The sequence below is a fragment of the Oceanobacillus saliphilus genome, assembly GCF_023522835.1.
In the GTDB taxonomy this organism is placed as follows: domain Bacteria; phylum Bacillota; class Bacilli; order Bacillales; family Amphibacillaceae; genus Oceanobacillus; species Oceanobacillus saliphilus.
In genome coordinates, this window is record NZ_JALCZU010000005.1 from 1 (window position 1) to 115,343 (window position 115,343).

Below are 115,343 nucleotides of genomic sequence, written 5' to 3' on the forward strand. Positions count from 1 at the left end.
GATTGAGTAAACTTGGTTAAGTATTTCAATCGTAGCATAGTCAATGGGACTTTTTGTGTCCTAAATACATTATTTCATACACCAGGAAATTATAGATTTTTTCGGTTGTGGATAATTTTATTATCGGAACGGCTACGTATAGCGCAAGCGGACCAGGTACTATCAGACTTCCCGTACCTCCGTACGATAAGTCAACATCGGTTCGTCCCTCACCGTGTTTCCTTTATCTCCTGCGGTTCGGTCCAGTCTGTACGTCCCTAAACGGGCGCTTGCGCTTTTGTTCCTAACCTATTATCTGTAATTGTTTAGGATATGCTGTAAGGATTTCAGCACCTTTTTCCGTCATGAAAATCATATCCTCAATTCGAACCCCGCCGATGTTGGGCATGTAAATACCTGGTTCGATTGTAAAGCACATACCTGATTTCAGTGGGAGCTCATTATTGCTGTGCATCGACGGATATTCATGTGTTTCGATTCCCAGTCCATGTCCGATACGATGGGTAAAATAGTCCCCGTACCCAGCTTTTTCAATCGTTTCCCGTGCAGCATAATCTACTTTACCGACAGCAGTATTTGGTTTGGAAGCGTCAATCGCATGGAGCTCTGCAGCAAGGACGGTCTTATAAATTTGTTTTTGCTCATCCGTGATGGATTTGTATGCAACGGTTCTCGTAATATCAGAACAGTATCCTTCAAATATAACACCTAGGTCAAAGAGAACGAGATCACCTGGAGTGATTTTTACATTCGAAGGGGTACCATGCGGTGAAGCTGTTTTCGCTCCGGCGAGTGCCATGGTAGTGAAGGACATTTCCCGCACACCTTGCTTTTTTAGTTCATATTCTATTTTAGCGATTAGCTCAAGTTCGGTTACTCCTTCTGAAATCGCATTTACACCGGTTTCGATACCGAAATCTGCGAGTGCTGCTGCCTGCTTTAATAAAGTATATTCCTTTTTGTTTTTTACCACTCGTAAATTAGCCATTATTTCTTTGACATCAAATATAGTTGTTTTCGGTAAGATTCGCTCAATGGCCTCCAAGCGTTCCAATGTAATATGATCGTGTTCCAGACCGATAGATTGAGGCACCTTGTTATGCTTGGTTAAATAGTCCAGAAATAATTTCCACGGATCTTCATGATCAAAATAGCTGATGAGTTCTCCTGACCAGCCTGCAGCACGTGCATCTTCAGCTTCCATTTTGGGAACAATCATTACAGGGTCTAAACGGTTACTCACAAAAACACCAATCAAGCGCTCATGTGGCTCTGTATAATAATTGGTCAAATAATAAAAATTTGCTTTCGATGTTATTAATGCACTGTCCATATTGTTATTTTGCAATTTCCTCAGTAAATTATTAAGTCGTTCATTCATAGGATCACCTCTAAAGATATAGTAGTTCTAGTATAGCAGAACAAATTTTTTTTAATATGAAACCTTTTAAGAGTTCCCCCGTAATACATAGTGTAGGTAAATAGCAGAACATGGGCATACGGGAATTTGTATAGCGGCGAGATGCCGCACTAAATATATATTAAAGGAGGAATTTTCATGTTTAAATTTTTTAATCGAATGAAGACAGTAGTTAGTTCAGAACTTAATTCCATGCTGGATAAAGCGGAAGACCCTGTGAAAATGCTTGATCAGTTCATGAGGGAAATGGCAGAGGACATCAAAGAAGTGGAAGCAGCTGTTGCGAAACAAATTGCAAGTGAAAAAATGCTTAAACGTAAAGCAAATGATGCAGAAGCGATGATTGAAAAACGTTTGAATCAGGCTGAACAGGCAATCGAAGCGGGAAATGATGATTTGGCACGTCGCGCACTGGAAGATAAAAAAGGACATGAAGCCACATTTAATACACTGCATGCGTCATGGGAACGTACAAAAAGTGATGTAGAAGTTCTGAAAGCTAAATTGGATGAAATGAAAAAAGAATACCAGGAAATGAGTCTGAAAAAAGATTCCCTGAAAGCACGTGCAGAATCAGCCAAAACAAGAACAAAAATGAACCGCACCATGTCTTCGATTGGAAATGATGAATCTCGTCGTGGTTTTGAACGCATGGAAGAGCGCGTCATGCAGTACGAAGCAGAAGCGGATACTACGGAGGATTTATCGCAGGCCTCCCGTACATTAGATGATGAATTTAAAAATTTGGACAATGATGGCGTCGATGATGAACTTGCAGCATTGAAGCAAAAGTTAGGTAAATAAAGAGGAGGAGCAGAGAATTCTGCTTCTCTTTTTTAAAAAAGATGATTAACTGTTAGACTTTCATCGGATTTGATATAAAATGCGACGTAACATCTATTTAGATCTACAGCGCTGATAATGGAAAATAGTCTTTTAAGCTACATAAAGGAAAGAAAATGAATAGAAAAATGTGTGGAAGGGTAGAAGGACTATAGAAACTTTTATCGAATAGATAAAGTGAATACGTATAAAGGGAGAGATGAAAGTGAAGATATCTTATCATGGACATTCCGTCGTGAAGGTTGTTACAGAAAGTCATACGATTTTAATCGATCCGTTTATTTCCGGAAATGAGGCATGTGATTTGAATGCTGATACAGTAGTAGCAGATGTGATCCTACTTACACATGCACATAATGATCATGTCGGTGATACATTTGAGATTGCGAAAAGAAACGATGCATTGGTCATTGCGCCGAATGAATTGGCTGTCTACTTAGGGACTAAGGGATTGGTGACACATCCGATGCATATTGGTGGTTCCCATGAATTTGATTTTGGCACAGTGAAGTTTACACAGGCTTTTCATGGTTCTTCCTATACAGAGGATGATGGAACAATAATCTACGGTGGAATGCCTGGTGGAATCCTGCTGACGGTTGAAGGGAAAACAATTTATCATGTTGGAGATACGGCATTATTTACCGACCTGAAAATGTACGGAGAAATGAATGATATCGAAGTGGCTTTTATTCCAATCGGCGATAATTTTACGATGGGACCTGATGATGCATTAGTTGCCGCAGACTGGATCAACGCAAGAATATCTGTTCCCATCCACTATAATACATTCCCAGTTATTGATCAGGATCCAAAAGCTTGGGCCGGGAAGGTACAAACTGGTGAAGGCAGGGCAATGGAAATCGGGGAAGAATTGGAGCTGTAAAATAGGACCCGTGAGCAATGCTCACGGGTTTTTGGCGGTAAATAAGGTCTTCGAGAAAAGACTTAGTTAGTTTCCAAGTTTTCTAAACTTCTTCTTCGGAACAACTGAAAATATCGCCATAGTCTTCTTCACTTTTATTAGGAGGATAAATGATACCATCTTCTGCTTCCATACATATCTCGCCTTTATTGTGGCTATTGCCACCGTTTACTGAGATATTGGTATTATCAGTTACGTATAACGTACCTTTAATCACTAACTTCGTTTTAACCTGCAATGTAATATTACCATCCATTTTCGCATCACCATTTACCGTATAAATAGTAAAGTCACCGTCTTTTTCACAGTCCGTGTTGTGTTTAAAGTGTAAATCAGTTAAAAGTGTATGATGGTCATATACACATCTTTCTTCTGAAACTGGTAACCAATCTATTTCCTCTGGATCTGTATTTTCATCTTCGTTATCTTCATTATGTTCTAATGTAATTTCAAGTGGAACATGACTGCTTTTACGGAGGAAGGACGTTTCTAATTCAAATTTTCTGTTTGATGAATTTTGTGTAATTAATTTTATGTTTAATGTATCGTCAATTCCAAATTCCTCAACAGTGCATCCATTTTCTATCGCAGTGCTGTTTCCGTTAATAAATAGCTCTTGAACTGTTGCGGATTCCGTTTGAAAACAAATATTAAAGGTTTCATTGTTATTTGTGTCCTTTAATTTTTTCTCGTAATCATTTCTCATTTCACTGATTAATACGTTCGTTTCCTGTTTTAAAGAAATATCATCACTTGCTTTATTTTCGCCATTTATCATCTGCATGATCACAGTCGAAGAAAGAGCGATAACCACCGCAAACAAACTAAGAGCAGCCAGCAGCTCTACCAATGTCATTCCTAATGTATTTGTAAATTGTCGAAATTTCATTTTTTCACATCCCATTAAATGGTATAATAGTAGAAAAGTCACGTTTAAGGAGTGAACTTCTATGGATACTAAATTTAAAATGCGTAACAGCAAGGGGTTCACCCTTATTGAAATTATAGCATCAATTGCTCTTTTAGTGATGGTAATCGGGACATTTTTACCATTTTTTCCGCAAATAATGAGTTGGACACAAACAACGGATGATGAATTGGTGGCTAGTAATCTATTACCTCAAGTAAGCAGTGAAGTTAAAAATATAAATGTACATACGCTCTTTGATAATATCCAACAGTGTGATACGTATCAACAAGAAGATATCTTTTATAAAGCATATACGTTAAACGGAATCAGTTATAAATCAATGTTAAACACTTGCGAAGAGCAAGAACTGGATTTATACCGTACAAAGATAACCATATTTACCGAATCAGGGAAATTAGTTAGTGAATCGTATACATATATGTCAGGTGATTTAGAATGAATACATTAAGAAACGAAAAAGGTGCAGCACTCGTGCTCACGATAATGATCATTACTTTATTTCTTGTATTTATATTGGGTTTATTTACTGTAGTGACAAATACAACCAAACAAGTAACTACGATGGAAAAACAAATCGATGCACAGCTTATTGCCGAGATGGGTGTCACATATTTTCAACGAGTAGTAGAAAAGAGTAAGCCAGAACTACAAGAGAAAATACAAAACAATCCAGAAGAAGTTGATCGGATTATAGAAACGCATACGACTACATTAATAGATTCACTAGATAATCCAGTGACAATTGATGGGGATAGACGAACATTTGAAATTACGTTTGAAGACTATAATGAAGAAGAACGACGAATCAGTTTCCATAGTATAGGCACTGCAAATAATGTAAAAGCAACAGCAAACGGAACCATCGTCATAACGATTTCTGAATAACATGAAAGCGGGGAACCCGAATGATGAAACGAAAACGCCTTGGAGATTTACTCCAGGAAGCAGGTCTTGTCACTGAGGAACAAGTCGTTGAAGCTCTGGAAAATAAAAAAGATGACCAGAAATTGGGTGATGCGCTTCTTGACCATGGCTTTATAACAGAGCAGCAGCTAATTGAAGTTCTCGAGTTTCAATTGGGAATTCCACATGTATCTCTTTATCGCTACCCGATTGAAGAGAATGTGCTTGGATTTGTAACGAAGGAAACGGCTCAAGAGAATATCTTGATGCCTTTAAAATTGCAGGACAACACGTTAACAATTGCAATGCGTGACCCGATGGATTACTTTGTTATTGATGATTTGGAAATCGGGACAGGCTTCAGTATCTCCCCGGTAATTGCTGCCAAGGATGATATTTTGTATGCCATCAATAAACACTACTTCAAAAATGACTCGGAACTGCTCCTCGATTCCAATGATGGAGCTGAAGCCCCTGTTATTCGCATGCTGGACCAGCTGCTGAATACCGGTGTCCAATTAAAGGCCAGTGATATACATATTGATCCACATGAAGCAAATGTACAAGTTCGTTACCGCATTGATGGACGACTGCAGACAGAAAAAATGATTCCAAAACAGATGCAGAATTCATTGACCGCAAGAATAAAAATTTTGGCAGATATGAATATTACACAAACGCGTTTACCGCAGGATGGCCGGATTAAGACATTGGTTGGCTCAACACCAGTCGATTTAAGAATATCCTGTCTACCTACTGTATACGGAGAAAAGGTTGTTATCCGTATCCTTGATTTGAACAATGCACTGATGGATTTATCTGAGTTACATTTTTCAGTTCCCAATCTTAAAAAATATCAAAACCTGATTACGCAGCCATCCGGACTTGTTCTATTAACCGGGCCAACAGGTTCTGGAAAGACATCAACATTGTATGCCTCTGTCAACCGGTTGAATTCAGAAGACGTCAACATCATTACCGTTGAAGATCCAGTCGAGTACCAAATGGAAGGGATCAATCAGGTACAGGTGAACAGTAAAATCGGCTTAACCTTTGCAGAGGGATTACGCTCCATTTTACGGCAGGATCCGAATATTATCATGGTCGGTGAAATACGTGACCAGGAAACAGCGGAAATCGCTATTCGTGCCTCGTTAACAGGACATTTGGTATTTAGTACATTACATACAAATAGTGCTGTCGAGTCCATTCCCCGTTTAATTGATATGGGGATTGAGCCTTATCTTGTCGTTTCTTCTTTATCAGGTGTTGTTGCCCAACGTCTCGTACGGAAAATTTGTCGGGACTGCAGGACAGATAGAGAGCTAACAGAAATGGAAAAGGAGATTTTCCATAAGAACGGTTTGGAAGTGGAGCGTGTCTATCACGGACAAGGCTGCAGTGTCTGTCACCAGACAGGGTATAGGGGGAGGCTTGCAGTACATGAAGTTCTGGCTCTCGATGAAACGATGAAAAGCATGCTCCTGAATAACCAATCAACAGCTGCAATCCGCGAATATGCAAAAGGGATGGGAATGGATTTTCTTATTCAGGATGGATTGAAAAAAGTAAAAACAGGGTTAACGACAATTGATGAAATTATGCAAATATCTATAAGTTTATGAGGGTGAACGAAAATGAAGAAAAACTTTGAGAAATGGTTAACGAATGCTTTTGAAAAAAATGCCTCCGATGTCCATTTGACAGTTGGCAAGGCACCAATTTTTCGTATGAACGGAAATTTAGAAGAACAGGATTTGCCAAAACTTGTGCCTGCAGATACGAGACAAATTGTTCGACTCATTTTATCTGAAGAACAATTGGAAACGCTCCGTATCAAACGGGAACTCGATTTTTCTTATGGTATCCATGGAATATCTAGATTTCGGGTAAATGTGTTTTACCAGCGTGGGGAATTATCCTTTGCGATCCGAATTATACCTGATCGTATTCCAACCATTGAACAGCTGCATCTGCCGTCGATCACGAGGGAAATCGTGCATTATCCACAGGGTCTTATTCTTGTGACAGGACCGACGGGAAGCGGTAAAAGTACGACGCTTGCCTCGATGATCGACTATATTAACCAAACGATGCCACGTCACATTATTACACTTGAAGATCCGATTGAATACATGCACTCCCATCACAAATCGATTATCGATCAGCGGGAGGTCGGATTTGATACGAACAATTTTGTGAACGGTCTGCGGGCAAGTTTGCGTCAGGACCCTGATGTAATTCTAGTTGGGGAAATGCGTGACTTTGAAACGATCTCAACAGCAATTACCGCTGCCGAAACCGGCCACTTGGTTTTTGGTACATTACATACGACAGATGCAGTATCAACGATTGAGCGAATTATTGATGTATTTCCGGCAGAACAGCAGGATCAGATCAGAGTTCAGCTTTCAACCATATTACAGGCGGTAATTTCGCAGCGGTTGCTCCTTACAAAAGACAGAATGGGCAGACGTGTTGCAACAGAAGTACTGATTAACAGTTCAGCTGTTAAAAATCTGATTCGGAATGAAAAACTCCATCAAATCCAAAACGTACTTCAGACTTCACGTGAGCAGGGGATGCATACGCTGGAAATGGATCTGAAACGGTTAGTCAGTGAGGATGAAATCGATTATGAAACAGCAGCTCCTTATTTGCAGGAAAGGAATTTCTAACCGATGAACTATCAATATAGCGGGCGGAGATTATCCGGACAAAAGATTAAAGGGAAGATTGAGGCCGATACGAAGAAGATAGCCCTCTCACAGTTGGAAAAAGATGGGTTGATTATTTTTGAGATTAAAGAGACAAAGCCATGGAACAAAGATATCATTTTAAATAAAACAGTAAAGAACAAAGATTTCATTGTTTTTTTGAGACAATACGCAACATTGATTCATGCGGGGATTACGATTTCGGAAGCGACAAAGACGATGATGCTTCAGACTAATAACTATGCACTTCGAATGGCATTGACAGATATGGATAAGCAGCTTGAACAGGGACAAGCACTCTCAAAGGCTGCAGCGCGGCATCCGAAAATTTTCCCGACGTTGCTTGTCCATATGATTCATGCCGGTGAGGTAAGCGGTAAGCTCGATGAAATACTGAATGAAATGGCTGATTACTATGAAAAGCAATACAGTAATAAGCAGAAAGTTATCTCTGCATTGCTGTACCCGAGTGTCGTTGCTGTCATTACAGTTTTCTTGAGTATCTTCCTGCTCGTCTTCATCGTTCCTCAATTTGTCAGCATGTTTAACTCATTTGGGGAGGAGATCCCTGCCTATACGCAATTTGTTCTAAATTTGAGTGACTTTACGGGAAGATATTGGTGGATATTGCTGTTTGTTGTTGTCGTTGGTATTATTCTTTATAAATACTTCATTCAATATGAGGCTTTTGCATACAGGGTGGATTTTCTTAAAATGAAATTTCCATTTCTTGGTGTCATGGTTCATAAAGGTGCATTAGTTCGGATGACACAAACATTGAGTACACTCGTAAACAGCTCTGTTCCGATACTACAATCAGTAGAAATAACAGAAAAAATAGTCGGAAATAGAGTGATAGAAAATGTGCTGATTGATGCAAGGAAATCATTGGCTGTCGGTGATTCGCTTGCAAAGCCAATGAAAGAGCACTGGGCTTTTCCTGCTTTAATTGTCCAAATGATTCAGATTGGAGAAAAAACAGGTACATTGGATCATATGCTATCAAAAGCTGCCGAATTTTATGCCGAAGAGGTCGATCAGCTATCAAATCGAATCAAAACATTAATCGAACCATTGATGATTATTGTCCTGACAGTTCTAGTTGGTGGCATCATTGCAGCTGTTGTCATCCCGATGTTCGGTATGTTTGAAAATTTGTAGTACTTTGTTCACTATCTTGTAATTTTAATAGTAGAATTATGGTAAAAAGTGTAATATAATGAAAATGAAATAGGAAATTAGTAGGATGCAATGATCGATTACCTGTATGTGGGCACTTGGGTAATCAGGAGTGAGTAGTGCAACCGGCCGACTGGAATTAATAGAATACGATATTAAGGAAGGCGGAGATTTTATGTTACAAAAGTTGAAGAAGATGATGAAGAAAGAGAAAGGTTTTACGTTGGTAGAGTTGCTTGCGGTTATTGTTATTTTGGGAGTAATTTTGGCTATTGCTGTGCCGGCGATTGGGAATGTAATAAGTGATTCTGAAACAAAAGCTGACGAAGCAAATATTGATCTATTTATTTCAGCTGCCAGATTAGCACATGTAAGTGGGCTTGTTCAACAAGAATATACTGTTGAAGATCTAGTAGATGCAGGTTATTTAGATGTAAAAGAAGGTGAAATAAGCGGTACCGTTAAAGTAACTGCTGCTACTGGAACTACTGGACTAAAATTTGACCACGTGCCATAAACTTATATTTATTAATTAGCAATTTTTCAATCACGCCTCTGCACTTGTAAACTGCGGGGCGTTTTTGTTCAATTAGCTGATTCACTAATAAAAGGAGCTACTTGTTGATGAATATTATCATTTTAATAACCCTATTCTTCCTCCTCGGCCTCATTTTCGGCTCATTTTACAATGTTGTCGGATTGCGCCTCCCCAAAAACATACCCTTCGCAAATGACCGTTCTGTTTGTCCCCAGTGCAACAATCAACTGACATGGTATGAGAATATTCCGTTAGTTTCATTCCTGATCCAGCGGGGGAAATGCAGGCATTGCGGAGAAAGCATTTCATACATATATCCAGTGATCGAATTTTTAACAGGTGCTTTATTTGCGTTCAGCTTTTACAGCATCGGGTTTCAAGCCGAGCTGATTACGGCATTGTTATTTGTTTCGATGTTGATGATTATAGTAGTGTCGGATATAACGTATATGCTCATTCCAAATAAAGTGCTGCTGTTTTTTCTGCCGTTGTTCATTGGTATGAGAATTATTGAGCCATCAGATCCGTGGTGGTCGGCAATCGGTGGTGCGATGATTGGTTTCGGTCTAATTTTTATGATTATCCTCATCAGTCGTGGCGGCATGGGTGCAGGGGATATGAAGTTGTTTGGTGTTCTCGGTATTGTGCTTGGTATGGAGAAGGTATTACTTGCTTTCTTTCTATCATGTCTTATCGGGGCGGTCATCGGCATGGTGCTCATCCTATTTAAGATAATCGAAAGAAAGCAGCCAGTGCCATTTGGACCGTATATCGTTGTTGCAGCATTAATAACGTATTTTTACGGCAATACTTTAATCAATTGGTATTTCAATTTACTAGTATAGGCGGGTGACAACATGGGATTGATGAATAATGGAAGAGTCAATATAGTGATTACCAATCACGTTCTGCGATACAGCTATCACAAAAACAACAGTGTTGTTGGAAGGCTTGTGCATGGAGAGGTGGAATTTCCTGAAGGGACGATCAAGGACGGAGCGATCGAAAAGACTGGTGTTTTTGTAGAAGTGGTAAATGAACTTGTCCATAAGCATAAATGGAAACGGAAGAAGCTGTTTTTCGCTGTGCCGGATGATACGGTCGTCATTCGACAATTGCAGGTTCCTGTTGCCTTAACAAAAGAGGAAGCGGCTGGTTATGTGAAAACACAGATTGGAAGCAGTTTCTATTTGCCTTTTTCCAATCCTGCCATAGCAATCGAATTTCTGGATGCAGATGAGAAAAATAGAGACATTCTCCTGTTTGCATATCCTAAAGATAAAATCTCAGCGTATGAGGAAGCATTTGGAAAAGCAGGATTAAAGCCAATGGCAGCTGATTTGACAGCTTTGTCTATATACCGCTATTACTATGTGACAAAGCAGGCTGAAAAAAATCATGTTCTGTTGATGCATTGGAATAAAGATTCTTTACTTTTAACAGCATTTAAAAATCATAAAGCGGTTTTTTCCCGATACATGAAAATTTCAATCGATGCAAATCGTGATGAACAATCTGTCAGACAGCTAATCAATGAGTACATCATCGAGATTAATCGAATTATCGATTTTTACCAGTATTCCATTACAAAAGGTGAGGCCCAAATCAATCAGCTGCTTCTTTCCGGAGATTTCCCATTTCTGAAGATGGTTAAAACGATTCTCCCTGAAACGGTTTCACTGCCTGTTCACTATTTTGAGAACGAGGAATTGACAGCAAAGTATATCGATGTTTTAGGACTGGCTCTGAAGAAAGATTCCTGAGGGGGGAGCAATTTGAATACAGAAATTAATTTTCTTGAGAAAGAACCGAATAAAAATAGTGCATACATCGTCATTGGCATTATTTTCGTTGTGTTGCTGGCATCGGTTGTGACTGTTCTATTTCTCCAAAAAAACAATGGGGACAAACAGCTTACAGCGCTTGAAAACGAACGTATTCAGCTGGAAGTAGCACTCATGGAACAGCAAGCAGAACAGGGGACAGTTAGACAGCTTGAAAGGGTACAGGAAGAAATGGAGACGCTCGAGGCAGTAATGATTCCAACGACAGCACTGTATCATGACCTCGTTGGGTTACTTGCAACGGAGGAACAATTGCTTTCGTATGAGTTTGGAACTAACAATGAGATAGCTGTGGAAGCCTCTTTTCAATCTTTGTATGCCATGGCCGATTATATCGCACTGCTTACGAAAGAGACCTATGTTCAGGATATATTGCTTACAAGCTCGGTTAAACTGGAAGATGCTTATGAAGCGACAATAACGATTACGGTTGATTCCGAAATGGTGATAGAGGAGTTTGCGGCAAATGATTAAACAATGGGATAAACATCATACGTATATTGCAATCGGTATTGTTGCTGCAATTCTATTAATCTATGGAATAGCTTATCTGTATGTCATTAAACCATTGCAGGCAGATGTGGAAGCGAAACAGACAGAGATATCCATGTATGAAAACCAACTCGATCAACTTTCAAATGGGCCGGCAGAGGAAGTGCACGTTGAGCTTGCGGAAGTAGCTAGCAAAATACCAAACAGTAAAGCAGCAGATTTGTTGCTGATTGAATTACACGAAATAGCTGAGGAATATCGTGTCAGTATTGACTATATAGCAGCGAATGGCATGATCGCAGTAGAGAATGCAGAAACAGAAGAGGGCTCGCTTATGAACGAAACTACCTATACGATGGATGTGACAGGACAGAGTCTCTATTCTATGAATGGATTTTTGGACGGACTGACAGAGGGAGAACGACTGATTCGAATCGATACGATCAACCTTCAGCAAACGGAGACAGATAGTTACCTTACAGTTACATTTACAGTATTTCATGCGGGATAGCTTTTAGACAAGCTATCCTTTTCCTTTGTCCATAATAGTTCTTATACTGCTATTCGCTACATAATTTATAATAAAAGGAGGAGATTATGATGCGTCATTATGCCATCCTACGCTTATTATTAGCTGGCTTTTTCCTGTACATTGCCTGGCCTGTGTTTCCTTATGCAACATCAACCATCGAATTACTATTCTGGGGAGTGTGGCTGTTGTTCCTGTTGCTTGTCATTGGTGCAAATTTTGCAACCTTATTAGAAATGACAAGACCACCAGTAATGGAACAGGAAGAATATAACAGAAGACAACGTGATATGCATTGAGTTTCTGGTGTTTCAACTGTATAATAACTATTAGTAGGTGATATAGTACAGTTGAAAGCTGGTGGAATAAAATGGCAACAAAACACGAACAGATTATACAACATATTATTGCATTGTCCGTTGGAAGTAAAATTTCGGTACGCCAAATTGCCAAGGATCTGAATGTAAGTGATGGGACAGCGTATCGTGCGATAAAAGAAGCTGAGAATCAAGGTCTTGTAAGCACTATTGAACGTGTCGGTACGATACGTATTGAACGGAAGAAAAAAGAGAACTTTGAAAGGCTCACCTTTGCAGAAGTCGTCAATATCATTGATGGACAAGTATTAGGTGGCCGAGATGGTCTTTATAAAACATTAAGCAAATTTGTAATCGGTGCAATGCAACTCGATGCCATGATGCGCTATACCGAGGCAGATTCCCTACTTATTGTCGGGAATCGATTTAAAGCACATGAACTTGCATTGAAAGCCGGAGCGGCTGTCCTTATTACAGGAGGATTTGACACAGAACCCCATGTGAAAAAACTCGCAGATGAAAAAGAGCTGCCGATTATCTCGACGAGCTATGATACCTTTACCGTTGCTGCAATGATTAACAGAGCGATTTATGATCAGCTGATCAAGAAGGAAATTGTTTTTGTCGGTGATATTGCAACTCCTTTTGCTGAGTCCTATTATTTGCAAACAAAAGATACCATTCAACAATGGTATGAACTCAATGAAACATCATCCCATTCCCGTTTTCCCGTTGTGGATGATAAGCTACGGGTCGTTGGTATGGTCTCTTCGAAAGATATCGTTGGAAAAGAAAAAAGCGTGGTCATCGACCGCGTTATGAGCAGAAAACCCCAGGTCGTGCAATCCAAAACATCACTGGCATCTGTGGCACATACCATGGTTTGGGAAGGTATTGAGCTTGTTCCGGTTGTGGATCAGGCATATCACCTAGAGGGCGTTGTCTCCAGACAGGATGTATTAAAAGCGATGCAGCAAATTCAACGTCAGCCACAGGTTGGAGAAACGATTGATGATATTGTGTCTAGCAATCTGGAAGCAAGTGAAGATGATGAGTCCATTTTTGAAACGAAAGTAATCCCGCAAATGACGAATCAATTGGGAACATTATCAAATGGCGTATTCACTTCTTTAATTACGGAAGCGAGCAGCAGACTGCTGATGAAAGTAAAAAAAGCAGATATTACCATTGAAAATCTGACGGTATTTTTTAGTAAGCCGGTTCAGATTGACAGTATCCTAGTTATTAAACCGAAGTTACTCGATGTCGGTAGGCTGTATGCAAAGATTGATGTGGAAGTTTATAATGAACGTAATCTGGTAGGGAAGGGATTGATCATGGCACAACTGATCAATCGATAGAAGTATGATATGTACAAAAGCATAGCGTTTCTATGATCAGCAGCTGGACGTGGCTGAATAAGTGTAAGATTTAATGGCTTCCCAAAATTTATGGTAATCTTATCTATTAAATAAAAAAGAAATCGGGATTGATAGCCGATTTCTTTTAATCTTTCTATTCATTGGGGTTAAGACGTCGCCATTCACTGCGATAATGTTTCGCTTCCATTAATCCCCTGTACAGTTGGAGACCACCGAGTATTCCAAATAGTATACCGATGAAAAGCGAAAGCTGTGTTTGATAAAAGACATATTGATTGATACCAAAAAATAAAAGAAATGTACCAAGACAAGACCTTGCCCTTCCGTTAAAATATTTTTGGGTAAGCTCATCATTGCTTTTAAGAATGGCAACCTTATAATAAATATATAATACTGCCGATAGAACAATAACAATAGGGAATATAACCATTTCATCTCTCCTAATTTTCTTCTGGGTGTACAGGTTGTATCTAGCTCGTTGAAATTCACTATTATTGTAACGTTTTTTAGTCGATATAGCTAGAAAGAAAAAGGAAGTTTATTAATTTGTAGAATAGGGGCAACAGTATGGAAATCAGACAAATTATTGAAGCAATCAAAGCGTATGACACGATCATCATCCATCGCCACGTAAGACCCGATCCGGATGCAATTGGATCTCAGTCCGGTCTAAAAGAACTAATCAGGCACTCTTTTCCTGACAAAAAGGTTTATGCTGTAGGAATGGAAGAGCCTTCTTTGCTATTTCTTGCACGGATGGATGAAATGGAAGATACGGTCTATAACAATGCACTTGTCATTGTATGTGATACTGCTAATGCAGCACGGATTGATGATAATCGCTACAATTTGGGAGCTAAATTGATTAAAATCGATCATCATCCAAATGTCGACGAATATGGAGATATTCGCTGGGTGAATACAGATGCAAGCTCTGTAAGTGAAATGATTTATGAATTATATGAGAATGGAAAAGAGAATGGTTTTCAAATGAATGACCAGGTGGCTCTCTTACTATATGCCGGTATTGTAGGAGATACAGGCAGATTTATGTTTCCGAATACATCAAAGAAAACCTTTCAATATGCTGCGGAGTTAGTTTCTTATAATTTTGACCGACCGGCATTTTATAAGGAATTATATAGTGTGGATGACAAAATCTCTCGAATGAGTGGTTATATCCTGCAGCAGTTCAAATTACTACCAACCGGCCTTTGCACCATAAAACTAACGGAAGAAATCCTGAAAAAGTTTCATGTTACTCCGGATGAGTCCAGCCAGCTTGTCCATGTAATCAGTAATGTAAAAGGTATTAAAGCATGGGTATTTTTCATTGAAGAAGAAGAACAAATTCGGGTGAGGCTACGTTCAAAAGGACCTGTCATCAATGAAATCGCTGCGAAATACAATGGCGGGGGACACCCACTGGCTTCCGGGGCAACTGTCTATACTTGGGAAGAGGCGGACGAAATGATCAAGGAACTTAATGAAGCATGCCTTTCATTTGGTAAGTAAGCTTAGAAAATTTGGCATACGCCTAAGCCTTTAGGCGTGTGAATTCGTTACATATATGCAAGTAAGAAAGTGCCAAAAAGAAGTGATGATTTCAAAATAGAAATCATCACTTCTTTTTAACTGGTTTTACTTGTTGGCATAGGAATGAACCAGCATCCAGACTGTGTTTCGTCAAACTGAACATGGAGACATTCTTTTTCTATTGATCGTTTCATCAAGCGGATCAGTTCATCTGTTTCAGCATAGGCATTATTGCCCTTTTTCAATTGCATGATCTTTTCGTCACGTATTCTTCTTAGATTGATGGGCAACATGAAAAACGACTCCCTTCAATTAAGCTTAAATGTTTATAACTCCTATTTAAATTATATCCTAAGTAGAAGGGGAAATCTATAACTTCCTTTTAAGTGTCATGAAATGTTCATGTTAGTTGGATAGCTTTGGTATTACATTAATTTCTAGTTCACTGGCAATGGTAATCTTTTTAACTTCAAAATAATAGTTGACATCTTCAATGGTAAACCCTTTATTTTCAATTGCCGACTCGAGCAATTGATCACTTTTTGTTATCATCTCTATTTCCTGTCCAATTAAGTGGCTGATCTCCTCCTTTAACATTCCCTCGAGCTGAAGTTCAATCAACCGGTCCATTTTCAATGATTCTCCTTCAACGATTCTGATAGAAATCGAACTGACAGTCAAAGGTTCTCTCTGTTTTTCACTTAAATCTTCCTTATCCTTGAGTAATGCCTCATTCTCTTTTTTTAAATCGCTTAACTCAGAATTGATTTCCATGTTTTCTGTTAAAAGTTGCTCATACATGGTACCATACATGTAAATCAGGATGAGATAGGAGATAATGCCACCGAAAAATGCTCCTGCAAAAAATCGCTGCCAGCCTGGTTTTCTATAGTATGGAGGAATATGCATCAGGAAATCTCCTTTTGAAGGAACCAGTCTATAATAATGATTCCAACTTTTACTCCGCCCATAGCAGAAAGAATAAGTAGAGCCTGTTTAAATAGGTCTATCGGAGATCCATCGAGCAATCCTTTTTCAAAGTTGGCAATGGCATCGAATGTGCCACCTATTGCCGCAACAATTCCCCATATACGTAATCTCTCAGCTATCCGCCCCATGGAGGTAAGTGGAGCATCCCCTGTGGCGAAATCCCCGATGCTTCCAATAAAAGATCCACCGATGATAACTCCGAGGGCGATAAAAAAACAATGTATAAATGCAGCAAAAAAACGCTCTTCCATTACATATGCACTCCTTCTAAGGCATGCTTCTTACATTCTATGAGAAGTGTGGACATGTTATGCTTATAAAAGTACCGAAAACCGTATGCATGTTCTGAATTGGTTGGTATAATAGTTATAGAAAGAAAAAGGCGGGATAGTATGGCATACACACATTTACAAGTGAAAAGCGGATATAGTCTAATGAACAGTACAGCGACCATTCCAAAATTGGTAGAGCGTGCACACGAGCTGAAGTTTGATGCGCTTGCACTGACCGATATAGAAGTGCTGTATGGTGTCATTCCTTTTTATCGTGCATGCAAAAACTATTCTATAAAACCGATTATTGGGATGACTGTGTATGTACGTGATGTGGAGGAGGAAGAAGGCATCCCATGTGTACTCCTGGCAAAAAATAATACTGGTTACCATGGGCTTGTGAAAATCAGTACAGCTATCCAGCTCCACGGGAAAAATGGAATACTTAGAGAAGAATTATCAGAATACAGCGACCAGCTAATTTGTATCTATCCGACAAATGACGGTAAGGTCGAACAGGCTTTACGTGACGGTCAGGATGGGGAGTTAACTACTTATTTTAAAGCATGGCAAAGTCTCTTCTCTGATGGCGATTTCTATCTAGGCATTCAGGATCGAGGGTTGGAAGAAGACAGGAAGCACACACAAGTTTTAAAATCTTTTCATGAGAAAACCGGTCTTCCAGCCGCCGTAATCAATGATGTTATATACTTAAAAGAAAATGATGAAATAGCGTATGATTGTCTGCAGGCTATGAAAAACGGTAACCAGTGGACCATGCAACGAACGAATCCAAAATTAAAAAACAGATACCTTCGCTCGGAAGCAGAAATGATGGAGACTTTTAACCATTGGCCGGAAGCAGTCGATATGACAGAGGCGATTAAAAATAAGTGTGATGTTACATTTGATTTTGAACAGCGCCTCATACCATCTTTTCCTGTGCCGGAGGGAATTCGTGCCGCGGATTACCTGTCAGCCAAATGTTGGGAAAATGTGGAGAAGAAATACAGTGTTGTTACCGAAAAAGTAAAAGAACGATTATCGTATGAACTTCATGTTATTCAAACGATGAACTTCAGCGATTATTTTCTGATTGTCGCAGATTTTATTAATTATGCGAAGTCCAATCAGATTCTGGTCGGTCCTGGTCGTGGCTCATCGGCTGGATCTATTGTTGCTTATGTGCTTGGAATAACAGAGGTTGATCCGTTGGAATATAATCTTCTGTTCGAACGGTTTTTAAATCCCGAGAGACAGACAATGCCTGATATTGACGTCGACTTTTCAGATGCTAGACGTGATGAAGTGATAGAATATGTAAGAAATAAGTATGGTGTAGAGCATGTTGCCCAAATTATTACGTTCGGAACTTTTGCTGCAAGATCATTAATCAGAGAATTAATAAAAGCAATGGACATAGATCAGCAGGATGCGAATTTCATTCTGAAAAACATACCATTACAATCTAAAAATAGTATACCCGAGATAGTTAGGGAATCAGAGGAACTGAACAAGTATGTTAAAAGCTCACCGAAATTAAAGGCGTTGTTTGCAGTAGCTGTTAAACTTGAAGGCTTGCCTAGACATATTTCCACGCATGCTGCAGGAGTCATCATCAGTGAAAAACCATTGATTGAGCATGTGCCGTTGACAGTTGGAGCAACAGATACTTATCTTACCCAATTTCCAATGAATGATTTGGAAGCGATTGGGCTATTAAAAATGGATTTTCTTGGTCTCCGTAATCTTACACTTCTTGAGAAAGTAATCAAGTCCATCACGTATACATCGGATAAACAGCTTACATTGGAGAAGATTCCGGACGATGATGAGAAAACATTTAAAATTTTGCGAAGCGGGCAGACGAATGGCGTATTTCAGCTTGAATCACAAGGAATGAAACAGGTGCTGAACAGGCTAAAGCCGACTGCATTTGAAGATATTGTTGCAGTAAACGCGCTCTTTAGGCCGGGCCCAATGGATTTTATTCCTGTTTATATCGCGCGGAAACATGGAAAGGAACAGGTTACCTACCCACATCGGGATTTACAGCCTATTTTGGAAAAGACGTTCGGTGTATTGGTCTATCAGGAGCAAATTATGCAGATAGCTCATAAAATTGCAGGTTTTACGCTAGGTGAGGCAGACATTCTGCGCCGTGCTGTCAGCAAAAAGAAACAGGACGTTATGGACACGCAAAGGAAAGCGTTCATTGATGGCTGTCTAAATAACGGCTACTCTTTGGAAGTGGCTGAAGAGGTTTTCAGTTGGATTGTCAAATTTTCCAACTACGGTTTCCCGCGGAGCCACGCAGTTGCCTACAGCAAAATCTCCTATCAGCTTGCATACCTAAAAGCCCATTATCCAGCAAACTTTTTTGCGGAGTTATTAAGTGCTACCAGAAATCAACAAGAAAAACTGAATGCGTATATTCAGGAACTGAGAGCGATGGATATTGACATTATGCCACCAACCATTAACCGAAGTTATGGGAAGTATACCGTTGAAGGAACAAGTATACGCATGGGACTTTCATCTATAAAAGGAATTGGCAACCAGTCCATTGCTGAGATCATTCGCGCAAGGAAAGACGGTCCCTTTAAAAATCTGTTTGATTTCTGTCTGAGAGTCTCACCGAAATTGGTTAATCGGGCAACATTGGAGAACTTGATTATTGCCGGGACATTTGATGAAACACACGCAAATCGGGCGAGTTTGCTTGCATCGATTGATCAGGCGATGGAGCAGGGAGAATTGTTCAGTGAATTTTCTGGCCAACCAAGTCTCTTCCAAAACAAAATAGAGTTGGAAGCTGATTATATTGATATGGACGACTTCAGTCAGGTTCGTAAATTGGCAGATGAAAAAGAATTGCTTGGTATCTATATTTCTAGCCATCCACTTAAGGATTACAGGAAACGTTTAAGGGCAAGCGGGCATATCGCACTTAAATATGCTGAAAAATTGGTTGGTAAACGAAATGTCAAATCTACAGTCATTATACAGTCAATCAAGACAATTCGTACAAAACGTGGTGACCGGATGGCGTTTTTGACACTCGGGGATGAAAATTCAGAAATTGATGGAGTTGTTTTCCCAGACTTGTTCAGAGATGTAAGTCGTTTTCTGGAAGAAGAGATGATTATCAGTATCAGTGGGAAAGTCGAATCAAGGAATAACAAACTTCAATGGGTTATTGACACACTAAAGCCATTTAACGAAGCGGAACTCATTGAACAACCGGACCAGCGGCTGTTTATTAAAGTAACGAGCAGCACGAGCGGTAATGCATTAAACAAAATAGGACAGATTTCAGGGAAGTACCCGGGTGGCACGCCTGTTATAATTTATGATGAGGATAAGAAACAGTCTTATCAGCTTACGGACGAATATTTTGTCCATACCGAACAGGACTGTTTAAAGGAACTGAATCTTCATTTTGGTAGGGAGAATGTAGTTTTAAAAAAACGAAACTAAAATACATGAAAATCAGGAATAGAAACAATATCCGTTATTTCTGATTTTCCTACAATTTTACACAATACTTTACAGACGAAAATCTTCTGTTATAATATAGTAGTTATTAGTGGTCTGACCACTTTTGAACCAGATAGACTTACTTTCATATACAGCAAAATAACTTATTACTTCTATGACTGAGCAGCCTTTAGATATGTACAAAGCGATAGGGATACATGTAAAGGATTAATAGACCATTTCTACATAAAGGGAGAGATAAGAGACGATGGCAAGCTTAAGAGATGAAGCATTGCACTTGCATAGAGTAAACCAGGGGAAATTGGAAATTAACACAAAGGTACCAGTCAATAACGCGGAGGATTTAAGCCTTGCATATTCTCCTGGTGTGGCTGAACCTTGTAAGGAAATTTATGATCGCACGGAAACTGTATATGATTATACAATGAAGGGTAACATGGTAGCAGTTGTCAGTGATGGTTCTGCTGTTCTCGGACTTGGTAATATCGGTCCTGAAGCTGCACTTCCTGTTATGGAAGGAAAAGCTGTACTGTTCAAAGGATTTGCAGGTGTAGACGCATTTCCGATTTGCCTTGCTACGCATGATGTCGACCAAATTGTACAAACAGTAAAATTATTGGAGCCTAATTTCGGCGGAGTGAATTTGGAAGATATCGCTGCACCCAACTGTTTCATTATTGAAGATCGCCTAAAAAGCGAAATGAATATTCCAATTTTTCATGACGACCAGCATGGTACAGCAATTGTAACTGTAGCAGGTCTGATTAATGCTTTAAAGCTTGTCGGCAAAAAGTTCTCTGATATTAAAGTAGTAGCGAATGGTGCTGGAGCGGCGGGAATCGCGATTATCCGTCTGTTGCAAAGTTTTGGCGTTCGCAAAATGATCATGTGTGATTCCAAAGGGGCAATTTATGAAGGAAGACCCTATGGAATGAACAGTGTGAAGGATCGAGTGGCCAAGTTTACGAACAATGATAAAATAGAAGGTTCCCTTGCAGATGTTCTTGTTGATGCAGATGTATTTATTGGAGTGTCCGTAGGTGGTGCTTTAACAAAAGAAATGGTATCAAGCATGAATGACGACGCCATCATTTTTGCCATGGCCAATCCCGATCCAGAAATTCTCCCTGAAGCGGCAAAAGAAGCAGGAGCAAGAGTTATTGGTACAGGAAGATCCGATTTTGCCAATCAGGTGAACAATGTGCTTGCTTTTCCAGGGATTTTCCGTGGTGCACTCGATGTGAGAGCTACAAGGATCAATGAGGATATGAAAGTGGCGGCTGCAGAAGCGATTGCTTCCTTGATTGAAGAAAATGAGATTCATGATGATTATGTCATACCAAGCCCTTTTGACACACGTGTTGCACCATTGGTAGCTTCAAGAGTTGCAAAGGCAGCTATGGATTCTGGAGTAGCAAGGTTGAAAGTCGACCCGGAGGAAATTGCGGAGAAGACAAGAAGATTGACGCAACAAAAATAATATTATAAGTGCGCGTTCAAAAAAAGTGCCCTATTCGACGCTTATCATTTGGTGACTTTTTGAACAACCTCTATAAGTTCCAAAGGAGTGTAGTCCTGCAGTGACGATGTCATCCAAACACAAAGTATATCAGGAAGTAATCAAGGAATTACAGCGATATATTGAAATGAAGAATTTAAATGCGGGAGACAAGCTTCCTTCAGAAAGAGAACTTTCAGAAAAATTGAATGCAGGCAGGTCATCAGTAAGGGAAGCATTGCGGGCTTTGGAACTTATTGGACTGATTGAAACAAGACATGGAGAAGGTACGTATTTAAGGACTTATCGTTCTTTTCAGACGGTGGAGCTTTTATCTTCATTTATTTTGAGGCAGGAAAATATTAAGAACGACCTGACTTTAACGAAAAAGATTATCGAAAAAGAAGCAGCAAAACTTGCATTCAGCCGATTGGAAGAAAGTGACTTCAAGCAATTGAATAAAATTATCAAAACACATGTTAATGATCGACAAGCAAGACATCGTACTTATTTTAATTATATTTTTAATAAAACCGAGAACTTATTATTGACTAAAATATGGATTTTGATGGAAGAATTTGCATACACAGTGAACACAGAACTGTATGAAGACGCCTTTTATTCAAAACTGGCTGATCTATATTCTGCACGTGACTATCAGTCCATCGAAGGACTATTTATCTCAAATTAACGGACATGTTGACCCGAAGCAAAGAAGTTCCTGTGGGGATCTAGTTTTACCTCACTGAAGTTTCGCTTTAGCAGATAGCAAAGTATAAAACTTTTCTAATTGCATAAGTGCAACGAAGGCTGTCACCGAAAGGCTTGGTGACAACCAAATTTTCTACTAAATGAAACCTATAGAAGTGGCAGTTGAGAGAAAAAAATTACTCTCGACTGTTTTTGACACTCTTTTTAATAAAATATCGTTATGATGATTAAAATGATTCAAAATGTACAGGCTGACATGTCAAGGTAGGTATTAAAGGGGGAGTAAACTTGCTAAAGGATCTTTTCAGCAAGCGGAAGAAATACGCATCCATACCAAGTGAACAGGCTAAGATGGATGTTCCTGAAGGACTTATGCAAAAATGCAATGGATGTAATAAAATATATTATCGCAAGGAAATGAAGAAGTCATTGAATGTTTGCCCAAATTGTGGTAATCATCACCCTATGACTGCCTGGGAACGGATAGACAGTTTATTTGATGCGAATACTTTTAAGGAATGGGATAGAGGGATTACATCTGGAAATCCGCTCAATTTTCCGGAATATGAAGAGAAAATTGCGAAAGACCGAAAAAAGACAGAACTGAACGAAGGGGTAGTTACCGGTAAGGGTATGATCGATGGTATACCAACTGCTTTTGCTGTTATGGATTCCTCTTTTAGAATGGGGAGTATGGGTTCAGCAATGGGTGAGAAAATTGCTCGTGCCATTGAAAATGCGAAAGAGGAATCAATACCATTCATTATTTTTACTGCTTCTGGTGGTGCCAGGATGCAGGAGGGTGTTTTGAGTCTCATGCAGATGGCCAAAACCTCTATTGCAATCAAACGTTTCAGTGATAAGGGTGGGTTAATGATTTCCATTATGACCCATCCGACTACAGGCGGTGTTTCAGCAAGCTTTGCCTCCATCGGGGACTATAACTTTGCTGAACCAGGAGCTCTGATTGGTTTTGCTGGCAGAAGAATTATCGAACAAACAATTAGAGAAAAGCTTCCTGATGATTTCCAGACTGCTGAATTTCAGTTGAAACATGGTCAATTGGACAAAGTGATCCATAGACATGATATGAAAGAAATCCTTTCGAAGCTTCTTCAAATGCATCAAAAAGGTGGCGACACAACATGAATTCAGTACTGGAGTTCGAAAAACCGATTGTAAATTTAAAAGAAAAGATCGCTGAGTTGAAAAGTTTCACAGAAGATAGCGAAATCGATTTGTCTGTAGAGATTGAAACATTGGAAAAACGTCTCGCCGTTCTTGAAGATGAGATATATGGGAATTTGAAGCCCTGGAATCGGGTTCAGATGGCGAGACATCCAATGCGTCCAACCACCTTGGATTATATAGATAAACTTTTCACGGATTTCATTGAATTCCATGGTGACAGAAACTTTGGGGATGATGAGGCAATTGTGGCAGGGGTGGCTTTTTATGATGGTAAACCTGTTACAGTAATTGGTCACCAACGAGGAAAAGATACAAAAGAAAACATTCGCAGGAACTTTGGAATGCCACATCCGGAGGGCTATCGCAAAGCATTGCGTCATATGAAACAGGCAGAAAAATTTGATCGGCCGATTGTGTGCTTTATCGACACCAAAGGGGCCTACCCGGGTAAAGCTGCCGAAGAACGAGGGCAAAGTGAAGCCATTGCCAGAAACCTGATGGAAATGGCTGGTCTCACCGTACCTATCGTCTGCGTTGTTATTGGTGAAGGTGGAAGTGGTGGTGCGTTGGCACTTGGTGTAGGTGACTACATTCATATGCTGGAGAACTCGACTTATTCGGTAATTTCCCCTGAAGGTGCGGCTGCATTACTTTGGAAAGATTCCGGACAGGCACAGCGGGCTGCTGAAACCATGAAAATTACTTCTTATGATTTAAAAAAATTAAATGTGATTGACCAGATCATACCGGAACCTAAAGGTGGGGCCCACCGTAATTTGGAACAGCAGGCATTAAACATGGACATCGTACTGAAACAATCACTTGAATCTCTAAGTAAATTCACGAAAGAAGAATTACTTGAGAATAGATGGGAAAAATATAAGAAGATTGGTGCGTATGAAATAATCTAATACTGTAATAGTTGAGACTGATAAATAATAATATCAGTCTCTTATTTTATATAAATAAATATAAAATTCTCTTTAAATATAGGATAATGATTGCTATTTCTTCTGTTTTTATTTATCTTAAAAGGGTATGGTACAGTATTAAATGAAATTTAATTTGGCGACGTGAGGTGAAGTTAACATGAAGAAGATTGGTGTGCTGACAAGTGGGGGAGATTCACCAGGGATGAATGCTGCCATTCGTGCCGTAGTCAGAAAAGGTATCTATCATAATCTGGAAGTTTATGGTGTCAAAAATGGTTACCAGGGGCTTATGGAAGGTAACATCGTGAAAATGGATTTGGGTTCTGTGGGAGATATTATTCAACGTGGAGGAACAATTCTTTTTTCTGCCCGCAGTGAAGAATTCAAAACGGACGAAGGTCAAGAAAGAGCAATAGAACAAATGAAGAAGTTGGGAATAGATGGACTAATTGTAATTGGTGGTGACGGAAGTTTCCGTGGTGCGCAAAAATTAACCGAAAAAGGCTATCCATGTATTGGGGTCCCGGGAACAATTGACAATGATATTTCTGGAACTGATTTCACAATAGGTTTTGATACTTCGTTAAATACAATTATCGAAGCAGTTGATAAGATCCGTGATACTGCAACATCACATGAACGTACCTATATCATTGAAGTGATGGGTAGAGATGCCGGAGACCTCGCACTTTGGTCAGGACTTGCTGGTGGTGCAGAAAGTATACTTATACCTGAGAAAAAGGAGGATTTTTCCGAAATCATCGATCGCTTGAAACGTGGACATGAACGTGGCAAGAAGCACAGTATCATTCTTTTGGCGGAAGGAGTTGGAAGCGGCTTCGACTATGGAGATCGAATTGAGGCAGAAACCAAGCTTGAAACACGTGTAACGGTTCTTGGCTACATCCAGCGTGGTGGATCACCTTCCGCAACAGACAGGGTGCTTGCAAGCCGTTTAGGAGCAAGAGCTGTTGAACTTCTTTTAAAGAACCAGGGTGGTCGAATGGTAGGGATACAAAATAATAAATTGGTTGATCATGCTTTTGATGAAGTATTTACAAGGGATCATTCAATCAATGAAGAAATGTACCAGCTTTCCAAAGAACTATCCATTTAATCCGGTTATATAATGAGTATTTATAACGCAATAACGGTCTTTTTGTAATCCGCTCGATTAAGGTTCACATTAGTTGAAACAAGAGAACATGTAAGCTAGTTATGATAATCAAGGAGGAAGAAATATAAATGAGAAACACTAAAATCGTATGTACGATTGGCCCTGCATCTGAAACAGTAGATACATTAGAGAAATTAATTGATGCAGGTATGAATGTTGCCAGACTTAACTTCTCACATGGTGACTTTGAGGAACATGGCGCCCGCATTAAAAACATAAGAGAAGCAGCAAGAAATAAAAATAAAACAGTAGCTATACTATTGGACACAAAAGGTCCAGAAATTAGAACAAATAATTTTAAAGATGGCTATGCAGAACTTGTACAAGGAAATAACGTCATTATCTCGATGGCGGAAGTTGAAGGAACAGCAGAAAAATTTTCTATAACTTATGATGGGTTAATCAAGGATGTTCATGCAGGATCGAAAATTTTACTCGATGATGGGCTAATTGAATTGGAAGTAATGGATATTGATCATGCAAATGGCGAAATCCATACAAAAGCACTCAATTCTGGTGTCATTAAAAATAAAAAAGGTGTGAATGTACCAAATGTATCTGTAAATCTTCCAGGTATTACTGAAAAAGATAGCGAAGACATTAAATTTGGCATCGAACAAGGCGTTGATTTTATTGCAGCATCTTTTGTACGCCGAGCATCTGATATTCTTGAAATTAAAGAACTGCTGGAAAATAACCAGGCAGCACATATTCAAATCATCCCTAAAATCGAAAATCAGGAGGGTGTCGATAATATTGACAGCATTCTGCAAGTAAGTGATGGATTGATGGTGGCACGTGGTGATCTTGGTGTGGAGATTCCTGCTGAGGATGTGCCACTTGTTCAGAAAGCACTTATAAAAAAATGCAATAATGCAGGTAAGCCAGTCATCACTGCTACGCAAATGCTTGATTCCATGCAAAGAAATCCTCGTCCGACAAGAGCGGAAGCGTCCGATGTGGCAAATGCAATTTTTGATGGAACTGACGCAATCATGCTTTCCGGAGAAACCGCAGCAGGTATCTATCCGGTTGAATCCGTTCAGACGATGAGCAATATTGCTTTGAAAACAGAGTCTGCTCTGGAACATAAATCAATTTTAAATGAGCGAACTAAAAATGTGGAAATGACGATTACAGAGGCAATCAGCCAGTCCGTAACACATACAGCGATGAATTTGAATGTGGATGCTATCATTACCCCAACGGAAAGTGGCCATACCGCAAGAATGATATCGAAATACAGACCAAAAGCGACGATCCTGGCAGTTACGTTTTCGGAGCATGTTAACCGTCAGCTATCCCTTGTTTGGGGTGTACATGCTGTAAAGGGCAATAAAGCAAGTTCTACAGATGAAATGCTTGATATCGCGGTTGATAAAGGATTAGGTACTGGACTTTGTACCCGAGGCGGCAGAGTCATCATAACTGCCGGCGTACCAGTTGGAGAAAGCGGCACGACAAACTTGCTTAAAGTCCATGTAATCGGTGATGTGATAGCTAAAGGGCAAGGTATTGGCAGAAGAAGTGCATACGGCCGTGTCGTTTTTGCCAAGACCAACGAAGATGCGTTGTCAAAAATGGAAGATGGTGATATTCTTGTCACATATGGCACTGAAAAAGATATGATGCCAGCAATCGAGAAAGCTTCCGCCATCATTACGGAAGAAGGCGGCTTGACTTCCCATGCAGCTGTTGTCGGCTTGAGTCTTGGAATTCCGGTTATTGTGGGAGTAAATGATGTCTTTGATTTACTTGAAGATGGTCAGGATATTACTGTTGATGGTTCAAAAGGTGATATTTATGAAGGGCATGCGAGTGTATTGTAACTGACATGAAGTTATTAAAAATAGAAATCGGTATTTTACCGGTTTCTATTTTTCAAGTAAGAAAGGATGGTGAATGATGCGCTGGCTATTATTAGCTTTACTCGTAATTCCCGCTTTGGAAATCGGTTTATTTATTTGGCTCGGCGGTATTACAGGGCCGTGGTGGATCGTATTTCTCATAATTCTAACTGGTATAATAGGCGTATCTCTCGCGAAGAGGCAAGGAATGGACACTTGGCAGAAAGCTCAATTACAAATGAGTAAAGGAATTCCCCCTACAGAAGAAATTTTGGACGGTATTTGTATTTTCATTGGTGCTGTATTTTTATTTTCTCCCGGCTTCATTACGGATACAGTAGGCTTTATACTTGTCCTTCCGTTTACACGTACACCGCTGAAAAGGATCATACGTAAATTAATTAATAAAATGATGGGAAATGGAACAATCATTTATCGGAAATGGTAATCACCCCTTTATGAAATTCCATAAAATTTGCAGGATTCCCGACTGATGAAGTGCGTTTCCCAGTACGATCAGTAATGGTGCAATCAATAGTCCTGCAAATCCCCATATCTGGATTCCGATAAACATCCCAATCAACAGGATCAATGGATGTATTCCGATTTTAGATGAAAGTATCTTTGGTTCAAGTATTTGTCTGGATAAAATAACAATCATATAAAGAACGCTTAGTCCAATTGTCAAATGATAGTCGGATACAGCAAAAAGATAAATGATCCAAGGTATAAATATAATCCCTGTCCCTATATACGGTATTAAATCCACTACAGCTGCAAACAAAACAATGGTGAGTGCATGATCTATTTGAAATACCATAAGTCCGGCTAGAATAATGCAACAAGAGATGAACATCAATGTCAGTTGAGCCCGGAAAATCCCACTGACTGCATGTTTTAAATGACGAATAAGCCTCTGGGTCGACTCACTCGCACCTATTGGAATATACTTTCCTGCTACTAGTTTTAAACGTTCATAATCATTTGAAATCATAAAAGTTGCGAGCAATACGAAGATAATGGATGTTATGGAACCGGGTACTGCAGCAAGCATAACGGGGACTTTTGTTAAACTATTTTGAAGTAGGTCACCACCCGTAGATGCAATAAAGTCGGTTAATGAACGTATATATTCATTAATCGTAACTTGGTGATTTTGATCAAGCGAATGAAAGTAGGAAATAACCTTTTCATAGATAGGCAATACATTATGATTGAAAAAGTTTTCCAAAAACAAAACAAAGGATTCTAAGTGCCTTGGCAATTGCTCGGCCAAAAATAGAGAACCTTGATATATCTCTGTAATGACTAGCAATAAGAGTCCGATGCAAAACAGAAGAAATCCAATCAATGTTACAAATACAGAAATAAACCTCGGAAGTTTTGCTCGCTGCTCTAGGAAGCGAACAACAGGATGAATGAGGGCAGAAATGATTGCGGCCAAAAGGATCGGATAACTATATTTGAATGTAGTAATAAGAACCGTGCTGACCATTAAAAATCCGGCTATTACTAGAAAGAATCTCAGAAATTGCAGTAACAATGCTTTTTCCAACTTTATGCACCCCATTTTCACGTGAAAAATACTGGCTTATGAATGCCTGTACTATTTTACATATGATAAATAGGATGGAAATAGACATGTGATACAAAAAATCAATCTTTCGTATTTATACTTAACGACATTACCCTGTGAATATCTTATTATTTTAGTAAATATTAAAAATTTAAACGGTTTCAATTCACTTTCTATTAAATTTCCTTTATAATAAGACTGGGGTAGGCAATAATAGGTTACTTAAAAGGGTGCATTGATTTAAGTAGAAGCGTAACATGACTTCTGCTGTTTAAATATGAATAACAACAGAATATCGTGTTACAGAAATTATTGTCATATAAAATTGTGCATTCTTTATACATAATGTCACAATTAATTTATGAAAAAGGAGAGGGTTCATATGACAACATCGACAAAGGGATTAGAAGGTATTGTTGCAACTCAATCGTCAATCAGTTCAATCATTGATGACCAATTATCCTATGTAGGATATAAAATTGATGATTTGGCTGAAAAGTCGAGTTTTGAAGAAGTAGTTTTCTTACTTTGGAATCTCAAACTTCCAACGGCAGGGGAATTGGAAAATATCAAGAAAGAACTTGCAGAAAATATGGAAATTCCGGATGCAGTCATCGAACATTTACGTTCCTATGATTTAAAGACTGTTCATCCTATGGCAGCATTACGTACTGCAGTGTCATTGCTTGGATTATATGACAGTGATGCAGATGTTATGGAAACAGAAGCAAATAAGCGAAAGGCAATTCGTATTCAGGCAAAAATCGCAACGATTGTAGCGGCTTTCTCAAGAATCCGAAATGGCAAGGATCCAGTGAAGCCTAAGAAAGACCTAGGCTATGCTGAGAACTTCCTATATATGCTTAATGGTAAAGAAGCTCAAGACATTGAGATTGAGGCAATCAATAAAGCATTGGTACTTCATGCAGACCACGAGTTAAACGCATCTACTTTCACCGCAAGAGTGTGTGTTGCAACACTATCAGACATTTATTCTGGTATCACTGCTGCAATCGGTGCTTTGAAAGGTCCTTTACACGGTGGAGCAAACGAAAATGTTATGAAAATGCTGATTGAAATTGGTGAAGAGGAAAATGCTATTCCCTATATAGATGAAAAACTTAAAAACAAAGAAAAAATTATGGGTATGGGGCATCGCGTATATCGTAATGGTGATCCACGAGCGAAACATCTGAAGAAAATGTCCAAAGAGCTGACTAAACTTACAGGTCAGGAAAAATGGTACAACATGTCAGTTAAAATTGAAGAATATGTAAAAGAGAATAAAGGCCTTCCAGCAAATGTGGACTTCTACAGTGCGTCTGTCTATCATAGTCTTGGTATTGATTACGATCTGTTTACACCGATTTTCGCTGTAAGCCGTACATCCGGCTGGCTGGCACATATTCTAGAACAATATGACAATAACCGTCTGATTCGCCCGCGTGCTGAATACAACGGTCCTGAATTGCAGGAATACGTAGAGCTTTCTCAGCGGGGATAAATGAAAATATGGAACCGGAATGGCTGGATATCCAGCTATTTCTTTGAATAAATATAGGAGGTATTATGCAATGGCACAGGGAGAAAAAATAATCGTAGAAAACGGAAATATGAAAGTACCAAACAATCCAATCATACCATTTATCGAAGGGGACGGAACGGGTCCAGATATTTGGGCAGCAGCCAAAGAAGTGATTGAAGCTTCCGTAGAGAAAGCTTACAATGGTGAGAAAAAAATTAATTGGCTGGAGGTTTATGCTGGTCAGAAAGCATTCGATAAAACCGGGGAATGGCTTCCTAAAGATACGTTAGATAAAATTAACGAATATAAAATTGCCATTAAAGGACCTTTAACAACACCAATTGGCGGGGGAATCCGTTCTCTTAACGTTGCATTGCGTCAGGAACTTGATTTGTTCACTTGCCTGCGTCCAGTACGTTATTTTGAAGGTGTACCATCACCGGTTAAACGACCGGAAGATGTTGATATGGTAATTTTCCGAGAAAACACGGAAGATATCTATGCGGGTATTGAATGGCAACAAGGTTCGGATGAAGTAAAAAAAGTAATGGATTTCCTGAAAAATGAAATGGGTGTAAACAAAATCCGTTTCCCAGAAACTTCAGGTCTCGGCATTAAACCAGTATCAGCAGAAGGTACAAAACGCCTTGTTCGTTCTGCAATAGAATATGCATTAACGGAAGGACGTCAAAGTGTTACTTTAGTACATAAAGGTAACATCATGAAATTTACAGAAGGTGCTTTCAAACAATGGGGTTATGAAGTAGCTGAAGAAGAATTCGGCGATAAAGTATTCACATGGGCTGAATATGATCGCCTTGTGGAATCAGATGGTAAAGATGCAGCAAATAAAGCACAGGATGAGGCTTTGGCAGCAGGTAAAATCCTTGTTAAAGATGCAATCGCTGATATCTTCCTACAACAGATTCTTACTCGTCCGAAAGAATTTGATGTCGTAGCAACGATGAATTTAAATGGAGATTACATTTCTGATGCTTTGGCAGCGCAAGTTGGTGGTATCGGTATTGCTCCAGGTGCAAACATTAACTATGATACTGGACATGCCATTTTCGAGGCTACACATGGTACAGCTCCAAAATATGCAGGGCTTGATAAAGTGAATCCATCATCTGTTATTCTTTCAGCAGTATTGATGCTTGAGCATCTTGGATGGAGAGAAGCGGCAGACTTAATCACTGATTCGATGGATAAAACAATTGCGTCCAAAGTCGTAACATATGATTTTGCACGCTTGATGGATGGCGCCACAGAAGTTAAATGTTCCGAATTTGGTCAGGAATTAATCAAGAATATGGCAAAATAATTAAAATAGGTAGCGACGGAATGGTGTGAATCCAGTTCGTCGCAACCTTTTTGTTTTTAGACGTTTTAAAATCTGCAATATTACAAAATGGTAAAAAGGGGATTTTAAAGATGGTATTAAAAAGAAATAAAATTTCAGTTATCGGATCTGGATTTACAGGAGCCACTACAGCATTAATGCTTGCACAAAAGGAACTTGGGGATATTGTACTTGTTGATATTCCACAAATGGAAGACCCGACAAAAGGGAAAGCACTGGATATGGCAGAGGCAGCACCTGTTCAAGGATTTGATGCTAAAATTACCGGTACTTCCAATTATGAGGATACGAAAGACTCTAATTTGGTTATTATCACTGCTGGTATCGCACGCAAACCAGGTATGAGCCGAGAAGATTTGGTAAATACAAATGCAAAAATCATGAAAGCAGTAGCAAAAGATATTGTGAAATATTCACCAGATACTACGATTGTCGTACTTACAAACCCCGTTGATGCCATGACTTACACGGTGTTTAAGGCATCCGGATTACCGAAGGAACGCGTTATCGGACAGTCTGGTGTTTTGGATACAGCACGTTTTTGTACATTTGTTGCTGAGGAATTGAATTTATCGGTTAAAGATATTTCCGGATTTGTGCTTGGTGGACATGGTGATGACATGGTACCATTAATCCGGTATTCCTATGCTGGAGGGATCCCGTTGGAAACATTAATTTCCAAAGAGCGCCTTGAAGAAATCGTTCAACGGACCCGTACAGGTGGTGGAGAAATCGTTAACCTGCTTGGTAATGGCAGTGCATACTATGCACCCGCAGCTTCTTTAACCGTAATGGCAGAAGCAATTCTAAAGGATCAACGTCGTGTGATTCCTTCGATCGCATACTTAGAAGGTGAGTATGGTTATAACGATATTTACCTTGGTGTTCCAACCATCCTTGGAGGAAAGGGCATAGAGGAAATTATTGAATTAGACCTTACTGCTGATGAGAAAACAGCATTGGATAAGTCTGCTGATTCTGTTAAGAATGTGCTTTCCGTACTAAAACGATAACATAGAAATCGAAATATCCGGTTACTTGAACAAGTAGCCGGATATTTTTAAACATCTCTCCACAAAAACAGCAGTTATTTTTCGATAGAACTAAAAAACACAGTCGAAAATAAGCTAATAGTTTTCAACATAATTCGGGGAGCGACAGGCACCACGTCAGTGTAAAATTTTGTTTACATTTCCTTATTTATTATACGTTTTGTGTTAATAATGATAAGATAATGTTATAAGAAGATGTCAAAAAATTATTAAATAGATAAGTGTCAAATTGCTTCGATGGTTCGCTATATTAGCTATTCACGTATTAATAGCATACGTTCATTTGCTTTTGCTAATAGCATCGCCACTTTGACCTTGTCGTTTCTAATTTGGCAGCTTTTTGACCACGCAAGATAAAAGATAAAATAGCAGCTGGAGAAGATGGGGGTACTTGATATTATGAGTCAGAAAATTTTAATTGTTGACGATGAAAAACCAATTGTAACTCTATTGAACTATAATATTGAGAACGCAGGTTTTCAAACGGATGTCGCTTACGATGGACGTGAAGCAATTGAAAAGTGTGAAAAAAATGAATTTGATTTGATTGTACTGGATTTAATGCTTCCTGAAATGGATGGAATTGAAGTTTGTAGACATTTACGCATGAATAAAATTGAAACACCTATATTGATGCTGACTGCAAAGGATGAAGAATTTGATAAAGTTCTTGGTTTGGAAATGGGAGCCGATGACTATTTAACGAAACCATTTAGTCCAAAAGAAGTTGTCGCAAGAATTAAAGCAATCCTGAGAAGAAGCAAAAAATCAGCAGAGCAAAGCTTTAACTTGTTGAAAATTGGTGATCTAGTCATTTATCCGGAACGTTATGAAGCCGAAATGGGTGCCAATACAATAACCTTTACAAGAAAAGAATTTGAGCTATTATTTCATCTGGCAAAAAACAAAGGAAAAGTCATTTCCAGAGATCAGCTCCTTAGCAGTGTGTGGGATTATGATTTCGTTGGCGATACAAGAATTGTTGATGTTCATATCAGCCATCTCAGAGATAAGATTGAACCGAACACAAAAAAACCTATATATATTAAAACGGTGAGAGGGCTTGGATATAAGTTGGAGGAGCCAATTTGATGAAAGATGTTTTTTCCAGGACGCTCTTTCCTTATGCTTTAGCTATCATTTTGAGTTTGATTGTGTCAGGCTTTGTTATTTGGCAAGCTGATGGTAACCTTTTATTGCTGATTTCCATGATATTGATTGAATTTGTCTTTTTAATCGTTTTAATTTCAGTATTATATAATAAATATGTAAAACCACTTTCTAAAGCTACGAGTACGATTGATGAAATAGCAAAGGGAAATTACAGTGCAAGATTTCATAGTTCCGCAAGTGATGAGATTGCGGAACTGAGCCTCAAGATAAACTCACTTGCAAGGAATATGAGCGAGATTTCCATGCAGGAACAAATACAGTCCAAACAATTATCGACTATTATTGATAACATGCAAAGCGGACTCGTTTTGATTGATGAAAAGGGCTATATTCATGTAGTTAACCGGAAATTTATCTCTATGTTCGGTAAAACGGTAAAAGACTACAGGGGATATCTTTATTACGATGTTTTGGATGAAGAAAAATTTCATAAAACAGTCCAGAAAACATTCCTCTATGAACGAAATATAAAGGAGTCATTTACCCACAGGTCAGGTATGAACAAAATATATCTCGAGATAATCGGAGCACCTATTTTTAATGAACGAAAGGTCCTTAAGGGTGCAGTATTGGTGCTATATGATATAACAGAATTGAAGAAACTGGAGAAAACCCGTAAAGATTTTGTTGCCAATGTATCCCATGAACTGCGTACTCCTATTACGTCAATAAAAGGATTTTCGGAAACATTATTGGAAGCGGGTATGAATGATGAAGAAACGACAAAGGAATTTTTAAACATCATTTATAATGAAAGTAACCGACTGCAGTTGTTAGTTGAAGATTTATTATCACTATCACGACTGGAGAGAGAAGATTTCCGCTTGGTATTGAATAAGTTTAAGGCAGGGGAGTTAGTGGAAGAAGTCATACCTGCATTCCGAATAAATGCAGAACAAAAAGGTTTGAAATTCTCCGTTGAAGTCGATAACGAAATGACGATGAAAGTTGACAAGGAACGAATTAAACAAGTAATTGTCAATTTGCTGGATAATGCAATCCAATATACTTCGGAAAACGGCACTGTTGAATTTTACCTCGGTCATGTAGAGAACTATATCCATATAAAAGTAGCCGATACTGGAATTGGAATTGAACAAAAGGCGATATCGAGAATATTTGAACGGTTCTACCGGATTGACAAGGCACGTAGTAGAAATACTGGTGGAACTGGGCTGGGGTTGGCAATTGTTAAACATATCGTCGAAGTTCATGGCGGAAAAATAGAAGTTGAAAGTGAAATTAACAAAGGTACCATCATTCATGTGTATCTCCCAAAATAGACATCCTGTCATATGGAGGATGTCTATTTTTTTCTGTGCATGAAAACGATCGGTGTTATGAACCGTTAGATCTCATTCATTTTCATTTCCCAATAGACAATGGTAAAATAAATAGTAGGAATTACTTGTACAGGAGGATAACGGATGTCAAAAAAGTTGGTTTTAATTGATGGCAACAGTATTATCTATCGAGCATTTTTCGCTTTGCCACTTTTGAATAATGATAAGGGTGTTTATACAAATGCAGTTTATGGATTCACTACAATGCTATTGCGTATTCTTGAGGAGCAGAAGCCTACCCATCTGCTCGTAGCATTTGATGCAGGAAAAACTACATTTCGCCATTCCACCTATAAAGAATATAAGGGGGGCCGCCAGAAAACTCCTTCAGAGCTTTCCGAACAGTTTCCAGTTATGAAAGAGTTGCTTGATGCGTTTGATATTAAGCACTATCAGCTGGAACAATTCGAAGCTGATGATATTATTGGTACGTTGTCCAAGCAAGGCAATCAGGAAGATTGGGAAGTAACGGTAATCTCGGGAGACAAAGATTTACTTCAGCTTGTATCCGATCGCGTGACCGTCCATGTAACGAAAAAAGGAATAAGCGATATTGAGAAATACAGTCCAGATTATATGGTTGAAAAAATGGAAATTACCCCAGAACAAATCATTGATTTGAAAGCATTGATGGGAGACAGTTCCGACAATATTCCTGGAGTGCCGGGAGTCGGTCAGAAAACGGCCACAAAGCTGTTAAAGCAATATGAGACACTTGAAGAAGTATATAATCATCTTGAAGAAGTGAGCGGCAAAAAGTTAAAAGAAAATCTGACAAACTATCGAGAAGATGCATTCATGAGCAAAGAACTTGTAACGATTAACTGTAATTCACCTATTGAAATTTCCGTGGAGGACATCGTCTATTACGGATTCCAGCCCTCAAAAGTCAGCGCTGTATTCAAAGACCTTGGATTTCAGTCCCTGTTGAATCGTGTTTCGGATGAAACGGAAGAAGAGCAGAAACCAAGTTCTGAAATGAATGAAATCTCATTTTCAATTGTATCGGAAATTAACGAAAACATGTTTATAGGTGATGAAGCACTAGTTGTTGAAATGATTGGAGAAAATTACCATCTGGCAGCTATAGAAGGATTTGGAGTTGTCAATAAAAATGGAGCATACTTTATTCCAACAGAAGTGGCACTTCGTTCAGAGACATTTAAGTTATGGGCTGAGGATAGCAGTAAGACGAAAAGTGTATTTGATGCGAAAAAAACAATGGTCGCTCTTTTAAGGAACGATATTCATATTAAGGGAATAACCTTTGATATGCTGATGTCATCCTATTTGCTCAATCCTGCGGAAAATAACCACGATATCCCTGCAATTGGCAACCGTATGGGGAAAAGCGATGTGTTATTTGATGAAGAAGTCTATGGAAAGGGAGCGAAAATCAAAGTTCCCGAAGAGTCACAGCTTGCTGAACATGTCGTACGTAAAACAGCTGCACTATTTGAATTAAAAGATGAAATGGAAGAGCAATTAAAGCAACATGAACTATATGAATTATTGAAGGAACTCGAGATGCCGCTAGCATTAATTTTAGGTGAAATGGAGCATCTCGGCGTAAAGGTTGATATCGGGACCCTCGAAGAAATGGGTAACGATCTCAAAGAACGTTTAAGTAAGCTGGAAAAGGAAGTATATGAGCTCGCTGGAGAATCGTTCAATTTAAATTCTCCAAAGCAGCTTGGACCAATCTTATTTGAAAAACTAAAGCTTCCTGTCATCAAGAAAACGAAAACGGGTTATTCGACAGCAGCAGATGTACTTGAACAGCTCCAAAACGAGCATGAGATCATTCCAAAGCTACTCCTATACAGACAGCTGGGGAAACTACAGTCAACTTATATCGAAGGCCTTCTAAAGGTTGTCAGAAAAGACACGAATAAAATCCATACCCGCTTCAATCAGGCATTGACTCAAACAGGCAGATTAAGCTCCATGGAGCCGAACCTTCAAAACATTCCAATCCGACTTGAAGAAGGAAGAAAAATCAGACAGGCGTTTGTTCCAGCTCAAAAAGATTGGATTATGTTTGCAGCTGATTACTCACAAATCGAATTGCGGGTACTTGCACATATAGCTAATGATGAAAAACTTGTGGCTGCATTCAAGAATGATGTAGATATTCATACACAGACTGCCATGGATGTTTTCCATGTAGAAATGGATGAAGTTAACTCCAATATGAGAAGACAGGCTAAGGCAGTTAACTTTGGAATCGTATATGGCATAAGTGACTATGGCCTATCACAGAACCTTGGTATAACTAGAAAAGAAGCGAAGCGTTTTATTGAACGGTACTTTGATAGCTATCCTGGTGTGAAATTATATATGGATGAAATTGTCCAGGAAGCCAAGCACAAAGGATATGTCACGACGTTAATGAACAGAAGAAGATATTTGCCTGAAATTACAAGCCGAAACTTCAATTTAAGAAGTTTTGCAGAGCGGACTGCGATGAATACACCAATACAAGGCAGTGCTGCTGACATTATTAAAAAGGCAATGATCGATTTGCATCAAAAGCTTGTGGATGAAAAACTTCAGGCAAGAATGCTACTGCAGGTGCATGATGAACTGATACTTGAAGCACCAAAAGAAGAAATTGATATTTTGAAAGAAATTGTACCAGAAATGATGGAGAATACAGTAGAGCTGAATGTGCCGTTAAAAGTGGATTACGAATATGGCAGCAGCTGGTTCGATGCAAAATAAGGAGAAATCATTACATGCCAGAATTACCGGAAGTCGAAACAATAAAAAATACATTAGAACGATTTATACAGAATAAAACAATTCAAAAAGTGGATGTGTTCTGGCCTAATATCATTAAAGAACCAGATGATGTAGAACATTTTAAGGTACTGCTTGAAGGCCAGACCATTCGGGAACTTTCTAGAAAAGGAAAATTTTTGTTAATTTATCTCGATGACTTTGTGCTTATTTCCCACTTGAGAATGGAAGGGAAGTACAGTGTACATAAAGCCGTTGAACCTGTTAAAAAGCATACGCATGTTATCTTTGCATTTACAGATGGGGAAGAGCTTCGATATAACGATGTAAGGAAGTTTGGTACGATGCATGTGTATGCCAAAGGACAGGAATTCTTTCATAAGCCATTAAACCAGTTGGGGCCAGAACCATTCGATGATAGCTTTACTTTTGAATATTTTTATCAAAGACTGAAGAAAACCGACCGCTTCATTAAAACAGCTCTATTAGACCAGACAATTGTCACTGGACTTGGAAATATATATGTGGATGAAACGCTATTTAGAGCTGAAGTTCATCCATTAAAAAGGGCAAGCAAACTAACGAAGAAAGAAGTAAAAGCTATTCAAAAACAGGCAATAGCGACATTGCAGGAAGCTGTAAAGGCTGGAGGAACTACAATCCGATCCTATGTAAACAGTCAGGGAGATATGGGAATGTTCCAGCAAGAATTATTTGTCTATGGTCAGGATAAAAAGGCTTGTAAAAAATGTGGAACTGAAATAACGAAAATGAAAGTCGGTGGACGCGGTACACATATATGCCCATCTTGTCAAAAAAGCTGAAGAGGTGAATTACAATGTCGTTGAGTATAGGATTAACTGGAAGCATAGGAAGTGGAAAGAGCACCGTATCACTGATGTTTGATGACTTTAATATTCCAGTAGTGGATGCTGACAAAATTGCTAGGGAAGTTGTTGAACCCGGGGAGAACGCCTATGAACAAGTCGTTGAAACTTTTGGAAAGTCTATTTTGAGAAAAGATGGAACATTGGACAGGCCGGCCCTTGGAGCTATCATATTTGCAGATGAGTCGAAAAGAAAACTTATAAACAGTATTGTGCATCCGGCAATCCGTAAAAAAATGCTTTATCTGAGAGATAAGCATTTAAAATCAGGAGCTAAATGTGTCGTTTTGGATATTCCATTATTATTTGAGAGTGGACTGACGGACTATGTGGACAGAACGATCGTTGTATATGTAGATGAAGCTGTCCAGCTCAATAGATTGATGTCACGGGATAATTATACAGAGGACGAGGCAACCCAACGTATACAATCACAGATGAGCATGAAGGAAAAGGTGAAACTCGCTGATGCTGTAATAGACAATAACGGTACAAAAGCAGACAGCTATGAACAGGTTGAAAAACTGTTGAAAGATTGGAAGCTATTATAATCGATTAAAATCCAGGATAATCATAATCATCCTGGATTTTTTGGTACGCAGGAAAGTATAAACGTACCAACCTGTACAATGCAACAAAAGCTGTTACCGTAAGGCTTGGTGACAACCAATTAGTCCAATTAGAATAAAAATGATTTTAATTAATAAAAATATATAAATTTGTGATATTTATAAAACACTTTCACTGTGTAATGTGTTATACTAATTGATATAAATTGATTAAAAGTATAGCATATATGGGAGGAATAAGTTTCTTATGAATAAAACTCGTGTGGCGATTACTGGATTTGGGAGAATTGGACGAATGGTGTTTCGTCAGGCAATTAAAGACAATGAACTAGAAGTTGTAGCAATCAATGCCAGCTACCCTCCTGAGACTCTTGCACATCTAATTAAATATGATAGTGTTCATGGGATATTTGACGGAGAAGTGAAAGCGCTTCAGGATGGTATAGAGGTTGATAATAAAAAAGTCAAACTTGTTAATTCACGAGAACCCCAGAAACTTCCCTGGGCAGCATTGGATATTGATATCGTCATTGAAGCGACCGGGAAATTCAAAACGAAGGAAAGTGCCGGATTACATCTGGATGCTGGCGCAAAAAAAGTAGTTATTACAGCACCTGGAAAGCAAGTTGATAAAACAATTGTTATGGGTGTGAACGAAACGGCTTATATTGCAGCGGAGGATGATGTCATTTCGAATGCCTCCTGCACCACGAACTGTCTTGCACCAATAGCAAAAGTTCTAGATGACAAATTTTCCATCATAAATGGTTTAATGACTACGGTTCACGCATTCACCAATGACCAGAAAAACCTGGACAATCCACATAAGGATCTCAGACGCGCACGTGGATGTACACAGTCTATCATTCCTACAACAACAGGGGCAGCGAAAGCTTTAAGTGAGGTATTGCCACATTTAAAAGGAAAACTTCACGGGATGTCATTACGGGTACCTACTCCAAATGTATCGCTTGTGGATCTAGTCGTTGATGTGGAGAGTTCTGTAACGGTTGAAGAAGTCAACCAGGCTTTTAAAGAAGCTGCTGAAAATGAGCTTAAAGGAATTATAGATTACTCGGAAGAACCATTAGTTTCCATTGATTATACAACATCTGACTTTTCAGCTATTGTAGATGGTTTATCTACCATCGTCATGGAAGAAAATAAAATCAAAGTGATTGCCTGGTATGATAATGAATGGGGTTATTCCAAACGTGTACTAGATTTGACTAAGCATGTTGGAAGCTACCTGTTTCAGCAGGAAGTGAAAATTTCATAATGCTAGATTTTATAAGTACACCTGTTTCGATTAATAAATCGAAGCAGGTGTTTTTGATTTCCAATTCGCAGACCGTATTCAAGAAGCTTTGGCTGTGCTTACTCGAATCTAAAAAATAAATAGTTTTTTTCGTGAAAGATGTAGACAGTGACTAACTACGATTTGCGATGGCGGCTGGTGAGCCAACTTGCGCTAGAGCGATCCCGGACTGCGCCAAGAGCACTTATCTCCAAGAATAAACGTAAGTTACGTCGCATTTTATATTAACTCCCCTGATTATAAATTAATTTAAGATGACAGTAAGCGTGTAATTACAGAATCATAGAAGCTGCAATTCATACGAAAACTTATCTGTCACAAAAGATTTGGAGATTCCGTTTGCAAGCTGATGTTACAAGGCCTTACCCTCTATCTTTCTAATTGATTTTAGGAACACCAACTAGAGGATTTCCTCGAAACGTGGTAAAATAGAAACTACTATATTGGTATGGAAAATAATACTTGCTGGGGTGCGAAATATGTCGTTTGGGGATACGTTGAAAAAATATTTCAACAATCATGCAGAAACCGGGGAAAAGCATTGGGACAGCTCTCTGAAAACACATTATTATAAATGCAGTAAAGAGAAAGCATTGGCGATGCTAGAAAATTACTTCTCCAACAGTGCGGAATTTGCTATAAACTCTATGTCAGCTGAACATGGTGAAATTAGCGCGATCAGTAAAAAAGGTAAAAAAACATTTGTAGTTGCGACAGTTATTATGGTCCGACCTTTTCATACAGCCGTAGATTTCTCTGTAACTACTGAATCAATATTGCCTTTTGATTTCGGATATAGTGCGAAGTTGATTAACCGAATATATTCACAGGTAAATAAGGAATTACCACTTATAAAAGATAATCATATGTAAATAAGAAAGCTGGAATGGGGTTGATCAAACATGCGGTGTTCCAATTGTCATAATAAAAATACAAAGGTTACTGATTCCCGTCCAATCGAAGAGGGACAATCCATAAGGAGACGCAGAGAATGTGAAAAGTGCGGATTTCGTTTCACCACTTTCGAACGGGTGGAGGAAGTCCCATTAATCGTAGTAAAAAAAGATGGTGTAAGGCAGGAATTTTCCAGAGACAAGCTGAAAAGGGGTTTAATCAGGGCGTGTGAAAAAAGACCGGTAGCGCTCCAAACAATCGAATCCCTTGCCCTTGATGTGGAAAAGGAATTACGCAATCAAGGTTCATCAGAAGTTTCAAGCAATGATATCGGTGAATTAGTTATGGAAAGATTATCAAAGGTTGATGAAGTGTCATATGTCCGATTTGCTTCTGTATACCGTCAGTTTAAAGACATTACCGTATTCCTTGATGAACTTAAGGACATTATTAATACGGATAAAAACAATAAATAATCTTTAATCGTATAAAAGGGTGTGATAATTATGAAGTATATAGGACAAATTTTGCCGGTGGACGGTTATATAATCATGCAAAAAGAATCTTTGCCGGCAGATTATGCCAAGTCACTTACACATCTCTATCAGCCACTGCTAGGAATACAGGCTGTCTCTCTTTACCAGACCCTTTTGCACGATATGGAACTTCAGCAGGATTTGTCACCCCAGACGCATCATACGTTGATGAACTACTTAAATCTTCCGTTAGATGAAATCTATCAATCGAGACGGAAACTGGAAGGTATCGGGCTGCTGAAAACCTTTAAACAGAGCAGGGAGTCCAGCGATCTGTATACATATGAATTGCAGAGCCCGTTTGCTCCTGATAGGTTCTTTGAAGATGCAATGCTTTCCCAGCTTTTATTGCATCACATTGGTGATCATAAATTTAATTTGCTCAAAAAACATTTTGGAAGAACAGCTGTTACAAGCCAGGCTCAAAATATAACAGCCTCTTTTAATGATGTTTTTCAAACCTTTACACCTTCCGCTGAAGCATTGGGAAGTGTTCCGAAACAAGAATCTTCCACTGAAGAAATTCAAATGGATTTCACATGGATGGAACAAATGTTGCAACAGCGGATGATACCTGTAGGGAGAGTATTGACTACTAGCAATCGAAGGCTGATTCATCAGATGATGGTGCTTTATGAACTGGAAACACATGAAATTGATAAGTCAGTTTTATGGGCATTAACAGATGAAAATCGATTGGATACAGAGGAATTTAAAGTAGCGTGCCATGATCTTTTTAAGGCGAAAAATAATAACAAACGAGTCAGACTTACAGAGACTCAGCCTGTTAAAAAGGAAACAACAGAGGTCCCGGCTACGAAAGAGGATATGCTTATACAGGAATTGGAAACAATATCACCAAAGCAGCTTCTTGAAGATCTATCAAGGGGTAACCATGCATCAGAGCAGGATATGAAAGCAATCCGTGAAGTAATGACAACCCAAGGGTTACCTTCGCCTGTCATGAATGTTCTCATTCACTATGTACTATTGCAGACAAACATGAAGCTGTCGAAGGCATATTTGGAAAAGATTGCAAGTCATTGGTCAAGGGCCAATATCAAAACGGCGAAAGAAGCCATGGTTTTTGCAAAGAAAGAGCAAGAACGTTTCCAAAAAGATATGAAACGAAAGTCTGCTTTCAATCCTAAAAAACAAGCTTCCAAGGAAGTTGTTCCGGATTGGTTCAAAGATAGAAAGCATAAGCAGTCGAAACAACCGGCCGTTGCAACAAACATGAATATATCAAAGGAACAGGAAAAGATTGCTGCTCGACTTAAACAATATTCTAACGGCAACTAAACTAGTCATGTGTAAGGGATGATTAAATTGAAACCTATACAGTCTGCATTGAAATCATGGATGCAAACAAATGAAAATTTTAAAGAAAACTATATTAAAATAAAGCAGGATGTTTTAGATGATCCCGAAATTAAAGAGTTTCTTTCGCTGCATCCCCAACTCAGCCAACAGGAAATAAGTAAAAATCTAATTAAGCTTTATGAATACAAAACGCAATCAAAACAGTGTAACCAGTGTTCATCCCTTAGTTCCTGCAAAAATATGCTCCCTGGATATTCACCGGTTCTTCATGTGGAAAACAACGAAATCAGGCTTTCCTATGAAAAATGTCACAGCAGAATCATGTATGAGAAGGAGCAGGAGCAGCAAAAACTGATTCAGAGTCTGTACATGCCCAAGGAAATACTCCAAGCAAGCATGGCAGATATTACGAATGATGAGACGAGAATCCTGGCGATTGCAGAGATTCTTGACTTTCTTGATCAGGCCAAAACAGCGCTTCCGAGAAAAGGACTTTATTTTTACGGTCAGTTTGGTGTCGGTAAAACATATTTACTTGGGGCATTGGCCAATGAACTGAAAAAATTCAATATATCTTCTACATTGATTTATATGCCGGAATTTGTTCGTGAAATTAAATCATCTTTCAAGGATGATTCCTTCAATGACAAAATTGATTATTTCAAGAAAGCCGATGTACTGATGCTTGATGATATTGGTGCAGAGCTTCAATCTGCATGGTTCCGTGATGAGATTTTAGGTTCCGTATTACAATACAGAATGATGGAACGTCTGCCCGTTTTCTTTACATCCAATTATGATTTGGATCAATTGGAAACGCAGCTTGCCACGACAAAGAGTGGAGTGGAAACAGTAAAAGCTGGAAGGATTATCGAGCGGATCAGACAAGTGAGCAAAGAAGTTAAAATGGAAGGACATAACCGGAGATTATGAAAGTCTAATAAAGCCAATTACAGTCTGAGGATAATCCCTCAGGCTTTTTTTATGGTTCCACTTCATTTGTTAGAATCACCCGTCATATGGAGAGATCACATAGGCGTAGCTCTTTTCAAAAGTACCAACGCAAAACTATTTTGGAAAATAGCTGATAGATTAAGAAGATTAATCATTTTTTCATCAGTTTGTCCATATAATGTAACAGTTTGGTCGTGGATGAGGGTGATAATTATTGGTGGAGGTATTTTTTGAATCTGACAAAGAAGTGATTAGTTTCTGTGAGTTTTTATTTCGCAAGCATAAGCAAGTTGAATTGAATTGGAAGACGGATGAAAGATGGGGCAATCATCTCAAGTTTATAGATCAGCTGCCGAAAAATGAACTTGTGGATATAATTGCCGGCACGATGGCAAATGTATTTATGACACACCGTTTAGGAACGATGATCAAACGTATTATTAAAGACTATTATTATTACACCGAACATGAAGAAATCGAACGAATACATGACTTAACGCATTGGATCATTACCGGTGAAGATGATGAGAGCAAACGGTTACGAGAACACAAAAACGAGGTCATATTTCTGAAATCATTATTTATTGCCAATTTGAAAGAGAGCTTTGAATTTCATTTTGATTCCATCGTTAATTTTCGTTTGAAACCATTTAAGGACCAACTGATCACATATGTTGGTCTGGCGATTGATGAGTTTAAAAGGGAAGAAGATCATCAGGCATTCGTGGATATGCTTCGTGCATATGTCCTGAAGAAGCAGCCAGGTGTACCGGTTATCCATATCTTGCAGGGGAATTCGTTTGCATTTTTTAAACAGGATGGAAAACGCATGTCGAATATTGAACTAAGAGTATTAATGAAGAAGGAACCATTATATATCGTTGGCCTCCATGATAATGAGTTTAATCTTGCACCACTTATAGCGATGGCACCTGAAAAATTGAAAATTTATGGGGATGACCCTTCAGAGCCAAAGACATTAACAGTTATAAATGTTTTTCAGGAAAAAGTCGATTTTGAGCCAATCAGCAATTTTCCTTTTTCTTATTATTTAAAGAATGATTAAAAATGGACTTGATTTTACTTTCATGTAGGTCTATAATACTCATTAAATACTTATTAAAAACGTCAATCGACATTCTTTTAAATTAAAAAGTGATGATAAGGACAAGATTATTTATTTAAAAGCATAAATTAGAGAAGGAAGTCAGTGGCTGAAAGCTTCCTGTATGCATATAAATAATTACCACCTTTGAACTCTGCCGATGAACTAACAGTAGTTGGCAGCGTACCGTCTGCGTTAAAGATTAATGGAGCCGTAAGATGATTTACGGGAATTAGGGTGGAACCACGATGTATAAAACGCCGTCCCTTTGCAGTAAGTGCAGAGGGATGGCGTTTTTTTAATTTGTAAGTGAAACTTAGGTGGATGCTAAGTTTTCTAATGAAAAGGAGAGATTGAAATGGCAGAAGAAATTATAATTGTATTCCCAGACGGAGCCGAGAAAGGATTTCCTGTAGGGACAACAGGAGAAGATATCGCAGCATCTATTTCTCCTGGCTTGAAAAAACAAGCATTGGCAATTAAGCTTGATGGACAGCTTGTTGACCTGAGACGTGAACTGAATCATGGCGGCAAAATTGAAATTATTACGTACAAAAGCGAAGAAGGCGTTGAAGTGGTACGTCATTCAACTGCCCATTTACTTGCACAGGCAATCAAACGTCTGTATAAAGACGTTAAATTTGGCGTCGGTCCTGTCATCGAGGAAGGATTCTATTATGATATTGATATGGAAGCATCATTGACTCCTGAAGACCTTCCAAAGATTGAAAAGGAAATGAAACGAATTGTGGATGAAAACTTGGAAATCAGAAGGGTTGAAGTATTTCGTAATGAAGCAAAAGCGAAATTCCAGGAGATAGGGGATGACCTCAAACTGGAATTGATTGATGCGATTCCAGAGGATGAACAGGTAACAATCTATGAACAGGGAGAATTTTTTGATCTTTGCCGAGGAATTCATGTGCCATCTACAAGTAAAATAAAGGCATTTAAACTTTTAACCATTTCTGGTGCTTACTGGCGTGGGGACAGCAAGAATAAACAATTGCAGCGTATTTACGGCACTGCTTTTGAAAAGCAGGCACAGCTGGACGAACATCTCCGTATCCTCGAGGAGCGTAAAGAGCGTGACCACCGTAAATTGGGTAAAGAACTGGACTTATTTACGGTTTCCCAGAAGGTAGGTCAGGGCCTTCCGTTATGGCTTCCAAAAGGGGCGACAATCCGTCGTAATATTGAACGTTATATCGTTGATCTCGAAGAACGTCTTGGATACAGCCATGTTTATACACCAGTACTTGGAAATGTTGAATTATACAAAACGAGCGGACATTGGGATCATTATAAAGACGATATGTTCCCAACAATGGAAATGGATAATGAAGACTTGGTTCTTCGTCCGATGAACTGTCCACATCACATGATGGTGTTTAAAAACCAGCTATGGAGCTACCGGAACCTTCCAGTACGTATCGCTGAGCTCGGAACAATGCATCGCCATGAAATGAGTGGTGCACTAGCCGGATTACAGCGCGTACGTGCCATGACATTAAATGATGCTCATATCTTTGCCCGCCCAGATCAAATGAAGGAAGAATTTATTCGGGTAGTGGAACTTGTGCAAAAAGTGTATAAAGACTTTGGCATTGACGATTATTATTTCCGTCTATCCTATCGTGATCCAGAAGATAAAGAGAAGTATGTGGATAATGACGCCATGTGGGAAAAAGCACAGACGATGCTGAAGGAAACAATGGATGATATGAATCTAGAATATGTGGAAGCAATCGGTGAAGCAGCATTTTATGGTCCAAAACTGGATGTACAGGTGAAAACAGCATTAGGCAAAGATGAAACGTTATCAACGGTTCAACTTGACTTCCATTTGCCAGAACGATTTGATTTGACATATATCGGTGAGGATGGAAAAGAACATCGTCCGGTTGTTATCCACCGTGGGGTCGTTTCAACGATGGAACGCTTTGTCGCATTCCTAATTGAGGAGTATAAAGGGGCGTTCCCAACATGGCTTGCACCAGTTCAAGTAAAAGTCATTCCAGTTTCACCTCAGGTTCATCTTGACTATGCCAAGAAAGTGGAAGAAAAACTGCGCTTCGAGGGTGTTCGCGTCGAACTCGATGAACGGGACGAGAAAATCGGTTACAAGATTCGTGAAGCACAGACACAGAAGATTCCATTTGCACTCGTACTTGGTGATAAGGAAATTGAAGAGGGTGCAGTTAATTACCGTCGTTACGGAGAGCAGAAAACAGAGACGCTTTCATTTGACGAATTCTTAGCCTTGATCAAGGAAGAGATTGCAGAGAAAAAGCTAAAAATATAAGTTTATCCTAGAGACTTTCAACTTTTGTTGAAAGTCTTTTTTTTATTTAAAGAAAGGAATAAAACTTTTTCTATCTGCGTAAGTGCAACGAAGGCTGTCACCGGAAGACTCCGTGACAACCAAGTTTTCCTACGATTTAATCCCACTCCACAGAAAATTTGACACTTAATACCTAAACGTCTCCATAAAAACAGAACTTATTACACTATTAAACAAAAACATTCCGAGGTAGAATAATATTAAAATAATATTTCAAATATTGTTTTAATTTTTAACTTTCTTTACCACTTTCTATTTCCCTCGCAACCTCCAATGATTTTTTACAGCTTTCCATGTTAAGCGAGTTAAATAAAATTTTATAAAGAAAGCAGGTGAATAAAACGGTTTCCACTTTAAACGTTCTATTCAGGTATTAAATTTGAAAGGGAGGAATGCAAATTGGGTAAAACCATACGAAAAAAATTATACAAGCTTGCTGCTGTCTTTATTCTTGTCCTTACTTCTTTACAGTTCAATCCTATAAAGGCAATGGCAGAGGAGAATTCGGAAGCTCCATTCATTCGCGCATTTTGGGTACAAGCATTTGAACCAGGAAATAAAACACCGGAACAAATTGATCAGCTCGTTCAAGATGTTAAGGATGCCAATATGAATACGATTGTGGCACAGGTTAGTAGAAGACATGATGCATATTATCACAGTGATGTACTTCCATTTACACAGGACCCTGCTGTACCACAAGGATTTGACCCTTTAGGATATTTGCTTGAGAAGGCAAAAGAAAATGGGATTGAAGTCCATGCCTGGGTAGTTGTGGGACCGATGTGGCACACAGTCTATGGAGGCGCCCCAAATGACCCGGAACATATTTGGAATACCAATGGGCCGGATGCGCCAGAAAATGAAACATGGGTAACGCAAGATTATAATGGGACAGTACCATATTGGCAGCCATACTTGGATTTAGGGCATCCCGATGCACGAAACCATGTGGTTGATATGGTAACAGATATTGTGAAAAATTATGACGTTGATGGTGTCCACTTGGATTATATTCGCTATCCGGAAGATGGCAAAGGTTACAATCCTACTTCTTTAGCCAGATTCCAGGAGGAAACTGGCAGAACAGACAGACCTCTACCGAATGATGCCGAATGGATTTCCTGGAAGGTCGAACAAGTTGACACACTGATTAAACGAATCTATACAGAATTGATGGCAGTTAATGGTGAAGCAGAACTTTCTGCTGCCGTGTTATCGTGGGGATTCGCTAACCCAAACAGTACAGACTGGTGGCAAATGGATCCCGTTCAGCGGGCACATCAAAATTGGAAGAAATGGGTCCAAGAAGGGTATCTGGATTATGCGTATGTCATGAATTATGACAGCGATGCAGATCCAAGAAGAGAAGAACGTTATAATCAATGGATCCAATGGCAAAAAGATCTCGAGAGAAACAGGGGAATTGTTATCGGACCGGCACTTTATTTAAACACCATATCGGACAGCATCAACCAAATTCACCGTGCACTAGCACCTTCACAATTAGGTAATATGGTTGAAGGAGTAAGTCCATATGTTTATAATGTGTGGAGCAATGATGGTCTGCCACAACAGGATTTGATCCGCTCTTTATATGAACCGACAGAACATAATGATGGAAATCCACCTTTTACATCACCTGTACCAACACCTGAAGCGGAATGGAAAAATCAATCTGTTGGTCACTTGTTAGGTAAAGTGGAAGATAGCTCAATAAGTAGGGAAGTAACAATCTATCGGGGAGAAGAAGGGAAACTAGTTGATTCAATTAAAACAGATGCAAATGGATATTTTGTCCTTACAGATCTTCAGCCTGGAAACTATTTTGTGAAGGTCGAAGGATTGGAAGCGAGTAAAAAGATTCAGATTAGTATCCAGCAAGTTACAGAGGTTACCGTAAGCAATTAAGAGCATAAAGTGCAACAAGGGTAATCCGTTCGTATCATGGTGTATTCTCGACATGATAACACGGGTTACCTTTGTCGTTTTAGTAATGAAGCAATTACTGCGAAATATAATTCAAACAATTGGACAGGTTTTATGGTATACTTAGTTTAAGAAGAATAGTAAAACTTTAGTTTGACATCCGTATAAGCTGATGTTATACTTATAAAGTTGAAAATTAAATGATCTGAGACAAGTAGAAGCACCCGCTTCTCACCTGATTGACGCCGAAAGGGCAGTTAACTGGTTCCAAACTCTTTTTTATAAGTTATTGGAGACGTGTGGGTGCATAAATGTACCGACACTTTTTTAATTTACACAAAAAATTGCTTGTCAATGATAGATCAGTAACAAAAATATTTGGAGGTGGCTGGCTATTAGCAAGGATATGAATGTCAATGAGAAAATTCGTGCTAGAGAAGTACGACTTATCGATTCAAATGGTGATCAGCTTGGAGTAAAAACACGTCAGGAAGCATTGGAAATAGCAACAACACGCAACCTTGACCTAGTGATGGTTGCTCCTACTGCAAAACCGCCAGTGTGTCGCATCATGGACTATGGAAAATTCCGATTTGAACAGCAAAAGAAAGAAAAAGAAGCCCGTAAAAAGCAAAAAGTTATTAATGTAAAAGAAGTACGCTTTACACCAGGAATCGGCGATCATGATTTCGAAACAAAACTGAAGAATGCCCGTAAATTCCTTGAAAAAGGTGATAAAGTAAAAGCTGCGGTTCGTTTCCGTGGACGTGCTATTACTCATAAAGAGCTTGGCCGTGAAGTTTTAGATCGCTTTGCTGAAGAAGTAAAAGATATCGCAACGATTGAAACAAAACCGAAAATGGAAGGCCGTAACATGTTTATGATGGTCGCTCCAGTTAACGAAAAGCAATAAATTATCTACTCGATGAATGATCAGTACAAGGAGGAAATTATTATGCCTAAAATGAAAACTCATAGTGGTTCTGCAAAACGCTTTAAAAGAACTGGATCTGGAAAACTAAAAAGATCTCATGCATATACAAGCCACATGTTTGCGAATAAATCTCAAAAACAGAAACGTAAATTGCGTAAAGGTGCAGTCGTATCTTCTGGAGATTACAAACGCATCAAAGCAATGATACCTAAATAAGCAGGAAAAAATCTAACGAATTATTCGGATATACAATCGTATTGAATTGTACTAGGAGGGAATTATTATGCCACGTGTAAAAGGTGGAACAGTAACACGCAGACGTCGTAAACGCGTCCTTAAATTAGCAAAAGGTTATTATGGAGCGAAGAGCTCGTTATTTAAAGTAGCAAAACAACAAGTAATGAAATCAGGTCAGTACGCTTATCGTGACCGCAGACAGAAAAAACGTGATTTCCGTAAATTATGGATCGCACGTATTAATGCTGCTGCACGTTTAAACGATATTTCTTACAGCAAATTAATGCATGGTCTTAAACTTGCAGAGATCGATATCAACCGTAAAATGTTGTCAGATCTTGCAATTAATGACGAAAAAGCATTTGCTCAATTAGTTGGTCAAGCTAAAGAAGCACTTAAATAATTTAAAATGAAGGACCAAATCCGATTATCGCATGGATTTGGTCCTTTTTTAGAAAGCTTGGCATTTGTCCAAATGGCATAGCGCTTGCCAAGTTGTCTAAAGATCGCATTGCTCTAATACGCAATGCAAGACATGTTAAAGTTGATAAAAGGGTGACGTATGCGCATATAGCGTTGAGAGGAGAGTATTCATGGAAGATTTAAGTTCGATTATTTTGTATTTTATCGGAGTAAATATTGTAGGTTTTGTCCTTATGTATATCGATAAGCAAAAAGCGATTAAACAGAAATACCGTATACCTGAGCGTACGTTCTGGGCACTTGCTGTTCTTGGAAGTTCTATTGGTACATATATCGGTATGAATACGTTTCGACATAAAACAAAGCATACTTCTTTCGTTATCGGTATGCCGCTTTTAATCGTTGTCAACATTGTTTCACTGTTTTATATTTTGTTCTTTATGTCATAAAGGCTCGTCTCATGTCATATACATGTACCGAAAGACGTAATCCTGCCACTTGAAAATTTTATAGCATGTAGCGATGAAGGAGGTGGATGATGGAATTTATCGGCAACTACTTAATGACTTTCATTCAGATGGGAGGCGTATTTTCACCACTGCTGTTTATATTTTTTCACCTATTGAGACCATTATTATTCCTCCCCGTAGTTTTTATTTGCATTACTGGAGGCATCCTGTTCGGACCGGTGGCAGGTACTATTTATTCTATTATTGGAATAACGTTATCGAGTATACTATTTTACATGATGATCGGGTGGATGCCAAGATCACTCAATCGGCTCATTCATGTAAAACAAAAACTGATGGGAAAGCATTCAGAATTGACCACTTCACAGGTGACATTACTGAGATTGGTGCCCTTTATTCATTTTCATTTATTATCCCTATGTTTGATTGAAATTTCTTCTGGCTTTAAAGCGTATGCGAAATCATCTTTATTATCCAATATTCCTTTAGCTATCGTTTATACATCCATCGGCGGATGGCTTTCCAACTTATCTTCTTATTATCTCTTCGCTTTTTTAATGGTCCTATTACCGTTTATTTATATTTTAAGAAGGAAAGAAATTATTATTAAATGGCAAGACTTTTTTCCATTGCGTGAAACACAAAAACACTCATCTGTAAAAATATAGATGAGTGTTTTAATTTGGCTTTTTTCGTAAGTTTAGTTGTTTTATAATCATCGGAGTAGAGGTGAAATGTGACGTAACTTCTTTTTAAGTTAACCCATGGGAATGATCATGCGAAATCGTTTCTCAGGCAACCGCAGCCCGTATTGAGCAGAGCTGTCGCCGAAGCTGCTTCTCTTATGTCGCCAGTCTACAGTTCTGGTGTAATAAGAACATAACTTATCAAAGTCAAGCTCAGGGCGCGATTATTTTACGATTCGATTTCTGTCAGAATCAGCTCACTGATGGGGTGTTTCCATGTGATTTTGGCATAGGGATAATGGAGCAAGATTTCTTTTTCTAGAAAATACAGCTCGTCTCTCGTAAATCCTCGAAGTTCAAGTGGATCACGGACAGTCACATGGATATCTACTACTTCAAAGGATTCTTCTGTTGTTCCAAGGTATTTCTCACCTTCGAAAAGGCATCCTTTATATACAAGTTGAAAATTTTTTTTACTGTTATTGGTATCATCCAAAAAAAAGAATTCCTTGGACTTTTTAGCGATTTGTAATCTTCTTTCCGGGTTCCGGAGATATTGAATCCACGTATAGACGAGAAGAGCCAAAGCAATAATTAAAAGTATCCGGAATAAAATTACGACCATGTCATCGTCTCCCATTTTGTCCTATTTCAAATTCATACGTATGAGGCAGTAGATAGGTTTCACTTTTTTAAAATTTTCATGATACAATTGTTTAAAAAGAACATGAGGTGGAACAAGTGAACTGGAATAGATTATTTGAAATGCAAAAACAACTTGATACATATATTGAAAAGAATCATGATTTGAGTAAAACGGATGTCTTTCAGGAGAAATATTTGGCATTGCTTGTAGAGCTTGGAGAACTAGCTAATGAGACAAGATGTTTCAAATTCTGGAGCACTAAACCGAGAAGTGAAAAATCGATTATTCTTGAAGAATATGTCGATGTTATTCATTTTATCCTGTCACTGGGATTGGAAAAAGGGTTCAGCTACGAAACGACACGAGATACTGCTACTGCTGCTGTTACGGAAACAGAACAATTTAATGAGGTTTTTGAAGCTGCAGCCACTTATAAAAATAATACCACATCAAGCAATTACAATACCCTCTTTATGAAAACTCTGCAGTTGGCAGAAATACTCGGATTCACGGAAGAGGATATACAACATGCATATATGAAGAAAAATGAGATAAATTATGAAAGGCAGAATCAGGGTTATTAGGATTTTGTAGTTTTCCGATATAACGATATAATTGATAAGGTATCTAAATTAGGAGGTTTACATATGAAGAATTTAGACGAAACATTGACGATGCTGAAAGATCTGACAGATGCAAAGGGGATTCCCGGAAATGAAAAAGAAGTAAGGGAAGTATTTGAAAAATATATTACTGCCTATGCAGATGAAATTATGATGGATAACCTAGGGAGTTCAATTGCCAAAAAGAGCGGTAAAACAGATGGACCTAAAATTATGATTGCAGGTCATTTAGATGAGATTGGTTTTATGGTTACGCGAATAGATGACAATGGGTTTGTATATTTCCAGACTGTAGGTGGCTGGTGGAACCAGGTTATGCTGGCACAGCGCGTAACCATTATGGGCAGCAAGGGGGATGTCACTGGTGTCATCGGTTCGAAACCGCCACATGTCCTAACTGCTGAAGCACGTAAAAAACCATATGAAATTAAAGATATGTTCATTGATATCGGAGCTTCCAGTAAAGAGGAAGTGAAAGCATTTGGTGTGAACCCTGGTGACTCTGTTGTACCATATTTCGAATTTACACCTTTAAAAAATGAAAAACTATTGCTTGCAAAAGCATGGGATAACCGGATTGGTCTTGCGATCGCAATCGAAGTGATGAAAAAATTAAAAGGGGAGGACCATCCAAATGTCGTTTATGGGGTTGGTACCATCCAGGAGGAAGTTGGCCTCCGTGGTGCTAAAACCTCTGCACAAGTGATACAGCCTGACATCGGCTTTGCTGTAGATGTAGGTATCGCAGGCGATACACCTGGAATCTCTGACAAGGATGCTGACAGCAAGCTTGGTAAGGGTCCACAAATCGTATTATATGATGCTTCTATGGTTTCCCACAAAGGACTACGGGATTTTGTTGTCAAAACCGCTGAGGACAATAATATTCCATATCAGTTTGCATCGCTTGCAGGTGGAGGAACAGATTCAGGTTCCATCCATTTGACAGGTAATGGTGTGCCATCTTTATCCATTACAATTGCTACGCGCTATATTCATTCACATGCAGGCATTCTTCATCGCGACGATTTTGAAAATGCAGTGAAATTAATTGTAGAAGTCATTAAAAAAATGGATGCCGATACAGTTCAAGAACTTATCCTGGCATAATAGAACCCGGATCAGCAAACACTACTGCTGGTCCTTTCTATTGGCGGTTGTTAAAGTATAAATACCTGTTTACTGGATACCTGTAATAGTTGGTTTTACTTTTTTTGATTTAATAATTGCCTTTCTATTTGACAGGTTTAAAAATAGGTGTTATATTTGTTATGAATTAAAGATAACTTAATTAATAATATAAATTAGGAATTTTTGGAGGAATATTAATGAATGAATTAAGAGGTATGCATCATGTAACTGCAATTACAAGCAGTGCTGAAAAAAACTATGAATTTTTTACATTTACGTTAGGTATGCGTTTAGTCAAGAAGACAGTCAATCAGGATGACATTAAAACCTATCATCTATTTTTTGCCGATGATAAGGGTACTGCTGGGACGGATATGACGTTCTTTGATTTTCCTGGCATCCCAAAAGGCGTCCATGGCACAAATGAAATCTCGAAAACATCCCTTCGTGTACCAAGTGATGCCGCATTGGATTATTGGGTGAAACGATTCGATCGTTTAGAAGTAAAACATACAGGAATAAAAGAACAGTTTGGTACGAAGACATTATCATTTGTTGATTTTGATGATCAGCAGTATCAGCTCATTTCAGATGAAAATGATGAAGGGGTTCCTTCTGGCACACCATGGCAAGATGGACCGATTCCATTGGAATATGCTATCACTGGTTTAGGTCCTGTTTTTGTCCGCATTGCCCAGTTTGATTATTTTAAAGAGGTTCTTGAAAAAGTATTGATGTATAAAGAGATAGCAAGCGAAGGATCTTACCATCTGTTTGAAGTAGATCAGGGTGGCAATGGAGCACAGATTGTAGTTGAGCATAATACGGTACTCCCTATGGCTAGACAGGGCTATGGTACAGTTCATCATGCTGCATTAAGTGTAGACGACCGTTCTGATTTGGATGAATGGATGAAACGCATGCATAGTTTTGGATTCCAAACTTCCGGATTTGTTGACCGCTTCTTCTTTGGTTCTTTATATTGCCAGGTTGCACCACAAATTTTATTTGAATTCGCAACAAAAGGTCCTGGTTTTATGGGCGATGAGCCATATGAAACACTTGGTGAGAAATTATCACTACCTCCATTTCTCGAACCGAAACGCGAAGAAATTGAAAAAATGGTTCGTCCAATCGATACGGTTAGAAGTACACGTACTATCGAAAAAGAATATGAGTGATACACAAAAACGCAATTCCAATAGGAATTGCGTTTTTTTAGCCTTTAAGTCATTCGTCCAAATGACTTGGTGCATGGCAAGTTTTCTTACGCATAGTAATTGTTCATGACTTTAGCTACATAATTCCTTGTTTCATTAAAAGGAGGAATACCTTGGTATTTTTCCACATTTCCCGGTCCTGCATTATAAGCGGCCAGTGCCAGTTCTATGTTACCATTGTATCTGTCCAGCATCTGACGTAAATATTTGGTCCCGCCGTTAATATTCTGACGTGCATCATATGGATTGTTTACTCCTAATCCAGCAGCTGTAGCTGGCATTAGTTGCATAAGACCCTGGGCACCCGCACTGCTTTTAGCCATCACGTTGTAATTGGACTCATTTTTAATGACAGCATGAATAAGACTTTCATCTACCCCATATGTTTGGGCTGCTTCAGAAATAAGACTGTTATAATCCGTATCCGGTACCAAGTTGCCGGATATTCCTGCCAATGAATAAGAAGGAAGAGAGTTTCCATATTGATTTATGTATGGTGAACTGCCAAGTGTTGCGTTCAATCCGGATAGTCTTTGCGCTTCATTAATTTTTTCCAGTAATAATTGCTGAAAAGAAGTACCCATCGTTTCCGTTGTACTTCTAGAGCTGCTGGAATTGGAGCTACCTGTCATGATAGACATTGCCTGATATTGAATCATCTGCTGTAAATCCCGTATTTCCATCTGACATCTCTCCTTCCTATATTCCTATTATTATTTTACGACGATAACAGTTGATAGGCAATACTAAAATGTGATAATGTTTTTTTCTGTCTCATTTAAAATGTTTTTATAGAAAGGATCTTCTCCAATACAGAGTATTCGGTCGCAAAGCGTGATGATTTCATCCATGTCATGGGAAGTGTATACAATAATCTTATTATATTCCAAGGCTTGTCTTTTCAAATAATTCCCGATTTCTTTTCTTGATTTTAAATCGATACCGACAGTTGGTTCATCAAGTAGCAAAACCTTTGGGTCATGAATGAGGCTGATTGCCAAGTTCAATTTACGTTTCATTCCGCCAGAGAGTGTGTTTACTGGTTCTTGCCATTTATCCAGTTCCATATCAAGACACAGTTGTTTTAACTGCTGTTTTGTTTTATTTTTCCAGGAAAGTTTTTCAAAAAAGACCATATTTTCTTCGACGGTAAATTCTTCCCAAAGAGCTATGTCCTGGGGCACAAAGCCAATTTGTTTTCGTATGTTCTTTTTATGTTTTTGGTAGGATAAATCGTCTAAGAATATATTTCCTTTAGTTGGATTTGATAACGTGGCAAGTAGTTGAAGCATTGTAGATTTACCTGCACCATTTTCTCCAACGAGCCCGACAATTTCCCCGGCCTGAATAGAGAAGGAGATATCATCCAATATTAATCTGTCTCCATACAATTTTGTAATTGCTTGTACATTAAGCATTTAATTTCCCCCCTTTAGCAAACCAGATGCCCAGAATTAATATGAGAATAATCAACCAGGAGTTCCATATTTCCTGGTGTAGAAACGGGTGCAATGGATTTAAATATTCGAGCCATTCAAATCGGCCTGTAAGACCTTCGATTGGAAGAACTGCACCACTGTTAATCGCTAGAAATAGGGTGATGGCAAAACTAACCCCATAAAATAGATAGACATTTTTAAACAACAATGCCAGCAAAAATGCTGCCATACTGCAAATAAATCGAAAAGATATGATCGCACCTACCAATCTGAAGTTAATCGTTTCTCCAACATGAAGGTGGAATACTAGGGCAGCCGTAGAATCAACGAATAATAATACCGCTGTATAGAAAATCAGGTTTTGCAGCAGATAACTTTTATAAGAGAAACGGATAAAAGAGAAACGTGACACCAGACTGGAATTTCTTTCTTTGATGACCCAATCAAACAACAGTAGCGTGGAAAGGATACTGAATATGGCCCACAAGCCCCAAACATTCCAAATCGTTATATCGGCATCATTTCCGTTACTTGGTCCATGATTAAATGAAAAAGTGGTCCGAAGTAGATCTTCACGGGATTGTATTTCCTCCGACAGTGAAATGATTTCGTCAAAAGTTACAGCTTCACTCGTTTTTAATGTTTCGGCAAGATGCATAACTGTATGTGCGGCTTTAGCCTTGCCAGCATCTTCCTGAACATAGGATACAACCATCTCACTTACTGGCGTATAGGCAAATGATAAGTCGGATTTATAACTGGTAATCAGTTTATTTCGGTTTCCTCTATGGATTTGCTGCTCATACCCATCCTTAATTATAAATGCACTATCCAATTCGTGTCTCTCAATCATGTCTCTTGCCTGGTTTTCTGTCACTTCGAAAACCCTGATCAGTGGAGAGTCTTTTACGGATTCAAGAAGTGCTTCAGCCATCGGAGTATTTTCTTCCAAAACAAATCCTACAGGTATTTTGCTGTCCTCCTGTATCAAACTTGTTACGTTTATGATTAATAAGGATGCTATGATAGGGAAAATTAGCCAAAAGAGTAAGGATAACCATTGTTTTTTCCAATGGATCAGTCGCGTTTGAATAATCGACTTCATTGCTGAACACGCTCCTTTAATAGAGAAACACCGACAAGTATGAACCCACCTGCAGTGTTCATCAGGATTAACGGGATATAGTCGGCATATAGTCTATCATTCAATAAAATTTCCTGTATCCAGCGAAGTGCTTCATAGGAATAAATAAACGGGAGAATCTCCTGAATCGATAAAGGATAATAGATTACTGGAATGATAGCGCCACTTAGAATCAAAGAAACGGCTGTAACGATTGAATGTGACAGCATTCTGAGTTTATACGAAGAAATCAATACTTCAACAATTGCCAGACAAATCGCAAAAAGACTGCTGTATAGAGTTGTAATGATAATAATCCTCGTATAATCCTGCACGATAATATTGGATTCGAAAATATCTTTCATTAAATAAAGTAACATACAAGAAAATACCAACGAGACCCCAAGTGTTACAATAATCTTCGCCATTGACTGCTGCAGTTCAGTGACACCATACAGACGCATCCGGTTTTTTAATCGAGAGGAGTTTTCTGAAGTAAGCAAGTGAAAGATTGAAAAAATCCATACCGTAATAACAATAAACCAGCCACCTATTGCAAAATATTCAATAGGGGATGAAGTTGCCTGGTTGGAGATTTCTCTTTCAGTCAAAACTCGGTCACGACCAATCGTATAGAATAAAAACTCCTGAAACTGCCGGAAAACAAAATCATTACGTGCATCATTTTCCATGCCAAAGTTTTTGGCATAATAATTAATAGCGAGAATATTTGCCTGTGAAGCCCGTATATGCCGGGTTACGCTTTCCATCAACTCGTTAATCAGATAACTTTCAGTTGGCTGGCTTGGATTACCAATAATTTGCAGCTCAACAGATTCTCCTTGATACAAATTGTTTGCAAAGTTGTCAGGGAAAATAAGGTAGGAACTGATCTCGCCGTCGAGAATAGCAGATTTCGCATCTGATTCAGACATACTATGTATTCTTAAAAATGACCCCAACTCGGAAGATTCTTCAATCAGCTGTACAACCGATTGTGTTTCATTTGATTTATCCAGATCAACCAATCCAATTGTAATTGGTTCATCATCAGCAGAAGTAAAGAAGGTTATCATCATTGTTGCAGCAAGACCAACCAGAATGATTGGAAAAATTAAAAGAAGAGGAAGTGATAACCACTTCCTCCTAAGCTGCATTAAATGATTCTTTATAAATAACATAAGATGTTTCATAAAATGCATAGAGACACACTCATTTCTACTTTCTTTATCGAGTTAGAATCCCATTGCTCCACCGGCCATGATGCCGAAAAGCCATTGCTGGAAGCTAGGAGTCACTTCGTATTCCACGTATTCCTGTATTTCAGCAGCAGACATGCTGCCAATATCTTTCACGTTTTCCGGTTCAAGTGTTTCGATTGAATCTATGATTCTGCCATCCGTAAGAATGTTCAATGAAAACATATCCTGGCTGAAATCTGGTGTTTCCAATGATAGACTATGTTCAGAATTCATCTGGTCATTATCATATGTCGCATTACCTGACCATATAAGACTTCCACCACCACTCATCGGTTCACGAAGAGAAAACGTGCGATTAAAGTCGCGTGTGCCATCTTCAAGTGTTTCCTGGCCATCGTAAGTAATAGCGAAATCGTCTACAGTAAGACTAATAAAGTCGGTTGCCTGATTATTATCCCAGTTTAAATCCCCTGAGATATTCATAGAACCTTCCTCATAGGAATCTGAAAATGCCAGGTCATAGTTAAAGAATTGATTGTTGTCAGTGAATAGTTGTGATCCTTTAACAGAGAGCATTACTAGTTCATCAGTAGATGGACCTAGTTCTATTACGAAATCACGCTGTACAACCCTGTTATCATCAATCCATATAATAGAAGTCAAACCATTTGGAATTTGGAAGGTAGCCAATTCCTGTTTAGCTTCTGAAATCGCTGTTTCAAAATCAGCCATCAATAACTCGATTTCATCATCCATATAAACACTGCTGCCAAATTGTTGGGCAGTCATTTGATCCTTAATGATTTCTTTTAATCTTTCATCCTTTTCCATCTTATCCAAAACAGTTGTTAGGATATCTTTTAACTCCTGTTCAGTAAGGTGAAGCGTGATTTTTTCCGAATTAATGGATTCGCCGTTTACATCTACCGTATCATTACTACTTGTAAAAGCTTCCTCGGGTAACGCCTCATAAATGAATTGGAGATATTCTTCCTCCAGGTATTCGATGTCCTCTTCTGGAACTACTCCTTCAGCACTCTCAAAGATTGTTTCCAATCCTAATTTTTCGTCCCCAGTAAACATATATGGATCTACTTCATAAAGAAGTGGTCCCAAGTCTTCATCATTCATCTGAATAACTTCTTCTAGGAATGGTAAACCAAGCAATAACTTTTCTTCTGTTAAGTAAAGCTGTATGTCATTAATTTCCATTCCGCCAATATTCGCTGTAAGACCTGCATATAGTTGGTTGTTTTCCATATCTGTTTGAGCATCAATGGTAATACTGGAATTATTGATGAACATTGCCGGGTCCAATCCATATCCTACATTTGCTTGCGGGTCGTTATATGCAGCAGATAATTCTAAAGTCGAAGCCGATTTTCCTGTTTGTGTTTTTTCATACCAGCTCAATTCAGGCTCGTAGCGGTTTTCAAACTGCTCCATCACATATTCGATCGTGTTTTTCTCAGCAAGAAAATAGGATGCTTTAGGTGATGCATTTAACAACATGAATGCGGCGGCGCTACCTCCAACAAGTACGATTGCACCGACGATAAGTGCAATAATTCCTTTGGATACCCCTTTTTTTTGTTTGCCGTTCGTTGATTCTTCCACGAATTTACCCCTTTCTTTTTCCTGTACTTAACAAGTGTATTATGATTACGCGAAACATATAATCAAAAACTGTTTCAATTTTTTATATCATTTAACAACCATCTAGTCAAATGGTGCTAAAACTATCAGTTGCAAGAATGATATAAAAGGTTTGTTTTATCTCCGAATTAAGATAATTTGCTAGTGTAATAGAATTAATTAATTAGATATATCTGTCTATTTATTTTAGCGCAGGAAGCTTTAAATAACAATCATCCAATTGCATTTGGGTAATTATACCTATTTTAAAATAATGTCTTTCTACTAAAAGTTTGCTGTTTATGCCGGAAAATATGTAAACTCCGAAGTATGCAAAGTCTGATAAGTGTCTTCGGCGGCCGCTCGGGGAAATACACTGCGCTTTTGGGCGGCTGGTGAGCCAACTTGCGCTAAAGCGCTACGTTGTCTCACCGATGCCTTTCTTCCCGTAGGAGTCTCCGTGTATTTCCCCGAGCTGGTTGAGTTTGCTACTAATCACTACTCATGCATTAGCTGAAATAACATCATACAACTTCACCAGTCCGGGTAAGCGGCACGCGGTGACTCCTGCTCAGAAAAGCACGTGTCTGAAGACCAGAAGAGTGGTTTTCTCTTCGGGGCTGAGGCCGTTCCCTAAGGATGCGCATCCGACCAGAGTGATCCCGGACGGTAGCAAAAGCACTTATCTCCAAGAATAACCTTAAGTTACGTCGCATTTTATATCAACTCCGAAGATAATAAAGCAACAAAACACAGGAAAAGAACTAAAATAAAAGTGGATAGATATAGTAGCGTCTATCCACCCGAACATGTTATTGAAGTTGTTTGACACCTTGCTCCAATGCACCAATCATTTCTTGCTTTTCCTGCTCATCTGATTGCTTCCAGATTAATTCGAAAAGCACACCAAGACCTGGCAGCATCTTTTCTTCTCCATTTTGAATGGCATCAACTATTGTTGCTTCCAGCTGCTGTTGGTCATTGGTAGCGATGTTGGAATAAATAGCTTTTCTTAGATTTAAATCCATATAGGACACTCCTTCTGTTCATAAACTAACGATAGTTTGACCAAGGGCGGTAAAAATATGTATGATACAGATAGAAATAATGATGAAGGATGGAATTTATGATTACTTCAGTTAAAAATGAAAAAGTTAAAGCGTGGAAGAAACTGCATAAACGGAAAGAAAGGGCGAATACCGGTTTATTCATGGTAGAGGGCTTCCATTTACTCGAAGAAGCAATAAAAAGTGATTGGGAAATTAACGAAATTATCGTGCTGGAAGGAACAATGCTTCCAGAGTGGGCAGCGGATTTTCCCATTGAATCGGTTAGTGAAAATGTAATGGCTCACATTTCACAGACAACAACCCCTCAGGGTGTCCTGGCCGTTATGGCAATGAAAAAACAGAAGGTGTATAGCGGTAATCACTTTCTTATCATTGATTCGGTACAGGATCCCGGAAATCTTGGTACCATTATACGGACTGCTGATGCAGCTGGGATGGATGCAATTATTTTGGGGGAGGGGACAGTTGATTTATATAACGACAAAGTCATCCGCGCGACACAGGGATCGATATTCCATATTCCAATTTACGAGGCAAACCTGTTTGAAGAACTGGAACATTTAAAGCGAAAAGGTTTTTCAATTTGGGCCACAGCACTATTGAATGCGACCAATTACAATGAAACTGTCCCTGAGGAAAAAGTAGCGATCGTCCTTGGAAATGAAGGTGCGGGCGTACAGGATGAACTACTGGAACGTGCCGACAGAATTGTAACGATCCCCATCTATGGAAAGGCAGAATCTTTAAATGTCAGTATAGCTGCTGGAATTCTGATGTATCACTTAAAGGGATAAAGTTGCAACCGGTAAAAAAATTATCTATAATGTATATATTATATCGAAGCAATGAAGGAGCCTTTCGTATTCAGGAGAGCGATTCAGGGATGAAATGCCCTAGACTGAAAGCATTTCTATCGTATCGGATACGCATGTTTCACTCTGGAGCTGACACTGGGACCGTACAAATAGGAATAATAGAAGCTGGTTATGACATTTCCTTAGAAAGGGAATGGAACGCAGCTAATGATGATCTGTTCCTATATCGTATGTAAAGGTGTTCCGGATTTTAAATCCGTTATCAGATTTGAGTTGGACAGGATACGCATGTCGTTTTACATATTTTTTTGCTGTCAACAAGGGTGGTACCGCGAAAAAAGCCTTCGTCCCTTTTCAGGGATGAAGGCTTTTTTATTTTTGACAGATATGTAAGGACAAAGCTTTCCTATCTGCATAAGTCATCTAAGAAACTCGCCCAAAGGGTTGGCAGATGCCACGTTTTCGAAACATAATTTCAAGGAGGCAATAAGAATGAGAGAACAATTGGAGGCTATTCAGGCCGAAGCATTGGAAAGAATCTCCCAAACAGAGGATATGAAAGAGCTTCAGGATATTAAAGTTACATACCTTGGCAAAAAAGGATCGCTTACAGGCGTACTGCGCGGCATGGGGAAACTTTCCAAGGAAGAGCGACCTGTTGTAGGTGAAATTGCCAATAAAGTCAGAGAATCCATCACAGCAGCATTGGATGAAAAAAATGAAAAACTGGAGCAATTACAACTAGAGGAGCAGCTGGAGGCTGAGACGATTGATGTTACCTTACCAGGTCGTCCGGTTAAAGTTGGTGGAGCCCATCTTCTGTCGAGTATTGTACAGGAATTAGAAGACCTGTTCATTGGAATGGGTTACGAAGTTAGGGAAGGCCCTGAAGTAGAGACTGATTTTTATAATTTTGAAGCTTTGAACCTGCCAAAAAATCACCCGGCACGTGATATGCAGGATACTTTTTATATTACAAATGAATTATTGCTACGGACGCATACTTCTCCGGTACAGGCCCGTACGATGCAGGAATACAAAGGGGAGAAGCCGGTCAAAATGATTTGCCCGGGAAAAGTATATCGCCGTGATACGGATGACGCTACCCATTCCCATCAATTTACACAAATCGAAGGGTTATATGTCGATAAAAATGTCCGTATGAGTGATTTGAAAGGTACCCTCGATACGTTTGCTAAGAAAATGTTCGGTGAAGATCGCGAAATTCGATTACGCCCAAGTTTCTTCCCATTTACAGAGCCGTCCGTTGAGATGGATATTTCCTGTAAGGTATGTAATGGAGAAGGGTGCAGCGTATGCAAAGGAACAGGCTGGATTGAAATACTTGGTGGCGGTATGGTCCATCCGAAAGTCCTTGAAATGGGTGGATATGATCCGGAAGTTTACAGCGGATTTGCGTTCGGTATGGGACCGGAACGAATCGCCATGCTCAAATATGGGGTTAATGACATCCGTCAGTTTTATACAAATGATATCCGATTCCTTAAACAATATCACAAAGCTTAATTACATTTTAAAAAGGAGGCATAACAATTGTTAGTATCATATAATTGGTTAAAAAATTACGTTGATTTAGGAGATTTGACTCCCGAAGAGCTGGCAGCAAAAATTACGAAGTCAGGGATCGAAGTGGAAAGCGTGGAGTATGTTGCAGAAAAAAGTACGGATGTTGTCGTTGGGTATGTGGAAAGCTGTGAACAACATCCAAATGCAGATAAACTGAACCTTTGTCAGGTGGATGTTGGAGATCAGAAACTACAAATCATTTGTGGTGCTCCAAATATTGCCGAGGGACAGAAAGTTGCTGTAGCTAAACCAGGTGCTATCCTTCCGGGAAACTTTAAAATTAAAAAAGTAAAACTGCGGGGTGTTGAATCGAATGGGATGATATGTTCTCTGAAAGAGCTCGGAATTGAAGAGAAATATGTTCCAACTGATCTTGCAGATGGTATTTTTGTCTTTCCTGAAGATGCAACTGTGGGAGAAAATGTCGACGAACGGTTAAACTTAAATGATGCCGTATTGGAATTAGATGTGCTCGCAAATCGTGCAGACGCTTTGAGTATGCTTGGTGTTGCTTATGAGGTCGGGGCTATCCTTGATCAGCCGGTTCAGTTACCGGAAGAGGCAGTTACCGTTATAGATGAAGAGAATGTTAAGAGCTATATATCGGTGGAAGTTGAGGCAGCTGATCTTAATCCATACTATGGTGCTTTTTTGATCAGAAATGTTGAAATAAAGCCATCTCCTTTATGGATGAGAAATTATTTGATGGCTGCTGGAATCCGGCCAATAAACAATGTCGTTGATATTACGAACTTTGTATTGCTTGAATATGGTCAACCATTGCATGCTTTTGATTATGATAAATTCGATTCGGAAAAAGTACTTGTTAGAAGAGCAACAGAAGGGGAAACAATTGTTACACTCGATGACCAGACAAGAACGTTATCTGAGAAAAATCTTGTTATAACAAATGGTAAAGAACCTGTTGCACTTGCTGGCGTTATGGGTGGAGCAAATACCGAAGTGACTGCGGAAACAAAAAATGTATTACTTGAAGCCGCATATTTTGACTCTTCTTCTGTAAGAGGAACTGTAAAACAAACAGGACTGCGTAGCGAATCAAGTACAAGATATGAAAAAGGGGTAGATCCCAACCGCGTAAAGAAAGCGGGTAGTCGAGCATGTCTGCTTATGGAGCAATTTGCAAATGGGAAAGTGGCTGCAGGAGTTGCTGAATTTGATGAGCTGGACCGCTCTGGAAAAACAGTTGAAATGGATATAAATCAAATCAATAAGCGTCTCGGAACAGAGATGAAACCTGATGAAGTAATATCCATTTTAAAGAGGCTAAAGTTTGAATTTGAGCAGAACGGTACCGTATTTTCTGTTCAGGCCCCAACGCGTCGTAGAGATATTACGATTTTTGAAGATATGCTTGAGGAAGTCGCTCGAATGTACGGCTATGATAATTTGCCATTCACATTGCCTCAAGGGGCTTCTCAGGCCGGAGCCTTGACACAAAGACAGTCATTGAAACGCAAGGTGAAAAATTATATTCAAGGTGTTGGATTGATGGAAACATTGACCTACTCACTGACAAATGCAACGGATATGAAGCGGCTTGTCAGCCCTGAAATCCGTGAACAAGCGGTGGCACCTGTTGCCCTTGCAATGCCAATGAGTGAAGAGCATAAATATCTTCGCTTAAGTATTCTTCCGGAACTATTGCGTGCACTTGCATATAACAGTGCAAGAAACCACGCAAACTTAGGGTATTATGAACTTGGAAGCATTTTTATTTGCGATGAAGAAAAGGTATCCAAACAACCAGACGAAAAATTGCGTGTATCCGGTGCAATTACAGGGAAGTGGCTAGAGCATCCTTGGCAACAGGAAAAGAAAGATGTTGATTTTTATCTTGTAAAAGGAATTGTTGAAGGCTTGATTGATCACTTGGACCTTAACGTTTCCTTCCGTCAGGCAAAAATTGATGATATGCACCCGGGCCGCTGTGCGGTTATTGAAATGAATGAACAAGTAGTTGGATTCATCGGTCAATTACACCCTGCGCTTGCAAAAGAGATGGATTTAAAAGAAACCTATGTCTTTGATGTCAATCTGGAGGAAGTATTTGTTGCTTATGAAGATATCCCTTCTTATACGCAAATTCCTAAATATCCTTCCATCGCCAGGGATATTGCATTCATTTTAGATGAAAATATTCATGCAGGTGATGTAAAGGATCTAATAGAGGAAATAGGTGCACCACTTGTGAATCAAGTGGGAATCTTTGATGTGTATCAAGGAGCCAATCTGGAGGAAGGCAAAAAATCAGTAGCTTACAGCTTATTGTATCAGCATCCGGATAAAACATTGAAAGATGATGAAGTTGAAGAATCCTATCAAAAAATTATCGAAGCGGTCCATGAGAAATTTAACGCGTATGTAAGGTCATAAAATATAGGAAGGCTTTCTCAGTAGATGAGAAGGCCTTTTTTATCGAAATGCCAAAGTTTACAGTAAAACTACCGATGATCGTAGGATATACACCATAGTTCACATGAGAAATGCCGAAGTTCACAAAACAAATGCCATAGTTCACATTTTGGGACCGGGATAACGCAGTTGATTGGTCCAAGAACAGCAAAAATGCTCCAAATAAGGAGCATTTTTATGATAAGTATTCTTTTTTATCCGGCAACAGCCAGTTAATTTCTTCCAGTCCTGCTTTCCGAAGTAGGTTGTTTGTCTGGGAAAAAGGACTGCTCCCAAAAAATCCTCTATATGCGGAAAGGGGACTCGGATGTGGTGCTGTGATAATAAAATGCTTCGATGTATCAATCATTTCCGCTTTTTTTTGGGCGGCACTCCCCCAGAGAATAAATACGACTGAGTCATGTTTCGTATTCAAGGACTTAATCACCTGGTCCGTGAAAATTTCCCAGCCTCGGTTTTTATGGGAGTGTGCCTGTCCCGCCTTGACTGTAAGAACGGTGTTTAAGAGTAGTACACCTTGTTTCGCCCATTCAATGAGATAACCGTGACCGGGAATCGAATAACCAAGGTCATTTTGCAGCTCTTTGAAAATATTCCGTAATGAGGCTGGAAGCTTTACTTCTGGTTGGACGGAAAAACTTAACCCATGTGCCTGGTTTGGTCCATGATAAGGGTCCTGTCCAAGGATGATAACCTTTACCTTCTGAAAGGGCGTATAGTGAAGTGCATTGAAGATATCGTCTATTGCTGGATAAATCGTTTCGGTCGCATATTCCTCCTTTAAAAACGCTCGTAATTCACTATAATAGGGCTTATCGAATTCAGGTTTTAAAATCTCTGCCCAGTCATTTTTCAACATTTGTTCATTCATTTTATCATTCCTATATGGTTACAGAGAGTCTTAGCTTTACAAGTATTTCTCTGCTTTTTTTGTGTTGGCGAAATGTGTTTTTGCATATTTATCCAATACTTGGGAACCTTTACTTCTGATGATTTTTGCTATTGTCTGGTCTACTTTACTCGAAGCACCTTTTGGTATTTCCAATCCAATCGATGCAGAAAGCTTATCCATCTCTTTTACAAAGCTTGACCTTGCAATAATTGATGCGGCAGCTACAGCGATGGAGTGGCTTTCGGCTTTTGTAATGAAAAACGTTTTATCTGGAAGTTTATGTTTTTCTGTGCCAATATGCCTGCTGTAGATGGCGGGTTCACAAAACTGATCGATTACTATTCCATCCATTTCTGCATGTCCGATTTTTTTAAGCAAATTAGTGATGGCGTGGTGATGGAGCATTGCTTTCATTTTCCCCTGTGACCAGCCTTTTTTCTGCAGCATATTATATTTTTCATTATGCAAGATAAGAAGGGAGTACGGGATTTGCATTTTTACGAGATCACTGGCTATTTTAGTTATGATTGGATCTGTCAGGTTTTTGGAATCTTTTACACCAAGTTCTTTTAATAATGCTATTTGCTGTTTATTCACATATGCAGCAGCAACCGTGATTGGTCCGAAGTAATCCCCGGTACCTGCTTCATCAGAACCGATGTGGCTGCTTGAATACAAGCTTGGATCTGGTGTAAAGCTCGTTACGTTTGGGCTCGCTGAATTTCTCTTGACAGCAGGAGCAGCTCCAGATCCAGTACTCCACTTGGAAGCCTCCGTTTCCGGCGAGCTACCTTGAAAAAGCACCTTTCCGGACTTATAGGCAGTGATGACTGCTGCTGCTGTTTTGGCGCGGAAAACGGCTCCCGGCGGTGTTGACGTTAAAGACTTTTCGTAATGATTTTTCATTTTTTCAATTGTAGTTAACGGTAATGTGTGTACCTGTTGCCCCATCTAAATCTCTCCATTCATGACATATATAGACTATAGCAAAATGATAAAGATAATGAAATACTTCTTTTTGAAAGAACTTCATGTTAATATTAAGTGTAGAAATTTTTGGTGGAAAGGAAATCATATCATGTCCCTTTCTGCATAAGCGCAACGAAGGCTGTCACCGAAGGCTTGGTGACAATCCCGTTTTCTAAACAGGTAAGATAAGTATAAACTTCCCTACCTGTATACATGCAACAAAACGATTCTTTAAAAGGCTTGGAGATTGCCAAGTTTTCTAATCGGCAGGAGGTAGTATCATGAGCCCAAATGATAAAAAGCGCATAACAGTGGACATACATAATAGAACTTATACGATAATTGGTACGGAATCACCAAGCCATGTGCGGTTGGTTGCAAGTCTTGTAGATCAAAAAATGAAAGATATTCATAGTGTCAATAAACAATTGGATACGACGAGACTGGCGGTTTTAACTGCTGTAAATACGATGAACGATTACCTGAAACTGAAGGAAGACTATGCAACGCTTCTGGGATCGCTTAAAAAGAAAGAGGATAAGTAACATATGTTGGATTTGATTTTAATTGTAATATTGATATTTGGAATTCTTATGGGACTAAAGAGAGGGTTTATACTTCAATTGCTCCATTTGACCGGATTTATTATCGCCTTTATTGTGGCTGTTATGTATTATGATGAGCTTGGTACAAGACTGGCCTTGTGGATACCTTATCCGGAACTATCGAATGAAAGTGCATGGGCAGGTTTTTTGCAATCCCTCCCACTCGAGACTGCCTTTTATAATGCCATTGCATTTGCGCTCATCTTTTTTGCAGTGAAGATTATTCTTCAGATTATTGCATCTATGTTGGATTTTGTTGCTTCCATTCCTATTATTAGCTCGGTGAACAAATTGCTTGGTGCGGTGCTCGGATTCCTGGAAGTGTATTTAATTTCGTTTATCCTTCTGTATATCCTTGCATTAACACCTATCGAAGGTATTCAGAATGCGATAAATAATTCAGCGATTGCATTGTTTGTAATTGAACAGACTCCTTATTTATCGGAAAAGGTCCTTGATCTTTGGTTTACCTATACTGGAGAGAGTAAGCGTTAGATATACAAATTCAGAAAGACTGATTCATCGTAGTAGGAGATACCTTGTATGTTATGTACAATAGTATTTATCTAACATGAATCAGTCTTTTTATACAAAAAAGTGGGGTAATTTTATGACAGTCAATAAGAAAGATGTAATTAAACTTTTGGAAAAAATAGCAATCTATCTGGAATTGAAGGGAGAAAACCCTTTTAAAATATCTGCATATAGAAAAGCAGCACAGGCATTGGAAACGGATGATAGATCCCTCTCTGAAATTGATGACTTTACAAAGATGAAAGGCATTGGAAAAGGGACTAGTGCGGTTATTAAGGAGTACGTAGAAAATGGCGAATCAGATACACTTAAGCAGTTGGCGGAGGAAGTGCCATCAGGTCTGATACCATTACTGAATCTTCCGGGCCTCGGTGGTAAAAAGTTGTCAAAACTATACCAGGAATTGGATGTCGTTGATGCCGAATCACTAAAAGAAGTTTGTCTCAACGGAAAAGTTGAGAGCCTTGCAGGGTTTGGCAAGAAAACAGCTGAAAAAATCGTTTTAGCGCTCGAGGAAGCCGGAAAAAGACCAGAACGACTGCCTATAGCGATCATGCTTCCGGTTGCAGAGAAAATTGAATCGTACTTAAGCGATATCGAAGAAATAGAATCATTTTCACGCGCGGGAAGTTTAAGAAGAATGCGGGAAACGATAAAGGATCTTGATTTTATAATTGCAACAGCCAAGCCACACGAAGTCCGGGATGCATTGCTCGCTATACCGGATATAAAAGATGTTATTGCCAAAGGTGATACAAAGGTATCTGTCACATTAGAGGAAGCATATGATATTAACGTCGATTTCAGACTCGTATCAAAAGAAGAATTTGCAACAACACTTCATCATTTTACAGGATCTAAGGATCATAATGTCGCATTGAGGCAGCTGGCCAAATCACGTGGGCAAAAAATAAGTGAATACGGTGTGGAGGTTGAAGAGACAAATGAAATATTGAGGTTCTCGACAGAAGAAGAGTTTTTCAAACATTTCGGGTTAACATTTATACCACCAGAAGTAAGAGAAAACAATGGTGAAGTAGAGGCGTTTAAGGATGAGCTGCGTTTAATTGAACTTAGTGATATAAAGGGAGACCTCCATATGCACACGACGTGGAGTGATGGAGCACAGTCTCTTGGTGAAATGGTAAAACATGTACAGGCTAAAGGATATTCCTATATGGCGATTACGGACCACTCCAAATATCTTCGCGTTGCAAATGGATTGGATGAAACGAGATTGCGGAAGCAGCGCGAGGAAATTGCAACACTGAATGAAAAGTTGGATGACTTTCATATTTTTGCTGGTGTAGAAATGGATATTCTTCCGGATGGTACCCTTGATTTCTCAGATGATTTTTTGCGGGAAATGGATTATGTCATTGGAGCGATCCATTCGAGCTTCAGTCAATCCGAAGAAAAGATTATGAAGCGATTGTATACCGCGCTCGAGAATCCGTATGTCTCCCTGATTGCCCATCCGACCGGAAGATTGATTGGAAGGCGTGCAGGTTACAACGTGAACGTGGAAAAATTAATCGAAAAAGCGAAAGAAACCAATACAGCACTCGAAATTAATGCAAACCCGAATCGGTTAGATCTGTCCTCAGAGTGGGTCCGTAAAGCCCAGGAGGCAGGAGTTACCTTAGCCATCAACACGGATGCACACAGCTATCCGATGTTGGATCATATGTTATATGGTGTCGGGGTTGCAAGAAAAGGCTGGGTAGAAAAGGAAATGGTAATGAATACGTGGTCGAAGGAGCAACTGATTGATTACTTTAATCGTAATAAATAAAGGAATGCAATTCGATAAAGAGGACGCACTAAAAGGAGTATATAAGTATGAATGAACGGATTCTCCGTGTACTGGAATTTAAAAAGATTATTGAACAGTTGAATAGTCAGGCTGCAACATCGCTTGGGAAAAATCTGGTGGATCAATTAAAGCCTTCAACGGAATTAGATGAAGTTGTTCAATTACAGGAAGAAACGGATGAAGCTGCACATATTGTCCGACTTAATAAAGTAGTTCCCCTAGGAGGCATAACGGATATTCGAGAAAGTTTGAAACGATGTGCCATCGGAGGAATTCTTTCAACGGAAGAGTGCCTTGATGTAGCAAACACCGTTTACGGAGGTAGACAGGTAAAACTATTTATCGAAAGCCTGGAAGAAGAGAGTCTGCCCATCCTGGAAGAATTAGCTGATCGGATAACACCCCTTAGGGAACTAGAACAGCATATTAAAAGCTGTATTGATGATCATGGCCATGTTTTGGACAATGCTTCAGCAAAACTGCGTGGGATAAGAAGTTCTATTCGTACATTTGAAAACAGGATACGTGAGAAATTAGAAAGCTATACGAGAAACAATAGCAATATGCTTTCAGATGCAATTATCACGATTCGAAATGATCGTTATGTGCTTCCTGTTAAACAAGAGCACAGAGGTTCAATAGGTGGAATTGTCCATGATCAATCCTCTTCAGGCCAGACTTTGTTTATGGAGCCAAAAGCTGTAGTAGACCTTAACAATCAACTGCATGAGGCAATAAACAAGGAACAGATAGAAATTGAACGGATTTTGAAGGAACTCAGTGGGCATATTTCAAGCTTTGAACATGATTTACACGAAAATATCGATGTACTTGCCAAGATTGATTTTATGTTTGCCAGAGCAAAACTTGGACAGCAAATGAAAGCCGCAAAACCAATCATAAATGACAATGGCTACATAAAAATGCTGCAGGCAAGACACCCTCTAATACCGATGGATGAAGTCGTAGCTAATGATGTGGAGATTGGAGGAGATTATACTTCAATTGTCATTACTGGTCCAAATACTGGTGGGAAAACGGTCACATTAAAAATGATCGGTTTATGTACGTTAATGGCCCAATCAGGGTTGCAAGTCCCAGCATTGGATGGATGTGAAATGGCAGTATTCAGGGAAGTATTCGCTGATATTGGGGATGAACAGTCGATTGAACAAAATCTAAGTACATTTTCCTCTCATATGACTAATATCGTGGATATCATTAAAAAAGTCGATCATGATTCACTCGTTTTGTTTGATGAGCTTGGTTCGGGGACAGACCCACAGGAAGGTGCGGCTCTTGCCATGTCCATTCTGGATGACGTTGTTTCAAGGGATGCCCGCGTCATAGCTACGACTCATTACCCAGAGTTAAAAGCATATGGATATAACCGGGAGAATGTTGTTAATGCATCTGTTGAATTCAATGTGGAGACATTGCAGCCAACCTACCGTCTGCTGATTGGAGTACCCGGCCGTAGTAATGCCTTTGAAATCTCTAAGCGACTTGGCCTCGATCACCATATAATTGAGCGGGCGAAAGGATTTGTCGGTGTTGACACGAAAAGTGTGGAAACGATGATTGCCTCCTTGGAAAAATCCCAGCTTGATGCAGAAAAAGATTACGAGGAAGCACATGAAGTACTGCTCGAAAGTGAACGATTACGAGATGAGATTTCAAAAGAATGGAAGCAATTTGAACTCAAACGTGAAGCGTTGTACAAAAAAGCCGAAGAAAAAGCAGAAAAGGCTTTAACAAAGGCACGTGAAGAAGCAGAATTCATTGTAAATGAAATTCGACAAATGAAATCAACGGTAACTTTAAAAGAGCATGAATGGATTGAGGCAAAAAAAATGCTAGAAGAAGCACAGCCTAATCTGTCCAATAAACAAAATAAACCATCTAGTAAAAAATCAGCAGACAAGCAGGATTTGAAGCCGGGTGATGAAATAAAACTGCTTACAGTCAATCAAAAAGGTGAAGTGCTGGAAAAAGTTAATGACAAAGAGTATATGGTCCAAGTGGGGATTATGAAGGTCAAAGTCAAAAGAAGTGATTTGCAGCTGCTAGGAAAACAGAAACAGGAAATCCATCAAGCCGTAGCAACAATTAGAGGCTCTAATAATCATGTGAAGAGTGAATTGGATTTGCGCGGGGAGAGATATGAGGACGCCCTGCAGAGGCTGGAAAAATATATTGATGACGTACTTTTGGCTGGCTACTCAAAAGCTTCCATCATACATGGAAAAGGAACCGGTGCTTTAAGGAAAGGTGTACAGGAATATGTGAAACGGCATCCACATATTGCATCTGCAAGAGCCGGTGAAGGAAGTGAAGGCGGAAGCGGAGTTACCGTTATTGAGTTTCGCTAATCACGAAATGAATCTATCGATTAAATCAAATGCTTCCGCCTCCTAAAAAAAGGCGGAAGCTACATAAATAATTGGAGAGGAAAGTTGTGATGGAAGGTTTCTGGGAAAATATTATTGTTGTAACAGCAGCACGCTATAGTGTGTTCGTTCTATGCACACTTGTATTTCTTGCAATCTTTGAACTGGTGACTTCCTATAAAAATTGGGAAGAAATTAAAGGAGGAAACTTAGCTGTTGCGATGGCTACCGGAGGGAAATTGTTCGGAATCGCCACGATTTTCCGGTATTCCATTGAACATAATGACACGCTTCTTCAAACAATCGGCTGGGGTGTTTACGGTTTTGTTTTATTACTTATCGGTTATTTGATATTCGAGTTTCTTACCCCCGTTATGAAAATTGATGAAGAAATTGGAAAAGGCAATCATGCGGTTGGATTCATCTCGATGATGATTTCCATCGGTTTGGCTTTTGTTATAGGAGCAAGTATCGGATAAAGGAGGACATATAATGGTATTGGATCGATTAGCTAAAATACTAATTGTTGTGGCAATTATTTTTCTTGTTGTAGGTATCTTTTATTTAATATGACAAAAATATTTTAAAAATAATTAAATAAACTTTCAAAAAATAGAAATTAATCGGTATAATGATTATAGTATAACTATAAAGGAGGAATACATGATATGGAATTTTCACGTAAATGGCATGATCATTATCCGACTGAAATACCGCCCTCTTTGGAATACGATGAGAAGCCGCTTTATGCTTATCTGGTTGAAAGCGCTAAAGTGCACAAAGAAAAGAAAGCGCTTCATTTTATGGGGAAAGAGATGTCCTATGGAGATTTGTATACAGCATCCAGGAAGATGGCTAACTATTTGCAGGCTCTTGGTGTACGGAAAGGAGATAAAGTAGCGATCATGCTGCCAAACTGTCCGCAGGCAGTTATAAGCTACTATGGAATTCTTATGGCTGGTGGAATTGTTGTACAGACTAATCCGTTATATACGGAAAGGGAATTAGAGTATCAGCTGAATGATTCCGATACGTCAGTCATCATATGTTTGGATATTTTGCTTCCTAGAGTGACGAATGTAAGGAATAAAACCGGTTTGCAGCATGCGATTGTTACGGGGATCAAAGATTATTTGCCTTTCCCTAAAAATTTGATCTATCCATTCATTCAGAAGAAAGAATACAATATGGTTGTCAAGGTGGAAGAGAGCGGAGATACCCACGTCTGGAATGGAATAATGGAGAAATCCTCCACGGAATATCTGGAAACGCAGATTGATCCAAAAGAGGATCTTGCACTGCTTCAATATACAGGAGGTACGACTGGGCATCCTAAAGGAGTTATGCTGACTCATTATAACCTGACTTCCAATGTCCAGATGTGTGAAACCTGGTTGTATAAAAAGAGTGACAGTCAGGGAGTTATATTGGGTATCCTGCCATTTTTCCATGTGTATGGAATGACAACAGTTATGAACTTTGCCATAAAGCTAGGTTCGAAAATGATTCTTATGCCGAAGTTTAATGTGACGGATGTACTTAAAACGATTGACAAACAAAAACCGAGCCTCTTTCCTGGTGCCCCCACCATTTATGTTGGCCTCCTGAATCACCCTGATGTAAAAAAGTATGACCTGTCATCAATCGAAGCATGTCTCAGCGGTTCTGCGCCATTGCCAATTGAAGTACAGGAGCAGTTCGAAAAAATCACAGGAGGAAAGCTTGTTGAAGGGTATGGATTGACAGAATCTTCGCCTGTCACCCATGCAAACTTTATATGGACGAAGCGAGTAAATGGAAGCATCGGAGTTCCTTGGCCGGATACTGACTGTAAAATCATTAAAATGGAATCCGATGGTGGAGAGGCGGAAGTAGGCGAAGTAGGGGAAATTGCAGTAAAAGGACCTCAAATTATGAAAGGTTACTGGAATAATCAGGAAGAGACAGACAAAGTATTAAAAGATGGCTGGCTTTTTACTGGAGACTTAGGTTATATGGATGATGATGGATACTTCTATGTAGTGGACCGTAAGAAAGACATGATTATTGCTGGAGGATATAATATTTACCCGAGAGAAGTAGAAGAAGTTCTTTATGAGCATGAAGGCATACAGGAGACAGTTGTCGCCGGTATCCCGGACCCATATCGCGGTGAAACGGTCAAGGCGTATATCGTTTTGAAGGATGGCTATAAATTGACAGAAGAAGAGTTAAATGATTATTGCAGAAAACATCTTGCGGCATTTAAAGTTCCGAGGCTGTATGAGTTCCGTAATGAACTTCCGAAGACGGCAGTGGGTAAAATACTGAGAAGAAAACTGATTGAAGAAGAGACAACGAAACAGAAAGAAACAACGAATACTGTTTGAGCCTCGTGCTCTTTTTTCCTTTAAAATTGGACAAGCTATATATTGACAGAATTATCTGGTGAATGTACAATGATTTTATGAATGACCATTCACTCAGAATTTGTAGGTTGGACTCATCTAAGGAGAAAATCATGAGAAATAATAAACCGAAATACAATCAAATAATAGAAGCAGCAGTGAAAGTTATCGCACAGAACGGATATCATGGCTCACAGGTTTCCAAGATAGCAAAAGCAGCCGGAGTAGCAGATGGAACCATTTATCTATATTTCAAAAATAAAGAAGATGTTCTTGTTTCTGTTTTTGAAGAAAAAATGGGGCAGTTTATCGATAAAATTGCCCAATCGACGAACCAGAAGCAGAATGCGGAAGAAAAGCTGCAAACATTAATTGAAATGCATTTCAGACAGCTTTCAGAGGATTATTATTTGGCAATCGTTACCCAATTGGAATTAAGGCAGTCAAACTATGAGCTTCGTCTGAAGATTAATAAAGTTTTAAAACCCTATCTAGTCGTTATTGATAATATTGTAAAAGAAGGAGTGGAACAGCGTCTGTTCCGCAGTGATTTAAACATTCCATTAGCAAGGCAAATGATATTTGGGACATTGGATGAGGTTGTAACAAATTGGGTGATGAAGGAACAGAAATACGATCTACTATCCCAGGTGCCAGAGGTACATGTTTTATTAACTGGAGCATTATCACCAGGGGACTGATGCGTGGAAAAAGAAATACCAAAATAAGGGGGATGGACAGTATATGGGAACAGTTTCATACGAAGCAGATGGAGCAATAGCATATTTGACAATTCAAAGCCCACCAGCGAATGCTTTATCAAGTAAGCTTCTCAGTGACCTTAGTGACAAACTGGATCAAATTGAAGCAGAAAACAAGATGAAGGCAATCGTACTGAAGGGAGAGGGCAGGTTTTTCTCTGCAGGTGCTGATATTAAGGAATTTACCAATTTACAGAATGCATCAGATTATGAATCGCTATCAACGAATGGTCAAAAAATATTTGATCGTATCGAAAATTTCCCTGTGCCTGTAATTGCAGCCATTCATGGTGCTGCACTAGGTGGGGGGCTTGAACTTGCAATGTGCTGCCATATCCGAATTGTTACCAAAAATGCGAAACTTGGCCTTCCGGAATTAAATCTAGGGATAATCCCGGGCTTTGCAGGAACCCAAAGATTACCGGGTTATGTAGGAAGTGCAAAGGCATATGAAATGATACTTACAGGGGAACCAATCAGTGGCTCAGAAGCTGTATCATTGGGTCTGGCAAACATAGCAGTAGCTGAAGAAGATCTAATTGCTGAAACTATGAAACTAGCAGAAAAAATAGCTGCTAAAAGTAAACCAGCAATTAATCATATTATGCACCTTATTCCATTTGCAAAGACAAGCCAGTTTTCAGAGGGGGTAAGTGAAGAAGCGAAATCATTTAGTACCGTATTCGGTTCTTCGGATGCAAAAGAAGGTGTACAAGCTTTTCTGGAAAAACGTAAACCGAATTTCCAGGATAAATAGATTTTAATAGATTGGGAGGATGCTGGATGAATATTTATGTATTATTGAAAAAGACATTTGATACAGAGGAAAAAATATCCGTTTCAGGTGGAAGAATTGAAGATGACGCTGCTGAATTCATTATAAATCCTTATGATGAATACGCTGTGGAAGAGGCCATTAACCAGCGCGATGCACACGGTGGAGAAATTACAGTGGTTACCGTTGGGGATGAAGGTTCTGAAAAACAATTGCGTACCGCTTTGGCAATGGGTGTAGACAAAGCTGTACTGATCAATACGGAAGAAGATGTTGAAGAGGGTGATCAGTTTACAACAGCTAAAATTCTTGAAGCCTTTTTTGAAGGGAAAGAGGTAGATTTAATCCTTGCAGGAAATGTGGCTATTGACGAGGCAAGTGGTCAGGTAGGCCCAAGATTGGCAGAGCTTTTAGGATTTCCATATGTATCTACCATTACAAGTCTGAAAATTGATGGTGATAGTGCAGTTATCGAAAAAGATGTTGAAGGTGATGTGGAAATTGTGGAAACAAGTCTTCCACTGCTGGTCACCTGTCAACAAGGTTTAAATGAGCCTCGCTATCCGTCTCTACCAGGAATAATGAAAGCGAAAAAGAAACCATTGGATGAGTTGGAACTGGACGACCTGGATTTGGATGAAGATGATGTAGAACCAAAAACGAAGACGATAGATATCTTTTTGCCACCTGAAAAAGAATCTGGAAGAGTGCTAGAAGGTGACATAGCGGATCAGGTTAAAGAATTGGTTTCTCTTCTTAAAAACGATAAAAAAGTACTGTAAAGACACACTGGTGAAAGGAGCAATGAGATGAGTGATAAAATATTGGTTATTGGTGAAGCAAGAGAAGGAGAATTACGTAATGTTTCATTCGAAGCTGTAGCTGCTGCGAAAAAAATCAACTCAGATGCTGAAATAGTTGGAGTGATTGTTGGAGAAGGCAGTCTGGAGGGTTTGGGGAAAGAATTGATTCATTACGGAGCGGATCGGGTTACGACTGTATCTCACGAAAAATTGAAAACGTACACATCTGAAGGATACGGACAGGCTATTTTAGCAGTCGTTAATGATGAGTCTCCAAGTGGTATCGTGATGGGACATACATCAATTGGAAAGGATTTAACTCCAAAACTTGCCAGTAAATTGCAGACGGGACTGATATCGGATGCTATTGATATTGAGCTGGATAATAATCAGCCTGTGTTCATTCGTCCAATTTATTCAGGTAAAGCATTTGAAAAGAAAATTATCACAAATGGCATAACATTTGTAACGATACGTCCGAATAATATCCCGCCACTTGAAAAAGATGAAGCACGTACTGGTGAAATCAATTCAAAGTCAGTCGATGTTGCAGATATTCGAACAATTATAAAAGAAGTTATCCGTAAAGCATCCAAAGGTGTTGACCTATCCGAAGCAAATGTTATTGTTGCCGGGGGACGCGGAGTAAAAAGTGAAGAAGGCTTTAAACCTTTGTACGAGCTTGCCGAAGTGCTGGGTGGAGCAGTTGGCGCTTCTCGTGGTGCGTGTGATGCCGAATACTGTGATTACGCTCTTCAGATTGGGCAAACAGGGAAGGTAGTTACCCCTGACTTGTATATTGCAGTGGGAATATCAGGTGCTATCCAGCATCTGGCCGGAATGTCCAACTCAAAAGTAATTGTTGCAATCAATAAAGATCCGGAATCAAATATTTTCAATGTAGCGGATTACGGGATTGTCGGAGACTTATTCGAAGTAATTCCATTGCTTATTGAAGAAATCAAGAAAATTAAATAAGCCAAAATGACCTGATGAAACAAGCAGGTCATTTTTATTCACTACAGTACAAACTCATCCGACTTAGGCTAAAAACGCCTGTCGGAAGCATTCGATACTCCAAGCTTGAACTACATGCGCATTGGAGTCATTTGCTTCCATTCGTTTCTGACTGTCACCATCCTTTTGGGAACGAACAGGAGGTATAAGCAAACTATTAGGAAGAATATCCGTCCGATGATATACTCATACTAAGCTTCAATTAATATGGAATTTTTAGGAGGTATAAAATAGTGGCTATTAAAAATGTAACTGACCAGAATTTCGCTGAAGAAACATCAAAAGGGCTAGTATTGGCTGACTTTTGGGCTCCTTGGTGTGGACCTTGTAAAATGATTGCTCCGGTATTGGAAGAAATCGATGGAGAAATGGAAGAAAAAGTTCAAATCGTAAAATTGGATGTTGATGAAAACCAGGAAACAGCTGGTAAGTTTGGTGTAATGAGCATTCCTACTTTGCTTTTGTTCAAAGATGGCAATGTGGTTGATCAGGTTATCGGTTTCCAACCAAAAGAAGCATTAACGGATTTAATCAATAAACATGCTTAATAAAAATTTGTGAATCGATACATGTAACGTGTATAATATGAAGAAAACCAAAAAATCCCTTGTTGCTGATGTAACAAGGGATTTTCTGGGGATTAAAAGGATTTGAAATGGATGAATGAAAAAATAGAGGGGAAGCTGGCGGTTTTGCCTGCACAGCCAGGCTGTTACTTCATGAAAGACAGACACGGTAAAATCATATATGTCGGTAAATCCAAGATGCTTAAGAACCGGGTCCGTTCTTACTTCAGGGGAGCAAATGATCGAAAGACACAACGTCTTGTGCAGGAAATTGATGACTTTGAATACTTTGTTACTTCATCTGAAGTGGAAGCTCTAATTCTTGAAATGAACCTCATTAAAAAGCATGATCCAAAATATAATGTCATGCTGAAAGATGATAAAAGCTATCCATACCTAAAAATAACTTCAGAAAGACATCCCCGGTTGCTGATTACCCGTAAGCTAAAGAAAGATAAAGGAAAGTATTTCGGGCCTTATCCAAATGTAATTGCTGCCAGGGAGACCAAAAAATTACTTGATCGTCTGTACCCGTTAAGGAAATGCAACAATCCACCTGGACGACCATGCTTATATTATCATATGCATCAATGCATGGCATGTAGCGAAAACCCTCCTTCTGTACAGGAATATCAAACTATCGTTCAGGAAATCACATCATTCCTACATGGTGGGTATAAGGAGATCAGAAAAAACCTTACCAATAGAATGTTTGAAGCAAGTGAACAGTTGAATTTTGAACGTGCACAAGAATTACGTGATCAGATTCAACATATAGAAGCAGTTATGGAACAGCAAAAGATGACAATGAACGACCTTGTAGATAGAGATATATTTGGTTACAGTTATGATAAAGGTTGGATGTGTGTCCAGGTATTCTTCATCCGTCAGGGGAAACTGATAGAGAGGGACGTTACCGTTTTCCCGTTTTTTGATGATCACGGAGAATCATTCCTCAGCTTTATTGGCCGTTTTTATTTGCATGAAAATCATCTGAAGCCAAAGCAAGTCCTTGTTCCAATTGGCACGAATACGGAGATGCTGGAGGGGCTTCTCGAGATTAATGTGCATACACCACTTCGGGGAAGAAAGAAAGAGCTAGTGGAACTGGCAACCAAAAATGCAAAGATCGCACTGAATGAAAAGTTCCAACTAGTCGAACGCAATGAAGAACGTACCATTAAGGCCGTAGAGGATCTGGGAGAAAGATTGAACATTGAAATCCCGCACCGAATTGAGGCATTTGATAATTCCAATATTCAAGGTACAGATCCCGTATCAGCGATGATCGTTTTTGAAGATGGAAAACCAAATAAAAAAGAATACCGTAAATATAAAATTAGAAATGTAAAAGGACCTGATGACTATGAGACGATGCGAGAAGTTATTCGCAGAAGATATTCAAGGGTATTGAAAGAAAACCTTCCATTGCCTGATTTGATTATGGTTGATGGTGGAAAGGGTCAGATGTCCGCTGCATTGGATGTGCTCGAAAATGAATTGGGACTGGACATTCCACTTGCAGGCCTTGCAAAAGACGATAAACATAAAACGAGTGAGCTATTATACGGTTCCCCTCCTGAAGTTGTTCCTCTGGAGAGGCAATCACAGGAATTTTATCTTGTACAACGTATACAGGATGAAGTGCATCGATTCGCCATCACGTTTCACCGCCAACTTCGTGGAAAGAGCCTGTTCCAGTCTGAATTAGATAAAATAACTGGTATCGGTGAAAAGAGAAAAAAACTCTTGCTTACCCATTTTAGATCCGTATCTGAAATTAAGAAGGCTTCGATATCTGATATTACGAAACTTGGAATTCCAAAAAACACAGCAAATGCCATTCTTGACCATCTGAGAGAAGAAGAATAGAAAAAGGGCAGAAGTTCACTCTAATGAAACTTCTGCCCTTTTATCTATTCTAAGAAAATCATCAATCCGTGAATACAACTGAAAACTCAATCTGATTAATTCGGTGATTTATCTCTTCGACACATTCACATTCTATCCCCTCAACCGACTGGACAGCTTCTGACAGAAAACCGGATTCCATTCGGAACTCTGTGTCAATAGGAGCCTTTAACCGCAATACGATAGAGTCGGATAATAAATGGAAAATTAATTCCTTTCTCTTTCGTTTAACGAGCTCAAGTTTTCCCCAGCCCAATTTATCAAATAAATGATATATATCTTCTATTGTATTGAAATCAAATTTTCTCGCCAGGCTCTTTCCCATAAAATAGAGAAGAGTATTTTTCTCCTGACCAAGCAATTCCGGTAAGGTCACATAACGCAGGATGTCATAACCCGCCCCTGTGGTATTCAATTCTTCCAGATGTGATAATTCCAATCCTTGATGCTTTTTTGACATCCTATTCATCCTTTCCTACATACATTTCCCATCGTCGGAAAACGAGCTATCCCATTACTTATATTATCTATTTAAATCAGGCAATAATCAAGTATTCTCGTATTTTTTCTAAGTGGGTCTATTATTCTAATACAATCAAACTATAAAATTAGTAGTGAAGTTTTCTTGACGCTTTTAATAGTAAGAAGTACAATAAATATGTTACAAATTTGTGCTATTTTAAAAAGTTACGCTATTTAGCATAAAAGCGCTTCACTTTTTTTAATAGGCTACATAACTCATAATATGAACTAGACTAAGGGGGGTAAACATGGCAGAGCAACGTGAGTTTTTTTACAGAAGACTGCATTCATTTTTAGGTGTTGTTCCAATCGGTATTTTCTTGGTGCAGCATTTAATAGTGAATCATTTTGCTGTGTATGGAGAAGAAAGTTTTAACCAGGCAGCAGGATTTATGGGAGGGCTTCCATTTGTACTGTTGTTGGAAATATTCGTAATCTATCTGCCGATTTTGTTTCATGCAATTTTAGGGGTATATATTGTTTTCACTGCAAGAAACAATGTAAGCAGATATGGATTCTTCCGTAACTGGATGTTCAAAATTCAACGTATTACCGGGATTATCACGCTCATATTCATCGTATGGCATGTATTTGAGACACGTGTTCAAATCGGTCTCGGCAATGCAGAGGCTAACTACAGCCTAATGGAAGGTATTTTAACCAATCCATTTATGTTCTGGTTCTACGTTATCGGTGTAATATCTACCGTATTCCACTTTGCGAACGGTCTGTGGAGTTTCTTAGTTACATGGGGAATTACGCAATCTCCTAAATCACAACGAATTTCTTCGTATGCTTGTATCGGAGTGTTTTTTGCGGTCAGCTACCTGGGAATTAGAACACTAATCAAATTTGCGTATGGTGTTTAATAGAAAGAGAAGGAGTGAGTAAAGCAAAATGAATAATCGTAAAGTCGCTGTTGTCGGTGGAGGATTAGCTGGGTTAATGGCAGCTATAAAAGCAGCCGAAGCAGGCGTTAAAGTAGATCTATTTTCTATCGTTCCTGTTAAACGCTCTCACTCTGTATGTGCTCAAGGTGGTATTAATGGAGCGGTAAATACAAAAGGGGAAGGAGATTCTCCTTGGCTCCACTTTGATGATACAGTGTATGGTGGGGACTTCCTGGCTAACCAGCCACAAGTAAAAGCTATGTGTGATGCAGCTCCAGGTATTATACATATGTTTGATCGTATGGGTGTTATGTTCAACCGTACGCCGGAAGGGTTACTGGACTTCCGTCGTTTTGGTGGTACACAGATGCACCGTACAGCATATGCAGGGGCAACAACGGGTCAGCAGTTATTATATGCACTTGATGAACAAGTACGTCGTTTTGAAGTGGAAGGCCTCGTTACGAAATATGAAGGTTGGGAATTCCTGCAGGCAGTAATTGATGAAAATGGTGTTGGTAGAGGAATTGTTGCCCAAGATATTAAAACACATGAAATTAAAGCGTTTCGTTCTGATGCAACCATCTTTGCTACTGGTGGACCAGGAATCATATTCGGAAAATCAACAAACTCGATGATCAATACGGGTTCTGCTGCAAGTATCCTTTATCAGCAAGGTGCTAAGTATGCAAATGGTGAATTTATCCAAATTCATCCAACAGCTATTCCTGGTGACGATAAACTGCGTCTCATGAGTGAATCTGCTCGTGGGGAAGGCGGACGTATATGGACATACAAAGACGGTGAACCATGGTACTTCCTGGAGGAAAAATATCCTGCATACGGTAACTTGGTGCCGCGTGATATTGCAACACGTGAAATCTTTGATGTATGTGTCAACCAAAAACTTGGTATTAATGGTGAAAATATGGTCTATCTTGACCTTTCCCATAAAGATCCTAAGGAACTTGATATCAAACTTGGTGGAATCATTGAAATCTATGAAAAATTTGTTGGGGAAGACCCACGCAAAGTTCCGATGAAAATATTCCCTGCTGTTCATTATTCCATGGGTGGACTATGGGTTGATGACAGACAGATGACTAGCATTCCAGGGATTTTCGCGGCTGGAGAATGTGATTATTCACAGCATGGTGGCAACCGTCTTGGAGCCAACTCATTGCTATCTGCAATTTACGGTGGTATGGTCGCTGGACCGAAAGCTATCGAGTATATTGATGGTCTTGATGTTCATGCAGAAGACCTTAGTGAAGAGCTATTCGAATCATTGGAAAAAGAAGAAAAAAATAGTTTTGAGCAATTAATGAACATGGAAGGTACCGAGAATGCCTACCAGATTCATAGGGAGCTTGGAGAATGGATGACAGATAACGTTACCGTTGTCCGTGAAAATGCAAAACTTCTAAAAACGGATGAAAAAATCAAAGAGCTTCTCGACCGTTGGGATAATATCAATATTAATGATACGTCACGTTGGAGTAACCAGGGAGTTATGTTCACACGTCAGCTTAAAAACATGCTTCATTTGGCAAGGGTAATTACGATTGGAGCGTATAATCGTAATGAAAGCCGTGGGGCTCATTACAAACCGGAATTCCCGGAACGTAATGACGAAGATTGGTTGAAAACAACGATTGCGGAATTCGATGCAGCGGCAAAATCTCCTGTATTCAGTTATGAGGAAATTGATGTATCGTTGATTCCACCGCGTAAACGTGATTACACAACAAAACACTAAGGGGGAGTAACTAAAAATGGCTGAACAAAGTAAAGTTACCTTTATTATAACTAGACAAGACGGCCCGGATTCTGCTCCTTATGAGGAAACGTTTGAAATTCCTTACCGACAAAATATGAACGTTATATCCGGTCTTATGGAAATCAGACAAAATCCTGTTAATGTAAAAGGAGAAAAAACAACTCCGGTAATGTGGGATATGAACTGTCTGGAAGAAGTTTGTGGAGCGTGCTCCATGGTGATCAATGGAACTGCCAGACAATCCTGTGCAGCTTTGGTAGATCAGTTGGAGCAGCCAATTCGTCTTGAACCAATGTCAACATTTCCGGTAGTACGTGATCTAATTGTAGACCGTGAGCGCATGTTTGATGCGTTGAAACAAGTAAAAGCATGGATTCCAATTGATGGTACGCATGATTTGGGACCTGGACCTCGTATGCCTGAGAAAAAACGTCAATGGGCTTATGAACTATCTAAATGTATGACATGTGGTGTATGTTTGGAAGCTTGTCCAAATGTTAACGATAAATCAAACTTCATTGGACCTGCAGCAATTTCACAAGCGCGTCTGTTCAATGCGCATCCAACTGGTGAAATGAATGCAAGTGATCGTTTGAATGGTTTGATGGAAGATGGCGGAATTGATGGATGTGGAAATTCACAGAACTGTGTTCAAGTTTGTCCAAAGGGAATTCCATTGACAACTTCTATTGCGGCAATGAACCGTGCGACAAATATTCAGGCATTCAAAAACTTCTTTGGTAGTGACAGTACTCTATAATTATAAGATTAATAGATAGAATGACCCTTACCTTTATAGGTTAGGGTCATTCTTGTAAAAGGCTGTTTTCTAGAAGATTAGTACTGTAATTACTGGCTCACGGATGCCTTTCTTCCTGTAGGAGTCTCTGTGTATTTTCCCGAGCTAGTAAGAAAATTTATCATTTAATATTCATACAATAGCTGAAATAACATTTGTAGATTCACCAATACGGATGAGCAGCGGGCGGTAATTTCTCGAAAATACAAACCAATTTTTATACGAAGATGAAAAAAGGAGGAAAGGTAATTGCGAAAGGTAAATTACATAGAAAATATGGAGCAGTGGCGTTCAGAATTCAAATTTTATATTCCTGTAAAAGTTCGATTTTCTGAAACAGATATGTACGGCCATGTTAATAATGTATCTCCATTTATTTATTTTGAAGAAGCACGTATTGACTATATCCAGCATACAGGACTAATGACAGATATGGTAAGTAAAGATGGAGCTGTTATCGTAGGAGATCTCCAATGCGATTATTTACAGCAAATCTACTTTAATGAAAAATTAAAATTATATGTGAAGACAGATTCTGTTGGAAACTCCTCGTTTGACCTTCATTATATGGGGGTTAAAGAAAATGATGAAATTGCATTTACCGGTCGTGGCAGAATGGTATATATCAACCCACAGACAGGTCGTCCCCAGCCATTGTCAGAGGAAAAGAAAAGGCTTCTCGTGGAAAATTAATTTACAGAAAACGTGGTTGTTACGATGCCAATCGGTGCCAACCTTTGTTACATCTGCAGGTGATAAATGTATCCGTTCCTACCTGAAAAGACAATTAAAACCGACCCCCTGTTAAGGGAAGTCGGTTTTATTAGAGCTTTAATTCCCCCATGCGAAGTAGCTCAACTACGGCTTGTGACCGCCCCTTGACTCCCAGTTTTTGCATAGCATTTGAAATATGGTTCCGGACAGTTTTTTCGGAAATAAACAGTTCTTGTGCTATTTCTTTTGTTGTCTTATCCTGCACTAATAGTTCAAACACTTCTTTTTCGCGTTTGGTCAATAATTGCTTCGGTTTATACTCGTTGTCCTTCAAATGTTACCCCCTCCTTGCTCTATAGAGCTGCAGTATGAAGGGAAATTATTTAGTCAATATAGCTTATGAAATGTTTTAGAAAATAGTGCGCACATTTAATTGGAATATAGAGCATTTTTACAGTCGAACAGTTTCCAATTTAAAAAATTTGGTTTACTATTAGGTTTATATAGGAAACCAGATTCACATCCTCTTTTCCACTTGTAGGCAAAACTAGAAATTTTGAATATAATATGGAGTGCATAATACCTTAAATGTACAATGAATTCACTCGTATATGTTAAACTATTCGTTAATGATAACTGTAGGAGGTAACACGTTGGAAAAAGATGCAACAGTAGAGACCGTCAAAACAATGGAAAAAAGACTTCGTTATATTTCCGGAATTATTAAGCAAAATGGCCGGAAAATTTTAAATAACTATCCAATTACATCACCGCAATTTGTTGCATTACAGTGGCTTCTCGAAGAAGGGGATTTGACAATCGGGGAATTGTCCAATAAGATCAGTCTCGCTTTCAGTACAACAACGGATTTGGTAGACCGAATGGAAAAAAATGAGCTAGTGGAAAGAATTCGTGATACAAACGATAGAAGGGTAGTCAGAATTCATTTACTGAATAAAGGGAAGAAAATAATTCGTGAGGTAATCAAAAAGCGTCAGGAATACCTTGGGGAAGTGCTTGAAAAATTTAGCGAGGAAGAAAAGAATTCGTTGAATTATCTGCTTGATTTCCTCTATGAGGAAATGAAATCCGTAAATGAAAAATAACAACAAAGAGGAGACAGAATTTTGGTTAGAGCAATCGGTGTAATCGATTCGGGAGTCGGGGGGTTAACAGTAGTTCATGAATTGATGAGACAATTACCAAAAGAGCAACTAATTTACTTGGGAGATACTGCCAGATGCCCGTATGGACCCCGAACAAAAGAGGAAGTACAAAAATTCACATGGGAAATGGTAGATTTTTTATTAACAAAAAATATTAAAATGCTTGTCATTGCTTGTAATACAGCTACTGCTTTTACACTCGAAGACCTGATGGATAAATTGGATATTCCTGTTATCGGTGTTATACAACCTGGTGCAAGAGCAGCAATCAAATTCACGAAAAATAATCAAGTTGGTATTATAGGTACTGAAGGAACAATCAGGAGTGGCGCGTATACCTATGCCTTGAAGAAAATCAAAACGAATATTCATGTAAATGCACTTGCATGTCCTTCGTTCGTTCCAATGGTTGAGAAGGGCATCCTGTCTGGGAATCAGGCAAGAGAAGTAGTGAATAGTTCATTGGGTCCTTTAAAGAAAGATAAAGAAATGGATACGTTAATATTGGGTTGCACACATTATCCGCTTCTTAAGGATACGATCCAGGAAGTGATCGGTGATCATGTTACCATTATATCTTCAAGTGAAGAAACTGCCAGGGAAATAAGTACAATATTGGATGCGCAGCAACTATTGAACGACGATGAATTAATTCCAGTTCATCAGTTCTTTGCAACAGGTGATTTGGAGATTTTTATAGAAATATCTAAAAGTATATTTAAAGAAGCGAATTTTCAAATGCTGACAATAAAAAAAGCGAATATAAGTAAATCACAGGTTTCCTAAAAAAGGGAACCTTATTTTTTTGCTGTGGATGGTCTATTTTTTCATCTGGCTCGTATATATAGTAGTACAAACCATCGTAGGGGGTAATGACATGCATAAGCGAGGAATGCTTTTGACTGGAACGATCTGTATTTCGGTAATCCTATCAGGCTGTTTTCAGGGAGAACAATCATTAGAAGAAATTGATCCACCTCAAAATGCTGAAGCAGTGGATAATTTGGAGAATATATCGGAAGAGGTTAATAATGATTCGGAAGCAGTGGTAGCAGAGACGGTTCCAAGACAATTGTTTTTAATCGATTCAAATGGAATGGTTGCTCAGCAGACTCTTGAATTGCCGGCCCCAAATGCGAACGAGGTAGCTGCACAAGTATTGGAGTATCTCGTTAAAGGAGGGCCAGTCACTCAACTATTACCTAATGGATTCCAGGCAGTATTACCGGAGGGGACAGAAGTGCTTGGATTGAATCTGCAGGAAGATGGGACGATGATAGTGGACGTTTCCGAGGATTTTGAAAACTATGAGGCAATAGATGAGCTGAAAATTTTGGAAGCGATGACCCATACACTGACTCAATTTGAAAATGTCAACAAAATTAAGATTAGAGTTAACGGGCACCCTCTGGATGAAATGCCTGTTAACGGTACACCAATCCATGATGGATACTCGCGCGCCAATGGCATCAATATTGTCGATACAGATACATTGGATTTACTGGATAGCAGAGCTGTAACGATGTATTACCCTGCTGAACATGGTGAAAATCGATATTATGTTCCAGTGACACAATACATTGAATTTGATAGGGATAATGAATTCGGTTCTATTCTGCAGGCTCTGATTGATGGACCTGGATTTAACACCAATGTCGTTCACGTATTCAATCCGGAGACGCTGCTGGCAAGTGAACCTGTCCTGGATGCTGGAGTATTGGAGATTGTGTTCAATGAAGGAATCTTGAAGGATACCGATCAAGCCGTCATATCAGATGAGGTGATGGAAACGATCGTACGTACATTGACCCAACAACGAAACATAGACGCAGTAAATGTCAAAGTTGAAAATGTAAATCAGTTAGTAAATGAAAATGGCGAAGCATATACGGAACCAGTAACGACGGAAACATTTATTCCAACTGAAAAATTATAAAATAGGCTGAGTCATCAGCCTATTTTTTTTAGCTATTTATATAGTAGAATATTTCTGCATTTCTCAACCCGACCACTATCAAGCCCAAAAATTAATGGAGTTTTTCAAAAATATTGCCCCTGCACTTCCTCGTCCCATCGATTAATACGGACGCAAAATCTGTAAACTGCGACTTAAGATAAGCAGCTTCGGCCATCGCTCTGGGAAATATACTACGCTTTTCGCGGGCGGCTGGTGAGCCAACTTGCGCTAAAGCGCTGCGCTGTCTCACCGATGCCTCTGCTCCCGCAGAAGTCTCCGTATATTTCCCGGAGCTGGTTAGAAGATTGCTGTCATTTACTATCCATGCTATAGCACTAAGCAGTTTACGGAAGGATTTTTTCCTTTTTTTAAATTATTGGTTTACAGAAAGTTATCCCAAAGCATTGATATTTCTTGCTGAATAATTCTTTTTGATGAAAAAAGCCCCACACCAGCCGCCCGTGAACCGCAAGTGTATACGGGCTGCGGTTGCCGGAGAACCTAATTTCCATTATCAGTGCTTTAGATCTAACATAGTTGTTACGTCGCACTTTATATCAACTACGAAGATTGAAAAGCTGCGAAACTTACTTAAAGAGCTAAATTAAATGTATCGGCGTGTTTCTTTTGAATAAAATATGATAAGCTATTGATTGTACGATGAGGAGGAAATTTTTATGAGAAACGACCAACGAGAAGTTAACAACTTAAGACCTATAACCATGACAACAGATTATATTAATCACCCGGAAGGATCCGTATTAATAGAAGTTGGCAATACAAAAGTAATTTGCAATGCTAGCATAGAGGATCGGGTTCCACCATTCATGCGCGGACAGGGGAAAGGTTGGATTACAGCAGAATATGCAATGTTGCCACGTGCTACAGCACAACGAAACATTAGAGAGTCCTCCAAAGGTAAAGTAAGTGGAAGAACAATGGAAATTCAACGATTAATTGGTCGTGCACTGCGATCAGTCGTTGATTTGGACAAAATCGGAGAAAAAACCGTATGGGTGGACTGCGATGTCATCCAGGCGGATGGGGGGACAAGAACTGCCTCCATTACAGGTGCTTTTGTTGCGGTAGTATTAGCATTTGGAAAGTTGCTGGAAAGTAAATCAATTGCTAAAATGCCTGTAAAAGATTATCTGGCTGCCATTTCTGTCGGCGTATTGCCAAACGGTACAGAAATACTTGATTTAAATTATGAAGAAGATTTCCAGGCTCTTGTCGATATGAATATTGTAATGACCGGTTCTGGGGAATTTGTTGAAATACAGGGCACAGGTGAGGAAGCAACATTCTCGCATAACCAGCTGCAGAATATGTTGAAACTTGCTGATGAAGGATTGCAGGAAATAATTGAAAAGCAAAAAGAAATCATTGGTGAACTTTCAGATCGTATTGGAGAAACGAATTAATTAACGAAATAGGAGAAGTGTACATGAAACAAATCATAATCGCTACAAAAAACAAAGGGAAAGCAAAGGAATTTAAGGAATTCTTCTCTAAACACGATATCGAGGCAATCTCATTATTGGATTTGGAACAGGAAATCCCTGATGTGGAAGAAACAGGTTCAACATTTGAAGAGAATGCTGCATTAAAAGCGGAACAAATCGCAAACCTTTTAAAAACGCCGGTACTTGCGGACGATTCAGGTTTAATGATCGATGCTCTGGATGGTCGGCCAGGTCTGTTTTCAGCACGATATGCCGGGGAACCTAAAAATGATCAGGCCAACATTCGTAAAGTACTCGAAGAAATGCAGGAAGTACCTGTGTCTGAAAGGACTGCAAGATTTATTTGTGTATTGGCAGTTGCAATTCCTGGAGAAAACACTATTTTCCGGACAGGTTTCTGTGAAGGGACCATCAGCAATTTAGAAAAAGGCGAGAATGGCTTTGGATATGATCCAATCTTTACGCCCGATGGTTATGAGGTGACCATGGCTGAGCTGCCAGCGGAGATTAAAAATCAGATAAGTCATCGAAAAAACGCGATTACGCAGCTGGAAAAATGGATACATAGTTTATAAACGGGAGAATGTGGGGTGAAAAAAATGTCGAAAGTGCTGATTATGAGTGATAATCATGGATTAACAGATGAAGTTGCCGTCATAAAAGAACGTCATCAAATAAAATCGATGATTCATTGTGGCGACTCTGAGTTAGATCTCGACGCACCGGAAATGGACGGTTTTTATAAGGTGGCAGGAAACTGCGATTTTGATGCCAGATATCCGAACGATCAAACAATCGAAATTGATGGGTTAACGTTTTACATGACACACGGGCACCTCCATAATGTGAAAATGGATTTAATGGGCTTGTCCTATCGTGCTAAAGAAGAAAAAGCACATGTCATATGCTTTGGACACACGCATATTGCTGGAGCAGAGCAGGTGGATAAGCAACTCTTCATCAACCCTGGAAGTATACGATCACCAAGAAATCGCACGGAGAAAACGTACGCGATTATGGAATGGGAGCATCCAGATTCTATAACGGTAACCTTTTATACTGTAGATGGTGAAATAGTTGAGAATCTTACTTGTCATGCATCGTTATAGTCCTAACAGTTTATCAGGAACCATACCCAGGTGGTTCCTGATAGTATCTAAAAATTTTATTAATTTGGGTGTTGACAAATAATCGTATACTGCCTATAATAAGCCTTGTCCGCTAATTTTGGACAAACCTACTTTACATAAGCATGTACATAGTTGTTGAAAGCTCTTATCTGAGCAGCGTCGAACGGTCTAAAAGAATTCTATTTTTATACATAAAGATGCGGGTGTAGTTTAGTGGTAAAACCTCAGCCTTCCAAGCTGATGATGAGGGTTCGATTCCCTTCACCCGCTCCAAACATCATATGTCCCAGTAGCTCAGCTGGATAGAGCAACAGCCTTCTAAGCTGTGGGTCGCAGGTTCGAATCCTGCCTGGGACGTCTAACGAAGAGAAACCTAAGCGAATATACTAGGTTTCTCTTTTCTTAATCATCAACCTCGAAGTATAAAGAGCGAACACATTTTTTCTAGACATGCTCAAACAAACAATGTTTATTTTCTGCATATTCGGGAATTCATACATACTAAAGCTTTTTTATACAATAATACGAGGGAAAGAGGTGAATAAATGAATTCGAAGTCAGATAATATCATACTTTTTCCAAGATTAAAGAAAGCGCTTGAAGAAGAAAGCCTAAAAGCACTTCAGGAAAAAAGATATGAAGAAGCACTTGGGAAATTAAACCAACTACTAAGCTATCAAGAGAACAGCCATGAAATAGTTATCGGCAAACTTATTTGTTTGATGGAGTTGGGGAGACATGAAGAGGCGCAGGATCTATGTGAAGAGCTAATTCAACATAAAAATGAAAATTATTATCATTATGTACATATTTATTTGACCATCCTGTTTCAGACAAGCCAATACAGCCTATTGATGGAACAGGTGGAATACGAGTTTGAGAATAATAAAGTTCCGGATCCTTTACATGAGCAATTTAAACAACTCTATGATATGAGTCAAAAAATGAAACTGGACTTTGCAATAGATAATTATGATTCCGTAATTGAAGAGCTATTCACTGCAGTAAACCAGGATAATCATATTAATCAATGGCGTATTATTGAAGAACTTAGGAGCATGAAAGCATATCCGAGCAACCACGTCTTGTCTTTATTGACGAGTGAATATGTGCATCCGGTAATCAAAACTGCTCTCCTTGCCTGGATGAAGGATGCAGGCCTATCGGATGAAGTAGAAATACATAAATTCAGCATAATAATGAACGTCAAACCAACGGAGATTCCGAATATTAAAGCAAATGAGCTGTATAAGCAGATTAGCTTGTTTTTGCAAGATGTAGAACAGGATAATCCAACATTATTTCAGCTTTGTGAACAACTATTATACCGATACATTTACGTAATGTATCCATTCATGCCTTTAAGCCAAGATGTGAAGGATATAGCAGAAGCGATTAAAAATTTAGGTAATCAGTATTTACATATACAAAGGAAAGAGATTGAAGAGATAAGTACTAAGATTGGGCACTTTATGAAAGAAATAAAAATGTGTGACTCTCTATACTTGAGCATCATCGAAGAATAGGCTTATAATGGCAGTAAATGCTTGAAACACTTATAAATTATGTTATAATGAGATGGTTGCAAATTCGATTATAAATCATTTACACATGATACGTTAAAAAATGAATCGACAGAATAGATTTTGGAGGGAATTTTTTTATGACAGCAAAATGGGAAAAGCAAGAAGGCAATAAAGGTGTATTAACGTTCGAAGTATCAGCAGAAGAGTTTGGTCAAGCATTGGATCAGGCATTCAAAAAAGTATCCAAGGATGTACAAATTCCTGGATTCCGTAAAGGTAAAATTCCACGTGGGTTATTTGAAAAGCGTTTCGGTGTCGAATCTCTTTACCAGGATGCAGTGGATATCGTTCTGCCTGCAGCCTATTCAAAAGCAATTGAAGAAACAAATATTTTCCCAATTGCCCAACCAGAAGTGGACATTGAGCAAATTGAAAAAGGAAAAGATCTTGTTTTCACTGCAACTGTTGAAGTGAAACCGGAAGTAACACTTGGCGAATATAAAGGATTAGAAGTTGAAGAAAAATCCGTAGAAGTCACGGATGAAGATGTAACGAATGAAATCGAACAACTTCGTGAGAAACATGCAGAGCTTGTTGTGAAAGAAGAAGGAAAAGTTGAAAATGGTGACACTGCAGTCATCGATTTCGAAGGATTCCTTGATGGCGAAGCTTTCGAAGGCGGAAAAGGAGAAAATCATTCCTTGGAAGTCGGTTCAGGACAATTCATCCCTGGCTTTGAAGAGCAATTAATCGGTAAACAAGCAGGAGAAGATACTGAAATCGAAGTTACTTTCCCTGAAGATTATCATGCTGAAGATTTAGCTGGCAAAAAAGCTGTATTCAAAGTTAAAATTCATGAATTAAAATCAAAGGAACTTCCTGAACTAGATGATGAATTCGCTAAAGATGTGGATGAAGAAGTTGAGTCACTTGAAGACTTGAAGAAAAAGAAAAAAGAAGAGCTTGAGTCTCAAAGAAAACAAAATGCAGAAAACGAGAAACGTGAAGCATTAATTCAGAAAGCTTCTGAAAATACACAAGTAGAAATTCCAGATGCAATGGTCGATACAGAGTTGGATCAAATGGTACGTGAATTTGAACAACAATTGCAAATGCAAGGAATGACTATGGAAATGTATTCCCAATTCTCAGGTCAAGATGAAGATGCTATGAAAGAGCAAATGCGTGAAGATGCAGCAAAACGTGTTAAGACAAATCTTACTTTAGAGGCTATTGTCGAAGCGGAAAACCTTGAAGCATCAGAAGAGGACGTTAATGCAGAGCTTGAAAAAATGGCAACTATGTATGGTGCTGAAGTAGAGCAGCTAGTTCAGATGCTTGGTGGAAGTACAGAAACAATTAAAAACGATCTTAAAATGAGAACAGCCATTGATTTCTTGGCTGAGAACAGCAAAACTGTTCAATAAATAATTTTCATTTAACGATGAGAGACTACAAGGTGCGATATTTGTCGCACCTTGTTTTGCATTTTTAAAATATATCATGCAATTAATTTGCCTATGCTTTCATATAGTAAGTATAAGATGTCTCCGAAACTTAAAAGTTGACATTTTTATATATTTATCCATAATGGAAACAACAACCAATTTTAAAGAAGCGTTCAATTTGATCACCATAGCTAAAGGTATATTGTTTTGTTTTTTAAAACGTATCTGATATGATGATATATAAGTTGAAAGCTGATATAAAATTCAGCATGTTTAGGGGTGAGATGTAATGTTTAAGTTTAATGAAGAAAAAGGCCAGCTGAAATGTTCATTTTGTGGAAAGAGTCAAGAACAAGTTCGTAAGTTAGTCGCCGGACCAGGCGTTTATATATGTGATGAATGTATTGAACTTTGCACAGAAATCGTTGAAGAAGAGCTTGGTACGGAAGAAGAAATGGAAATGAACGAGATTCCAAAGCCAAAGGAAATCTGCAATATTCTTGATGATTACGTTATTGGGCAGGAAAAAGCCAAAAAGAATTTGGCAGTAGCGGTATATAATCATTATAAACGCATCAACACAACAAAAAGCACTGATGATGTAGAAATTTCTAAAAGTAATATTGCTATGATTGGACCAACAGGAAGCGGTAAAACACTTCTTGCCCAAACATTGGCACGTATTATTAATGTCCCATTTGCAATGGCGGATGCAACCTCATTAACTGAAGCTGGTTATGTCGGAGAAGACGTAGAAAATATTCTACTTAAACTGATTCAGTCTGCAGATTATGATGTAGAAAAAGCCGAAAAAGGAATTATCTATATAGACGAAATTGATAAAGTTGCCCGTAAGTCAGAAAACCCTTCCATCACACGTGATGTATCTGGAGAAGGAGTACAACAGGCATTACTCAAAATTCTTGAAGGAACAGTTGCAAGTGTCCCACCACAGGGAGGCCGTAAACATCCACACCAAGAATTCATCCAAATTGATACGACAAATATTCTATTTATCGTCGGTGGTGCATTTGACGGAATTGATCAGGTTATAAAGCGACGTCTTGGTAAAAAGGTGATTGGTTTTGGATCAAGTGAAAAACAGGATGATCTTGATATGGGTCAATTACTTTCCAAAGTATTGCCAGAAGATCTGTTGCGTTATGGACTCATTCCTGAATTCATCGGACGTATTCCGGTTATCGGCAGTCTGACACCATTGGATGAAGATGCTTTGATTCAAATTCTAACTAAGCCGAAAAACGCACTGGTAAAACAATATCAGAAATTATTTGAAATGGATAATGTTGAGCTGGAATTTGAAGAAGATGCATTAACTGAAATTGCCAAAAAAGCAATCGAGCGTAAAACAGGTGCCCGTGGACTTCGTTCTATCATTGAAGGCATCATACTAGATGTTATGTTTGATCTCCCGTCCAGAGAAGATGTTGAAAAATGTGTCATAACAAAAGAAACGGTAATCGAGGAAGACGGCAGTCCTAAATTGATCTTCCATGATGGAACTGTCAAAAAGGGAAACAAAAAACTTCCTAAAGAAAGTGCATAAATAAAAGTGTGAGACTGACCGGGGGCATTTTTTCTTTTCCTAAGAACTGCCTGCGGTCAGTCTCTTTTTTGTTTATTAAAAACGGATAATGGTAATACTAACGGAGATAAAAAGGAAGCAACAGGTAATAAATGGATTTACAAATGGTTATTTTTTTATTAAACTTAAGGGATACATAATTTAATATTACATGCAGATAGGAATGTACAAACGTACAAACGTACAAACCTGCATACGTGCAACGAAGGCTGTCACCGAAAGGCCTAGATAGTTGCCAAGTTTTCTAATTATAACGTACAAACTGGAGGTACAAAAATGAGTAAAGAGACAATCCAAATCCCCCTCCTCCCTTTGCGTGGACTGTTGGTCTTTCCATCAATGGTTCTTCACTTGGATGTAGGCAGAGATAAATCCATTGCAGCACTTGAAAAAGCAATGATGGATGATCAAAAGATATTTCTGGCAGCACAGAAAAAAGTCAGTCTGGACGATCCTGAACCAAATGACATATACAATGTAGGAACATTGGCGACGGTAAAACAAATGCTTAAATTGCCAAATGGGACTATCCGGGTACTTGTCGAAGGGTTACAAAGAGGTGAGATTCAGCGCTATATCGATTCAGAAGATGAATTTATGATTGAAATTACAGTGCTTGCAGATGACCATGGCGAAAAGCATGAAGAAGAAGCTCTAGTGAGGTCCCTGCTCGAACAATTTAGACAATACATAAAATTATCCAGAAAAATAACCCAGGAAACATATGAAACGGTGGAGGATATAGATGAGCCGAGCAGATTGGCTGACATAATCGCTTCCCATCTGACACTTAAAGTAAAAGATAAGCAAGAAATATTGGAACTATCGAATGTTACAGAACGAATAAAACTCCTGCTCAAAATAATTTCAAATGAGAAAAAGGTTCTCGATTTGGAGAAGAAAATCGGCCAACGTGTGAAGACATCGATGGAGAAAACCCAAAAGGAGTATTACCTTCGTGAGCAGTTAAAAGCCATTCAAAAAGAACTAGGTGAAAGGGATGGCAAGTCAAGTGAAGTTGATGAACTGCGAGAGAAAATAGAAAAATCTGATATGCCGGAACATATTATGGAAGTGGCTCTAAAAGAGCTGGGCAGATATGAAAAAGTTCCGCAAACATCTGCGGAGAGTTCTGTCATCCGGAATTATCTGGATTGGCTGATAGTATTGCCATGGACGAAAAAGACGCAGGATACGATTGAGATCAAATATGCTGAAAAGATATTGAATGAAGATCATTATGGTCTGGAAAAAGTAAAAGAACGTATTTTAGAATACTTGGCCGTTCAAAAACTGACGAAGACGATTAAAGGGCCAATTTTATGCCTCGTTGGACCACCGGGTGTAGGGAAAACCTCACTTGCTAAATCAATATCGCGTTCAATCGACCGTAATTTTGTTCGTATTTCACTTGGTGGTGTCAGGGATGAAGCAGAAATCAGAGGACACCGAAGAACGTATATAGGTGCGATGCCAGGCAGAATTGTCCAAGGTATGAAAAAAGCAGGTACAATAAATCCAGTTTTCCTTCTTGATGAAATTGATAAAATGTCAAATGATTTTCGGGGAGACCCTTCTGCAGCAATGCTTGAAGTATTAGATCCAGAACAGAACAGTACATTCAGCGATCATTTTATCGAAGAAAACTATGACTTATCCAATGTGCTTTTTATTGCAACTGCAAATAATGTAAACAGTATCCCTGGACCGTTATTGGATCGCATGGAACTTATTTCGATTGCTGGCTATACCGAGGTGGAAAAGCTTCATATAGCAAAAAAGCATCTTTTCCCAAAACAGTTGAAAGAAAACGGACTGAAAAAAGGTAATATGCAGATTAGGGAAGGTGCCATCCTGAAACTGATCCGAACATATACTCGGGAAGCAGGGGTACGTGGTCTCGAAAGGCAATTAGCTAAATTATGCCGTAAAGTTGCTAAAATTATCATTTCAAAAGAAAAAGATAAAGTGATTGTAACGGAAAAGAGTCTGGAAGATCTACTTGGTAAGCCTGTATACAGTTATGGTCTTATGGAGCAGGAAAATCAGGTAGGAACTGCAACAGGTTTGGCTTACACCTCTGCGGGTGGAGATATCCTTTCAATCGAAGTCAGTCACTATCCGGGTAAAGGAAAACTGACGCTTACGGGGAAACTTGGCGATGTGATGCAGGAATCCGCTCAAGCTGCATTCAGTTACGTCCGTTCCCGTACGAAAGAGTTTAGCATTGAGCCTGATTTTCATGAGAAATACGATATTCATATTCATGTTCCTGCTGGTGCCACACCTAAAGATGGCCCATCAGCCGGTATTACAATTGCCACTGCACTAGTTTCTTCGTTAACTGGAAGAGCGATTAAGAAGGAAGTTGGAATGACAGGCGAGATTACACTTAGGGGACGCGTATTACCGATTGGCGGATTAAAAGAAAAATCATTAAGCGCACATCGAGCCGGCTTAACGACACTGATTGTCCCGGAAGAGAATGAAAAAGATATAGAAAATATACCAGAAAGTGTGCGAAATGAACTGACATTTATAACCGTAAATCATCTTGATCAAGTTCTCGAGCACGCATTAGTGGAGGAGTAAAATGAAAGTAACAAACGCCGAAATCGTTATCAGTGCCGTTAGTCAAAAACAATATCCGGGTGACATGTTGCCCGAGATTGCACTGGCAGGTCGTTCCAATGTTGGTAAATCATCCTTTATAAATAAACTGATCAACCGCAAAAACTTGGCACGTACATCATCAAAACCAGGGAAAACACAAACATTAAATTTTTACAAAATCAATGACGGTTTCTACTTCGTTGATGTTCCAGGGTATGGATATGCCAAAGTCTCAAAAAAGGAACGGGAAAAATGGGGAGTCATGATGGAGGAGTATTTCCAGACAAGGGAAACGTTAAAAGCTGTATTGCTTATTACGGACCTTCGTCACGAACCGACCAAGGATGATTTACAGATGTATCAATTCTTGAAGTACCAAGAACTTCCAATCGTTATTGTCGGTACAAAGTTAGATAAGATTCCTAAAAATAAAAGGTTCCAGCACATAAAGCGTACAAAGGAAACATTTCAGGTAGGTCCTGAAGACATTGTGATACCTTTCTCATCTGAAACGGGAGATGGTAAGGAGGAATCGTGGTCTGTGATCACTAAGTTCCTGAAAAGTTAAAAAGCTCTCCAGCTGGAGAGCTTTTCTATTATTTCTTTTTCAATAAGTAGATACCGATAACAATCATTGCGATTGGCCAAAATCTTTCCAGGAATTCAATAATATCGTATATCCAATTAAAGTAGCCTGGTAGATTGATAGAAAAAATCATTAGAATTGCCAATCCTATGAGCAAAAGACCTGGTAACAACCCTTTTTTTGTTTTAGCATAACGGACAATAAATGCAAGTCCAATAATCAATAAAAATACTGCCCAATGATCGATCCAGAATGTATAGTACTGTACACCATGCAAATGAATTCCCAAGCCGAGCACAATGGTACCGCCGAATAAGTTCTGGTAGTTTTTGGATGTGTAACTATGTATAAGAAGTGCAAGACCAATAATAATGAGTAGTGTTTGCCAGGAATAAAAATCGGTCAATATAGGTATTTTAAGTTCTCTCAAAAGAAAATAGATACCAATACCAATTAATAAATATGCTAGTAAAGAATTCTGCTTTTTCACGTGGGATATTCCCTCCGAATACATGTTGATTTCTTGATATGTCTAGTTGTTTATGATAAAGTACACACAGTTGATTATTATAATTCTATACTAACATATTGTTTCAGATTCTGTTCACAATTTGAGAAAAAGGCTCTAGTAATACATGTTATACTAAGAGATAAGCAATTAACGATAGAAATTATAATGAACATATATTCGTTGGGGGTAGAACAGTGCATATCTTAAAAGTTGGTTTCAATTATAAGACAGCCCCTGTAGAAGTAAGGGAGAAGCTCACATTTTCAGAGAACTCGCTTCATGAAGCGATGGCAGAACTAAAGAGACAGAAAAGCATTCTGGAAAATGTGATTGTTTCAACATGCAATCGTACAGAAGTCTATGCTGTGGTTGATCAATTGCACACCGGCCGTTATTATATTAAACAATTTTTGGCTGATTGGTTTAAAATTGACAAAGAAGAGTTTTCTTCTTATCTGCGCATTACCGAAGATGACGGTGCAATGGAACATCTTTTCAGAGTATCTACAGGACTTGATTCAATGGTTTTAGGGGAAACACAGATCCTTGGTCAGGTAAAACAGGCGTTCTTGACATCTCAGGAAATGAAGACGACCGGTACAATTTTTAATGAATTATTTAAACAGGCCATTACTTTTGGAAAGCGTGCCCACAAAGAAACAGCCATTGGTGAACATGCTGTTTCCATAAGCTATGCCGCGGTTGAATTAGCGAAGAAAATTTTTGGTGATTTGCAGAATAAGCACGTGGCTATTCTTGGAGCAGGGAAAATGGGCGAACTCGCTGCCAAAAATTTGCAGGGATCAGGTGCAACAGAAATTACTGTTATTAACCGTACGATGAAAAAAGCTAATGAATTGGCAGAGAAATTTGATGCCAACGCTGAAAGCATGGACAATTTAATGGATGTCATCCAAAAGGCAGATATACTGATTAGTTCTACCGGAGCCGATTCAGTTGTACTGACGAAGGAAATGCTTGAACCTGTCCAAAAAAAGCGTAAAGGAAAAGCACTATTTCTTGTCGACATTGCCGTTCCTAGAGATATCGACCCGGAAATCAGCAATTTGGATAATGTATTCCTATATGATATTGATAACTTAAAAAATATCGTTGACGATAATTTGGAGACAAGAAAAACAGCAGCACAACAAATTGAGTTGATGATGGAAGAAGAAATTGTATTATTTAAGGAATGGATGAAAACGTTAGGGGTAGTCCCCGTTATTTCGGCACTCCGCCAAAAAGCACTGAACATACAGGCTGAAACGATGAAAAGTATTGAAAGAAAGATGCCTGATATGACGGAGCGAGAGAAAAAAGTTATCAGCAAGCATACTAAAAGTATCATTAACCAGTTGTTGAAAGAGCCGGTTACACAGGCTAAGGAACTCGCTGGTAATGAAAAGGCAGATGAATCATTACAGCTTTTTATCGATATATTTGGCATTGAAGAAGAAGTAAAAGCCGAATTTGAAAAACAGGCGAAAAAAAATGAGACAATGAAGACTTTAGCAAAAAATGATAAATCATCCTTTCCATTGATTGAAAAATTTACGACTGTCTAATCAAGAAAGGATAATAGTATGATTGAAATGAAGTGGCTCTATGAAATCATTCTTATTATATATGGATTCAGTTTAGTCGGTTATTTTATAGATTTTATTCATAACAACCGGAAGGCAAACCGTATTGCTTTCTGGTTGCTTAGTATGGTTTGGATTATTCAAACCCTATTATTCTTTTATGAGGTAGTCGTGGAGAGAAGCTTTCCTGTTTCCACCATGGTGGATAGTCTACTAATGTACTCATGGGTTCTGATCACGTTTTCAATGGTCATCAATAGGCTTTTCCCTGTCCGCTTTATTGTGCTTTTTATAAATGTATTTGGGTTCTTTGTTTTATTATTTTATATTGCGGCAAGCGCAGCAAATCGATTTCCCGGTGAGGCAATCCAATTTGTGCATGAAATTCTGATAGCACATATTACGCTCGCAATCATATCCTATGGTTTTTTTACAATTGCATTTCTATTTTCCATCATGTATTTAATTCAATATCGTTTCTTAAAAAAGAAAAAAGGGTTAAAATGGATGTGGAAACTTGGAGATCTTGGAGTATTGGACAGTTATAGTTTTAAAGCTGTGTCCATAGGGGTACCATTGTTATTAATAGCAATCATATTCGGATTTGTATGGGCCTATGTGTCCACATCTGTTTTCTATTGGTTGGATTTAAAAACAATCGGTTCGATGGTTGTGTTAATCGTATACATTGGTTATTTGATTTTACGGATTATTACTGGGTACGAGGGCAAATCGCTAGCAACCTATAATATCGTTGCATTTTTACTTTTACTGATTAATTTCTTGTTATTCAGTTCATTATCGAATTTCCACTTTTAGGAGGACTAACTATGCGTAAGATTGTAGTAGGAACAAGACAAAGTAATTTGGCACTTACCCAGACGAAATGGGTCATCAATCAGTTGAAAGAAGCCGGTGTCAAAAATGAATTTGAAATAAAGAAAATTGTTACAAAAGGGGATCGTATCCTGGACGTTACGCTTTCAAAAGTAGGCGGTAAAGGTCTTTTTGTGAAAGAGATTGAGCAGGCCATGTATGATAAAGAAATTGATTTTGCAGTACATAGTATGAAGGATATGCCTTCAGCAATGCCTGAAGGACTTACGATTTCTTCCATTCCGGTAAGGGAAGATCATCGTGATGCATATATCGCAAAAAATAATGTGAAACTTAAAGATTTGCCGGAAGGATCGACGGTTGGTACAAGCAGCCTGCGCCGTGCAGCACAAATTCTTGCAGAACGACCGGATGTTCATATTAAATGGATTCGCGGGAATATTGAGACGCGTATTCGTAAGTTACAGGAAGAAGATTATGATGCAATTATACTTGCTGTTTCCGGACTTAAACGTGTCGGATTGAGCGAAGGATTGATTACCGAATATTTGGATCCTGAAATATGTGTACCCGCTGTCGGACAGGGTGCCTTGGCGATTGAGAGCCGTGAGGATGATGTGGAAGTTCATGAGATGCTGCAAAAGATCAATGACGATCATACAACGAAAACAGTGACTGCAGAAAGAACCTTCCTGCATTTGCTAGAGGGAGGATGCCAGGTTCCAATCGGCGGATATGCATATTTAGATGAAGATAATGTTGTTTTAACGGCATTGGTTGGTACACCTGATGGGAAAACAATCCTAAAAGAAGTTGTCCGTGGAACCGACCCGACCTCTGTTGGAAAAGAAGCAGCGAATGCTTTGATAAGACAAGGCGCCAAAGAAATTGTGGATCAGGTAAAAGAGGAGTTAGACAAGTAATGGAGCCTTCATTACATGAAAGTAAGATTCTTATAACAAGGGGAGCTAAGCAGGCGAAGGCCCTTTCGGATAAGGTAATTGCCCTTGGTGGTATCCCCATAGAGGTGCCTCTGCTCAGAATTTCATGTAAAGAGGAAGCAGAAAATTCACAGATACTTCACAATCTCCATAGGTACAAGTGGATTTTCTTTACAAGTTCAAACGGTGTGGATTGTTTCATCCAGCTTATGGAAAAATATCATTTAGAAAATCTGCAGGATATCAAATTTGCAGCTGTCGGTCATAAAACCGAACAGGCACTGAAGGATTATGGATATGTTCCATCGTTTATACCAAGCATCTATAATGCTGATGTGATGGCTGCGGAATTCCTCAAAGATTTCAAAGATGAAGGGCCCGTCTTGCTGATTCGCGGAAATCGTTCAAGAGATGTTCTCCCAACTGAATTTTCAAAGCATGAACTTTCGTTTGATGTATTAGAAGTATACGAAACAAGTTTTAATTATGATGCAAAAGATCAGCTTAATGAGCTGCTGAAAAAAAACGAGATTGATTTCATTACTTTTACAAGTCCTTCCACAGTGGAGGCCTTTGTTGAAATGGCTGAAGTCATACCGGAAAAGCATTATGTCTGTATTGGTACTACAACAGAACAGAGGGCTTTAGAATTCGGTTTCAAATCACTGATTACGCCCCAGGAATTTACGACAGACTCGATGCTACAAGCAATAAGTAATTACATAAATAGAAAGGAAGGATAGTGTGTCCCAGTTAAACACGTTTAAACGTCATCGTCGATTACGTTCATCTGCATTCATGCGTTCCTTGGTACGTGAAACCCATTTGCGAACGGAAGATTTTATTTTTCCAATGTTTGTCATTGAAGGGGAAAATGTAAAAAATGAAGTTCCATCCATGCCGGGAGTTTATCAACTTTCCCTTGATCTTTTACTCGACGAAGTTAGGGAAGTATATGAACTTGGAATAAAATCGGTTATTTTCTTTGGTGTCATCTCCGATAAAGATGAAATTGGTTCCGAAGCTTTTTCAGATAATGGGATAATCCAGGAAGCAACCCGCTTAGTGAAAAAAGAATTCCCTGATTTACTGGTAGTTGCGGATACTTGTCTTTGTGAGTACACATCACACGGCCACTGTGGCGTTATTCATAACCATGATGTGGATAATGATGAGTCGCTCGAACTACTTGCAAAAACAGCCGTTTCCCAAGCAGCGGCAGGAGCAGATATCATTGCACCGTCGAATATGATGGATGGCTTTGTGTCCGTGATTCGTGAGGCACTCGATGAAGCGGGTTATTCCAATATTCCAATCATGTCCTATGCTGTAAAATATGCATCTGCATTTTATGGTCCTTTTCGTGATGCGGCAGACAGTACACCACAGTTTGGTGACCGGAAAACTTATCAAATGGATCCAGCAAATCGTCTAGAAGCACTGAGAGAAGCGGAATCCGATGTTGCAGAAGGAGCAGACTTTCTCATTGTAAAACCAGCTCTGTCTTATCTTGATGTCCTTCGTGAAGTCAGGGACAATTTTAATCTTCCGGTTGTTGCATATAATGTAAGTGGCGAATATTCCATGGTGAAAGCTGCGGCACAAAATGGCTGGATTGATGAAAAAGCTTTGGTTCTAGAAAAACTTACATCGATGAAACGTGCAGGTGCGGATTTAATTATCTCTTACTTTGCTAAAGATGTTGCAAAATGGCTGAAAGAAAACGAATGAGGGGTGCTAGTATAGTGAGAAACTTTAATAATTCTATCGATGCCTATAAAGAGGCAGTTGATTTAATGCCAGGCGGGGTTAACTCACCTGTTCGGGCATTTAAATCTGTTGGAATGTCTCCAGTTTTTATGGAATCTGGGAAAGGATCTAAAATTTATGATATCGATGGAAACGAATATATTGACTATGTTTTGAGCTGGGGACCGTTAATTTTAGGCCATGCAGATGATCATGTAGTCGGAAAACTGAAAGAAGTTGTGGAAAAAGGGACGAGCTTCGGTGCGCCCACTCTATTGGAAAATAAACTTGCACAGCTAGTTATTGACAGAGTTCCTTCCATCGAAATGGTCAGAATGGTCAATTCGGGTACGGAAGCAACGATGAGTGCAATTCGATTGGCAAGGGGCTATACAGGGAAGGACCTTATTTTAAAATTCGAAGGAAGCTATCATGGGCATGGTGATTCGCTATTGATTAAGGCGGGTTCTGGTGTTGCTACGCTAGGACTGCCGGATAGCCCAGGAGTTCCCAAATCAATCGCAAGTAACACGATTACCGTACCATATAACGATATGGAAAGTGTAAAGGTGGCATTCGAGAACTTTGGTAATGATATTGCTGCCGTAATTATGGAGCCAGTCTGCGGGAATATGGGTGTTGTACCACCCAAAAATGGTTTTCTCAAAGAGTTAAGACAAATTACGGAAGAACATGGAACATTGCTTGTTTTCGATGAAGTAATGACAGGTTTTCGTGTAGGTTATCATTGTGCACAAGGCCATTACGATGTAACACCGGATTTAACTTGTTTAGGAAAAGTAATCGGTGGAGGGTTGCCAGTTGGGGCTTACGGTGGAAAACGCGAAATTATGGAGCAGATTGCACCATCAGGACCAATTTATCAAGCTGGAACGTTATCGGGAAATCCACTTGCAATGACTGCTGGCTATGAAACACTTTCTGCTTTGACGGAAGAATCTTACGTAGCAATTAGTGAAAAGGTTGACCACCTTGTAGATGGATTCAGAACGGCTGCAGCTGACTATCACATTCCTTTGCATATTAACCGTGCTGGATCGATGGTAGGGGTTTTCTTCACGGATGAAGAAGTAGTAGACTTTGAAAGCGCACAGACATCAAACCTTGATTATTTCGCACAGTATTACCGGATTATGATGCAAGAAGGTGTATTCTTGCCACCATCACAATTTGAAGGACTGTTCTTATCAACAGCCCATACCGACGAAGACATCGCAAAAACCATCCAGGCTATACGCACAGCATTCTCCAAAATCGAGATGGGATGATTTAAAGCGAAGCCGACTGTTCAGAAACGGATGCATAAGCAAGAGACCAAGTGCAGGTGAACTTTCCTGCACGAAGCGTGAACTGCTTATGACAGTAGTTTCTAGGAGGCGCAGCTGGCCGAATTAAAAGCGAAGCCGACTACTTAAAAACGAATACAGGAAAAAAGCTATTCTAACATTGATATGTCATTTGCTGACTTTCAGAGAAGGAATAGCTTTTTTCATGCATATACATAAGTTGCGATTCATATAGATTATAAAGACATATCGGCATATGGATATATGTTGAAAGGAGGAGGTTTTTTGACAGGCGATTCCAAGGCATTTACCTTTGAATTACAGGAGTCCTTATTTTTTGAAAGGGGACAGGAAGTTGCGGAAATGAGAGGAATAGCTTTAGAACCAGAAATATCGATTCAGTCATATGATGAGTATATTTCAATCAAAGGAATTATTGAATTGCGTGGGGAGTATGAAAAGGTTGTCACTGACTCTTCTGAAGGAAGCGAAGATGATGTACTTGATTTCGAGGATTTCCAGGCGAAACGTTACGTAGAAAAAGTTGTTGATGAGGATCGTGTGACTGTTTTCTCCCATCGGTTCCCAGTGGAAATTTCCGTACCTCCTTACCGGGTTTCTGATTTAAATGAGGTTACAGTGAATATTGAATCATTTGATTATGAATTACCCGAACCAAGTCAATTAAAGATGTATGCCTCCATTGAAATCCATGGAATTAATAGTGAGGCTGAAAAACCACGTGAAGACAAGGAAGAGGAAACAGAGGAAATACTGGATGAGTTTGTGGATGATGAAGAAGATGTTTTTGAATTTGAAATTAGGAAACCAATCGAAGAAGAAGCAGCTGATAATAAAGAAGAGTCCACCTTCATGGAAACGGAACCTTCTGATGAGGTAATTGAGCAGGAAACTATGGAAATCCCAACCGAGGAAGATAATCCGGATAGGTGGAAATATAAGTCTCAAACATTATCGGAGTTCTTTAATCAGTTGCCTGAGGAAAAGAGTGAAGATGTTACAGCAAGTGAAGATATTACTGTAGAAGTACAGGAAGAGACAATAGATACTGATTCGGAAACTGATTTGGAAGTTGCTATGACAGAGGATGATCAGAATGTCGAACAGCAAATTGTTGAGGACGCTACTTACTTGTCTGATATCTTCAGGAGCACGGAAGAAGAAAGCTTCACAAAGATGAGACTTTGTATTGTTCAGGGAGAAGATACCATTGAAAGTATTGCACAACGTTTCTCCATTAGCCCGCTTCAATTGATTAAACATAACGATTTAGACACTGATTTCGAAGTACATGAAGGCCAGCTGCTTTATATACCAGTAAGCGATTAAAAGGATCTGCCCCTTGTTTATTCATATTCAGGGGGTATATCATTTTAGCAGAAAGGAAAGTATAAAACTTTTCTATCTGCATAAGTGCAACTAAGGCTGTCACCGAAAGGCTTGGTGACAACCAAGTTTTCTAACAGGTGGTGAATGAAATGATGGATAGCATAAATGAAGTCATGCAAGCATATAAGGTCTACCCGATTGCAACAGAAAAGATAACCGACCGACTATACCTTGTTAAGGATGGTCAGCGTAAATATGCATTGAAAAGAAGTAGATTGAAAGAAGCAGATATTGCAGCGTGGCAGCGTATATATTATATTGCCAATCAAAAAAACCTTTCTGAAATAGTACCTATCTACTTAACGAAAGATGGAATAATGTATTATGAAAAGAATCAGTCTTACTTTTATTTAACACCTTGGATAGAAAAGCCAAGCCGTCATGATAGGAAAGATGCAATAGAAAATTCAATGTTTTCCCTTGCAAATTTACATGGAAAAACAAAAACATCCCAACGTATCTCCATAAACAGTGTGAAACAAAATTTTAATACATATCAAGCGTTCTGCAAACAAGTACCAGATGAATTGCATGCAGTGGTACTCCAATTTGAAAAAAACCGGTACATGTCACCTTTTGAACTGCTCGTTTGTACACAATACAGGGATCTCGAATACGCATCTAAAATGAATAATGATATAATCAATGAATTTCTTGATCAAAAAGATGAATATATAACTTGGAATAGTTGCCTGTGCCATGGCAATTTGAAACAAGAGCATATTTTAAACCGTCATATCCTAAACTGGGAAAAAGCTCGCTTCGATCAACCAGCAGTGGACCTCGCAAATTACATCAACAATATGACCGGTGATTACGATCAGTCTGTCGATATGATAACTGGTGCATTTAAAATTTATAAAGAAAAAAATGATTTGACAGGACTAGAGCTAAAACTACTGTCGATATATTTGCTTAATCCATCCCCCTATATAACTGTCATTCGCGAATACTTGAAAAAACCTTCAGATAGATCCATTGCTGATCAAATCAAAGATATACAACGTCATTACAGAAGAATTATTTTCGCAATAAAATGGAGGGAATTTATGAAGGAAGAATATGAAAGTATTTCTTTTGATGATTCTTCTTTCTAAATCCACTCCAAATAAAATGCAATAAACAATCCAATCAAAAAACCTAGTAATAACACATCTAATGTCGTAGGAATAAATAGTGTGCGTATTAATTGGAAAATCAATATTGGCAATGTCACTTTTTCGAGAACAAAAAGACAATGTCTTGCCCATGGCGGAAGTTTATATCGATAATAACGTGCCAATTCATTCACCACCTTTATTAAACTATATGCTCACCAGTACGATTTTTTACAAGTAAATACTTTCTTACTTGTCTACATAGAAACGAAAGTATTTGCCCAAAATCATGAAGAATGCCAAGTTTTCTAATATAATATGTATAAACCTACCTAAATTGTGCAATATCAATAATAATAGTTGACGATACTTGTTGTTATGGATAAAATAAAAGGCATACGAATCGAACATACATGTAAAAGCGATGAGAGGGAAGAGTACAGAATTAACGCCTAAAGAGAGGGAAATCATGAGCTGAGAATTTCCCAGGCAGGTTGTTTTGGAATGTCGCCCTTGATGCAGCTTCTTTGAAAACCAGTAGAAGAAGCCGGTAGTTGACCGTTATCAATCAATCGAGTGTACAGACTTGCTTTTTGTCTGTAAACAAAGGTGGTACCACGGAAGCTAACCCTTTTCGTCCTTTATTTCAGGATGAGAAGGTTTTTTTGATTTTAGCTGTTTTCCAAAGGTTACGAATTCGGTTACTCGTTTTTTGACATCATTGATATAAACTGCGACGAAACTTATATTTTTGTCAGATCAATTTTCTACGAGTAATGAAAGTAAGGTACTTAGGCAACCGCAGCCCGTACACACTTCGCTTTCCGTACGGGCTGCTAGTAAATGGTTTGCAAGTATCGAACTCGGACGGTAGTAAGAGCACGCGTCAATGGAAATGAGTCACGTCGTATTATATATCAACTGCGAGAAATAAGAAGCAACAAGAGTTATCAAAAGAGCTTGGATTTTAGTAAATAACAGGAGGTTTTAAAATGAGCGAAAATGAAAAAAACACGCTTCCATCAAAATACAATCCCGAGGAAGTTGAAAAAGGCCGCTATCAATTCTGGCTAGAGGGAAAATACTTTGAAGCAACAGGAGATTCGGATAAGGAGCCATACTCCATCGTTATTCCGCCACCAAACGTAACTGGAAAATTACACTTGGGCCATGCCTGGGATACAACGATGCAGGATACGATTTCCCGTATGAAGCGTATGCAGGGTTATGATGTGTTATGGCTTCCTGGAATGGACCATGCCGGAATAGCTACTCAGGCAAAAGTTGAAGCAAAACTTAAAGAACAGGGAACAAATCGTTATGAGCTGGGCCGTGAGAAATTTCTAGAAACTGCATGGGAATGGAAAGAGGAATATGCAGACTTTATTCGATCACAATGGGAAAAGGTAGGTCTCGGTCTTGACTATTCACGCGAACGATTTACTTTGGATGAAGGATTATCCGAGGCGGTAAAAGAAGTTTTTGTTCAGTTATATGAAAAAGGGCTCATTTACCGCGGGGAATATATTATTAACTGGGACCCTAAGACACAGACAGCTTTATCTGATATTGAAGTTATTTATGAAGAGGTACAAGGTAAATTTTACCACATGCGCTATCCGATTAAAGACAGTGCTGAGACAATTGAAATTGCAACAACCCGTCCCGAAACTATGCTTGGGGATACAGCGGTTGCCGTACATCCAAAAGATGAACGATACAAACATCTCATCGGTAAAACAGTTATCCTGCCAATCGTTGGCCGTGAAATCGAAATTGTCGCAGATGAGTATGTTGATATGGAACTTGGCTCAGGAGCAGTTAAAATAACACCTGCACATGATCCAAATGACTTCGAAGTTGGAAATCGCCATGATTTGGAAAGAGTCCTTGTGATGAATGAAGATGGATCAATGAACGAAAATGCTGGGAAGTATCAAGGTTTGGATAGATTTGAATGCCGCAAACAGATTGTCCAAGATCTTCAGGATATGGGTGTTCTGTTCGAGATTGAGGAAAGAGTTCATCAGGTTGGTCATTCCGAAAGAAGTGGAGCAGTTGTTGAACCATACCTTTCCACTCAATGGTTTGTAAAAATGGAACCATTGGCAGAAGCAGCACTTTCTATGCAGGATGGGGAAGACAAGGTCAATTTCGTCCCGGAACGCTTTGAAAAGACGTACTTTAACTGGATGGAAAACATTCGTGACTGGTGTATCTCCCGTCAATTATGGTGGGGACATCGCATTCCAGCCTGGTATCATAAGGAAACAAAGGAAGTATATGTTGGCAAAGAAGCTCCAGCAGATATCGAAAACTGGGAGCAGGATGAGGATGTATTGGATACGTGGTTCTCATCTGCATTATGGCCTTTCTCCACTATGGGATGGCCGGACGAGGAAGCTGAGGATTTGAAACGATACTTCCCTACAGATGTCCTTGTAACAGGGTATGATATCATTTTCTTCTGGGTAGCACGAATGATTTTCCAATCAAAGGAATTCACCGGAGAAAAACCATTTAAAGATGTGTTGATTCATGGGTTGATTCGAGACGCTGATGGACGCAAAATGAGTAAATCTCTTGGTAACGGTGTAGATCCAATGGATGTTATTGAGAAATACGGCGCAGATTCGTTACGCTATTTCCTACTAACTGGATCAACTCCTGGTCAGGACCTCCGTTTCAGCTGGGAGAAAGTCGAATCAACGTGGAACTTTGCCAATAAAGTTTGGAATGCATCACGCTTCTCGTTGATGAATATGGAAGGATTTACGTATGAAGCTATTGATTTAAGTGGGGACCTTTCCCTCGCCGATAAATGGATACTGACCCGTTTGAATGAAACGATTGAACATGTAACGAAAAATACGAATAAGTATGAATTTGGTGAAGCAGGTCGTCATCTTTATAACTTTATTTGGGATGAACTTTGTGACTGGTATATTGAGATGGCGAAACTTCCATTATATGGTGACGATGAAGCTAAAAAGAAAACAACCCAATCTGTACTTGCATATGTATTGGACCAAACAATGCGCATGCTTCATCCATATATGCCGTTTATTACAGAGGAAATCTGGCAGCAGCTTCCACATGAGGGACCTTCTATTACGGTAGCAAAATGGCCGGAAGTTCGAAATGAATTCCATGATGAAACTGCTTCAAATGAAATGAAACGACTCGTGTCAATTATTAAGTCGGTTCGTAATATTCGAGCAGAAGTGGACACACCAATGTCCAAACAAATTAAGATGATGATTCAAGCTGAAAATCAAGAAATTGTTGCAGAATTTGAGAGTAATCGCGAATATTTGGAACGCTTCTGTAATCCAAGTGAATTGACGATTGCCGAAAAGCTGGATATTCCTGATAAGGCGATGACATCTGTCGTAACTGGAGCGGAAATCTTCCTTCCACTTGAAGGACTGATCGATTTTGATAAAGAAATCGAACGTCTCGAGAAAGAATTGACAAAATGGACGAAGGAAGTGGAACGTGTTCAAAAGAAACTTTCCAATCAAGGGTTCGTCAGCAAAGCGCCACAGGCAGTTGTTGATGATGAAAAACAAAAGCAACAGGATTACCTCGATAAACAAGCAAAAGTAAAGATGCGCCTGGAGGAACTAAAAGGGTAAATGACAACAGCGGAAATCCGAATTGGATTTCCGCTGCTTTATGTAATGTTATTTTTAATAAACGAAATATACATTTCAAGAATATTGATATCACTTGCTGCACTTAACGTTCTGGAACCTACTACATCTTCAATTTCATTAAATAATAATTCTCCACTTTGTCCAATCAAAAAATCAATTCCAACCATTCCAAATTCAAAGTAATCAATAATCTTGTTGATCTGTTCTTTTTCCCGATCATTTAATTGGTATAGTCCTGCTGTTCCACCAAGTTTATAATTGGCTCTAAAGTCCGTGGAGCTTTGGCGGAGGATTGCAGCCACTATTTCTTTTCCTACAATAAAAACACGAAGATCTTTCCCGAGCTGGACGTCGGCTGATTGTATGACAACTTCTGTCTGAATCCTCATTTTGCAATTCATCCAATCCATCGGGGTTTCTATATAGTATACTTGTCTCCCACCTCTACCACTGACTTCCTTGACTATAAACGGGTAAGCTAAAGGTGGTGTATCCGGAATGTTTTCCCTCTTGCTGTAAAACGTATCCACCATCGGTAATCCAATCTGATTCATATGATGATGGGTAAGGGCTTTGTTATTAGCGATACTTGAAACCAATGAAGAGTTAAATACACGCATTCCCATTGTTTC

The 115,343-nt window shown here is 39.0% G+C and carries 109 protein-coding genes, 2 tRNA genes, 1 riboswitch and 3 other annotated features (1 of these 115 running past the window's edge); of the genes, 89 read left to right on the forward strand and 22 right to left on the reverse strand.

What is annotated here, in order from left to right; genetic code table 11:
- Window positions 1-283: 283 nt before the first annotated feature.
- Window positions 284-1,381: a M24 family metallopeptidase gene (locus MN204_RS09605; RefSeq protein ID WP_249870863.1), complete on the reverse strand. Its 1,098-nt coding sequence runs from the start codon at window positions 1,379-1,381 to the stop codon at window positions 284-286.
- A 177-nt stretch (window positions 1,382-1,558) separates the two neighbouring features.
- Here MN204_RS09605 and MN204_RS09610 point away from each other — a divergent pair, with 177 nt between their 5' ends.
- Both MN204_RS09610 and MN204_RS09615 read left to right on the forward strand, forming a co-directional pair.
- Window positions 1,559-2,224, forward strand: a complete 666-nt coding sequence (locus tag MN204_RS09610; protein ID WP_249870864.1) for a PspA/IM30 family protein — start codon at window positions 1,559-1,561, stop codon at window positions 2,222-2,224.
- Window positions 2,225-2,468: 244 nt separating this feature from the next.
- Window positions 2,469-3,149: a metal-dependent hydrolase gene (locus tag MN204_RS09615; protein ID WP_249870865.1), complete on the forward strand. Its 681-nt coding sequence runs from the start codon at window positions 2,469-2,471 to the stop codon at window positions 3,147-3,149.
- 82 nt (window positions 3,150-3,231) lie between these two features.
- On the opposite strand, the gene MN204_RS09620 is transcribed toward MN204_RS09615, so the two are convergent.
- Entirely contained in the window at window positions 3,232-4,077 is an 846-nt protein-coding gene (locus MN204_RS09620) for a PulJ/GspJ family protein (RefSeq protein ID WP_249870866.1), read from the reverse strand.
- Between the two features lie 61 nt (window positions 4,078-4,138).
- Between MN204_RS09620 and MN204_RS09625 the strand changes: the two genes are divergently transcribed.
- The 12 genes from MN204_RS09625 (at window position 4,139) to MN204_RS09680 (ending at window position 13,999) form a co-directional block, all read left to right on the forward strand.
- Entirely contained in the window at window positions 4,139-4,558 is a 420-nt protein-coding gene (locus MN204_RS09625) for a type II secretion system protein (RefSeq protein ID WP_249870867.1), read from the forward strand.
- The gene (locus tag MN204_RS09630) at window positions 4,555-5,004 is read left to right on the forward strand and encodes a hypothetical protein (protein ID WP_249870868.1); all 450 of its coding nucleotides are present in this window, start codon (window positions 4,555-4,557) and stop codon (window positions 5,002-5,004) included. The genes MN204_RS09625 and MN204_RS09630 overlap by 4 nt, the downstream gene beginning before the upstream one ends.
- A 20-nt stretch (window positions 5,005-5,024) precedes the next feature.
- Window positions 5,025-6,647 carry a GspE/PulE family protein gene (locus MN204_RS09635; protein ID WP_249870869.1) on the forward strand — a complete coding sequence of 541 codons (1,623 nt, stop codon included), beginning with the start codon at window positions 5,025-5,027 and terminating at the stop codon, window positions 6,645-6,647.
- Between the two features lie 12 nt (window positions 6,648-6,659).
- Window positions 6,660-7,700 carry a type IV pilus twitching motility protein PilT gene (locus MN204_RS09640; protein ID WP_249870870.1) on the forward strand — a complete coding sequence of 347 codons (1,041 nt, stop codon included), beginning with the start codon at window positions 6,660-6,662 and terminating at the stop codon, window positions 7,698-7,700.
- 3 nt (window positions 7,701-7,703) lie between these two features.
- A complete protein-coding gene (locus MN204_RS09645; protein ID WP_249870871.1) occupies window positions 7,704-8,900 on the forward strand; it encodes a type II secretion system F family protein in 1,197 nt (398 codons plus the stop codon).
- A 74-nt stretch (window positions 8,901-8,974) separates the two neighbouring features.
- Window positions 8,975-9,058, forward strand: a riboswitch (cyclic di-GMP riboswitch).
- Window positions 9,031-9,435: a competence type IV pilus major pilin ComGC gene (locus MN204_RS09650; RefSeq protein WP_249870872.1), complete on the forward strand. Its 405-nt coding sequence runs from the start codon at window positions 9,031-9,033 to the stop codon at window positions 9,433-9,435. It overlaps the preceding riboswitch by 28 nt.
- 107 nt (window positions 9,436-9,542) lie before the next feature.
- A complete protein-coding gene (locus MN204_RS09655; protein WP_249870873.1) occupies window positions 9,543-10,301 on the forward strand; it encodes a prepilin peptidase in 759 nt (252 codons plus the stop codon).
- A 12-nt stretch (window positions 10,302-10,313) separates the two neighbouring features.
- On the forward strand, window positions 10,314-11,219 hold the full coding sequence (pilM, locus tag MN204_RS09660; RefSeq protein ID WP_249870874.1) for a type IV pilus biogenesis protein PilM: 906 nt from the start codon (window positions 10,314-10,316) through the stop codon (window positions 11,217-11,219).
- A gap of 12 nt (window positions 11,220-11,231) precedes the next feature.
- Window positions 11,232-11,774 (forward strand): hypothetical protein, encoded by a 543-nt coding sequence (locus tag MN204_RS09665; protein WP_249870875.1) that lies wholly within the window; start codon window positions 11,232-11,234, stop codon window positions 11,772-11,774.
- Window positions 11,767-12,303 (forward strand): hypothetical protein, encoded by a 537-nt coding sequence (locus MN204_RS09670; protein ID WP_249870876.1) that lies wholly within the window; start codon window positions 11,767-11,769, stop codon window positions 12,301-12,303. Before MN204_RS09665 ends, MN204_RS09670 begins: the two co-directional genes overlap by 8 nt.
- Window positions 12,304-12,389: 86 nt before the next feature.
- Window positions 12,390-12,620 carry a hypothetical protein gene (locus tag MN204_RS09675; RefSeq protein ID WP_249870877.1) on the forward strand — a complete coding sequence of 77 codons (231 nt, stop codon included), beginning with the start codon at window positions 12,390-12,392 and terminating at the stop codon, window positions 12,618-12,620.
- A gap of 71 nt (window positions 12,621-12,691) precedes the next feature.
- Window positions 12,692-13,999 (forward strand): DRTGG domain-containing protein, encoded by a 1,308-nt coding sequence (locus tag MN204_RS09680; RefSeq protein ID WP_249870878.1) that lies wholly within the window; start codon window positions 12,692-12,694, stop codon window positions 13,997-13,999.
- A gap of 154 nt (window positions 14,000-14,153) precedes the next feature.
- Here MN204_RS09680 and MN204_RS09685 read toward each other — a convergent pair whose 3' ends face one another.
- A complete protein-coding gene (locus MN204_RS09685; RefSeq protein ID WP_249870879.1) occupies window positions 14,154-14,450 on the reverse strand; it encodes a YtpI family protein in 297 nt (98 codons plus the stop codon).
- Between the two features lie 137 nt (window positions 14,451-14,587).
- Here MN204_RS09685 and MN204_RS09690 point away from each other — a divergent pair, with 137 nt between their 5' ends.
- Window positions 14,588-15,535, forward strand: coding sequence for a DHH family phosphoesterase (locus tag MN204_RS09690; RefSeq protein WP_249870880.1), 948 nt, complete (start codon window positions 14,588-14,590; stop codon window positions 15,533-15,535).
- Between the two features lie 116 nt (window positions 15,536-15,651).
- Here the strand turns inward: MN204_RS09690 and MN204_RS09695 are convergent, their stop codons facing one another.
- From MN204_RS09695 to ytrH, 3 genes are all read right to left on the reverse strand, one after another.
- Window positions 15,652-15,849 (reverse strand): YtzJ family protein, encoded by a 198-nt coding sequence (locus MN204_RS09695; protein ID WP_249870881.1) that lies wholly within the window; start codon window positions 15,847-15,849, stop codon window positions 15,652-15,654.
- Window positions 15,850-15,961: 112 nt separating this feature from the next.
- Window positions 15,962-16,465, reverse strand: a complete 504-nt coding sequence (ytrI, locus tag MN204_RS09700) for a sporulation membrane protein YtrI (protein ID WP_249870882.1) — start codon at window positions 16,463-16,465, stop codon at window positions 15,962-15,964.
- On the reverse strand, window positions 16,465-16,797 hold the full coding sequence (gene ytrH, locus MN204_RS09705) for a sporulation membrane protein YtrH (protein WP_249870883.1): 333 nt from the start codon (window positions 16,795-16,797) through the stop codon (window positions 16,465-16,467). The genes ytrI and ytrH overlap by 1 nt, the downstream gene beginning before the upstream one ends.
- A 141-nt stretch (window positions 16,798-16,938) precedes the next feature.
- On the opposite strand from ytrH, the gene dnaE reads away from it, so the two are divergent.
- From dnaE to MN204_RS09745, 8 genes are all read left to right on the forward strand, one after another.
- Window positions 16,939-20,298, forward strand: coding sequence for a DNA polymerase III subunit alpha (gene dnaE, locus MN204_RS09710; RefSeq protein ID WP_249870884.1), 3,360 nt, complete (start codon window positions 16,939-16,941; stop codon window positions 20,296-20,298).
- 268 nt (window positions 20,299-20,566) lie between these two features.
- Window positions 20,567-21,799, forward strand: coding sequence for an NADP-dependent malic enzyme (ystJ, locus tag MN204_RS09715; protein WP_249870885.1), 1,233 nt, complete (start codon window positions 20,567-20,569; stop codon window positions 21,797-21,799).
- A 106-nt stretch (window positions 21,800-21,905) separates the two neighbouring features.
- Window positions 21,906-22,508 (forward strand): FadR/GntR family transcriptional regulator, encoded by a 603-nt coding sequence (locus MN204_RS09720; protein ID WP_249871112.1) that lies wholly within the window; start codon window positions 21,906-21,908, stop codon window positions 22,506-22,508.
- 308 nt (window positions 22,509-22,816) lie between these two features.
- The gene (gene accD / locus MN204_RS09725) at window positions 22,817-23,677 is read left to right on the forward strand and encodes an acetyl-CoA carboxylase, carboxyltransferase subunit beta (RefSeq protein WP_249870886.1); all 861 of its coding nucleotides are present in this window, start codon (window positions 22,817-22,819) and stop codon (window positions 23,675-23,677) included.
- Window positions 23,674-24,630 carry an acetyl-CoA carboxylase carboxyl transferase subunit alpha gene (gene accA, locus MN204_RS09730; RefSeq protein ID WP_249870887.1) on the forward strand — a complete coding sequence of 319 codons (957 nt, stop codon included), beginning with the start codon at window positions 23,674-23,676 and terminating at the stop codon, window positions 24,628-24,630. Before accD ends, accA begins: the two co-directional genes overlap by 4 nt.
- Before the next feature lie 178 nt (window positions 24,631-24,808).
- On the forward strand, window positions 24,809-25,768 hold the full coding sequence (gene pfkA, locus MN204_RS09735) for a 6-phosphofructokinase (protein ID WP_249870888.1): 960 nt from the start codon (window positions 24,809-24,811) through the stop codon (window positions 25,766-25,768).
- A 128-nt stretch (window positions 25,769-25,896) separates the two neighbouring features.
- Window positions 25,897-27,657 carry a pyruvate kinase gene (gene pyk / locus MN204_RS09740; protein WP_249870889.1) on the forward strand — a complete coding sequence of 587 codons (1,761 nt, stop codon included), beginning with the start codon at window positions 25,897-25,899 and terminating at the stop codon, window positions 27,655-27,657.
- Window positions 27,658-27,733: 76 nt separating this feature from the next.
- The gene (locus tag MN204_RS09745; RefSeq protein WP_249870890.1) at window positions 27,734-28,123 is read left to right on the forward strand and encodes an FxsA family protein; all 390 of its coding nucleotides are present in this window, start codon (window positions 27,734-27,736) and stop codon (window positions 28,121-28,123) included.
- Here the strand turns inward: MN204_RS09745 and ytvI are convergent, their stop codons facing one another.
- On the reverse strand, window positions 28,124-29,230 hold the full coding sequence (gene ytvI, locus MN204_RS09750; protein WP_249870891.1) for a sporulation integral membrane protein YtvI: 1,107 nt from the start codon (window positions 29,228-29,230) through the stop codon (window positions 28,124-28,126).
- A 403-nt stretch (window positions 29,231-29,633) separates the two neighbouring features.
- Between ytvI and citZ the strand changes: the two genes are divergently transcribed.
- From citZ to MN204_RS09855, 21 genes are all read left to right on the forward strand, one after another.
- Window positions 29,634-30,755 (forward strand): citrate synthase, encoded by a 1,122-nt coding sequence (gene citZ / locus MN204_RS09755; RefSeq protein ID WP_249870892.1) that lies wholly within the window; start codon window positions 29,634-29,636, stop codon window positions 30,753-30,755.
- 70 nt (window positions 30,756-30,825) lie between these two features.
- Entirely contained in the window at window positions 30,826-32,100 is a 1,275-nt protein-coding gene (icd, locus tag MN204_RS09760) for an NADP-dependent isocitrate dehydrogenase (RefSeq protein ID WP_249870893.1), read from the forward strand.
- Window positions 32,101-32,210: 110 nt separating this feature from the next.
- Window positions 32,211-33,152, forward strand: a complete 942-nt coding sequence (gene mdh / locus MN204_RS09765) for a malate dehydrogenase (protein ID WP_249870894.1) — start codon at window positions 32,211-32,213, stop codon at window positions 33,150-33,152.
- A 438-nt stretch (window positions 33,153-33,590) separates the two neighbouring features.
- Window positions 33,591-34,283, forward strand: a complete 693-nt coding sequence (locus MN204_RS09770) for a response regulator transcription factor (RefSeq protein WP_249870895.1) — start codon at window positions 33,591-33,593, stop codon at window positions 34,281-34,283.
- Window positions 34,283-35,647 (forward strand): two-component system histidine kinase PnpS, encoded by a 1,365-nt coding sequence (pnpS, locus tag MN204_RS09775; RefSeq protein ID WP_249871113.1) that lies wholly within the window; start codon window positions 34,283-34,285, stop codon window positions 35,645-35,647. The genes MN204_RS09770 and pnpS overlap by 1 nt, the downstream gene beginning before the upstream one ends.
- A gap of 144 nt (window positions 35,648-35,791) precedes the next feature.
- On the forward strand, window positions 35,792-38,431 hold the full coding sequence (gene polA / locus MN204_RS09780) for a DNA polymerase I (protein ID WP_249870896.1): 2,640 nt from the start codon (window positions 35,792-35,794) through the stop codon (window positions 38,429-38,431).
- A 14-nt stretch (window positions 38,432-38,445) separates the two neighbouring features.
- Complete coding sequence (mutM, locus tag MN204_RS09785) at window positions 38,446-39,273, forward strand: DNA-formamidopyrimidine glycosylase (RefSeq protein ID WP_249870897.1); 828 nt, start codon at window positions 38,446-38,448, stop codon at window positions 39,271-39,273.
- A 14-nt stretch (window positions 39,274-39,287) separates the two neighbouring features.
- Window positions 39,288-39,887, forward strand: a complete 600-nt coding sequence (gene coaE, locus MN204_RS09790; RefSeq protein ID WP_249870898.1) for a dephospho-CoA kinase — start codon at window positions 39,288-39,290, stop codon at window positions 39,885-39,887.
- A 265-nt stretch (window positions 39,888-40,152) separates the two neighbouring features.
- Window positions 40,153-41,184 carry a glyceraldehyde-3-phosphate dehydrogenase gene (locus MN204_RS09795; RefSeq protein ID WP_249870899.1) on the forward strand — a complete coding sequence of 344 codons (1,032 nt, stop codon included), beginning with the start codon at window positions 40,153-40,155 and terminating at the stop codon, window positions 41,182-41,184.
- Between the two features lie 518 nt (window positions 41,185-41,702).
- Window positions 41,703-42,095 carry a cytosolic protein gene (locus MN204_RS09800; protein ID WP_249870900.1) on the forward strand — a complete coding sequence of 131 codons (393 nt, stop codon included), beginning with the start codon at window positions 41,703-41,705 and terminating at the stop codon, window positions 42,093-42,095.
- 30 nt (window positions 42,096-42,125) lie between these two features.
- A complete protein-coding gene (gene nrdR / locus MN204_RS09805) occupies window positions 42,126-42,593 on the forward strand; it encodes a transcriptional regulator NrdR (RefSeq protein WP_249870901.1) in 468 nt (155 codons plus the stop codon).
- 30 nt (window positions 42,594-42,623) lie between these two features.
- Entirely contained in the window at window positions 42,624-43,955 is a 1,332-nt protein-coding gene (locus MN204_RS09810; protein ID WP_249870902.1) for a replication initiation and membrane attachment family protein, read from the forward strand.
- A gap of 27 nt (window positions 43,956-43,982) precedes the next feature.
- Window positions 43,983-44,909 carry a primosomal protein DnaI gene (gene dnaI / locus MN204_RS09815; RefSeq protein ID WP_249870903.1) on the forward strand — a complete coding sequence of 309 codons (927 nt, stop codon included), beginning with the start codon at window positions 43,983-43,985 and terminating at the stop codon, window positions 44,907-44,909.
- 238 nt (window positions 44,910-45,147) lie between these two features.
- Window positions 45,148-45,996: a putative sporulation protein YtxC gene (ytxC, locus tag MN204_RS09820; protein WP_249871114.1), complete on the forward strand. Its 849-nt coding sequence runs from the start codon at window positions 45,148-45,150 to the stop codon at window positions 45,994-45,996.
- An 83-nt stretch (window positions 45,997-46,079) separates the two neighbouring features.
- Window positions 46,080-46,306 (forward strand) — a binding site (T-box leader).
- Window positions 46,307-46,393: 87 nt separating this feature from the next.
- Window positions 46,394-48,340 carry a threonine--tRNA ligase gene (gene thrS / locus MN204_RS09825; protein WP_249870904.1) on the forward strand — a complete coding sequence of 649 codons (1,947 nt, stop codon included), beginning with the start codon at window positions 46,394-46,396 and terminating at the stop codon, window positions 48,338-48,340.
- 438 nt (window positions 48,341-48,778) lie between these two features.
- The gene (locus MN204_RS09830; protein ID WP_249870905.1) at window positions 48,779-50,290 is read left to right on the forward strand and encodes a glycoside hydrolase family 10-like protein; all 1,512 of its coding nucleotides are present in this window, start codon (window positions 48,779-48,781) and stop codon (window positions 50,288-50,290) included.
- A 224-nt stretch (window positions 50,291-50,514) separates the two neighbouring features.
- Window positions 50,515-50,643: a sequence feature (ribosomal protein L20 leader region), on the forward strand.
- 71 nt (window positions 50,644-50,714) lie between these two features.
- On the forward strand, window positions 50,715-51,221 hold the full coding sequence (gene infC, locus MN204_RS09835) for a translation initiation factor IF-3 (protein WP_249870906.1): 507 nt from the start codon (window positions 50,715-50,717) through the stop codon (window positions 51,219-51,221).
- Window positions 51,222-51,263: 42 nt separating this feature from the next.
- Entirely contained in the window at window positions 51,264-51,458 is a 195-nt protein-coding gene (rpmI, locus tag MN204_RS09840) for a 50S ribosomal protein L35 (protein WP_249870907.1), read from the forward strand.
- Between the two features lie 67 nt (window positions 51,459-51,525).
- Window positions 51,526-51,882 (forward strand): 50S ribosomal protein L20, encoded by a 357-nt coding sequence (gene rplT / locus MN204_RS09845; RefSeq protein ID WP_249870908.1) that lies wholly within the window; start codon window positions 51,526-51,528, stop codon window positions 51,880-51,882.
- 190 nt (window positions 51,883-52,072) lie between these two features.
- Window positions 52,073-52,351, forward strand: a complete 279-nt coding sequence (locus MN204_RS09850) for a DUF1294 domain-containing protein (RefSeq protein WP_249870909.1) — start codon at window positions 52,073-52,075, stop codon at window positions 52,349-52,351.
- Window positions 52,352-52,440: 89 nt separating this feature from the next.
- Window positions 52,441-53,040 (forward strand): TVP38/TMEM64 family protein, encoded by a 600-nt coding sequence (locus MN204_RS09855; protein ID WP_249870910.1) that lies wholly within the window; start codon window positions 52,441-52,443, stop codon window positions 53,038-53,040.
- 247 nt (window positions 53,041-53,287) lie between these two features.
- Here MN204_RS09855 and MN204_RS09860 read toward each other — a convergent pair whose 3' ends face one another.
- Window positions 53,288-53,683 (reverse strand): sigma-w pathway protein ysdB, encoded by a 396-nt coding sequence (locus MN204_RS09860; protein WP_249870911.1) that lies wholly within the window; start codon window positions 53,681-53,683, stop codon window positions 53,288-53,290.
- Window positions 53,684-53,799: 116 nt separating this feature from the next.
- Here MN204_RS09860 and MN204_RS09865 point away from each other — a divergent pair, with 116 nt between their 5' ends.
- From MN204_RS09865 to MN204_RS09875, 3 genes are all read left to right on the forward strand, one after another.
- Complete coding sequence (locus MN204_RS09865) at window positions 53,800-54,288, forward strand: dUTP diphosphatase (protein WP_249870912.1); 489 nt, start codon at window positions 53,800-53,802, stop codon at window positions 54,286-54,288.
- Window positions 54,289-54,351: 63 nt separating this feature from the next.
- Window positions 54,352-55,437 (forward strand): M42 family metallopeptidase, encoded by a 1,086-nt coding sequence (locus MN204_RS09870; protein WP_249870913.1) that lies wholly within the window; start codon window positions 54,352-54,354, stop codon window positions 55,435-55,437.
- Between the two features lie 218 nt (window positions 55,438-55,655).
- The gene (locus MN204_RS09875; protein ID WP_249870914.1) at window positions 55,656-56,639 is read left to right on the forward strand and encodes a ring-cleaving dioxygenase; all 984 of its coding nucleotides are present in this window, start codon (window positions 55,656-55,658) and stop codon (window positions 56,637-56,639) included.
- An 86-nt stretch (window positions 56,640-56,725) separates the two neighbouring features.
- Here the strand turns inward: MN204_RS09875 and MN204_RS09880 are convergent, their stop codons facing one another.
- The 6 genes from MN204_RS09880 to sspI all read right to left on the reverse strand — a co-directional run bounded on the left by MN204_RS09880 (window position 56,726) and on the right by sspI (window position 63,105).
- Window positions 56,726-57,361, reverse strand: coding sequence for a lytic transglycosylase domain-containing protein (locus MN204_RS09880; protein ID WP_249870915.1), 636 nt, complete (start codon window positions 57,359-57,361; stop codon window positions 56,726-56,728).
- A gap of 63 nt (window positions 57,362-57,424) precedes the next feature.
- Window positions 57,425-58,096, reverse strand: coding sequence for an ABC transporter ATP-binding protein (locus MN204_RS09885; protein WP_249870916.1), 672 nt, complete (start codon window positions 58,094-58,096; stop codon window positions 57,425-57,427).
- On the reverse strand, window positions 58,089-59,222 hold the full coding sequence (locus tag MN204_RS09890) for an ABC transporter permease (RefSeq protein ID WP_249870917.1): 1,134 nt from the start codon (window positions 59,220-59,222) through the stop codon (window positions 58,089-58,091). Before MN204_RS09890 ends, MN204_RS09885 begins: the two co-directional genes overlap by 8 nt.
- Complete coding sequence (locus tag MN204_RS09895) at window positions 59,219-60,442, reverse strand: ABC transporter permease (RefSeq protein ID WP_249870918.1); 1,224 nt, start codon at window positions 60,440-60,442, stop codon at window positions 59,219-59,221. Before MN204_RS09895 ends, MN204_RS09890 begins: the two co-directional genes overlap by 4 nt.
- A 33-nt stretch (window positions 60,443-60,475) precedes the next feature.
- Window positions 60,476-62,059, reverse strand: a complete 1,584-nt coding sequence (locus MN204_RS09900) for a DUF6583 family protein (RefSeq protein WP_249870919.1) — start codon at window positions 62,057-62,059, stop codon at window positions 60,476-60,478.
- A gap of 830 nt (window positions 62,060-62,889) precedes the next feature.
- Window positions 62,890-63,105, reverse strand: coding sequence for a small acid-soluble spore protein SspI (gene sspI / locus MN204_RS09905; RefSeq protein ID WP_249870920.1), 216 nt, complete (start codon window positions 63,103-63,105; stop codon window positions 62,890-62,892).
- Between the two features lie 98 nt (window positions 63,106-63,203).
- Here sspI and MN204_RS09910 point away from each other — a divergent pair, with 98 nt between their 5' ends.
- The 4 genes from MN204_RS09910 (at window position 63,204) to pheT (ending at window position 67,946) form a co-directional block, all read left to right on the forward strand.
- Entirely contained in the window at window positions 63,204-63,941 is a 738-nt protein-coding gene (locus MN204_RS09910; protein ID WP_249870921.1) for a TrmH family RNA methyltransferase, read from the forward strand.
- A gap of 89 nt (window positions 63,942-64,030) precedes the next feature.
- Window positions 64,031-64,198, forward strand: a complete 168-nt coding sequence (locus tag MN204_RS09915) for a hypothetical protein (protein ID WP_249870922.1) — start codon at window positions 64,031-64,033, stop codon at window positions 64,196-64,198.
- A 256-nt stretch (window positions 64,199-64,454) separates the two neighbouring features.
- Window positions 64,455-65,489 carry a phenylalanine--tRNA ligase subunit alpha gene (pheS, locus tag MN204_RS09920; protein WP_249870923.1) on the forward strand — a complete coding sequence of 345 codons (1,035 nt, stop codon included), beginning with the start codon at window positions 64,455-64,457 and terminating at the stop codon, window positions 65,487-65,489.
- Window positions 65,490-65,516: 27 nt separating this feature from the next.
- Entirely contained in the window at window positions 65,517-67,946 is a 2,430-nt protein-coding gene (pheT, locus tag MN204_RS09925; protein WP_249870924.1) for a phenylalanine--tRNA ligase subunit beta, read from the forward strand.
- Between the two features lie 214 nt (window positions 67,947-68,160).
- On the opposite strand, the gene MN204_RS09930 is transcribed toward pheT, so the two are convergent.
- Entirely contained in the window at window positions 68,161-68,856 is a 696-nt protein-coding gene (locus MN204_RS09930; RefSeq protein ID WP_249870925.1) for a uracil-DNA glycosylase, read from the reverse strand.
- A gap of 36 nt (window positions 68,857-68,892) precedes the next feature.
- Window positions 68,893-69,828, reverse strand: a complete 936-nt coding sequence (rnhC, locus tag MN204_RS09935; protein ID WP_249870926.1) for a ribonuclease HIII — start codon at window positions 69,826-69,828, stop codon at window positions 68,893-68,895.
- 299 nt (window positions 69,829-70,127) lie between these two features.
- On the opposite strand from rnhC, the gene zapA reads away from it, so the two are divergent.
- From zapA to uvrC, 12 genes are all read left to right on the forward strand, one after another.
- The gene (gene zapA / locus MN204_RS09940) at window positions 70,128-70,391 is read left to right on the forward strand and encodes a cell division protein ZapA (RefSeq protein WP_249870927.1); all 264 of its coding nucleotides are present in this window, start codon (window positions 70,128-70,130) and stop codon (window positions 70,389-70,391) included.
- Window positions 70,392-70,394: 3 nt separating this feature from the next.
- The gene (locus MN204_RS09945; protein ID WP_249870928.1) at window positions 70,395-70,946 is read left to right on the forward strand and encodes a CvpA family protein; all 552 of its coding nucleotides are present in this window, start codon (window positions 70,395-70,397) and stop codon (window positions 70,944-70,946) included.
- 115 nt (window positions 70,947-71,061) lie between these two features.
- Complete coding sequence (gene polX / locus MN204_RS09950; protein ID WP_249870929.1) at window positions 71,062-72,780, forward strand: DNA polymerase/3'-5' exonuclease PolX; 1,719 nt, start codon at window positions 71,062-71,064, stop codon at window positions 72,778-72,780.
- Between the two features lie 47 nt (window positions 72,781-72,827).
- On the forward strand, window positions 72,828-75,173 hold the full coding sequence (locus tag MN204_RS09955) for an endonuclease MutS2 (RefSeq protein ID WP_249870930.1): 2,346 nt from the start codon (window positions 72,828-72,830) through the stop codon (window positions 75,171-75,173).
- An 89-nt stretch (window positions 75,174-75,262) separates the two neighbouring features.
- Window positions 75,263-75,670, forward strand: a complete 408-nt coding sequence (locus MN204_RS09960) for a DUF350 domain-containing protein (RefSeq protein WP_249870931.1) — start codon at window positions 75,263-75,265, stop codon at window positions 75,668-75,670.
- 189 nt (window positions 75,671-75,859) lie between these two features.
- Complete coding sequence (locus MN204_RS09965; RefSeq protein ID WP_249870932.1) at window positions 75,860-77,560, forward strand: long-chain-fatty-acid--CoA ligase; 1,701 nt, start codon at window positions 75,860-75,862, stop codon at window positions 77,558-77,560.
- A 131-nt stretch (window positions 77,561-77,691) separates the two neighbouring features.
- Window positions 77,692-78,279, forward strand: a complete 588-nt coding sequence (gene fadR / locus MN204_RS09970) for a fatty acid metabolism transcriptional regulator FadR (RefSeq protein ID WP_249870933.1) — start codon at window positions 77,692-77,694, stop codon at window positions 78,277-78,279.
- 43 nt (window positions 78,280-78,322) lie between these two features.
- Window positions 78,323-79,096: an enoyl-CoA hydratase gene (locus MN204_RS09975; protein WP_249870934.1), complete on the forward strand. Its 774-nt coding sequence runs from the start codon at window positions 78,323-78,325 to the stop codon at window positions 79,094-79,096.
- Window positions 79,097-79,122: 26 nt separating this feature from the next.
- Complete coding sequence (locus tag MN204_RS09980; RefSeq protein ID WP_249870935.1) at window positions 79,123-79,896, forward strand: electron transfer flavoprotein subunit beta/FixA family protein; 774 nt, start codon at window positions 79,123-79,125, stop codon at window positions 79,894-79,896.
- A 27-nt stretch (window positions 79,897-79,923) separates the two neighbouring features.
- Window positions 79,924-80,895 (forward strand): electron transfer flavoprotein subunit alpha/FixB family protein, encoded by a 972-nt coding sequence (locus MN204_RS09985; protein ID WP_249870936.1) that lies wholly within the window; start codon window positions 79,924-79,926, stop codon window positions 80,893-80,895.
- 272 nt (window positions 80,896-81,167) lie between these two features.
- Window positions 81,168-81,482: a thioredoxin gene (gene trxA / locus MN204_RS09990; protein ID WP_249870937.1), complete on the forward strand. Its 315-nt coding sequence runs from the start codon at window positions 81,168-81,170 to the stop codon at window positions 81,480-81,482.
- 111 nt (window positions 81,483-81,593) lie between these two features.
- Window positions 81,594-83,372: an excinuclease ABC subunit UvrC gene (gene uvrC / locus MN204_RS09995; protein ID WP_249870938.1), complete on the forward strand. Its 1,779-nt coding sequence runs from the start codon at window positions 81,594-81,596 to the stop codon at window positions 83,370-83,372.
- A gap of 61 nt (window positions 83,373-83,433) precedes the next feature.
- Here the strand turns inward: uvrC and MN204_RS10000 are convergent, their stop codons facing one another.
- On the reverse strand, window positions 83,434-83,871 hold the full coding sequence (locus MN204_RS10000; RefSeq protein ID WP_249870939.1) for a YslB family protein: 438 nt from the start codon (window positions 83,869-83,871) through the stop codon (window positions 83,434-83,436).
- 310 nt (window positions 83,872-84,181) lie between these two features.
- Between MN204_RS10000 and MN204_RS10005 the strand changes: the two genes are divergently transcribed.
- The 4 genes from MN204_RS10005 to MN204_RS10020 all read left to right on the forward strand — a co-directional run bounded on the left by MN204_RS10005 (window position 84,182) and on the right by MN204_RS10020 (window position 88,095).
- Window positions 84,182-84,802: a succinate dehydrogenase cytochrome b558 subunit gene (locus tag MN204_RS10005; protein WP_249870940.1), complete on the forward strand. Its 621-nt coding sequence runs from the start codon at window positions 84,182-84,184 to the stop codon at window positions 84,800-84,802.
- Window positions 84,803-84,830: 28 nt separating this feature from the next.
- On the forward strand, window positions 84,831-86,582 hold the full coding sequence (gene sdhA / locus MN204_RS10010; protein ID WP_249870941.1) for a succinate dehydrogenase flavoprotein subunit: 1,752 nt from the start codon (window positions 84,831-84,833) through the stop codon (window positions 86,580-86,582).
- A 16-nt stretch (window positions 86,583-86,598) separates the two neighbouring features.
- Complete coding sequence (gene sdhB / locus MN204_RS10015) at window positions 86,599-87,363, forward strand: succinate dehydrogenase iron-sulfur subunit (RefSeq protein ID WP_249870942.1); 765 nt, start codon at window positions 86,599-86,601, stop codon at window positions 87,361-87,363.
- A 288-nt stretch (window positions 87,364-87,651) separates the two neighbouring features.
- Complete coding sequence (locus tag MN204_RS10020) at window positions 87,652-88,095, forward strand: acyl-CoA thioesterase (protein WP_249870943.1); 444 nt, start codon at window positions 87,652-87,654, stop codon at window positions 88,093-88,095.
- Between the two features lie 130 nt (window positions 88,096-88,225).
- On the opposite strand, the gene MN204_RS10025 is transcribed toward MN204_RS10020, so the two are convergent.
- Window positions 88,226-88,450 (reverse strand): helix-turn-helix domain-containing protein, encoded by a 225-nt coding sequence (locus MN204_RS10025; protein WP_010651078.1) that lies wholly within the window; start codon window positions 88,448-88,450, stop codon window positions 88,226-88,228.
- 355 nt (window positions 88,451-88,805) lie between these two features.
- Here MN204_RS10025 and MN204_RS10030 point away from each other — a divergent pair, with 355 nt between their 5' ends.
- From MN204_RS10030 to MN204_RS10040, 3 genes are all read left to right on the forward strand, one after another.
- Window positions 88,806-89,222 (forward strand): MarR family winged helix-turn-helix transcriptional regulator, encoded by a 417-nt coding sequence (locus tag MN204_RS10030; RefSeq protein WP_438804702.1) that lies wholly within the window; start codon window positions 88,806-88,808, stop codon window positions 89,220-89,222.
- A 21-nt stretch (window positions 89,223-89,243) separates the two neighbouring features.
- The gene (gene racE / locus MN204_RS10035; RefSeq protein WP_249870945.1) at window positions 89,244-90,068 is read left to right on the forward strand and encodes a glutamate racemase; all 825 of its coding nucleotides are present in this window, start codon (window positions 89,244-89,246) and stop codon (window positions 90,066-90,068) included.
- Window positions 90,069-90,159: 91 nt separating this feature from the next.
- A complete protein-coding gene (locus MN204_RS10040) occupies window positions 90,160-91,218 on the forward strand; it encodes a GerMN domain-containing protein (RefSeq protein WP_249870946.1) in 1,059 nt (352 codons plus the stop codon).
- 91 nt (window positions 91,219-91,309) lie between these two features.
- Here MN204_RS10040 and MN204_RS10045 read toward each other — a convergent pair whose 3' ends face one another.
- The gene (locus tag MN204_RS10045) at window positions 91,310-91,489 is read right to left on the reverse strand and encodes a hypothetical protein (protein ID WP_249870947.1); all 180 of its coding nucleotides are present in this window, start codon (window positions 91,487-91,489) and stop codon (window positions 91,310-91,312) included.
- Window positions 91,490-91,916: 427 nt separating this feature from the next.
- Here MN204_RS10045 and rph point away from each other — a divergent pair, with 427 nt between their 5' ends.
- From rph to yihA, 10 genes are all read left to right on the forward strand, one after another.
- A complete protein-coding gene (gene rph / locus MN204_RS10050; RefSeq protein ID WP_249870948.1) occupies window positions 91,917-92,663 on the forward strand; it encodes a ribonuclease PH in 747 nt (248 codons plus the stop codon).
- A gap of 23 nt (window positions 92,664-92,686) precedes the next feature.
- Window positions 92,687-93,280 carry an XTP/dITP diphosphatase gene (locus tag MN204_RS10055; protein ID WP_249870949.1) on the forward strand — a complete coding sequence of 198 codons (594 nt, stop codon included), beginning with the start codon at window positions 92,687-92,689 and terminating at the stop codon, window positions 93,278-93,280.
- Window positions 93,281-93,304: 24 nt separating this feature from the next.
- Window positions 93,305-93,814: a metallophosphoesterase gene (locus tag MN204_RS10060; protein ID WP_249871115.1), complete on the forward strand. Its 510-nt coding sequence runs from the start codon at window positions 93,305-93,307 to the stop codon at window positions 93,812-93,814.
- A 220-nt stretch (window positions 93,815-94,034) separates the two neighbouring features.
- Window positions 94,035-94,108 (forward strand) — tRNA-Gly (locus tag MN204_RS10065).
- Window positions 94,109-94,118: 10 nt separating this feature from the next.
- A tRNA-Arg gene (locus MN204_RS10070) sits at window positions 94,119-94,192 on the forward strand.
- Window positions 94,193-94,380: 188 nt separating this feature from the next.
- Window positions 94,381-95,361 carry a tetratricopeptide repeat protein gene (locus MN204_RS10075; RefSeq protein WP_249870950.1) on the forward strand — a complete coding sequence of 327 codons (981 nt, stop codon included), beginning with the start codon at window positions 94,381-94,383 and terminating at the stop codon, window positions 95,359-95,361.
- Between the two features lie 137 nt (window positions 95,362-95,498).
- Entirely contained in the window at window positions 95,499-96,788 is a 1,290-nt protein-coding gene (tig, locus tag MN204_RS10080; RefSeq protein WP_249870951.1) for a trigger factor, read from the forward strand.
- Between the two features lie 310 nt (window positions 96,789-97,098).
- Window positions 97,099-98,376 carry an ATP-dependent protease ATP-binding subunit ClpX gene (clpX, locus tag MN204_RS10085; protein ID WP_249870952.1) on the forward strand — a complete coding sequence of 426 codons (1,278 nt, stop codon included), beginning with the start codon at window positions 97,099-97,101 and terminating at the stop codon, window positions 98,374-98,376.
- 315 nt (window positions 98,377-98,691) lie between these two features.
- Window positions 98,692-101,007, forward strand: a complete 2,316-nt coding sequence (gene lon, locus MN204_RS10090) for an endopeptidase La (protein ID WP_249870953.1) — start codon at window positions 98,692-98,694, stop codon at window positions 101,005-101,007.
- 1 nt (window position 101,008) lies between these two features.
- The gene (gene yihA, locus MN204_RS10095) at window positions 101,009-101,596 is read left to right on the forward strand and encodes a ribosome biogenesis GTP-binding protein YihA/YsxC (protein WP_249870954.1); all 588 of its coding nucleotides are present in this window, start codon (window positions 101,009-101,011) and stop codon (window positions 101,594-101,596) included.
- 28 nt (window positions 101,597-101,624) lie between these two features.
- Here yihA and MN204_RS10100 read toward each other — a convergent pair whose 3' ends face one another.
- Window positions 101,625-102,104, reverse strand: a complete 480-nt coding sequence (locus tag MN204_RS10100; protein WP_249870955.1) for a LiaI-LiaF-like domain-containing protein — start codon at window positions 102,102-102,104, stop codon at window positions 101,625-101,627.
- 215 nt (window positions 102,105-102,319) lie between these two features.
- On the opposite strand from MN204_RS10100, the gene hemA reads away from it, so the two are divergent.
- The 8 genes from hemA (at window position 102,320) to MN204_RS10140 (ending at window position 111,052) form a co-directional block, all read left to right on the forward strand.
- Window positions 102,320-103,693 (forward strand): glutamyl-tRNA reductase, encoded by a 1,374-nt coding sequence (hemA, locus tag MN204_RS10105; RefSeq protein WP_249870956.1) that lies wholly within the window; start codon window positions 102,320-102,322, stop codon window positions 103,691-103,693.
- An 18-nt stretch (window positions 103,694-103,711) separates the two neighbouring features.
- Entirely contained in the window at window positions 103,712-104,530 is an 819-nt protein-coding gene (locus tag MN204_RS10110; protein WP_249870957.1) for a cytochrome C assembly family protein, read from the forward strand.
- 11 nt (window positions 104,531-104,541) lie between these two features.
- The gene (gene hemC, locus MN204_RS10115) at window positions 104,542-105,471 is read left to right on the forward strand and encodes a hydroxymethylbilane synthase (RefSeq protein ID WP_249870958.1); all 930 of its coding nucleotides are present in this window, start codon (window positions 104,542-104,544) and stop codon (window positions 105,469-105,471) included.
- A complete protein-coding gene (locus MN204_RS10120; RefSeq protein ID WP_249870959.1) occupies window positions 105,471-106,232 on the forward strand; it encodes a uroporphyrinogen-III synthase in 762 nt (253 codons plus the stop codon). Before hemC ends, MN204_RS10120 begins: the two co-directional genes overlap by 1 nt.
- Window position 106,233: 1 nt before the next feature.
- Window positions 106,234-107,220 (forward strand): porphobilinogen synthase, encoded by a 987-nt coding sequence (gene hemB, locus MN204_RS10125; protein WP_368858662.1) that lies wholly within the window; start codon window positions 106,234-106,236, stop codon window positions 107,218-107,220.
- Window positions 107,221-107,234: 14 nt separating this feature from the next.
- On the forward strand, window positions 107,235-108,527 hold the full coding sequence (gene hemL / locus MN204_RS10130; RefSeq protein ID WP_249870960.1) for a glutamate-1-semialdehyde 2,1-aminomutase: 1,293 nt from the start codon (window positions 107,235-107,237) through the stop codon (window positions 108,525-108,527).
- A gap of 303 nt (window positions 108,528-108,830) precedes the next feature.
- Complete coding sequence (gene spoVID, locus MN204_RS10135) at window positions 108,831-109,895, forward strand: stage VI sporulation protein D (RefSeq protein WP_249870961.1); 1,065 nt, start codon at window positions 108,831-108,833, stop codon at window positions 109,893-109,895.
- A gap of 149 nt (window positions 109,896-110,044) precedes the next feature.
- The gene (locus tag MN204_RS10140; protein WP_249870962.1) at window positions 110,045-111,052 is read left to right on the forward strand and encodes a YutH/CotS family kinase-like spore coat protein; all 1,008 of its coding nucleotides are present in this window, start codon (window positions 110,045-110,047) and stop codon (window positions 111,050-111,052) included.
- Here the strand turns inward: MN204_RS10140 and MN204_RS10145 are convergent.
- A complete protein-coding gene (locus tag MN204_RS10145) occupies window positions 111,049-111,237 on the reverse strand; it encodes a YszA family small membrane protein (protein WP_249870963.1) in 189 nt (62 codons plus the stop codon). The two genes, MN204_RS10140 and MN204_RS10145, sit on opposite strands and share 4 nt — an antisense overlap.
- 230 nt (window positions 111,238-111,467) lie before the next feature.
- Window positions 111,468-111,697 (forward strand) — a binding site (T-box leader).
- Between the two features lie 347 nt (window positions 111,698-112,044).
- On the opposite strand from MN204_RS10145, the gene MN204_RS10150 reads away from it, so the two are divergent.
- On the forward strand, window positions 112,045-114,690 hold the full coding sequence (locus MN204_RS10150) for a valine--tRNA ligase (protein WP_249870964.1): 2,646 nt from the start codon (window positions 112,045-112,047) through the stop codon (window positions 114,688-114,690).
- 38 nt (window positions 114,691-114,728) lie between these two features.
- Here the strand turns inward: MN204_RS10150 and MN204_RS10155 are convergent, their stop codons facing one another.
- A protein-coding gene (locus MN204_RS10155) for an ATP-grasp domain-containing protein (RefSeq protein WP_249870965.1) crosses the window boundary here: on the reverse strand, window positions 114,729-115,343 show its 3' portion. 237 nt of this gene lie beyond the right edge of the window; the window shows 615 of its 852 coding nt (coding positions 238-852); the start codon falls outside the window, past its right edge — the gene reads right to left on this strand; its stop codon occupies window positions 114,729-114,731.

What these genes read in the sequence shown, in the direction of transcription:
- accA (WP_249870887.1), top strand. Translation starts at nt 23,674, where the DNA reads ATGAATTCAGTACTGGAGTTCGAAAAACCGATTGTAAATTTAAAAGAA.
- MN204_RS09930 (WP_249870925.1), bottom strand. Translation starts at nt 68,856, where the DNA reads ATGAATGAACAAATGTTGAAAAATGACTGGGCAGAGATTTTAAAACCT.
- icd (WP_249870893.1), top strand. Translation starts at nt 30,826, where the DNA reads ATGGCACAGGGAGAAAAAATAATCGTAGAAAACGGAAATATGAAAGTA.
- MN204_RS10120 (WP_249870959.1), top strand. Translation starts at nt 105,471, where the DNA reads ATGGAGCCTTCATTACATGAAAGTAAGATTCTTATAACAAGGGGAGCT.
- MN204_RS09980 (WP_249870935.1), top strand. Translation starts at nt 79,123, where the DNA reads ATGAATATTTATGTATTATTGAAAAAGACATTTGATACAGAGGAAAAA.
- MN204_RS10110 (WP_249870957.1), top strand. Translation starts at nt 103,712, where the DNA reads ATGATTGAAATGAAGTGGCTCTATGAAATCATTCTTATTATATATGGA.
- rnhC (WP_249870926.1), bottom strand. Translation starts at nt 69,828, where the DNA reads ATGGGGCAACAGGTACACACATTACCGTTAACTACAATTGAAAAAATG.
- clpX (WP_249870952.1), top strand. Translation starts at nt 97,099, where the DNA reads ATGTTTAAGTTTAATGAAGAAAAAGGCCAGCTGAAATGTTCATTTTGT.
- rpmI (WP_249870907.1), top strand. Translation starts at nt 51,264, where the DNA reads ATGCCTAAAATGAAAACTCATAGTGGTTCTGCAAAACGCTTTAAAAGA.
- MN204_RS10000 (WP_249870939.1), bottom strand. Translation starts at nt 83,871, where the DNA reads ATGTCAAAAAAGCATCAAGGATTGGAATTATCACATCTGGAAGAATTG.
- MN204_RS09770 (WP_249870895.1), top strand. Translation starts at nt 33,591, where the DNA reads ATGAGTCAGAAAATTTTAATTGTTGACGATGAAAAACCAATTGTAACT.
- MN204_RS10140 (WP_249870962.1), top strand. Translation starts at nt 110,045, where the DNA reads ATGATGGATAGCATAAATGAAGTCATGCAAGCATATAAGGTCTACCCG.
- MN204_RS09680 (WP_249870878.1), top strand. Translation starts at nt 12,692, where the DNA reads ATGGCAACAAAACACGAACAGATTATACAACATATTATTGCATTGTCC.
- sdhA (WP_249870941.1), top strand. Translation starts at nt 84,831, where the DNA reads ATGAATAATCGTAAAGTCGCTGTTGTCGGTGGAGGATTAGCTGGGTTA.
- ytrI (WP_249870882.1), bottom strand. Translation starts at nt 16,465, where the DNA reads ATGCATATTCCTCCATACTATAGAAAACCAGGCTGGCAGCGATTTTTT.
- polX (WP_249870929.1), top strand. Translation starts at nt 71,062, where the DNA reads ATGACAGTCAATAAGAAAGATGTAATTAAACTTTTGGAAAAAATAGCA.
- fadR (WP_249870933.1), top strand. Translation starts at nt 77,692, where the DNA reads ATGAGAAATAATAAACCGAAATACAATCAAATAATAGAAGCAGCAGTG.
- MN204_RS09630 (WP_249870868.1), top strand. Translation starts at nt 4,555, where the DNA reads ATGAATACATTAAGAAACGAAAAAGGTGCAGCACTCGTGCTCACGATA.
- hemC (WP_249870958.1), top strand. Translation starts at nt 104,542, where the DNA reads ATGCGTAAGATTGTAGTAGGAACAAGACAAAGTAATTTGGCACTTACC.
- MN204_RS09885 (WP_249870916.1), bottom strand. Translation starts at nt 58,096, where the DNA reads ATGCTTAATGTACAAGCAATTACAAAATTGTATGGAGACAGATTAATA.
- zapA (WP_249870927.1), top strand. Translation starts at nt 70,128, where the DNA reads ATGAGCCCAAATGATAAAAAGCGCATAACAGTGGACATACATAATAGA.
- MN204_RS10150 (WP_249870964.1), top strand. Translation starts at nt 112,045, where the DNA reads ATGAGCGAAAATGAAAAAAACACGCTTCCATCAAAATACAATCCCGAG.
- thrS (WP_249870904.1), top strand. Translation starts at nt 46,394, where the DNA reads ATGGCAGAAGAAATTATAATTGTATTCCCAGACGGAGCCGAGAAAGGA.
- polA (WP_249870896.1), top strand. Translation starts at nt 35,792, where the DNA reads ATGTCAAAAAAGTTGGTTTTAATTGATGGCAACAGTATTATCTATCGA.
- MN204_RS09945 (WP_249870928.1), top strand. Translation starts at nt 70,395, where the DNA reads ATGTTGGATTTGATTTTAATTGTAATATTGATATTTGGAATTCTTATG.
- MN204_RS09670 (WP_249870876.1), top strand. Translation starts at nt 11,767, where the DNA reads ATGATTAAACAATGGGATAAACATCATACGTATATTGCAATCGGTATT.
- coaE (WP_249870898.1), top strand. Translation starts at nt 39,288, where the DNA reads ATGTCGTTGAGTATAGGATTAACTGGAAGCATAGGAAGTGGAAAGAGC.
- MN204_RS09975 (WP_249870934.1), top strand. Translation starts at nt 78,323, where the DNA reads ATGGGAACAGTTTCATACGAAGCAGATGGAGCAATAGCATATTTGACA.
- MN204_RS09875 (WP_249870914.1), top strand. Translation starts at nt 55,656, where the DNA reads ATGAATGAATTAAGAGGTATGCATCATGTAACTGCAATTACAAGCAGT.
- MN204_RS09800 (WP_249870900.1), top strand. Translation starts at nt 41,703, where the DNA reads ATGTCGTTTGGGGATACGTTGAAAAAATATTTCAACAATCATGCAGAA.
- MN204_RS09605 (WP_249870863.1), bottom strand. Translation starts at nt 1,381, where the DNA reads ATGAATGAACGACTTAATAATTTACTGAGGAAATTGCAAAATAACAAT.
- MN204_RS10040 (WP_249870946.1), top strand. Translation starts at nt 90,160, where the DNA reads ATGCATAAGCGAGGAATGCTTTTGACTGGAACGATCTGTATTTCGGTA.
- MN204_RS09965 (WP_249870932.1), top strand. Translation starts at nt 75,860, where the DNA reads ATGGAATTTTCACGTAAATGGCATGATCATTATCCGACTGAAATACCG.
- MN204_RS09915 (WP_249870922.1), top strand. Translation starts at nt 64,031, where the DNA reads ATGAAATGCCCTAGACTGAAAGCATTTCTATCGTATCGGATACGCATG.
- dnaE (WP_249870884.1), top strand. Translation starts at nt 16,939, where the DNA reads ATGGCATACACACATTTACAAGTGAAAAGCGGATATAGTCTAATGAAC.
- infC (WP_249870906.1), top strand. Translation starts at nt 50,715, where the DNA reads ATGAATGTCAATGAGAAAATTCGTGCTAGAGAAGTACGACTTATCGAT.
- MN204_RS09620 (WP_249870866.1), bottom strand. Translation starts at nt 4,077, where the DNA reads ATGAAATTTCGACAATTTACAAATACATTAGGAATGACATTGGTAGAG.
- MN204_RS09960 (WP_249870931.1), top strand. Translation starts at nt 75,263, where the DNA reads ATGGAAGGTTTCTGGGAAAATATTATTGTTGTAACAGCAGCACGCTAT.
- MN204_RS10075 (WP_249870950.1), top strand. Translation starts at nt 94,381, where the DNA reads ATGAATTCGAAGTCAGATAATATCATACTTTTTCCAAGATTAAAGAAA.
- MN204_RS09745 (WP_249870890.1), top strand. Translation starts at nt 27,734, where the DNA reads ATGCGCTGGCTATTATTAGCTTTACTCGTAATTCCCGCTTTGGAAATC.
- MN204_RS09695 (WP_249870881.1), bottom strand. Translation starts at nt 15,849, where the DNA reads ATGTTGCCCATCAATCTAAGAAGAATACGTGACGAAAAGATCATGCAA.
- MN204_RS09610 (WP_249870864.1), top strand. Translation starts at nt 1,559, where the DNA reads ATGTTTAAATTTTTTAATCGAATGAAGACAGTAGTTAGTTCAGAACTT.
- citZ (WP_249870892.1), top strand. Translation starts at nt 29,634, where the DNA reads ATGACAACATCGACAAAGGGATTAGAAGGTATTGTTGCAACTCAATCG.
- MN204_RS09870 (WP_249870913.1), top strand. Translation starts at nt 54,352, where the DNA reads ATGAAGAATTTAGACGAAACATTGACGATGCTGAAAGATCTGACAGAT.
- sspI (WP_249870920.1), bottom strand. Translation starts at nt 63,105, where the DNA reads ATGGATTTAAATCTAAGAAAAGCTATTTATTCCAACATCGCTACCAAT.
- MN204_RS09880 (WP_249870915.1), bottom strand. Translation starts at nt 57,361, where the DNA reads ATGGAAATACGGGATTTACAGCAGATGATTCAATATCAGGCAATGTCT.
- MN204_RS09955 (WP_249870930.1), top strand. Translation starts at nt 72,828, where the DNA reads ATGAATGAACGGATTCTCCGTGTACTGGAATTTAAAAAGATTATTGAA.
- MN204_RS09890 (WP_249870917.1), bottom strand. Translation starts at nt 59,222, where the DNA reads ATGAAGTCGATTATTCAAACGCGACTGATCCATTGGAAAAAACAATGG.
- ytrH (WP_249870883.1), bottom strand. Translation starts at nt 16,797, where the DNA reads ATGGAAGAGCGTTTTTTTGCTGCATTTATACATTGTTTTTTTATCGCC.
- MN204_RS09720 (WP_249871112.1), top strand. Translation starts at nt 21,906, where the DNA reads ATGTCATCCAAACACAAAGTATATCAGGAAGTAATCAAGGAATTACAG.
- MN204_RS09625 (WP_249870867.1), top strand. Translation starts at nt 4,139, where the DNA reads ATGGATACTAAATTTAAAATGCGTAACAGCAAGGGGTTCACCCTTATT.
- MN204_RS09895 (WP_249870918.1), bottom strand. Translation starts at nt 60,442, where the DNA reads ATGCATTTTATGAAACATCTTATGTTATTTATAAAGAATCATTTAATG.
- MN204_RS09675 (WP_249870877.1), top strand. Translation starts at nt 12,390, where the DNA reads ATGATGCGTCATTATGCCATCCTACGCTTATTATTAGCTGGCTTTTTC.
- MN204_RS10005 (WP_249870940.1), top strand. Translation starts at nt 84,182, where the DNA reads ATGGCAGAGCAACGTGAGTTTTTTTACAGAAGACTGCATTCATTTTTA.
- pnpS (WP_249871113.1), top strand. Translation starts at nt 34,283, where the DNA reads ATGAAAGATGTTTTTTCCAGGACGCTCTTTCCTTATGCTTTAGCTATC.
- MN204_RS09645 (WP_249870871.1), top strand. Translation starts at nt 7,704, where the DNA reads ATGAACTATCAATATAGCGGGCGGAGATTATCCGGACAAAAGATTAAA.
- MN204_RS10055 (WP_249870949.1), top strand. Translation starts at nt 92,687, where the DNA reads ATGAAACAAATCATAATCGCTACAAAAAACAAAGGGAAAGCAAAGGAA.
- MN204_RS09640 (WP_249870870.1), top strand. Translation starts at nt 6,660, where the DNA reads ATGAAGAAAAACTTTGAGAAATGGTTAACGAATGCTTTTGAAAAAAAT.
- rplT (WP_249870908.1), top strand. Translation starts at nt 51,526, where the DNA reads ATGCCACGTGTAAAAGGTGGAACAGTAACACGCAGACGTCGTAAACGC.
- uvrC (WP_249870938.1), top strand. Translation starts at nt 81,594, where the DNA reads ATGAATGAAAAAATAGAGGGGAAGCTGGCGGTTTTGCCTGCACAGCCA.
- MN204_RS10030 (WP_438804702.1), top strand. Translation starts at nt 88,806, where the DNA reads ATGGAAAAAAGACTTCGTTATATTTCCGGAATTATTAAGCAAAATGGC.
- tig (WP_249870951.1), top strand. Translation starts at nt 95,499, where the DNA reads ATGACAGCAAAATGGGAAAAGCAAGAAGGCAATAAAGGTGTATTAACG.
- rph (WP_249870948.1), top strand. Translation starts at nt 91,917, where the DNA reads ATGAGAAACGACCAACGAGAAGTTAACAACTTAAGACCTATAACCATG.
- MN204_RS09850 (WP_249870909.1), top strand. Translation starts at nt 52,073, where the DNA reads ATGGAAGATTTAAGTTCGATTATTTTGTATTTTATCGGAGTAAATATT.
- mutM (WP_249870897.1), top strand. Translation starts at nt 38,446, where the DNA reads ATGCCAGAATTACCGGAAGTCGAAACAATAAAAAATACATTAGAACGA.
- MN204_RS09855 (WP_249870910.1), top strand. Translation starts at nt 52,441, where the DNA reads ATGGAATTTATCGGCAACTACTTAATGACTTTCATTCAGATGGGAGGC.
- MN204_RS09685 (WP_249870879.1), bottom strand. Translation starts at nt 14,450, where the DNA reads ATGGTTATATTCCCTATTGTTATTGTTCTATCGGCAGTATTATATATT.
- pilM (WP_249870874.1), top strand. Translation starts at nt 10,314, where the DNA reads ATGGGATTGATGAATAATGGAAGAGTCAATATAGTGATTACCAATCAC.
- lon (WP_249870953.1), top strand. Translation starts at nt 98,692, where the DNA reads ATGAGTAAAGAGACAATCCAAATCCCCCTCCTCCCTTTGCGTGGACTG.
- sdhB (WP_249870942.1), top strand. Translation starts at nt 86,599, where the DNA reads ATGGCTGAACAAAGTAAAGTTACCTTTATTATAACTAGACAAGACGGC.
- yihA (WP_249870954.1), top strand. Translation starts at nt 101,009, where the DNA reads ATGAAAGTAACAAACGCCGAAATCGTTATCAGTGCCGTTAGTCAAAAA.
- MN204_RS10060 (WP_249871115.1), top strand. Translation starts at nt 93,305, where the DNA reads ATGTCGAAAGTGCTGATTATGAGTGATAATCATGGATTAACAGATGAA.
- MN204_RS09810 (WP_249870902.1), top strand. Translation starts at nt 42,624, where the DNA reads ATGAAGTATATAGGACAAATTTTGCCGGTGGACGGTTATATAATCATG.
- MN204_RS09655 (WP_249870873.1), top strand. Translation starts at nt 9,543, where the DNA reads ATGAATATTATCATTTTAATAACCCTATTCTTCCTCCTCGGCCTCATT.
- pfkA (WP_249870888.1), top strand. Translation starts at nt 24,809, where the DNA reads ATGAAGAAGATTGGTGTGCTGACAAGTGGGGGAGATTCACCAGGGATG.
- MN204_RS09795 (WP_249870899.1), top strand. Translation starts at nt 40,153, where the DNA reads ATGAATAAAACTCGTGTGGCGATTACTGGATTTGGGAGAATTGGACGA.
- MN204_RS09690 (WP_249870880.1), top strand. Translation starts at nt 14,588, where the DNA reads ATGGAAATCAGACAAATTATTGAAGCAATCAAAGCGTATGACACGATC.
- pyk (WP_249870889.1), top strand. Translation starts at nt 25,897, where the DNA reads ATGAGAAACACTAAAATCGTATGTACGATTGGCCCTGCATCTGAAACA.
- ystJ (WP_249870885.1), top strand. Translation starts at nt 20,567, where the DNA reads ATGGCAAGCTTAAGAGATGAAGCATTGCACTTGCATAGAGTAAACCAG.
- nrdR (WP_249870901.1), top strand. Translation starts at nt 42,126, where the DNA reads ATGCGGTGTTCCAATTGTCATAATAAAAATACAAAGGTTACTGATTCC.
- MN204_RS09910 (WP_249870921.1), top strand. Translation starts at nt 63,204, where the DNA reads ATGATTACTTCAGTTAAAAATGAAAAAGTTAAAGCGTGGAAGAAACTG.
- MN204_RS09635 (WP_249870869.1), top strand. Translation starts at nt 5,025, where the DNA reads ATGATGAAACGAAAACGCCTTGGAGATTTACTCCAGGAAGCAGGTCTT.
- pheS (WP_249870923.1), top strand. Translation starts at nt 64,455, where the DNA reads ATGAGAGAACAATTGGAGGCTATTCAGGCCGAAGCATTGGAAAGAATC.
- MN204_RS09860 (WP_249870911.1), bottom strand. Translation starts at nt 53,683, where the DNA reads ATGGTCGTAATTTTATTCCGGATACTTTTAATTATTGCTTTGGCTCTT.
- mdh (WP_249870894.1), top strand. Translation starts at nt 32,211, where the DNA reads ATGGTATTAAAAAGAAATAAAATTTCAGTTATCGGATCTGGATTTACA.
- MN204_RS09985 (WP_249870936.1), top strand. Translation starts at nt 79,924, where the DNA reads ATGAGTGATAAAATATTGGTTATTGGTGAAGCAAGAGAAGGAGAATTA.